General features: G+C 72.9%; 73 protein-coding genes and 1 tRNA gene (2 of these 74 only partly in view). 48 read left to right on the forward strand and 26 right to left on the reverse strand.

The window, feature by feature from the left end; genetic code table 11:
* Positions 1-2,367: the 3' portion of a DNA polymerase I gene (polA, locus tag WMF46_RS46495; RefSeq protein ID WP_437983124.1), read on the forward strand. Its footprint begins 336 nt before the window's first position; only the last 2,367 of its 2,703 coding nucleotides appear in the window; its start codon lies off the left edge, out of view; it ends in the stop codon at positions 2,365-2,367.
* A gap of 288 nt (positions 2,368-2,655) precedes the next feature.
* Here polA and rpsT read toward each other — a convergent pair whose 3' ends face one another.
* The 4 genes from rpsT to WMF46_RS46515 all read right to left on the reverse strand — a co-directional run bounded on the left by rpsT (position 2,656) and on the right by WMF46_RS46515 (position 5,306).
* Entirely contained in the window at positions 2,656-2,940 is a 285-nt protein-coding gene (gene rpsT, locus WMF46_RS46500; RefSeq protein ID WP_437983125.1) for a 30S ribosomal protein S20, read from the reverse strand.
* Between the two features lie 13 nt (positions 2,941-2,953).
* On the reverse strand, positions 2,954-3,142 hold the full coding sequence (locus WMF46_RS46505; protein ID WP_044967265.1) for a hypothetical protein: 189 nt from the start codon (positions 3,140-3,142) through the stop codon (positions 2,954-2,956).
* 74 nt (positions 3,143-3,216) lie between these two features.
* The gene (locus WMF46_RS46510) at positions 3,217-4,722 is read right to left on the reverse strand and encodes a hypothetical protein (protein WP_437983126.1); all 1,506 of its coding nucleotides are present in this window, start codon (positions 4,720-4,722) and stop codon (positions 3,217-3,219) included.
* On the reverse strand, positions 4,719-5,306 hold the full coding sequence (locus WMF46_RS46515) for an RNA polymerase sigma factor (protein WP_437742958.1): 588 nt from the start codon (positions 5,304-5,306) through the stop codon (positions 4,719-4,721). The genes WMF46_RS46510 and WMF46_RS46515 overlap by 4 nt, the downstream gene beginning before the upstream one ends.
* A gap of 391 nt (positions 5,307-5,697) precedes the next feature.
* Between WMF46_RS46515 and WMF46_RS46520 the strand changes: the two genes are divergently transcribed.
* The gene (locus WMF46_RS46520) at positions 5,698-7,035 is read left to right on the forward strand and encodes a S41 family peptidase (protein WP_437983127.1); all 1,338 of its coding nucleotides are present in this window, start codon (positions 5,698-5,700) and stop codon (positions 7,033-7,035) included.
* 45 nt (positions 7,036-7,080) lie between these two features.
* Here the strand turns inward: WMF46_RS46520 and WMF46_RS46525 are convergent, their stop codons facing one another.
* The 4 genes from WMF46_RS46525 to WMF46_RS46540 all read right to left on the reverse strand — a co-directional run bounded on the left by WMF46_RS46525 (position 7,081) and on the right by WMF46_RS46540 (position 12,272).
* Positions 7,081-8,328 (reverse strand): FAD-binding protein, encoded by a 1,248-nt coding sequence (locus tag WMF46_RS46525; RefSeq protein WP_437983128.1) that lies wholly within the window; start codon positions 8,326-8,328, stop codon positions 7,081-7,083.
* Complete coding sequence (locus tag WMF46_RS46530) at positions 8,307-10,088, reverse strand: glycerol-3-phosphate dehydrogenase/oxidase (protein ID WP_437983129.1); 1,782 nt, start codon at positions 10,086-10,088, stop codon at positions 8,307-8,309. Before WMF46_RS46530 ends, WMF46_RS46525 begins: the two co-directional genes overlap by 22 nt.
* Before the next feature lie 94 nt (positions 10,089-10,182).
* Positions 10,183-10,926 (reverse strand): glycosyltransferase, encoded by a 744-nt coding sequence (locus WMF46_RS46535; RefSeq protein WP_437983130.1) that lies wholly within the window; start codon positions 10,924-10,926, stop codon positions 10,183-10,185.
* A complete protein-coding gene (locus WMF46_RS46540; RefSeq protein ID WP_437983131.1) occupies positions 10,923-12,272 on the reverse strand; it encodes a protoporphyrinogen/coproporphyrinogen oxidase in 1,350 nt (449 codons plus the stop codon). Before WMF46_RS46540 ends, WMF46_RS46535 begins: the two co-directional genes overlap by 4 nt.
* 228 nt (positions 12,273-12,500) lie before the next feature.
* On the opposite strand from WMF46_RS46540, the gene WMF46_RS46545 reads away from it, so the two are divergent.
* From WMF46_RS46545 to WMF46_RS46565, 5 genes are all read left to right on the forward strand, one after another.
* Complete coding sequence (locus WMF46_RS46545) at positions 12,501-14,483, forward strand: aconitase family protein (protein WP_437983132.1); 1,983 nt, start codon at positions 12,501-12,503, stop codon at positions 14,481-14,483.
* Between the two features lie 134 nt (positions 14,484-14,617).
* On the forward strand, positions 14,618-14,848 hold the full coding sequence (locus WMF46_RS46550) for a TIGR04563 family protein (protein ID WP_012241296.1): 231 nt from the start codon (positions 14,618-14,620) through the stop codon (positions 14,846-14,848).
* 43 nt (positions 14,849-14,891) lie between these two features.
* The gene (locus WMF46_RS46555; RefSeq protein WP_437983133.1) at positions 14,892-15,956 is read left to right on the forward strand and encodes an alpha/beta fold hydrolase; all 1,065 of its coding nucleotides are present in this window, start codon (positions 14,892-14,894) and stop codon (positions 15,954-15,956) included.
* On the forward strand, positions 15,953-17,161 hold the full coding sequence (locus WMF46_RS46560; protein ID WP_437983134.1) for a hypothetical protein: 1,209 nt from the start codon (positions 15,953-15,955) through the stop codon (positions 17,159-17,161). Before WMF46_RS46555 ends, WMF46_RS46560 begins: the two co-directional genes overlap by 4 nt.
* A gap of 90 nt (positions 17,162-17,251) precedes the next feature.
* A complete protein-coding gene (locus WMF46_RS46565) occupies positions 17,252-17,689 on the forward strand; it encodes a YbjN domain-containing protein (protein ID WP_437983135.1) in 438 nt (145 codons plus the stop codon).
* A gap of 42 nt (positions 17,690-17,731) precedes the next feature.
* Here WMF46_RS46565 and WMF46_RS46570 read toward each other — a convergent pair whose 3' ends face one another.
* Positions 17,732-19,018, reverse strand: coding sequence for a formylglycine-generating enzyme family protein (locus tag WMF46_RS46570; RefSeq protein ID WP_437983136.1), 1,287 nt, complete (start codon positions 19,016-19,018; stop codon positions 17,732-17,734).
* A 62-nt stretch (positions 19,019-19,080) separates the two neighbouring features.
* Here WMF46_RS46570 and WMF46_RS46575 point away from each other — a divergent pair, with 62 nt between their 5' ends.
* The 4 genes from WMF46_RS46575 to WMF46_RS46590 all read left to right on the forward strand — a co-directional run bounded on the left by WMF46_RS46575 (position 19,081) and on the right by WMF46_RS46590 (position 21,510).
* Positions 19,081-19,368 carry a hypothetical protein gene (locus tag WMF46_RS46575; protein ID WP_437547559.1) on the forward strand — a complete coding sequence of 96 codons (288 nt, stop codon included), beginning with the start codon at positions 19,081-19,083 and terminating at the stop codon, positions 19,366-19,368.
* Positions 19,369-19,378: 10 nt separating this feature from the next.
* Positions 19,379-20,341, forward strand: coding sequence for a prepilin peptidase (locus WMF46_RS46580; protein ID WP_437911100.1), 963 nt, complete (start codon positions 19,379-19,381; stop codon positions 20,339-20,341).
* Entirely contained in the window at positions 20,338-20,697 is a 360-nt protein-coding gene (locus WMF46_RS46585) for a YXWGXW repeat-containing protein (RefSeq protein ID WP_437547560.1), read from the forward strand. Before WMF46_RS46580 ends, WMF46_RS46585 begins: the two co-directional genes overlap by 4 nt.
* A 117-nt stretch (positions 20,698-20,814) precedes the next feature.
* On the forward strand, positions 20,815-21,510 hold the full coding sequence (locus tag WMF46_RS46590; RefSeq protein WP_437905788.1) for a hypothetical protein: 696 nt from the start codon (positions 20,815-20,817) through the stop codon (positions 21,508-21,510).
* Positions 21,511-21,533: 23 nt separating this feature from the next.
* On the opposite strand, the gene WMF46_RS46595 is transcribed toward WMF46_RS46590, so the two are convergent.
* On the reverse strand, positions 21,534-23,504 hold the full coding sequence (locus WMF46_RS46595; protein WP_437983137.1) for a protein kinase domain-containing protein: 1,971 nt from the start codon (positions 23,502-23,504) through the stop codon (positions 21,534-21,536).
* 354 nt (positions 23,505-23,858) lie between these two features.
* On the opposite strand from WMF46_RS46595, the gene WMF46_RS46600 reads away from it, so the two are divergent.
* The 3 genes from WMF46_RS46600 to WMF46_RS46610 all read left to right on the forward strand — a co-directional run bounded on the left by WMF46_RS46600 (position 23,859) and on the right by WMF46_RS46610 (position 27,204).
* Positions 23,859-25,646, forward strand: a complete 1,788-nt coding sequence (locus WMF46_RS46600) for an AMP-dependent synthetase/ligase (protein ID WP_437983138.1) — start codon at positions 23,859-23,861, stop codon at positions 25,644-25,646.
* A gap of 2 nt (positions 25,647-25,648) precedes the next feature.
* Positions 25,649-26,362, forward strand: coding sequence for an HAD family hydrolase (locus WMF46_RS46605; RefSeq protein ID WP_437983139.1), 714 nt, complete (start codon positions 25,649-25,651; stop codon positions 26,360-26,362).
* A 530-nt stretch (positions 26,363-26,892) separates the two neighbouring features.
* Entirely contained in the window at positions 26,893-27,204 is a 312-nt protein-coding gene (locus tag WMF46_RS46610; protein WP_437547565.1) for a hypothetical protein, read from the forward strand.
* 129 nt (positions 27,205-27,333) lie between these two features.
* Here the strand turns inward: WMF46_RS46610 and WMF46_RS46615 are convergent, their stop codons facing one another.
* The 3 genes from WMF46_RS46615 to WMF46_RS46625 form a co-directional block, all read right to left on the reverse strand.
* Positions 27,334-27,744 (reverse strand): hypothetical protein, encoded by a 411-nt coding sequence (locus tag WMF46_RS46615; protein WP_437983140.1) that lies wholly within the window; start codon positions 27,742-27,744, stop codon positions 27,334-27,336.
* Positions 27,745-28,038: 294 nt separating this feature from the next.
* The gene (locus WMF46_RS46620; RefSeq protein ID WP_437547567.1) at positions 28,039-28,356 is read right to left on the reverse strand and encodes a YtxH domain-containing protein; all 318 of its coding nucleotides are present in this window, start codon (positions 28,354-28,356) and stop codon (positions 28,039-28,041) included.
* 190 nt (positions 28,357-28,546) lie between these two features.
* Positions 28,547-29,674 (reverse strand): hypothetical protein, encoded by a 1,128-nt coding sequence (locus WMF46_RS46625; RefSeq protein WP_437983141.1) that lies wholly within the window; start codon positions 29,672-29,674, stop codon positions 28,547-28,549.
* A 506-nt stretch (positions 29,675-30,180) separates the two neighbouring features.
* Between WMF46_RS46625 and WMF46_RS46630 the strand changes: the two genes are divergently transcribed.
* The 11 genes from WMF46_RS46630 to WMF46_RS46680 all read left to right on the forward strand — a co-directional run bounded on the left by WMF46_RS46630 (position 30,181) and on the right by WMF46_RS46680 (position 53,916).
* Positions 30,181-32,307, forward strand: a complete 2,127-nt coding sequence (locus WMF46_RS46630) for a zinc-ribbon domain-containing protein (protein WP_437983142.1) — start codon at positions 30,181-30,183, stop codon at positions 32,305-32,307.
* The gene (locus WMF46_RS46635) at positions 32,300-34,159 is read left to right on the forward strand and encodes a S49 family peptidase (protein ID WP_437983143.1); all 1,860 of its coding nucleotides are present in this window, start codon (positions 32,300-32,302) and stop codon (positions 34,157-34,159) included. The genes WMF46_RS46630 and WMF46_RS46635 overlap by 8 nt, the downstream gene beginning before the upstream one ends.
* 161 nt (positions 34,160-34,320) lie before the next feature.
* Complete coding sequence (locus WMF46_RS46640; RefSeq protein WP_437983144.1) at positions 34,321-42,309, forward strand: hypothetical protein; 7,989 nt, start codon at positions 34,321-34,323, stop codon at positions 42,307-42,309.
* A 483-nt stretch (positions 42,310-42,792) separates the two neighbouring features.
* The gene (locus WMF46_RS46645; protein WP_437983145.1) at positions 42,793-44,568 is read left to right on the forward strand and encodes a carboxypeptidase-like regulatory domain-containing protein; all 1,776 of its coding nucleotides are present in this window, start codon (positions 42,793-42,795) and stop codon (positions 44,566-44,568) included.
* 57 nt (positions 44,569-44,625) lie between these two features.
* Complete coding sequence (locus tag WMF46_RS46650; protein ID WP_437983146.1) at positions 44,626-45,858, forward strand: ATP-binding protein; 1,233 nt, start codon at positions 44,626-44,628, stop codon at positions 45,856-45,858.
* 225 nt (positions 45,859-46,083) lie between these two features.
* Positions 46,084-46,165, forward strand: a tRNA-Leu gene (locus tag WMF46_RS46655).
* 739 nt (positions 46,166-46,904) lie between these two features.
* Positions 46,905-47,294, forward strand: a complete 390-nt coding sequence (locus WMF46_RS46660; protein ID WP_437983147.1) for a hypothetical protein — start codon at positions 46,905-46,907, stop codon at positions 47,292-47,294.
* A 164-nt stretch (positions 47,295-47,458) separates the two neighbouring features.
* Positions 47,459-48,715, forward strand: a complete 1,257-nt coding sequence (locus WMF46_RS46665; RefSeq protein ID WP_437983148.1) for a TolC family protein — start codon at positions 47,459-47,461, stop codon at positions 48,713-48,715.
* The gene (locus WMF46_RS46670; RefSeq protein ID WP_437983149.1) at positions 48,712-50,085 is read left to right on the forward strand and encodes an efflux RND transporter periplasmic adaptor subunit; all 1,374 of its coding nucleotides are present in this window, start codon (positions 48,712-48,714) and stop codon (positions 50,083-50,085) included. The genes WMF46_RS46665 and WMF46_RS46670 overlap by 4 nt, the downstream gene beginning before the upstream one ends.
* 16 nt (positions 50,086-50,101) lie before the next feature.
* Entirely contained in the window at positions 50,102-53,296 is a 3,195-nt protein-coding gene (locus WMF46_RS46675; RefSeq protein ID WP_437983150.1) for an efflux RND transporter permease subunit, read from the forward strand.
* A complete protein-coding gene (locus WMF46_RS46680; RefSeq protein WP_437983151.1) occupies positions 53,293-53,916 on the forward strand; it encodes a methyltransferase in 624 nt (207 codons plus the stop codon). Before WMF46_RS46675 ends, WMF46_RS46680 begins: the two co-directional genes overlap by 4 nt.
* A gap of 6 nt (positions 53,917-53,922) precedes the next feature.
* Here WMF46_RS46680 and WMF46_RS46685 read toward each other — a convergent pair whose 3' ends face one another.
* The 3 genes from WMF46_RS46685 to WMF46_RS46695 form a co-directional block, all read right to left on the reverse strand.
* A complete protein-coding gene (locus WMF46_RS46685; protein WP_437983152.1) occupies positions 53,923-55,560 on the reverse strand; it encodes an ATP-binding protein in 1,638 nt (545 codons plus the stop codon).
* Positions 55,557-55,973 (reverse strand): response regulator, encoded by a 417-nt coding sequence (locus WMF46_RS46690; protein WP_437547580.1) that lies wholly within the window; start codon positions 55,971-55,973, stop codon positions 55,557-55,559. Before WMF46_RS46690 ends, WMF46_RS46685 begins: the two co-directional genes overlap by 4 nt.
* A 75-nt stretch (positions 55,974-56,048) precedes the next feature.
* Complete coding sequence (locus WMF46_RS46695; protein WP_437983153.1) at positions 56,049-58,895, reverse strand: PAS domain-containing hybrid sensor histidine kinase/response regulator; 2,847 nt, start codon at positions 58,893-58,895, stop codon at positions 56,049-56,051.
* 617 nt (positions 58,896-59,512) lie between these two features.
* Between WMF46_RS46695 and WMF46_RS46700 the strand changes: the two genes are divergently transcribed.
* From WMF46_RS46700 to WMF46_RS46715, 4 genes are all read left to right on the forward strand, one after another.
* Positions 59,513-59,677: a DUF1328 domain-containing protein gene (locus WMF46_RS46700; RefSeq protein WP_012241326.1), complete on the forward strand. Its 165-nt coding sequence runs from the start codon at positions 59,513-59,515 to the stop codon at positions 59,675-59,677.
* A 228-nt stretch (positions 59,678-59,905) separates the two neighbouring features.
* The gene (locus WMF46_RS46705) at positions 59,906-60,463 is read left to right on the forward strand and encodes a hypothetical protein (protein WP_437983154.1); all 558 of its coding nucleotides are present in this window, start codon (positions 59,906-59,908) and stop codon (positions 60,461-60,463) included.
* A gap of 46 nt (positions 60,464-60,509) precedes the next feature.
* Positions 60,510-60,728, forward strand: coding sequence for a hypothetical protein (locus tag WMF46_RS46710; protein WP_437983155.1), 219 nt, complete (start codon positions 60,510-60,512; stop codon positions 60,726-60,728).
* 15 nt (positions 60,729-60,743) lie between these two features.
* Positions 60,744-61,028 (forward strand): hypothetical protein, encoded by a 285-nt coding sequence (locus WMF46_RS46715; RefSeq protein WP_012241329.1) that lies wholly within the window; start codon positions 60,744-60,746, stop codon positions 61,026-61,028.
* Between the two features lie 34 nt (positions 61,029-61,062).
* On the opposite strand, the gene WMF46_RS46720 is transcribed toward WMF46_RS46715, so the two are convergent.
* Positions 61,063-61,542, reverse strand: coding sequence for a hemerythrin domain-containing protein (locus WMF46_RS46720; protein WP_437983156.1), 480 nt, complete (start codon positions 61,540-61,542; stop codon positions 61,063-61,065).
* Positions 61,543-62,347: 805 nt separating this feature from the next.
* Between WMF46_RS46720 and WMF46_RS46725 the strand changes: the two genes are divergently transcribed.
* Genes WMF46_RS46725 through WMF46_RS46735 form a run of 3 tightly spaced genes read left to right on the forward strand, consistent with a single transcriptional unit; the run spans position 62,348 to position 64,866 of the window.
* Positions 62,348-63,775 (forward strand): sigma-54-dependent transcriptional regulator, encoded by a 1,428-nt coding sequence (locus WMF46_RS46725; protein WP_437983157.1) that lies wholly within the window; start codon positions 62,348-62,350, stop codon positions 63,773-63,775.
* A 27-nt stretch (positions 63,776-63,802) separates the two neighbouring features.
* Positions 63,803-64,495 carry a histidine kinase gene (locus WMF46_RS46730; protein ID WP_437983158.1) on the forward strand — a complete coding sequence of 231 codons (693 nt, stop codon included), beginning with the start codon at positions 63,803-63,805 and terminating at the stop codon, positions 64,493-64,495.
* A complete protein-coding gene (locus WMF46_RS46735) occupies positions 64,495-64,866 on the forward strand; it encodes a response regulator (RefSeq protein WP_437983159.1) in 372 nt (123 codons plus the stop codon). Before WMF46_RS46730 ends, WMF46_RS46735 begins: the two co-directional genes overlap by 1 nt.
* 84 nt (positions 64,867-64,950) lie before the next feature.
* Here the strand turns inward: WMF46_RS46735 and WMF46_RS46740 are convergent, their stop codons facing one another.
* Positions 64,951-66,381, reverse strand: coding sequence for a helix-turn-helix domain-containing protein (locus WMF46_RS46740; RefSeq protein ID WP_437983160.1), 1,431 nt, complete (start codon positions 66,379-66,381; stop codon positions 64,951-64,953).
* Positions 66,382-66,591: 210 nt separating this feature from the next.
* On the opposite strand from WMF46_RS46740, the gene aceB reads away from it, so the two are divergent.
* From aceB to WMF46_RS46765, 5 genes are all read left to right on the forward strand, one after another.
* Positions 66,592-68,214 carry a malate synthase A gene (gene aceB / locus WMF46_RS46745; protein ID WP_437983161.1) on the forward strand — a complete coding sequence of 541 codons (1,623 nt, stop codon included), beginning with the start codon at positions 66,592-66,594 and terminating at the stop codon, positions 68,212-68,214.
* 75 nt (positions 68,215-68,289) lie between these two features.
* Entirely contained in the window at positions 68,290-69,588 is a 1,299-nt protein-coding gene (aceA, locus tag WMF46_RS46750) for an isocitrate lyase (protein ID WP_437547590.1), read from the forward strand.
* 302 nt (positions 69,589-69,890) lie between these two features.
* Entirely contained in the window at positions 69,891-72,251 is a 2,361-nt protein-coding gene (locus WMF46_RS46755) for a glutamine--tRNA ligase/YqeY domain fusion protein (protein ID WP_437983162.1), read from the forward strand.
* 293 nt (positions 72,252-72,544) lie between these two features.
* A complete protein-coding gene (locus WMF46_RS46760; protein ID WP_437983163.1) occupies positions 72,545-73,279 on the forward strand; it encodes a hypothetical protein in 735 nt (244 codons plus the stop codon).
* 11 nt (positions 73,280-73,290) lie between these two features.
* Positions 73,291-77,238 carry a serine/threonine-protein kinase gene (locus WMF46_RS46765; RefSeq protein WP_437983164.1) on the forward strand — a complete coding sequence of 1,316 codons (3,948 nt, stop codon included), beginning with the start codon at positions 73,291-73,293 and terminating at the stop codon, positions 77,236-77,238.
* Between the two features lie 34 nt (positions 77,239-77,272).
* Here the strand turns inward: WMF46_RS46765 and WMF46_RS46770 are convergent, their stop codons facing one another.
* On the reverse strand, positions 77,273-81,547 hold the full coding sequence (locus tag WMF46_RS46770; RefSeq protein ID WP_437983165.1) for a serine/threonine-protein kinase: 4,275 nt from the start codon (positions 81,545-81,547) through the stop codon (positions 77,273-77,275).
* 7 nt (positions 81,548-81,554) lie between these two features.
* On the reverse strand, positions 81,555-82,283 hold the full coding sequence (locus tag WMF46_RS46775; RefSeq protein ID WP_437983166.1) for a hypothetical protein: 729 nt from the start codon (positions 82,281-82,283) through the stop codon (positions 81,555-81,557).
* A gap of 293 nt (positions 82,284-82,576) precedes the next feature.
* On the opposite strand from WMF46_RS46775, the gene WMF46_RS46780 reads away from it, so the two are divergent.
* A complete protein-coding gene (locus tag WMF46_RS46780; protein ID WP_437983167.1) occupies positions 82,577-84,061 on the forward strand; it encodes a serine/threonine-protein kinase in 1,485 nt (494 codons plus the stop codon).
* A 238-nt stretch (positions 84,062-84,299) separates the two neighbouring features.
* Positions 84,300-85,454, forward strand: coding sequence for a ferritin-like domain-containing protein (locus WMF46_RS46785; RefSeq protein WP_437983168.1), 1,155 nt, complete (start codon positions 84,300-84,302; stop codon positions 85,452-85,454).
* 56 nt (positions 85,455-85,510) lie between these two features.
* Here the strand turns inward: WMF46_RS46785 and WMF46_RS46790 are convergent, their stop codons facing one another.
* Positions 85,511-86,596, reverse strand: a complete 1,086-nt coding sequence (locus tag WMF46_RS46790; protein ID WP_437983169.1) for a hypothetical protein — start codon at positions 86,594-86,596, stop codon at positions 85,511-85,513.
* 295 nt (positions 86,597-86,891) lie between these two features.
* Positions 86,892-87,107, reverse strand: coding sequence for a hypothetical protein (locus tag WMF46_RS46795; RefSeq protein WP_437983170.1), 216 nt, complete (start codon positions 87,105-87,107; stop codon positions 86,892-86,894).
* Positions 87,108-87,437: 330 nt separating this feature from the next.
* Here WMF46_RS46795 and WMF46_RS46800 point away from each other — a divergent pair, with 330 nt between their 5' ends.
* The 3 genes from WMF46_RS46800 (at position 87,438) to WMF46_RS46810 (ending at position 91,828) form a co-directional block, all read left to right on the forward strand.
* Positions 87,438-88,178 (forward strand): RNA polymerase sigma factor, encoded by a 741-nt coding sequence (locus WMF46_RS46800; protein ID WP_437983171.1) that lies wholly within the window; start codon positions 87,438-87,440, stop codon positions 88,176-88,178.
* On the forward strand, positions 88,175-89,485 hold the full coding sequence (locus tag WMF46_RS46805; RefSeq protein WP_437983172.1) for a FecR domain-containing protein: 1,311 nt from the start codon (positions 88,175-88,177) through the stop codon (positions 89,483-89,485). The genes WMF46_RS46800 and WMF46_RS46805 overlap by 4 nt, the downstream gene beginning before the upstream one ends.
* A gap of 114 nt (positions 89,486-89,599) precedes the next feature.
* Positions 89,600-91,828, forward strand: coding sequence for a biotin carboxylase N-terminal domain-containing protein (locus WMF46_RS46810; RefSeq protein ID WP_437983173.1), 2,229 nt, complete (start codon positions 89,600-89,602; stop codon positions 91,826-91,828).
* Between the two features lie 72 nt (positions 91,829-91,900).
* Here the strand turns inward: WMF46_RS46810 and WMF46_RS46815 are convergent, their stop codons facing one another.
* The 3 genes from WMF46_RS46815 to WMF46_RS46825 form a co-directional block, all read right to left on the reverse strand.
* Positions 91,901-93,109 carry an ADYC domain-containing protein gene (locus tag WMF46_RS46815; RefSeq protein ID WP_437983174.1) on the reverse strand — a complete coding sequence of 403 codons (1,209 nt, stop codon included), beginning with the start codon at positions 93,107-93,109 and terminating at the stop codon, positions 91,901-91,903.
* Between the two features lie 198 nt (positions 93,110-93,307).
* Positions 93,308-97,336: an nSTAND1 domain-containing NTPase gene (locus tag WMF46_RS46820; RefSeq protein ID WP_437983175.1), complete on the reverse strand. Its 4,029-nt coding sequence runs from the start codon at positions 97,334-97,336 to the stop codon at positions 93,308-93,310.
* A gap of 180 nt (positions 97,337-97,516) precedes the next feature.
* On the reverse strand, positions 97,517-99,319 hold the full coding sequence (locus WMF46_RS46825) for a sigma 54-interacting transcriptional regulator (RefSeq protein WP_437983176.1): 1,803 nt from the start codon (positions 99,317-99,319) through the stop codon (positions 97,517-97,519).
* 349 nt (positions 99,320-99,668) lie between these two features.
* Between WMF46_RS46825 and WMF46_RS46830 the strand changes: the two genes are divergently transcribed.
* The 5 genes from WMF46_RS46830 to WMF46_RS46850 all read left to right on the forward strand — a co-directional run bounded on the left by WMF46_RS46830 (position 99,669) and on the right by WMF46_RS46850 (position 107,820).
* Positions 99,669-100,793 (forward strand): hypothetical protein, encoded by a 1,125-nt coding sequence (locus WMF46_RS46830; RefSeq protein ID WP_437983177.1) that lies wholly within the window; start codon positions 99,669-99,671, stop codon positions 100,791-100,793.
* A gap of 84 nt (positions 100,794-100,877) precedes the next feature.
* Positions 100,878-102,296: an SIR2 family protein gene (locus WMF46_RS46835; protein WP_437983178.1), complete on the forward strand. Its 1,419-nt coding sequence runs from the start codon at positions 100,878-100,880 to the stop codon at positions 102,294-102,296.
* 327 nt (positions 102,297-102,623) lie between these two features.
* Positions 102,624-103,055 carry a hypothetical protein gene (locus WMF46_RS46840; protein WP_437983179.1) on the forward strand — a complete coding sequence of 144 codons (432 nt, stop codon included), beginning with the start codon at positions 102,624-102,626 and terminating at the stop codon, positions 103,053-103,055.
* 104 nt (positions 103,056-103,159) lie between these two features.
* A complete protein-coding gene (locus WMF46_RS46845; RefSeq protein WP_437983180.1) occupies positions 103,160-106,231 on the forward strand; it encodes a hypothetical protein in 3,072 nt (1,023 codons plus the stop codon).
* A complete protein-coding gene (locus tag WMF46_RS46850) occupies positions 106,228-107,820 on the forward strand; it encodes a hypothetical protein (protein ID WP_437983181.1) in 1,593 nt (530 codons plus the stop codon). Before WMF46_RS46845 ends, WMF46_RS46850 begins: the two co-directional genes overlap by 4 nt.
* Before the next feature lie 185 nt (positions 107,821-108,005).
* Here the strand turns inward: WMF46_RS46850 and WMF46_RS46855 are convergent, their stop codons facing one another.
* Positions 108,006-110,162, reverse strand: a complete 2,157-nt coding sequence (locus tag WMF46_RS46855) for a S41 family peptidase (protein WP_437983182.1) — start codon at positions 110,160-110,162, stop codon at positions 108,006-108,008.
* A 560-nt stretch (positions 110,163-110,722) separates the two neighbouring features.
* Between WMF46_RS46855 and WMF46_RS46860 the strand changes: the two genes are divergently transcribed.
* A protein-coding gene (locus WMF46_RS46860) for an nSTAND1 domain-containing NTPase (RefSeq protein WP_437983183.1) crosses the window boundary here: on the forward strand, positions 110,723-115,343 show its 5' portion. Its footprint extends 113 nt past the window's final position; 4,621 of the gene's 4,734 nt are visible here — the first part of the coding sequence; the start codon lies at positions 110,723-110,725; the stop codon falls past the right edge of the window.

The raw sequence follows: 115,343 nt of genomic DNA on the forward strand, positions 1-115,343 counted from the left end.
CCGATCTTCATCCAGGAGGGGCTCGAGGCGGACGATCTCGTCGCCGTCGCCGTCGCGCGGGCCAAGGAGCGGGGGCTGCGCGTCGTCATCGCGTCGAGCGACAAGGATCTGATGCAGCTCGTCGACGGCGAGCAGGTGATGCTCTGGGACGCGATGCGCGACAAGGTCTACGGGCACCCCGAGGTCGTCGCGAAGTTCGGAGTGCCGCCGGAGCAGGTGCGCGACCTGCTCGCGCTCGTCGGCGACACCTCGGACAACGTCCCCGGCGTCCCCGGCGTGGGCCTCAAGACGGCCGCCGAGCTGCTCGCGCAGTTCGGCTCGCTGTCGGCGATCTACGAGCGCATCGGCGAGGTCAAGAAGCCTCGCATCCGGGAGTCGCTCCAGCAGAACGAGGCCGACGCGCGCCTCTCGCAGAAGCTCGTGACGCTCGACGGCAGCGCGCCCGTGTCGCTCGACCTCGAGACGCTGCGCTACGGCGGCGCGGACACCGGCAGGCTCCGCGAGCTCTTCACCGAGCTCGGCTTCTCGCGCTTCCTGAAGGCGGTCCGAGCGCCCGAGCCGACCGCGCGCGCGGCGACCTACCGGGTCCTGACGACGCGCGAGGAGCTCGAGGCCTTCGCCAGATCGGCGCGCGCGGCGGGCCGCCTCGCCCTCGAGGTGCTCGCGACGAGCCGCGAGCCGATGAGCGCCCACGTCTGCGGCGTCGCGCTCGCCTGCGAGCCGGGGCAAGCCGTGTACGTCCCGCTGGGCCACCGCTACCTCGGCGCGCCGGCCCAGCTCTCGATGAGCGACATCGACGCGGTGATCGGCCCGCTGCTCGCCGACCCCGAGCTCCCGAAGGTCGGCCACGACGTCAAGTTCTGCGAGGTGATCCTCCTGCGGCACCGCATCGGGCTCGTGGGCGTCTCGTTCGACACGATGCTGGCGAGCTACCTGCTCGATCCCGAGGGGAAGAACCAGCTCCACGAGCTCGCCGAGCGCGAGCTCGGCGCCAAGATGCAGACCCTCGACGAGGTGGCCCCGAAGCGCCGCGGTCAGGCGCAGCGCGGCCTCGACGAGATCGAGCTCGGCGAGGCGTCGAGCTACGGGGCCGCGTTCGCCGACGTCGCGCTCTCGCTCACCGACCGGCTGCGCCCGCGGCTCCGCGCCGAGAAGCTCGAGGACCTGCTCGTGCAGATCGAGCTGCCCCTCTCCGCCGTGCTCTCGGAGATGGAGCTCACGGGCGTCCTCGTCGACCCGAAGGCGCTCGCGCAGCTCGGCGCGCAGATGACGACCGAGCTCGCCGCGCTGGAGGAGAAGGCGCGCGAGATCGTGGGGCACGACATCAACCTGGCGTCGCCGAAGCAGCTCGAGGCGGTCCTGTTCGACGAGCTCAAGCTGCGCTCCCAGCGCAAGACGAAGACCGGCCGCTCGACCGACGCCGACGTGCTCGAGGCGCTCTCGGAGGAGCACCCGTTCCCCGGGGTGGTCCTCGAGCACCGCGCCATCGCCAAGCTCAAGGGCACGTACGTCGACGCGCTGCCGCGCCTCGTGCACCCGGGCACGGGCCGGATCCACACGCGCTGGGGCCAGGCCGTGGCCGCGACCGGGCGGCTCTCGTCGCAGGACCCGAACCTTCAGAACATCCCGATCCGCACGGAGCTCGGCCGGATGATCCGGCGCGCGTTCGTCGCGCCACCCGGGAGCGTGATCGTGAGCGCCGACTACTCCCAGATCGAGCTGCGCGTCCTCGCGCACCTCTCGAAGGACCCGGTGCTCGTCGACGCCTTCCGCACCGGGCAGGATGTGCACGTGCGCACGGCCATGGAGATCTTCGGCGTGGATCAGGCAGGGGTCACCGCCGAGATGCGCCGCCGGAGCAAGACGATCAACTTCGGCGTGATCTACGGCATGGGCGAGTCGGCGCTCGCCAAGCGGCTCGACATCTCGCGGGCGGAGGCGGCGCGCTTCATCGACGCCTACTTCGCGCGCTACCGCGGCGTGCACGAGTTCATGGAGGGGACGATGGCCGAGGCGAAGCGCTCCGAGTCGGTGCGGACGCTGCTCGGCCGGCGCCGCTTGCTCCCGGATCTGCGCAGCAGCGACCGCATGCGCCGCGCTCAGGCGGAGCGCATCGCGCAGAACACCCCCATCCAGGGGACGGCGGCGGATCTCCTGAAGCTCGCGATGGTGCGCGTCCCGCGCCCCGTCGTCCCCGGCGCGCGCATGGTGCTCACGGTGCACGACGAGCTCGCGTTCGAGGTGCCGACCGGGGCCGTGGACGAGGCCAAGGCGAAGGTGCGGGAGGCCATGGAGTCGGTCTTCCCGCTCGACGTCCCGCTCGTCGTCGATGTAGGTCACGGCCTCACCTGGGCCGACGCTCATTGAAGGGGCGGGCACCCGCTGCGGATACGGGCCCATCTCGGCGTTTTCGGTGCTCAGCGTACCGGAGTACGCTTCTGCGCCGAAAACGCCGAGCTGGACCCGTCTCCTGTGCGGGTGCCCGCCGCTGGCGTCATGGGGTGGAGAGGGGCGGACAAGAGACGCGCTCTCCGGGGCTGTGACGGCGGCGGCGAAGGGCTACGGCAACGGGGGCCTACGGCGTTCCGGGGAGACAAAACGACGACGCCCGCTTCACCTTGCGGTGAGCGGGACGTACGTGCAGAAGGGTTGTTCTCAGCTCGCGGCGGTCTTGGCAGCGACGCTCGCCTTGTGAAGGGCGAGGGCGAGGCGGCTCTTCACGCGCGACGCGCGCTTGGCGGGGATCGTCCCCTTCGACGCGGCACGATCGAGCGCGCTCACCGCGGCGCTCACCGGCGCAGCGGACTCTTGCGACACGCCCTTCAGCGCGGTGCGCGCCTTCTTGACGGTCGTGCGGAGCTCCGACTTGATGGCGCGATTGCGCGCGGTCCTCGTGATGCGCTGGCGGTTGCGCTTGTCGGCAGATGCGTGATTGGCCATGAGAAAAGCTCTCCTACTTCTTCGCCTGCGCCTCGGCGGGCGTGGCAGCGCGCAGGGCGTCCGGCGCGTTCTGGTCGTAACCCGCCGGATGGATCGGGAACGCGGGGGTGCCGTGTGCGCGCTCGAAGCGCTTGCGGCGGGTACCCGCCGTGCGCGCCTTGCGCCGGCGGATGCGCTGGGTTTGCTGAGTCGCGGAAACCATGGGGGCGCGCATTCTACCCACAGGGGGGGCTGTGTCAACCCGGAGGTTTGCTGCCCTCCGCGGGGCGCCCCTGGCTAGGGTCGGATCGTCGCGCTGACCGAGAAAAACGGCTTGGAGAAAGGACCGACGTTGGCGCCCTTGAGCGCGGACTGCACGCAGCTCGACTGGCCGTTCGACGCCGCCCACCCGCTGACGCTGACCTTGCTCACCTGGCCCGTCGACGAGAACGTGATCTGCGCGCGCGACACGTCGTCCGCGCCCGCGACGCACGCCTTGGCGCCGCCCATGACCGAGCCGAGCGCGGCCTGCACCGAGCCCTGCGACGGCTGCTCGGGGATGTTCTGCTGCCGGAGCGGACCCGACGCCGGCACCGGCGCCTCCGAGACGACCGACGGCTGTCGCTCCGCATTGTCGCCCACGGCCGCCTGCATGGCCGAGGGGAGGTCCCCCGGCTTGCCAGCCGCCGCCGGCGCAGCCGCCGTCTTTCCCTGCTCGGGCTTCGGCGACGCGACAGGCGCGGCCGGCGCCTCGACGGCCGTCGGCGCAGGAGCGCCGCCGCCGACGGGGGCGGCTGGCGCCCTGGGCGCCGCGGCGAGCTTCTCCTCCGCTTGCACGGGCTGCTCGACCTCAACGGTCTCCTTCGGCGCCGCGGCGACCGGAGCAACCGGCTCGACCGGCGTCGCGCCACGCGGTGCGGCGGGCGCCGCGACGGTGGTCGGCGCGGGCGCCGCAGTCGCCGCGATCTCCGGCTGCGGCGGAGCCGTCGTCTTCACCATGACGGTGACCGCCGCGGCCAGCCCCAGGGCCGCGACGGCCACGCCGGCGATCATCCCGCCGGATCGCTTCTTCGCTGGAGCCGAGGCCACGGGCGCGGACGGGGCGCGGCACGCCGCCACCGGCATCGCCGCTGCCGCCTTCGCGTCCCCGAACCGATCCGCCGCGCCGGGCCGCGCCGTTTCGGAGGCCTCCACCTCCGAGGACGCCGACGCGTTGAGCCGGTTCAGATCGATGACCCCGGAGTCCTCGGGCACCCCCTCCGCCGGCCGCAGGGACGGCGACGACGTGCGGGCGCCGCCGGAGAGCGAGCCGCGCCCCGGCAGCGGGGACACACGCCCTGGCGGCGCCGAGCTGCGTCCCGAAGCCGGCAGCGGCGTCGAGAGCGCAGAGCCGCTCATCGCAGGCATACCGCTCGCGCGACCCGGCGCCTGGCTGACCCGCTCGGCGATCTCCTTCAGCGACTGGCGTCTCTTCTCCGGCGGCCGCGACAAGGTGCCACCCGACTGGCTCTCAGGCTTCGAGGCCCTGGCTGCTTGTGATCCGTCCCCCATGGTGCTGCGTTCTCCTGATGCGCGTGCTTCGCGCGAAGGGTCCTCCGTCTGCTCCTCGCCTGGCGCTGCGATGAGGTCGGGGGGGGCGAGGAGATCGGCTGCCGCCGCGGTGTCCTCCGAGCGCCGGGAGATGGCGGCCTCGACGATGTGAGCGGCCCGCGTCTCCCACGCCTCCTCGTCGTTCGTCGAGGGCGCGGGGGCAGGCCAATCGTTGAGCATCCCGTCGAGGTCGAGCTTGTTGGTGACGTTCATTCGGCGTCCCCTCCGAAACCGCGCTCCGCGAGGTATGCACGGAGCTTGCGGCGCGCCTCGTGGACGCGCCAGGCGACTGTTCCTTCCGGACAACCCAGGATCCTGGAGGCGTCCTCGTGGGGCACGCCGTCGATACACACGAGGATGAGCGTCGTCCGCAGCGTGTCCGAGAGCGCGTCGATGCCGTCGCAGAGCGCGGCCGCGAGCTCGCGCCGCTGGGTCGACGCGGCCGGATCGCCGCCGTGGCTCGGGCGCGTCTCGAGCAGCAGCGCCTCGATCCGCGGATCGTCCGCGGGGGTCGAGTTCTTGCTCGGCTTGCGGGCCCGGATCATGTTGAGCGAGAGGTTCACGGCGATCCGGTAGAGCCAGGTGAACGGTTCGCTCCGGCCGTCAAACCGGTCGAGCGCCTGGTAGGCCCGGACGAAGGTCTCCTGCGTCACGTCCTCTGCCTCCGCGCCCGAGCGGACAAGGTGGAACGCCAGCCGGAAGATGCGCTTCTGATATCGACGAACCAGCACCCCGAACGCCTGGGCATCTCCGCTCCGGGCTTGATCGACGAGCTCACGATCGGTGGGTTTGGCCATCCTAGCCGCCTCGGGGTGCGAGTTGTCTCCCGCGCACGGACGACAGCGCAGCCGCGGACACCTCCTCGCGACGGCCCCCGACCGTCTCGGCGAGAGAAGCCCCTCGCGGCGAGCCCCGCTTCGCGAACGCGAAGCCGGGCGATGAGGAGGCAAGTTCCACGTTCAGGCGCGCGAAGATAGCCGAACACTCCTCTTAGGACAAACCATGCGCCCGGAGCTTGGGCGCCCTGGTGATCTCGTCGACTGGCGGGCGATACGCCCGCGCTGGCACATCGAAAAGCCTGCGCGGTGCCCCGCCGCCCGGCCCACCGCGCGCCGCGCAGACGTGTGAACGAGCGCGGCCGTCGCCGGCGCACCGCGCCGCCGCCCGCACCGCTGCTATGGTCGGCGGATGCAACGCTTCTCGAGCTGGATGCGCACCCTGGGGCTCATCGCTGCGGCCTTCGCAGGAGGAGCGGCGACTTCCCACCTCGCGGGCGCGAGCACGCAGGCGCAGAGCCCCTACGCTCCGCTCGAGCAGCTCGCGCGCGTGCTTGTGCTCGTGGAGAACAACTACGTCGAGCCGGCGCAGCGCAGCAAGATCCTCGACGGCGCCATCAAGGGGATGGTCGCGGAGCTCGACCCGCACTCGGCGTACATGAACTCCTCGGAGTTCGCCCAGTTCCAGGAAGAGACGGGGGGGACGTTCGGCGGCGTCGGCATCGAGGTCGACGCCAAGGACGACAACATCACCGTCATCGCGCCGATCGAGGGCTCGCCGGCGGCGCGGGCGGGCATCCGCTCCGGCGATCAGATCCTCGCGATCGACGGCCGCCCCGTCCGCGGCGAGCGCCTCGACAAGCTCGTGAAGATCATGCGCGGGGCGCCCGGCTCCCGGGTGAAGCTCACGATCCGCCGGCAGGGCGTGCCGGAGCCCCTCGCGTTCGACCTCACGCGGGAGCAGATCCACGTCACGAGCATCGCGGCGAAGCGCCTCGACCGGGACATCGCGTACGTCCGCGTGAAGCAGTTCCAGGACGGCACCCACGAAGAGATGCTCCGCGCCGCGGCGAAGCTGCGCGCCGCATCGAAGGCGCCGCTGGCCGGCGTCATCCTGGACCTGCGCAACAACCCCGGAGGCCTCGTCAACGAGGCGGAGGCCGTGGCCGACGAGCTCCTCTCCTCGGGGACGATCTACTCGACGCGCCAGCGCAACCAGGTCGTCGACGAGGCCAAGGCGCACGACGGCGGCGCGTTCGCCTCGCTGCCCATCGTCGCGCTCGTGAACGAGTACTCCGCGAGCGCCGCCGAGCTCGTCGCGGGCGCCCTGCAGGACAGCGGGCGCGCCGTGCTCGTCGGCGCGAGGACCTTCGGCAAGGGATCGGTGCAGACCATCTACGAGCTGCCCGGCGGCGCCGGGGTGAGGCTCACGACGATGCGCTACTACACGCCGAACGGGCGCTCGATCCAGGCCCAGGGCATCCGGCCGGATGTCGTCATCGAGAGCGCGGCGCAGCAGGTCCCGGCCGCCATCCTCCGCGAGCAGGACCTCGATGGACACCTCCCCGCCGAAGGGGCGATCGGCGACCGTTCGCCGAAGGCCGTGCTCGTGGAGAAGCGCGCCGAGACGGCCGCGGCGGTCGGCCCCGAGGGCGACATGCCCTCCGATCCCACCCGCGGGACCGACTTCGCGCTCGCCGTCGGGTACCAGCAGCTCCTCCGCGCCATCCCCGCGGTCCGCCAGCGCTGACGATCGCGCGTCGAGCGACCTGCGCAGGGCGCCGCTCGACGCGGGTCAGGCCTCGGCGCCGGCGCGGAGCCCGGTCGTCACCGCGTCGAGCACGGTGCGCGCCCTCCCAGCGATGGTCGCCCCGGCCGCCAGGATCCCGGGTGCGGCGCGGACGCCCTCGCACCGCACCCCCACCGCCTCCAGCGCGCCCGGGCGCTCGCCGCGGGGCCACGCGACGACGTCGAGCTCCGGGCCTTGCATGGAGCTCACCACGCCGAACGCGCCGCGATCGTCGCCCATCGTGACGGGCGCCGCGATCGAGAGCGCGAACGGCGCGGCGCCGCGCGCCGGGAAATCGGCGCCGGCGCCGCTCTCGGGCGGCGTGTACGCGATCCCGCCGCCGGCGAGGCCGCCGATCGCCAGGATCACCCCGTCCGCCGCGAGCGGCATGTCCTCCCCCTCGACGTGGATCGTGACGCCTTCGTCGGGCGCCCCTGGTCCCGGGTGCCCGCCGCCCACCGCGCGCACGCGGCCGTGGCGCTGAGCCGCCCCGATCGTCGCGAGCAGCGCGTCGCGCGCCGCCTCGAAGCGCAGCCCCGCCGGCGAGCCGGCGCCCATCAGCGCCTCGCCCACCGGGACGCCGAGGCGGGCCGCGAGCGCCTCGGCCCGCGGAGCGCTCGCGCCGAGCCACGGGCCGAGCAGGATCGCCCCCGCGCCGCCCGCGCCCTCGAGCGCCAGGCGGAGCCGATCGAGGAGCCAGGAGAGCCGCGCCGGGTCGTCGTGCCGGGCCGCGAGATCGCCGTCGGCGATGTGCCGCTCGTCGTCGAAGCGCAGGACCGGCGCGTCGACCGGCAGGAAGCGGAGCCCCCGCGCCCGGGCGAACGGCTCGTCCGTGAGCGCCTCCGCGAGCGCGTCCGCGTCCCACGCGGCGCGCGCCACGCGCGGGACGAGGACGCGCGTGCGGCGGAGCGGGCCGAGGTCGAGCAGCGCGCGATCCCTGCCGCGGGCGGGGCGGATCCGCCCCGCGACGGTCGCGAGGCGCACGCCCGCCGCCTGCGGCAGCTCCCACAGGCCGAGCTCCGCCGCGAACTGCTTCACCGCCGGCGCGAGATCGCTCGCGGGCAGGTCGCCGCCGAGCAGCCGCGACGCCCGCTCGATCTGCTCCCACGGCACGTCGTCCACCGCGCCGCCCGCGAGCGCCGTCTCGCCGACGCCCGCGGAGATCACCATGACCCGGGCCCCGCGCCGCCGCGCGCTCCACGCGGCGGCGAGCCCGGCGACGCCCGCGCCGATCACGAGGATCGATCGCGCCACGCCCTCTCCTCCGGCTCCCTCGCGGCGCGCTGCCCGCGACGATCGGCGTCCTCGCACGCCGCCGCCGGCTCGTCGTCCGCGGGCGCGCCGAGCTCCGACCGGACGCTGGCGATCGCGAGGGCCTCCTGCCGCGCCTGCTCCGGGCCGAGCGCGACCGCGCGCGTCACCGCCTGCCGCGAGAGGAACGCCGCCGCCTGCCGCATCCCGTCGCGCGGCGGGAGCGAGAGCTCCTGCGCCACGATCTGCCCGCACCGCGCCGCGCAGCGCATGCCGCCGCACGCGCCCAGGCCGAGGCGCGTTCGGCGCGCGACGTCGGCCACGCTCCGGGCGAGCTCGTGCCGGAGGACATAACGCACCTCGGCCTCGATCACGGGCTCGCAGGGGCACACCGTCGCGGCCTCGCGCGGCCGCTGTCGCACGCGCTCCTCGATCCGGAGCGCGCGCGAGCCGTGCCGGTACACGAGCCGCCGGGCGGCCACCGCGTCGATCTCCATCCGCCGCGAGAGCGCGAGCGCGTCCACCGCGCGATCGCCGCCGGGCAGCGCGGTCGTGTGCGTCACGCAGCGGGCGCCGAGGTCGAAGCGCCGCGAGAGCACGTCGGTCATCTCCTCGGCGAAGAGCCGGAAGCTGGCCAGCTTGCCGCCGATCATCGAGTAGAGGCCCGGCGCGCCGTGCGCCGCGTGATCGACGATCTGGTGCTCGCGCGAGAGGGCGTCCTCGGTGGGCCCGAACGCGTAGAGCGTGGGCCGCACGCCCGCGAACGTGCCGATCGCGCGCGCCTCGTGGATCTGAGGGAACACGCGGGCGATGCCCTGGACCAGGTACCTGACCTCCTCGCTCGTCGCGCGGACCTGATCGAGATCGCCGTAAAAATCGTCGTCGGTCGTGCCGATGACGCTCATGTTCTCCCACGGCTCGAGGAAGATCTGACGGCCGTCGATCGTCCTCGCCATGATGGCGTAATTGGTGAGGCGCCGATCGAACACGACGTGCACGCCCTTGCCGGGCCGCACGCGCGAGCTCGCGGCGGGGAGGCCGGCGAGGGACGATGTGATCGGCGACCACGCGCCCGTCGCGTTCACGACAGTGCTCGTGCGGAGCCGCCCGCCTTCCCCCGTCGTGCGGTCCCGGTAACGGACGGCGACGACCTCGCCGGTGTCCTCGCGGCGCTCGATCCGCTCGACCGTGTGCCCCACGTAGACCTTGGCCCCGCGCTCGATCGCGTCGACGGCGTTGGCGACGCAGAGCCGCGCGCCGTCGATCCCCCACTCGTCGAAGCTGAAGCCGCCCACGAGGTCGCCGTGCAGCCCCGGCTCGAGCCGGCGGAGCTCGTCGGGCTTGAGGCGCGCGTGCGGCTTGCCGCGCTTGAGCGGCTGGTAGTTGTCGTACGCCTCGAAGAAGGCGTCCGCGAGCGGGTAGAGGAGGCGCCCGTGCCGCGCGTTCTCGAACGGGACGAGGAAGGGGATCCGGAAGAGCAGGTGCGGCGCGATCGCCTGGATGTGGCCCGAGTCGCGGCACGATTTCTCGGTCACCTGCGGATCGCTGGTCAGGTACCTGAGCCCGCCGTGGATCATGCCGCTCGAGTTGCCGCTCGCGCCGAACGCGAGATCGTTGCGCTCGAAGAGGGCGACCCTCAGGCCCCGCTGTGAAGCGTCCCGCGCGACCCCCACGCCGTTCACGCCGCCGCCGATGACCACGACGTCCACGTCGGTGTCCGCGCGGCGAGCGGGTCTTGCGGCGCTCGAGAGGAGGATCGTCACCTGCGGCGTATAGCATGCCAGAATTTTTCCACGAGCGGGCCCGGCCTCGCGCGCGGCGCTGCGAATGCTGCGCGAAGGTTGGAGGAGCCGGCCGTCAGCCGCGGACCCGGATGGCCCAGGTCAGCTTCGCGAGGCTGCGCAGCACGTTCGGGACGCGGCGGGTGAGGTTGATCGAGGGGCGCCGCTTCTCCAGCACGCGGACGGGGATCTCCTCGATCCGCAGGCCAGCGCGGTAGGCGCGGATGACGAGCTCGCTGGCGAAGACGTCCTTGTCCACGACGCAGTCGCGCGCGACCCCGAGGAGCGGCTCGCGCAGGAACGCCTTGAGCCCGTGCGTGTCCGTCCCACGGAAGCCGAGCGTGGCGCGGAGGAGCCCGTTGTACATCTGGCTCGCCGCGTGCCGCGCCCACGGGCGATCATCGCGCGCCCCCTGGATGAGCTTGGATCCGATCACCATGTCGACGCCGCCTGTCCGCAGCATCGCGATGGCGCGGCGGTGGAAATCCACGTCGCAGAGGTCGATCTCGTCGCAGAGCACGAAGCGCCCGCGCGCCCGCTCGATGCCCGCGCGGAGCGCGGCCCCGTAGTTCGGTTCGCCGATCGAGAAGTGCCGCACTTCCGGGTACTTGCGCTCGAGCTCGCCGGCGATGCCGAGGGTCCCGTCGCGCGAGCCGTTCTCGGCGAGCACGAGCTCCCAGCGCCAGCCGAGCGGCGAGAGCCGCTCGCGCAGATCCACGACGGCGGCGTGGAGGATCGCCTCCTCGTTGTAAACGGGGATGACGATGGAGATCTCCGGCGATCCGCCCGCATCCTCGCGATCAGGCTCGGCGGCGCTCACGGCGCGCCTCCGAGGAGCGCCTGCGCGCGGTGGGCCGCGTCGCGCCCGAAGTGGAGCGCGTCCTCCATCGAGGAGTAGTTCCAGCCGCCGTAGCGCCCGCACGAGAGGATGCGCTGGCCCTCGAGGAACGGCCGCACCGCCTCCAGCGAGCCGAAGTAGCTGTGATCGAACACGACGTACGCGTGGTCGATGCGGCGCAGGCGGGCGAAGCGGATGGCGCTCGGGGCGGGGATGAGGCCCATCTCGACGAGGCCTTCGGCGACGCGTGGGAGCAGCGCCGCGAGATCGGGCTCGGCGCGATCGGCGAGCTCGACGTAGAGGCCGGCCTTGCCTGGCGGGGCCATGGCGGCGGAGAAGTGGGAGTAGCAGCCCACGCGGTAGAACGGGTACTTCGCCTCCGGGACGTACACCCAGTGCAGCGGCTGCCCGCACGGCGTGTCGAGCGCCACATCGAGGTAGTAGAGGTGCGTGCAGCGCAGCCGGGAGGCCGCCTCGCCGACGGCGCGAGGCGCGTCCGAGAGGAGCCTGACGAGCGCGGACAGCGGCGCGGACGAGACGAGCACGTCGTAGCGGACGATCTCGTCGTCGAACACGAGCTCGCGTGCGCGCCAGTCGATCGACCTGGGAGAGCGGCTGAGCTCGATCGCCGGCGTTCCCGCGTCCCGCGGCCGCTGCTCGGCGAGCGCTCGCGCGAGCCCGTGCGTCAGCTGCCCGATGCCGAGCCGCGGGTAGAGGAACCTCGCGTTGTAGCCGAGCTCCCGGTCGTTCAGCCCGACCGCTCCGGCGAGCACGTCCTCCAGCTTCGGTATCGGGACGAAGCGGGAGCACCAGTCGGCGGTGATCTCGCTCGGGTGCACGCCCCAGAGGCGGCTGTTGTAGGGGAGCATGAAGTGGCGGCTGATCCCCTCGCCGAAGTGCGCCAGACAGAACTCCTCGAAGTTCCTTGGCTCTGGTCTGTCCTTGGCGAAGTGCGCCTCGATGAAGCCGCGGAGGCAGTCGTAGGCCACCGCGGGCGGCAGCCCGAAGGTGTTCGCCTGGAACGGATAGCGGGTGTATGTGCCGTTCGACCAGATCATCGAACGTCGCTCGATCTCGAGCGGGTCGGGGCCCAGCCAGCTCAGCGCGAGCTCCCGGGTCGCGGGGTCGCGCAGGTGGAGGAGGTGCCCTGTCCGGTCGAAGCGGAAGCCGGCGTCCTCGAGCGTGATTGCGTGGCCGCCCGGGCGCGGCAGGCGCTCGAACACCCGATGCGGCACGGCGGCCCGTCCCAGGTGATACGCCGCTGCCATGCCCGTCAGGCCGGCGCCGAGGATCGCGACGGGAACGCTGGAGATCGTGGGTCGGGTCATCGCTCGCGGCCCGGCCGCGGCCGCGAAGACACCATCTCCCCGGTGCGTCGTCAAGGCACGCTGCCGTCCAGGCGCTCCTCGGCTCATGCTGGATTTCCTGCCTTCGACGTAAGGTGCGCGGAGCTCCGCGCACGCCGGCAAAGACCGCCGTTGGCGCCTCCGCCCAGAGCGACTAGGTGTGGAGAGGTCCCAGCGCGCGCCGCGCGTCCCGGGGCGTCCGAGGTGCAGATGCCGATCCCGCGCCGGAAGTCCGTTCAAGTCACCGGGAGGACCCTCTACCTGACCGAGGACCCGGCGCTCCTGAAGCAGCAGCTGGCGGGCGGCGAGCTTCGCTTCGATGCCGAGCAGCACGCGCTGATCGACAACATCTCGACCGACGAGCTCACGCCGGGCTGGGTCTGTTACTACTACGACGAGACGCTCGCCCGTTACTGCCTGGTCGGGCTGCGCGGCGGGCACATCGAGCGCGACGCCATCAAGAACGGCGGCTTCGGCGTCATCGTCAGCGGGCGCTCGAAGGGGTGCGGCAGCTCGCGCGAGACGGCGCCGTACTCGGAGCGCGAGGCGGGGATCCAGATCGTCGTCGCGCGCAGCATCGAGAAGATCTACGGCCAGAACTGCCAGAACATCGGGCTGCTCACGACGACCGATTTCTCGCTCCTCGACCGGATCGCGCGGGGCGACGAGATCCCGATCGGCGAGTTCACCCGCGGGCTCGACCCGATCAGCGCCGACGTCGTCGAGTACGGTGGCCTCTTCGCCTACAACAAGGCGCGGATGGCCGGCGAGGTCTCGCCGCCCACCCTGGCCACGCCGCCGCGGCCGATGACGCTGTGCGAGAAGATCATCGCGGCGCACGCGATCGTGGACGCCCGGGCAGGGAAGATCGGCGTCCCCGCGGTGAAGCCTGGAGACGCGCTCTTCGCCCGCATCGACGTGCGCTTCTCGCACGAGTACGTCACGCCGATGGCCGAGTCGCTCTTCCGGGCGGGCGTCGGGCCGGACGCGGTCGTGACCGAGCCGGAGAGCGTCTTCGCCTTCAGGGATCACCTGACGTTCCTCGATCGCGTGATGCCGGAGGCGCACCTCAGGCTGGGCTTGCGGGAGCAGGCGGCGTCGCTCGCGACGGTGCAGCAGTCCTTCACCGAGCGACACGGGATCAAGCTGTACGGCGAGGTCGAGCGCGACGGCAGGACCGTGGGCTCGGAGGCCATCTGCCACAACAAGGTGATCGAGGAACTCGCGCTGCCAGGGCAGATCGTGGCCGGGACCGACTCGCACACCTGCATGGCGGGGGCGCTCGGGTGCTTCGCGTTCGGCGTCGGCTCGACGGACATGGCGAACGCGTGGCTCACGCGCGACGTCCGCGTCGCGGTGCCGCAGTCGGTGCGCTTCAACCTGACGGGGCGGCTCGGGCCGGGGGTCACGGCGAAGGACGTGATGCTGTTCCTGCTCTCGCGGCCGTTCTGGAAGACGGGCCAGGGCATCGGCAAGGTGCTCGAGTTCGCGGGTGATGGCGTCCGCGCGATGGGGCTCGACGAGCGGGCGACGCTCACCAACATGGCGGTCGAGGCGGGCGGCTTCACGGGGATCATCGAGGCTGACGAGGAGATCGTGCGCTACCTCGTCGAGCAGCGCGGGCTCGCCGCGGAGGACGTGCGCGCGCGCATCGTGCGCGCGGATCCCGGCGCGGAGTACATGGCGACGTTCGACGTCGATCTCGCGTCGGTCGAGCCGATGGTCGCGACGCCGGGCGATCCGCGGAACGGCGTGCCGCTGCGGTCGCTCGATGAGGCCGCCGGCGGTCCGGTGAAGATCGACATCGCGTACGGCGGCTCGTGCACGGGCGGCAAGAAGGCCGACATGGACATGTACGCGTCCGTGCTGCGCCAGGCGGTCGAGCGGGGCAAGCGCGTCGCTGACGGCGTGCACCTCTACATCCAGTTCGGCTCGCAGGACATCCGTCGCTACGCCGAGGCCAAGGGCTACCTCGAGATCTTCGAGAAAGCCGGCGCCGAGCTCGTCGACCCCTCCTGCGGTGCGTGCATCAAGGCCGGTCCCGGTGTATCCGACCGCAAGGAACAGGTCACGGTCTCGGCCATCAACCGGAACTTCCCGGGGCGAAGCGGGCCCGGCCAGGTCTACCTGGCCAGTCCCCTCATCGTCGCGGCAAGCGCGATTGCGGGGAAGATCGCATTCCCGGAATCATGACGCAGAGCGCCTATCGCGGTAATACACACATAGTGGCCGCAATCGGCATCATGGAAAAACGAATGCTTTCCACGGAAGTGCACCGTACGCTAAGGTGCTCTTCTGTGGCGGATCGGGAGGAGCCCCTAGAGCGTATGACCGACAAGGACACGCTGGCGAAAAACAACGAAGCCTCGAAGACGGACAAGCGGAAGCAGAGCCTCTACTTTCCGGAGTCGATGCTGCAGGAAATCAAGGAGGAAGCGGCGCGGCTCGATCGCTCGCTTTCTTGGGTTGTGCAGCGCGCGTGGAAGCTGGCGCGGATAGACATCAAAAAGCTTCCGAGTGTCAATGACGTGGCTGACGACGAGGACAGCGGCGACTAACATCGCCGCGAGCCTCGCGTAAAGCCGCGTCGCTCGGGGATCGATGGGCCGAGAGCTTTTCGCCGCCGGGAAGGACGGTACGCGGATTTACGTCCGCTACCGGGAAGGTCCCGGCGGCAGCGGAAGCTTCGCCAGCGGGGTCGGGGCGGGCTCGGGACGCCTCACCGCGGTGCTCTGCGATGGCATCGCGTGCGACGGCTTCATCTGGAAGTACCTGTGGGACGACCTGGCCCGTACGGTCAACGTCGCCCACTGGAACTATCGCGGCCACGGTCGGAGCAGCTTGCCTGGTGATCCGCAGGCGGTCGAGCTGCGCGATCATGCCAGCGATCTGGCTGCTGTGCGCGCGTCGATCGGCGACGGCCCTGTTGTGCTCTTCGGGCACTCGATGGGCTGCCAGGTCGTCCTGGAGCACCTGCGGACCCACCGCGAGGGGGTGCGCGGGCTCGTGCTGATCTGCGGCTCGTCCGGCAGGATCACGCACCATTTCAAGGGCACGGACGTGCTCGCGCAGCTCTTGCCGCGCCTGATCGAGCAGGTCGACGCGTACCCGCACATCGCGCGCGCGCTCTGGAGCCGCGTGCCCGCGCCGATGGCGCTGCGGATCGCGCTGCTCACGCGGGAGGTCGACGCGAGCGCGGTCACGCCGGCGGATCTGCTGCCGTACATGCGGCACATGGTCGACATCGATTTCTCGATGTTCCTCCACATGCTGCGCAGCGCCGGCGAGCACTCGACGCTCGATCTGCTCCCGCAGATCGACGTGCCCGCGCTCGTGATCGCGGGCGATCGCGACACGTTCACCCCGCCTCGGCTCGCAGAGGAGATGGCGGCGGCGCTGCCGCGCGGAGAGCTGATGATGGTGAACGGCGGCACGCACGTCGTCCCGCTGGAGCGCAAGAAGATGGTCATCGAGCGCGTGGAGCAGTTCCTCCTCGAGCGCGTCATCGGCGGCGCGTCGCTCGGGGCGAGCGCGCGGGCGTCAGGCTTGCAGGCTCCGACCGATGAGGGGCGCTCGCGGTCGCTGGCCGACGAGGCGTCGTCGCAACGTCTAGCCGAGGGCGGGTCCTCGCCGGACCATCCGCGCGGGCTCTCGAAGGACGGATGAGCCGGTGTGCGCGCGACCTGCGCGCCCCCGGATCGGCGCGCGGACCGCTGCGGCGCCTCGGCGGCGTCGGGGCGCCGCGCATGCTCGTCGCGGCGGCGCTGCTCGCGGTCTCGTGCGCGCGACCGTCGTCCGAGCGCAGCGACGGGTCCGTCGGCGCGATCGCTGCGCTCGTCGACGAGGAGAGCGCGCCCGCGATCGGCGCGCCCACGGCGCGCCCGCCGGCCGATGCGCGCTCGGCAGGCGATGCGCGCCCGGCAAGCGATGCGCGCCCGCCGGCCGAGCAGGGCTCACCTCCCGCGTCGAGCGCCTGGGCCGCGGGGGAATCGCGCGTCGCGCGCGCCCTCCAGCGCTCTCCCCTGCGCGCGCTGCGGCTCACGGGCAAGGTGGCGGACGGCCGGTTCGAGGCGACGCTCTCGCTGGGCGCACCCGCGGAAGGAGCGGCCCCGCGCGAGGTGAAGGTGAAGCTCGCGCCGGCGCAGAAGAAGGCCCCGCTCGCGTTCCGGCGCCCGCTCGCGTTCTACCGCATGGCGAGGGCGCTCGGCGCGCATGTCGTGCCCGCCGCAGCGGCGCGACGCATCGGCATCGGCGAGCTCGCGGCGCTCGTCGGCCGGGAGCCGAACGCGCGCAAGCTGCTGCGTCGCCTCGCCGTCATGAACGACGGGACGGTCGACGCGCTGGTCCTCGCGCCGGCTCCCGGTCCGCCCGGCCCGCGCTGGCTCTCGCCTCGCCGGCGGTCCGTACGCTTCGACGACGCGCCCGAGCTCGACGTGTGGGCGCGCTGGGCTCGGTCGCTGTCGCCTGTGCGCGGCGAGCGCACGGTCATCCTCCGCGACTACCTGGAGGTGCTGGTGCTCGATTACCTGGCGGGCAACGGGCTCCGGAAGGAGATCGTCATCGACGTGCACGCGGGAGCGCTCAGCCTGGAGGCCAACGCGAGCGCCTTCCCGCTGCACGTGAAGGCGCACGAGCTCGATCGGCAGCTCGAGCGCCTCGTGGAAGCGGTACGGTTCCCCCGGGCCCTTCGCGATGCGCTCGCGCGCTTCGGCCCCGAGGAGGCCGCCGCGGCGCTGCGCCCCGGCGGCATCGAGGAGGAGCTGGTGCCGCCGCGCGCGCTCGTCGAGCTCGAGGAGCGGAGGCAAGCGCTGCTCAGCCTGATCGCGGCGAAGCTCGCCGACCGGGGAGAGGACGCCGTCCTCAGCCTCTAGCGCCCCTCGCCTCCGTCGCTCGCCCCTGCGAGGGGGCTTCCAGCGCGCCGCATCTTGATCTCCGGCGGCGGCAGGGCGATCACGTAACCCGTGATCGACGTGGCGACCCTGCAGCGCTGGACGGAGGAGATCGGCTACAGCGCCGAGCTGACGAAGCCGTCGACCCTGCGCATCCGTCCGCGCGAGGAAGGGGTCGTCGAGCTCCCTCCGTTCTACGTCCAGTGCACCGAGAACTGGGTCGTGCTCTCGATGTTCGGCGTGCTCGATCTGCTCGACGCCCAGGGCGGCGCTGCGATGCCACCCCTGGCCGAGGGCACCGGCCAGGTGCTCGGCTTGCTCCGTCATCTGCTCGAGGCCAACCGCGACATGCGCGTCGCCAAGTTCGCCCTCGATGATCGGAACGAGATCCTGCTGTGCGCCGAGTTGCCCACCGAGTCGCTCGACCGCTCGGAGTTCGTCGACGCTGTCGAGCGGATCATCGAATACGGCACGACCTACCAGCACACCCTGCTCGGCGCCGACACCTGAGGCGCCGGGGCGCGTCGGTGTCCGGCCCGCGCCGCCGCGGGGTCACTTCTGCGTGATCACCACGCGGCTGTCGTCCCGGTAGGTGATGTTGCCGGACTCGCCGCGGCAGTCCCAGCAGGTCGCCCACGCGAGCCGTCGCCGCACGTAGCCGTTGAACCCGAGCGCGAGCGGCCCCGGGTCGTCCTTGAGCAGCAGCGACGACGCGATGCGGTAGCGATCTCCAGGGAGCTTCAGGAACGCCACGATGAACGCGTCGTCGTCGGCCTTTCCCGTCACGACGAGCACCTCCTCGCCCGGGACCGGGTTCCAGAGCAGCGGAGACGTCGTGAGCGTGGTGTTCGGGGGCGGGCCCGGCGCGGGCTGGCTTGCCGGAGCGCCGCTCGGCGAGAGCCGCGTCCGGCCCCGGCTGAGCACGGCGTTCGCGTCGTCGGGCTCCTTGAAGAAGGAGATCTGCCCGCCGAGGTCGCGCAGCTGCGGCACCGACGCGAGCAGCTCTGCGACCTGCTGCGGCCCGATCTCCGCGCGCCGGAACGTCTGCTGCCACTGCGGCGACGGGATCAACGCCGCGTTCGGCGCGCCGTGGCAGCACCGGAAGCCGATGTCGTCGCCCGACACCGCCGGATCGACCGCCGCGCGGCGCGCGCACCGGTGATCCACGGCGCTCGCGCTCGCCGTGGCCCCGCGCACGGCGGCGGCCTTGGGCTGGAGGTTCTCGATCGGCGCGATGTCGCTCGCGGTCCACTCGCGCAGCGCAGCGCCCATCCCGACGACGCCGAACCCGGATGCGCACGACGCGGGCGCCTTGGCGCACGCCGGGTCCCACGCCGCGCCGCCCGCGTAGGGCGTCCCCTCGGGGCCCTTGCACGCGCGCTCCCACTCGAGCTCGGTGCACAGCCTCCCGCCGGCCTGCTGGCAGAGCTCCGAGGCGCGCGCCCGCGTCACCCCGGTGAGCGGAGGCTGCGCAGGATCGTTCGGGTACAGGTGGCGATCGACGGTGAAGCCGCCCAGCTCGACGTCGAGCAACGCCGGCTCGAGCGTCGGATCGCGCCCCTTGTCCCCGGGCGTGCTGCCCGCGACGAGCTTTCCAGCAGGGATCTCGATCCGCGCGGGCCCGGCCGCCGCGGCGCCGGCCCGCGGCGTCGCGCTCGCAGCGGGCGACTCGTTCTCGGCCGCCTCGAGCACCTTCCCCTGGGGCGCGGGCGCCTGCGGGGCGCCTCCGTCCGCGCGCTCCTCCCCGGGCTCTCGCTGCTCGGCGCGGCTGCAGCCGGCCCCTCCGGCGATGCCGGCGGCCAGCAGGATCAGGGCAACGGCAGGCGTCCTCGTCGGCACGGTTCCTCGTGAGCGCCTCGCCTTATGTCGCAGGACCCCTCGCCCGTCAAAGTGCCCGCGCTATGCTGGCCGGGATGGGGCAGGGCGTGAGCGGCGCACCGGATCCGATGGCCTCGCAGATGGCGCAGCTCCTCGCTGGCAGCGATCTCGACGAGCTGCGCGAGATCGTGAAGCGGTGGGTCGCCGAGGCGCCGACCGAGGGTGTGCGCCGTCACTACCAGGAGCTCGGCGGCCGCCTCGTCGACCTCAAGGCGGCGCTCGCCGAGAACCCCGTGCAACCGACGATCGCAGAGCTCGAGCAGGCGCTCACGATGATGCTCCGGCTCGCCGCGTCGAGCCCGAGGACGTGAGCCCCAGGTGATGCTCGCCGATTTTCCCCCGTGGTTCCTGCGCGCCTTCGGGCTCTGCTTCGGCTTGCTCTGGGGGAGCTTCCTCAACGTCGTCATCCATCGCGTCCCGCGCGAGCTCAGCGTCGTCCGTCCAGGCTCGTGCTGCCCGGCGTGCGGCGCGCCGATCCGCGCCTACGACAACATCCCCGTCCTCAGCTACCTGCTCCTGCGCGGCCGCGCTCGCTGCTGCGGTGCGCCCGTGTCGCCGCGGTATCCCCTGGTGGAGGCGGCGGGCGGCTTGCTCTCGCTCGCGATCATCGAGGTCATCATCCTCCGGCTCCCCGGGACGACGCCGGCCCTCCACGCGCTCGCCACGTACACAGCCGGCCTGGCGCTCGCGCTCGGGCTGCTCGCGGCGACGTTCATCGACCTCGAGCACATGTTCATCCCCGACTCGATCACCATCGGCGGCGCGGTGCTCGGCGTCGCGACCGCGTCGCTGCGATCGATGGGCTTCGTCGACGCCCTCGTCGGCGCCGCGGTCGGCTTCGGCATCGTCTGGCTCCCGTTCGTCGTGATCTACCCGCGGATCCGCGGCGGCCGCGTCGGCATGGGCCTCGGCGACGCCAAGCTCCTCATGCTGGCAGGCGCGTGGTTCGGCTGGGGGGGCGCCCTGTTCGTGCTCGGCGCCGGCGCCATCCAGGGATCGATCATCGCGATCGCCATGCTGCTCCTGCGCGGGAGCATCGAGGAGCCCGAGGCGGTGCGCCTCGAGCGGGAGCAGATCCGCGCCGAGCTCGCGGCCATGTCCCCCGAGGAGCGGGCCGCCGCCGAGGAAGAGCTGGCGCAAGATCCGCTCGCGGAGGAGCCTCGCGAAGGGTTCGGTCAGGCCCGCATGGCGTTCGGCCCGTTCCTCGCGCTCGCGACGCTGGAGTGCTTGCTCGTCGGCCGCGACGTCCTGGACGCGTACCTCTCCTGGATCGACGCAGGATGAACGCCGCTCTGCGCCGCGCGCTCGGGATCCCGCTCGCGTCGCTCCTCGTGCTCGCGGGCTGCGGCGGCTCGCTCCCGCTGCCTCCGACCGGCCCTCACCTGCCGAGCGAGACGACGGTGGTCGTGCCGTACCCTCCGCCGCCTGCGCGGGTCGAGATCATCTCGCCGTCCGAGCGGCCGGGCGATGTGTGGATCGACGGCGAGTGGCAGTGGCGGAGCCGCCGCTGGGCGTGGCAGCAGGGACGATGGGAGCCCGTCCCGCCGGGCGCGTACTTCGCGCCTGCCACCACCGTGCGTCGCGCAGACGGATCCCTGGTGTGGTTCGCCGGTGTGTGGCACCTCCCCGGCAAGAAGTGATCGACACCGCGGCCGAGCGATGGGAATTCACGTCGTGCCGAGGTGCCCGCCGCCCGATCGGCATCGGCGAGCCAGCTCGGCGTGCCATCCCCTGCACGGATCGATGAGCCTTGCCCCATGATGCTTGCCTGGTCGTTCGCAGCGCGCACACCCGACGAAATCGCCCGACTCCTCCGCGCCCTCGGCAAGCACCGGTACGTGCGCGAGGTCGATCATCGGCTCCACTGGTCCGTCGATCACGCCCTGGCCGAGCTGCCGGAGTTCGCGCCGCACGCGTCGGCCTTCCAGGCGCGCCTCCGGAAGGAGCGCGCGCTCGATCTCGGCTCGCGCGACCCCTCGCTGTGGCGCGAGGCAAAGACCGAGGACGTGATCGCGGCCCTCACGGCGTTTTGGACCCCGGATGACGCGGCGCTGCGCTACCGGAGCCGCCTGATCGAGGCGCTCGCGCGGACGGGCCTCCCCGAGGCCACGCACGCCCCCTTCGCGTCGGCCCCGAACGAGCCCCCGCACCCGGAGCTCGTGATGCTCGACTGGGAGCTCTACCCCGTCGACGAGCTCGACGCCGACCGGCACGCCGGCGCGCTGGCCGCCATGGAAGAGGCCGAGGAGGCGGTCAACGCGTCGGCGCCGATCTACAACGAAGGGCCCGTCATGGCGGCGCCGGAGCTCTGCGAGGGAGCGCCCAACGGGGTGCTCGCGGACGATTTCCTCGTGTGGTCGGACGGGCCTTACAGCTACTCCGACTACGTGTTCCGCGGCGTCGCCAAGGCGGCGAAGCTCGTCGAGCCGCCGATCGGTTACCAGGATCTGTAACGGCCGCCCGCGGGCCCCGCGCGTCAGTAGGGATCGGGCTTCGGCGGCGGGACGGTGGGATCCGCCTCGGCGGGGGGCTTGACGATCTTCGGGGTCGTCGTGGCCGCGGGGGCCGGCCCTCTCTGCGCGTGGGAGAGCGTCATCTCGAGCTCGATGTCCCGGTCGAACACGAGCATCCGTCGTTGCGTGGCGTGGCCTGGCGCGGAGACCTCGATCCGGTGCGCCGCGCCGTCCTTGATGAGCTTGCCGTCGAACGGGTTCGAGGGGAGCTCCACCCCGTCGACGAAGATCTTCGCGCCGGCGGGGCTCGCCTTGATCGATGCGCGGAGGAGCGACGCGTCGGTCTGCTCGCGTGGAGCGCTGATCGCGGCGGATGGCGGCGAGGGCTCCGGCGCGGGCAGCGCGCTCTGGGCCGGCGGCGGGGCCACGCGGAGGCTCTGCTGGACCGGATCGCGCAGCTTCAGGTACAGCGTCGCGGCGCCGACCAGCGCGATGACCGCCGCGAACGCGACGAGCGGCAACCGGGAGCGCCGCGGCGCTGGCGCGGGCTGAACGGCCGTGGCCGGCTCGGTCCGCACGACGGCGTGGAGCGTCGCTTGCGGAGGGCTCGAGCGGTGGAGGGCGCGCGTGGGCGCCGACGGCGAAGAGCCCGTGGTCGCGCCGTCCTCCTGCGCGGGAGGATCCGAGTCGAGGGGCTCGCGCCCTGGCAGCGACGGCAGCCTCGGCGCGCGGCCGGCGAGCCCCGCGCTCCCCGCCTCCGCGCCGTGCTCCTGCAGCTGCTTGAGCTGGCGATCGATGATCGCCCGGATCTCGGACCGCTCGCCGGCGAACAGCTCGCGCATGAGCGCGCCGAGCTGCTCGGCCGTCACCTGCTCTTCCAGGCGTTCCGTGTAGCGAGCGAGCTCCGCGCGGAAGGCGGCGGCCGTCGAATAGCGCTGGTCGGGCGAATGCGCGAGCGCCTTGGCGCAGATGCGCGCGAGCTCGACGGGCACCTCGGGGCGCGCGGACCGCAGGTCCGGGATGTCCCGCATCAGGCGCGAGATGATCTGCGGATCCGACAGCCCACGCCAGAGGCGGCGGCCGGCGAGCATCTCCCAGAGGATGACGCCGGCCGAGAAGACGTCCGCGCGCCGATCGATCTGAGAAGAGTGCGAGAACGCCTGCTCCGGCGCCATGTACGCGACCTTGCCCTTCATCGTGCCGGTCTGCGTCTCGACGAGGCGGTGCGCGGCGAGCGCGATCCCGAAATCGACGATCTTCACCTGCCCGTCGTAGGTGACGAAGATGTTGTGGGGGCTGATGTCGCGGTGAACGACGTTGAGCGGCGTCCCGTCGTAGTCGACGAGCTCGTGGGCGTAGTGGAGGCCGGCCAGCACCTCGCTGAGGATCCAGAACTGGACGGCGAACGGGATCGCCCGCGCTTGCTCTCGCGCGCGGGAGATCACCCGGCTCAACGGCTGGCCGTCGAGGTACTCCATGGCGATGAAGTACTCGCCGTCCGCGAGGCCGACCTCGTTGGTCTGCACCACGTTGCGGTGGTTCAGGCGGGCGGCGAGGCGGGCCTCGTCGAGCAGCATGTCCCGGAACTCGGGCTCGTCCGCGATGTTGGGCCGGAGGCGCTTGATGACCTGCAGCTTGCTGAAGCCCGCCGGCCCCACCGCGACCGCCAGGTGCACGTCCGCCATGCCCCCGTGCCCGAGCGTCGCGATGAACCTGTATTTTCCGAAGCTCCGCGCGTGCCGATCCGAGGGCGACGGCGGCGCGTCCGGCGGCGCATCCCGGCCGACCGTGGTCGGCGCGTCGCGATCCGCGCGCCGCACCTGGACGGTGGGCGGGGGCTCGGGCGCGGGGGCGAGCCCCTGCCTGGAGACCAGGGTCCCGCCGTCGATCGCTGCCCGCACGCGCTCCGGCGGGCCCGAGGCGGCGAGCTCGTTGCTGCGGGCGGAGTCCGCCGCCCAGTCAGCCTCCTCGATCGTCCCTTTGCGCTCGCCCACCGCCGAATGGTCCTGATCCAAAGACGTGCAGTCAAGCTGACGACAGCGCGGGCCAGCGTTTGCGCGGCAGCGGGCCGAGGACGAGCGGCTCGCCCATGACGGCGAGCCGGCGTCCCGCCCGGAACCGCGGCGAGGACCGCCGCGCGCTCGGCCTGCTCCAGCGCGCGATCCGCCGAGCGTGCGCTCGGAGCGCCGCCGGACAGAAGCGCCCGGCGGGAACGTTTCACCCTCAGAACGCCGCGGTGTCTGCTGCTACTGTGCGGGGCGTCACTCCCCCAGGCGGTCCCGGACCCCGGGAGGCGCAGGAAAATTCGCCTGCGATTGCGCACCCTTGCCCGTGAACGAGGTAGCCCGATGCCCTGTGACTCGATACCGCGGCGCCTGCTAGGCCAGGCGAAGGCGCGTCCCGAGGCTCCTGCCCACTACGTCAAGGAGGGGGGCTTCTGGAGGATGACCAGCTTCAGGGAGTACGCGGGCGAGGTGCGGCGCGCCGGCAAGGCGCTCCTCGCGCTCGGCCTCGATCCCGGCGCCACGGTCAGCCTCCTCGGCTTCAACCGGCCCGAGTGGGTGGTGCTCCACGTGGCCTGCATGGCGATCGGAGGCGCTCCCGCGGGCATCTACACGACGTGCTCGCCCGAGGAGGTGCGCCACGTCGTGCGCCATGCGGGGTCGCAGGTGGTGCTGGTCGAGGACAGGGCCCAGCTGGAGAAGGTGCTGAGCCAGTGGGATCGGCTGCCGCAGCTCTCGTGGGTGGTGCTGATGCGGGGCGCGGAGTTCGCGGGCGATCCGCGCGATCCGCGGATCCTGGCCTGGGATGAGTTCCTCGCGCGGGGCGACCGCGTCTCGGACGAGCTGCTCGAGCAGCGGCTCGACGCGCTCGAGCCGAACGGCCTCGCGACGCTGCTCTACACCTCCGGGACGGTGGGGCCGCCGAAGGGGGTCATGCTGAGCCATGAGAACCTCACGCGCTCGGCGGACATGGCGGCGCGCCTCATGCCGTGCTCGTCCCGGGACATCGCGCTCTCTTACCTGCCTCTTTCGCACGTCGCCGAGCAGATGTTCACGATCCACATCCCGGCCTCGGTCGGCGCGGCCGTGTACTTCGCCGAGTCGATGGCGGCGCTCGCCGACAACCTCAAAGAGGTGCGGCCTACCGCCTTCTTCGGGGTCCCGCGCGTCTGGGAGAAGCTGAGGGACGGGATCGACGCGAAGCTCTCCGGCGCGAAGGGTTTGCAGAAGATCATGCTCGATCAGGCGAGGCGCGTCGGGCTGCAGCACAGCGAGCTCCGCGCCCGAGGCGAGCCGCCGGGGCCGCTGCTCGCGCTTCAGCACCGCGCCTTCGACACGCTGGTCTACGCGAAGGTGAAGGCGGCCGTGGGGCTCGGCCGGGCGCACGCGTTCAGCAGCGGCGCGGCCCCCATCGCGAAGGAGGTCCTCGAGTTCTTCGCGTCGCTCGACATCCTGATCACCGAGGTCTACGGCCAGTCCGAGGTGACCGGCGCGACGAGCTACAACATGCCGGGCCGGACGAAGCTCGGCTCCGTGGGGCCGTCGGTGCCAGGCATGGACGTGAAGATCGCGGACGACGGCGAGATCCTCGTCAAGGGGCCGACCGTGTTCCTCGGCTACTACAAGGAGCCAGAGGCGACCGCGCAGGCCCTGGTCGACGGCTGGCTCCGCTCGGGGGATCTCGGCCGATTCGACGAGGAAGGGTTCCTCCACATCACCGGGCGGAAGAAGGAGATCCTCATCACGGCCGGCGGAAAGAACATCTCGCCCAAGAACATCGAGGAGGCGCTCAAGCGCCACGACCTCATCGCCGAGGCGGTGGTCGTCGGCGATGGGCGCAAGTTCCTCACGGCCCTGCTCGTGCTGGCCCCCGACGCGGTGAAGCGCCTCGCGGCCGAGCGCGGGCTCGGCCGCGATCTCTCGCATGCGTCGCCCGAGATCAGGGAGGCCGTGCAGCGGGCCGTCGACGAGGTGAACGGCGAGCTCGCGCAGGTCGAGACGATCAAGAAGTTCTCGATCCTGCCGCGCGGCTTCACCATCGAGGACGGCGAGCTGACGCCGACGCTCAAGATCAAGCGGCGCAATGTGAGCCAGAACTTTGCGCGCGAGATCGAGGCGATGTACGCCGAGTAATCATGCGCAACGAGCCTGCCACAGCCGTCTCCTTCGACTTCGGCCAGACCCTGGTGGAGCTCGACACCGGGCTGCTCTCCGCCCGCCTCGCCGAGCGGGGCATCGCCGCGCCTCCGGAGCGGCTGGACGGGGCGGTGGACGAGGGCTGGCGCGCGTACAACGAGGCGATCCAGCGCGGGCTCGGCGGCCACCCGTGGAAGATCATGATGCGCCGCCTGCTCGAGGCGGGCGGCGTCGAGGCCAGCGCGCTCGACGCTGCGGTGGACTGGCTCTGGACGGAGCAGCCCCGGAAGAACCTCTGGCGCCGCCCGATCGCGGGGATGATCGACGTCGTGATCGAGCTCCGGCAGGCCGGCGTGCCGGTCGCGGTGCTGTCGAACTCGGAGGGCCGGCTCGAGGAGCTGATCGAAGAGCTCGGCTGGTCGGCGCACTTCGTGGCGGTGGCGGACTCGGGGCGGCTCGGGTTCGAGAAGCCGGGCAGGGAGATCTTCGCGTGGACGGCCGAGCGCCTCGGTGCGCCGCTCGCCGCGGTGGTCCACGTCGGCGATTCCTTCGCCGCCGACGTCGGCGGCGCCCTCGCGGCAGGGATGCGGGCCGTCTGGTTCAACGGGGACCCGACGCGGGCTGCGGAGGTGTCCCAGGCCGAGCGGGTGGCGGTGTGCGACGGCGCGGAGGCGCTGCGCGGCGCGCTCCGGGCGTTCGGCGTCCGCTTCTAGCGCGCGCGCTGCGCCGCGCGCCGTCGTGTGGCCAGCGATCTCCAGGAGCCCGTCACCCGGCGAGCGCGGCCCGCAAGCGCGGCGCTCGCGCGCGAGGTCGCGAGGTCGCGAGGTCCAGACGCGCGTCGCGCGCTCGCCCTTCCGTCCGTGAGCACGAACGTCCCGGAAGGCGCTCCGCCCCGCGCTCGTCGCGCGCGCTTCTCCGCTGGCGCTCCTCGTCCTGCTGCCCCGCGCCGGTGGGTCGATCTCCGGATCGTGCAGCCGATGCACGTCGCGCGGTGGTTCGGGCATTGCTGGAGACCGGTTCACGATGATCGCCAACGATGCAGACATCGAACAAGAGTCCGGACGCCGAGAGCGGCGAGCGAACGTTCCCGCCGCCGTCCCTCGCCTCTTCGGCGAGGTCCGCCGCGCGGACGAGCGGCTCGTCTCGCTCGTGCAAGAGCGCCCTGTGGCCACGCTCCTCGCGGTGGCCGCAGTGGGCTACCTGATCGGACGGGTCGTTACACGGCTGAGTTGAGGAGGTCATCATGACGGCACGTGAGGTCGAGGCCGAAGGGGAGCGCGACGCGCGAGAGGTGGTCAACGACGCGCTCAGCCGGCTCGACGCGGCGGAGGTCAAGCGGGCGGTCTCGGCGTTCGCGCGGGACAACCCGCACGTGGCGATCGCAGCGGCGGCTGGGCTGGGGTTCCTGCTCGGCGGGGGCCTGACGCCGCGCGTGCTCAGCAGGCTCGGGTCGCTCGCGACGCGCAGCTACGTCAAGAGCGCGCTGGCCCAGGCGGTCGAGCTCGTCCTCGATGAGCAGACGCGGTCCCAGAGCCATCTCGGCTCTTCGCCCTGATCCAGCAGGCACCTGCTGCGCGTCACCTTGGCTGAAGGTGGGGTCGTTGCGGCGCGTCCGCACGTGGATCGCGGCTCGCCCGTCGCTCGTTCGCAAGATCGCTGGGCCACGCCGGGCGCAGGTCCTCCTTCAGGCCCTGCGGTTGCAGGTCTTGCGGATGCGGCGACCGCCGCTCTCGCTCAGCACCTCTTCAACGCTGTGGGAAACGTCGGGCAAGCACCGCACCGAGAGCAACGCGCCGCCGCCGGCGCTGCCGTCGTCGAGCCGGCGCGCCTCGTACTCGGGCAGGCGCGCGCCGAGGACGGCGCCGAGCAGGGTGCCGGCCGCGCCAGCGGCGCCCGCTCCCGCGAGGCACGCGACGATGGGCCCCGCCAGGAACGCGTCGAGCCGCGGAATGATCAGCGCGCCTCCTGCCGTGATCGCCGCGAGCGTACCCCCGACGAGCCCTCCGATCACAGCGCCCAGGGCGGCCCCTTCGGACGCCTTGCTGTGAATCGTGAGCTCGATCTCGTCCAGACGGGAGTGCTGCCTGGGCACCATGCTGATGTCCTCGGCCGCGACGCCCAGGGCGAGGAGGCGGCCAAGTGCGCCCGCGGCTTCCGTGCGACCTGGGAAGAATGCAGTGAGCGTCCGGTAATACATCATTCGACGAGTGCCCCTGTGCCGCGGTTCGCGAGGTGTCTCGTTCAATCCATCTGCTCTCGGAAAAGCATCGCTTGTGCCGCTCCGGCTGCGCAGATGTCGCTCGGCTGCTGGAGCACATCCCGGGAAATGATGGAAGGCGCCGCTCCGCGCGTGGGCGGTGCGGCGCCTTCGCGCCCCCCTGGAGCTCGCTCAGCGGGCGCCGAGCTCGTTGGAGTACGAGCCGGTGCTCTCCTGGAGCTTCTCCTGGATCTGGTCCTGGGTCCGCTGCGCAGCGCCCAGGGCGCGCTCCTTGGCCCTCTCCGCGCGCTCGCGCAGCCGGCTCGTGCTGTCGCGCAGCCGGCGGCGAGCCTCGTCACCTGATGTCGGCGCGACCAGGACGCCAACCCCGACGCCCATGGCGACGCCGAGGCCGAGCCCGACCGACAGGGGAACGATCCAATCGAGTGAGCTCCTTCTCTTGTAGGGGAACATGTCGGCCATGTAACTGACGAGATCGTCTGCCTTCATTGTGGCTCCGTCGGTTCGTATCGCGTGGGGGCGCGTAACGCGTATCCCTCAGCGTGGATTCACGTGGATGGAACAGTGACCGGCGGGACGTGAGGCAGCGCGCATGCCAAGGGCGTATTGCGCACGGAGGGAGCAGGGCAGGGGGCTGCCCCGCCCCGAGGAGCGATCGCGGCGGAGGAGCGCCGCGGCGTTACCGGCAGAAGCCGTCGATGCAGATCTTGCCTTCGCTGCAGGGCGTCTCGGGATCGCAGTCACCGCCGAGGTTGTCGCTCGACCCGCAGACCTGGTGCTCGCCGGAGAACGTCGCCACGGTCCTGCATTCGCTCAGCGAGGGCGACTGGTTGTCGCAGGCGTTCGGGTTCGGCTGGTCGCACGAGATGTAGCAGCTGTGGTGCAGACAGATCGACCCCGGCGCGCAGACGTCCTGCGCTCCATCCTCGCCGCACACGAAGTTGCTCGACTGATTCGGGATGCAGCCGTTCTCGACCCAGACGTCGCCCTCGGGGCAGGCGGCGCCGTCGCTCCTCGGAACACAGGCGCCGTCGACGCAGACGGCGGAGGGGCCGCCGCAGTCGTCGGTGATGACGCAGGGCTGCGCAGGGCGGGAGCAGATGCCGAGGGTCGCGTCGCAACGGTAGCTGCTGGGGCAGTCCGCGTCCTCGCTGCAGGCGGGCGTGCATTTGCCCTCGACGCACTTGTCGTTGACCGGACACTGCGTCTGATCGAAGCACTGGTCCTGAGGCGCGGTGCAGATGCCGCTGACGCAGAGGTAGTCCGCGCCGAGGCGGGCGCAGTCGGCGTCGGCGCCGCACGCGGCCGGGGTCGCCGGCACGCAGGTCGCGTCGGCCTCGTCGCCCTCGCAGACATAGCCGTGGACGCACCCGAGCGGCTCGCCGCTCGGGAGGACCTGATCGCAGCTGCCGGGCTGACACGTGCCATCCGGCGCGCAGGTCTCGCCATCGGCGCAGTCGTCCGGGTTGCCGCAGTACACGACGTCGCCGGGGGCCCCGCCGCTGCCCCCTTCCCCGGAGGAGCCGTTCGCGACGCAGGCGGCGGTGTGGTCGTCGGCGATGACGCACTCGAAGCCCCGGCTACACCCCCAGGTCGTGCAGTCGCCGACGTGGCATCGGTTGTCCTCGCCACAGGTCTCGTTGATCCAGCAGTCGGCTGGCCCGCCACAGCCGCTCGGGATGCCGGGCGTGCAGTCGTCGACGACTGCATCACAGAAGGGGCTGTCGGCGTCGTCGTCGTAGATGGGGCAACCCGCGAGGAGGGGCGCCAGCACGCTCGCGAGACCCAGCAGAGTAAGTCGCTTCATTCACCGTCTCCCGAAAGCATTCGGCCGCCCGGCGTCGAGGAGCCGCGCCCTCGCGCGTGACGGTCGCGACCGGACGAGCGTAGCAAGCGACATGCCCCACACAAGCCCGGCAAGTCGCGGCGTATTTCGGCCGATCGCGCGCTCGCCGTGAAGCCGCGTTCACGTCGGCATGTGGCCCGCGCGTGGCGAGGCGCCGCCCCGATGTGCCGTGCCTCGCGCAGGTCACGCGGCGGCGGACGCGACATCGGGGGGCAGGGGGGACCGCAGGGGAGGGGGACCGCAGGGGAGGGGGAACCGCAGGGGAGGGGGAACCGCAGGGGACCGTGAACCCTGAACCGCGGAGGAAAGCGGAGGACGGCGCGGCGCGGCGCGACGCTTTGGGGCGCACAGGGGAACCCGTGCTACCGTTCCGCCGAGTTCCGGGCGGCTACCTCCGAACGAGGAACCCCGGCAGGCTCGCGCCTGGGGGCCAGCCGTTCGCGAGGACACGGGGACCGGTCGAGCAGATGGATGTCACCTGCGAACGTTGCAGCACCGAGTACGAGTTCGACGACGCGCTCGTGTCGGAGCGCGGCACGACGGTCAAGTGCACGAACTGCGGCTTCCAGTTCAAGGTTCGCCGCACCGACGGCGCGCTCCCCGAGAAGTGGGTGGTGCGCACGCTCGGCGGCCGGGAGCTCGAGTTCAAGATGCTCCGGGAGCTCCAGGCGGCGATCAGCCAGGGCCAGATCACTCGCGACGACGTGATCTCGCGCGGCAACGCGAGGCCGCGGCGGCTCGGGTCGATCGCGGAGCTGGAGCCGTTCTTCAAGGGGCCGGGCAGCATCGTGATGGCCGGGACCGCGCTGGGCATCGGCGGGCCCTCGCCGTTCCCTGGCCGCTCGAGGTCGCTGACGCCTCCAGGGCTCGGCGGCCCGGCGCCGGCGCAGACCGAGCACTCGGTCGCGATCCCGCTCCCGCGGGCGGAGAGCGACGCGGATGTCGCCCCCGAGTCCATCCACGACGCAGAGACGATCGTTCGGGACGTGCGGGAGGTCCAGTCGGGCAGGGAGCGCCCGTCGCCGCGCCGCGGGGCGCAGACCGCGACCTACGATTCCGAGGCCAGCGCCCCCGCGCGGGCGATGACGAAGCCGAGCGCGCTGCCCGGGGTCGTGGTGCCGCCGGAAGAGGCGCCGCCGCTGCCGGACGGGCACCCCGCGCGCCGGCAGGAGCCGCGGACCCTCCGCGGCGCGGGGGTCGCCGAGGCGCGCCAGGGCAGCATCAGGCCCGGGCCCGCGGACGCCGGCGGCGAGGGGCAGGGGCGCGCTGCAGGCGTCCTTCCGCTGCGGATGCCGAACAGCGTACCACCGCCGCGCATCGAGCGCGCCGGCAGCCCGGGAGAAGAAGCCCCCGTGGCGAGGCGCGGGGCGCCGCGCGTGGCGAGCGAAGACCACGCGTCGCGGCGGGCAGCGACGTCGGGGTCGCCGACCGCACCCGCGGAGCCCGAGGGGCGTCCCTCCTATGTCGACGAGGGGGACGGCGACGCGGGGATCACGTCGCTGCCCTCGAGGAGGACGGGGATCGCGCGGTGGGTCGTCGGCCTCATCGTCGTCGGCCTCATCGTGGTGAGCGCGGCGACCCTCGGGCCGAAGTACCTCAAGCCGGCCGTTCAGGCCCGGCCTGCAGCGAGCGACGATCGTGTCTCGGCGCTGCTCGCCGAGGGCGAGAGGAGCCTGGCCGAAGGGGATCCGGAGACGGCGAGGGACAAGCTCGTCAAGGCGAGCGCGCTCGCCGAGGACGACCCGCGCGTCGCGGCGGCGCTGGCCCGGGTCGAGACGGTGAACGCGGACGTGCGGTGGTTGCGGCTGCAGCTGCTCGCCGCAGGGGACGCGGATCTGGACACGGCGCGGCACGAGCTCGACATCGCGATCGAGCGCGCCCGCAAGGCGGTCGAGCACGCGCGGCGCGTCGCGCCGGCGAACGCCGAGGTGACCCGCGCGGCGATCGATCTGCTCCGCATGCAGGGCGACCTCGCCTCCGCGCGGAAGCTCGTCGGCGCGATCTCGGCCGAGAGCGCGCAGCCGGAGAGCGCGCTGACGCTGGCCGCGCTCGATCTCGCGGAGGCTCATCCGAGCTGGGCCGCCGTCGTCGAGCGGCTCCGGACGGCGGCGAGCATCGAGCAGAGCCCCGGGCGAGCGCGGGCGCTCCTCGTCTATGCGCTCGCGAGGTCCGGCGATCTCGCGGCCGCGCGCGCCGAGAACGAGCGCCTGCTGGCGACGAGCCGGCCGCACCCGCTCGCGCGCCCGCTCCGGGCCTTCATCGACCGGCTCGAGAAGGCGCAGGGCGAGCCAGGAAGCGTCGCCGAGCCGGCGTCGAGCGCGCGCGCGGGGAGCCCGCAGGCGGGCGCTCCTCCGCCGAGCCCAAAGGCCGCGGCGAGCGCTCCTCCCGCGAGCCCGCCGGCCGCGTCGGGGCGCCCTCGGCGCGGGCCGGAGGCCGAGCCGGACGACGGCCGCGTGCCCGACGACTACGTCGCCCCGGGCGGCACCATCGATACGAGCGATCTGCCCGGCGTGCATCCGCCGCCGACCGCCGCGCCTGGGGCGACGGCGCCGCCGATCGACACCTCGGATCTGCCTGGAATGAAGCATGAGTAAGCGCCGAGCTCGCGGGGCGCGGTGGACGGGCGTCGGCGCCCTCGCCGTGGCGGCATCGATGGCTGGCTGCACCGGGAGAGAGCGGGCGGCGGCGCTGCCGGCGCCCGCCGCGGCGGGCCTCGACGAGCCGGCGGTCATCGAGATCGATCTCTCGCGCGGGCTCCCCGAGAGCGCGTCCGCGTCGCTCTTCGGCCCGCCGAGCGGCAGGACCCACGCGCAGCTCGTGCAGTCGCTGCGAGCGCTGTCCGAGTCCGCGAGCGCGAAGGGGTTCCTCGTGCGGCTCGGGAGCGCGCGCCTCGCGTTCGCGCGGGCCCACGAGATCGGCCGGATCCTCGGCGATGTCCGCGCGGCGGGGCGACCGGTCGTGTGCCACGCGGACGAGTACAACAACGCGACCATGCTGCTGGCGTCCATCGCCTGCAGCAAGCTCTGGCTCAGCCCTGCCGGGCAGGTCGACACGGTGGGGATCGCGGCGCAGCTGGTGTTCGCGAAGGGGCTCCTCGACAAGCTCAACGTGGACGTCGACTTCCTCCAGGTGGGGAAGTTCAAGGGCGCGAGCGAGCCGTTCACGCGGGAAGGGGCGAGCCCCGAGGCGCGTCGATCGCTCGAGTCGGCGCTCGGCGGGGTCCGCGAGGCGTGGCTGTCGGCCATCGTGGACGGGCGCGGCAAGGAGGAGCTCCGGGAGGCCCTCGAGGACGGCCCGTTCGCGCCTGAGGAGGCGAAGGCGAGGGCGCTCGTGGACGAGATCGGCGATCTCGAGTCCGCGACCGAGGACGCGAAGAAGCTCGCTGGCACCGAGCGCTCCGTGCCGCGGTTCGGCGGCGCCCCGCGCGATGCGAGCTTCTCCCGGAGCCTCGTGGACGTGTTCCGCTCGGTCTCCGGGGCGAGCTCGCTGGGGACGCCGCACGTGGCGGTCGTCCCGGCGATCGGCGGCATCACCATGAGCGCCAAGGGGATGCCCATCGGCTCGTCGGACGGGATCGGCGAGCGCGAGCTCGGGCAAACGATCACGCGCCTCATCGAGGACAAGAGCGCGAAGGCGGTCGTGCTCCGGATCGACTCGCCCGGCGGCTCGGCGCTGGCCTCGGATCTGCTCTGGCAGAAGCTGATGCGGCTGCGGCAGCAGAAGCCGCTGGTCGTCTCGATCGGCGGGATGGCCGCGAGCGGCGGCTACTACCTCGCCTGCGCTGGCACCAAGATCGTCGCCGAGCGGACGAGCATCATCGGCTCGATCGGCGTCGTGGGCGGCAAGTTCGCCGTCGGGAAGGCGCTTGCGGACGTCGGGATCAACGCGGAGACGGTCGCGGCCAACCCGGATCCTCAGCGGGCAGCGCGCGCCGCGTACATGTCGGCGCTCACACCCTGGGACGAGCCCACACGCGCCCGTGTGCTCGCCTCCATGGAGGCGGTTTACGATCTGTTCCTGAAGCGCATCACGACGGGACGGAACCTCCCGTTGGAGACGATCGCACCATCGGCGGAGGGACGGATCTTCGGCGGGGTCGAGGCCGCAGGGCGCTCGCTCGTCGATGAGCTCGGCGGCCTGGAGCGAGCGATCGCGCTCGCGCGCGAGCTGGCGGAGCTGCCGGCGGACGCGCCTGTGGAGATCGAGCAGGATGACGGCGGGCTGCTGGAGCTCCTGGCGACGGGCGACGAAGCGAACGAGGGCAGCGCTCGGGCTCCCGACCGCGCAGCGCTCAAGGAGCGCGCGCGGGAGGCGATGGCTTCCGTCCTCCTGCCGGAGTGGCTCGGCGTCGCGCCGGAGGTCGGGACCTTCGCCGCCTCCATGGCGCCTCTCCTGGCCGGAGAGAGGGCGCTCACGGTGTTACCGTTCGCGGTGACGCTCCGGTAAAGCGCGAGATTGCACCGGAAGATTGGCCTTGTACCTCGGTCGTTCTGGTAGGCTGAGCGGGTTCAGCATACCCGAAGCGGGTCGCCGAAATGAGCTCTTCACCTCCGGATCGGGCAGCATCAGCGTCGGGCGCGAGGAGGTCGCTGCATTCGCCGGAGCTGATGGAGCCTGCCGGGCCCGCCTCTGCGGGGCAGCTGGTCCTCGCAGGGGCCCGGGCGATCGCGCCGGTGTCGCGCCACCGCGGCCCGCGGGCTGAAGAGGCCTACTGGCGCGCGCGGATGGACGAGCGCCGCGCCGCCGGTGACGCGCAAGGGGAGCGCGAGGCGGCCCTCGCCCTCGCGAGGATCCTCGCCGCGCGCGGCGTCGAGCTGGACCAGGCGACGACGCTGGCGCGCCGGGCGCTCTCGCTGGGCGACGATCCGGCGATGAGGAGCGAGCTCGCCGGCTGGCTGGCCGGGCTGGGCGAGCCAGCCCTGGCCGCCGCGGCGCTGCGCGGCCTGCGCGACGACGCGCAGCCGCCCGGCGCGACGGCGCGGATGCTGGTGAAGATCGCCGTGCTCCTCGCGCGCGCGAGCGATGTCGCGGGCGCGGTCGACGCGCTCGAAGAGGCGAGCGAGCTCGCCCCGGACGACGCGATGGCGAGCGAGCTGCTCGGCACGATCGCGGCCTGGGCGTCGGACGAGGTGTTCCCCGCGGCCGCGGCGAAGGCGTACCTGGAGGCGGCCAAGCGGCGCGAAGCCGCGCGGGAGCGGGAGGCGGCGTTCGAGGATCGCCTGCGCGCCTTCGAGATCGCGCCTCACGACGACATGGCCGCCAAGGCCATGGCGGCCGCGCTGTTCCTGCGCAGCCGGCAGGGCGCGGCCGACGAGGTGCTCCGGACGCACGCCGACGCGCTCGCGGCGCGGGCGCCTCGCGGCGAGGGCGAGGCCCCTGGCCCCTCCGCCCTGCGGCGCGCGATGGAGGTGCACGGCCACCGGCTCCAGGGCGCGACGAACGAGGGCGACTGGGCGCGCGCCGTCGGGTGCGTGCTCGACGCGGGCCTCGACGGGGCGATCGACGGCGACGCCGCCCGCGCGATCGACGAGGTGCTGGAGCAGGCGGGGCTCTACGAGCTCGTGGCCGCGCGGATCGAGCTCAGGGCGGAGCAGCGGGTCGGGGCGCCGAGGGCCGAGGCGTACGTGGCGCTCGCGCGGCTCCACGCTGGCCCGCTCGCGAGCCCCGACCGCGCCGTGGAGGCCTGGATCGAGGCCGCGGCGAGCGACTCCGGCAGCGCCGCCGCGCGCACCGCGCTGCGCGACCACGCGGCGACGCTGCACGACATGGCGCCCCTCGTCGAGGCGCTCATCCGCATCGGCGAGGGCTCGGACGCGCGGGCGACGGAGGACGCGGCGGGGCGGATCGACGCGCTCTCGGAGCTCGCGCGCCTCGCGGAAGAGAAGATCGGCGACCCCGGCCTCGCGCGCTGGGCGCTCGAGGCGCTGAGAGACGTCGGCGGCGACCCGACGCACGCCGAGGCAGGGCTCCAGCGGATCGCCGATCGGCTCAAGGGGCAGGACGAGGCGCTCGCCGCGGCGCAGCGCGCGCTCCGCGGCGCGGACACCGCCGAGGGGCGGATCGACGCGCTCCGCCGGCTCGTCGTGATCTACCGCGGCCGCCCGAAGGAGCGCGCGGCCTACGAGGAGGCGCTCGTGGGGCTCTCGCGGGCGCTGCCGGCCGACCGCGGCTGCCTGCTGGCGCTCGATCGGCTGAGCCGGCGGACCGGGGGAGGCGCCGCGCTCGACGCCCTGCTCCGGGCGCGGCTGGCCGAGGCGATGCGGGCGCCCTCGGAGGCCGAGGGCGCGCGCTCCGCGAGGTCCGAGGCGATCCGCGCGGCCTCGCTGACGCGGGTCGAGCTGGTGCGCGCAAGGCTCCTCCTGTCGGCGATCGCCCGGCGGCAAGGCCAGGACGCCCGCGCCCTCGACGAGGTGCTGCCGCTGCTCGGCGAGGCCCCGGGGCACCGCGGCGCGGCGAGCGCCGCGCTCGTGCTGGCCACGCGGACCGGGCGCCTGCGGGAGCGCGCCGACGCGCTCGTGCAGCTCGCCGCGCCGGTCTGGCCGGCGCTGCGCGCGGTGCTGCTCTCGATCGCCGCGGCGCTCTACCACCGGACGCAGCGGGCGCGCGAGGCGGCGCTCTCGCGCGAGGTCGCGCTGCTCGCCTGCGAGGCCGATCCGTCGTCCGCGCGCGCCGTGGCCACGCTCGCCTCCATCCTCACGGCAGATCTCGCCGCCGCCGCGGAGGCCGGCGAGGCGCCTCCGTTCGAGGTCGACCGGGCTGTGGCGGCCGCGATCGAGCGCTCCATCACCACGGTGTTCCCGCGCGGCGCGCTCTGCGACGGCCTCGCGAGGGCGCTGGAGGCGCTGGGCGAGCTGCCGCTCGCGCTCGCGTGGACCCAGCGCTGGCTCGCGCTGCGGCCAGGGTGCCCCCAGGCGACCGCGGAGCTCATCCGCCGCGCCGCGGCCGCCGGCGACGCGGCCCGGCTCTCGGACGCGCTCGCGTGGATCCTGGCGCAGCCCAAGCCGCTCGGCGAGATGGCGGCGGCGCTGGCGAGCGCGCTGCACGCCCTCTACGACCTCGATCCCGAGCGCGGCACGGCGCTCGCGAGGCGCTCGCTCGACGTCTTCGGCCCGCAGAACCCGCTCTTGCGCGAGCGGCTGCTGGAGCTCGCGCGCCGGGCGGGCGACCCTCACCTCGCGGTGACCGTGCTCGAGCGGTGGCTGGCCGTCGAGATCACGGCGGCGCACGCCCCCGAGCTGATGTTCATGCTCACCGATTGCCGGCTCGACGGCGGCGATCCGGACGGGGCGGCGCAGGAGCTCGCGCGCGCAGCCGCGGTGCAGGCCGATCCTCACGAGATCCTCGCGCGGGTCCAGCGCCTCGAGTCGTCGCTGCTCGACGCGAAGGGGCTCAGCTCCGACGGCGCCATCGCGCTGGCCGAGGCGAAGGCCCGGGCGTTCACCGCGCAGGGCGCCGGCGCGGCGGCGGAGGCCGCGGCCGCGTGGCGTGAGCTCGGCAGCCTGCGCTGGGACCTGGCGGAGGATCACCGGGGCGCCGAGGAGGCGTTCTTCCGCGCGAGCGAGCTCGCGCCGAGCGGCGGCACCGAGCGTTACGCGCGGGACATGTGCGAGTTCGCGGGCGTCGAGGCGGCGATCGAGGCGATCGTCGCGCGCGCCGCGGAGGTGCGGAGCGAGAGGGGGGCGCAGCCCGCCGCGGACGAGAACAGGTGGTCGGGCGACGTCGGGCCCGAGCGGCGCAGGCGCGCCACCCTGCTGATCGAGGCCGCCAACCTGGCGCACGAGCACGGCCTGCCCGAGCGCGCGCTCTCCGCGGCGGCGAGCGCGATCGAGCTCGATCCCCTCCGCGCGGACGCCGTAGCGCTGGTCGAGAAATCGGCGGACGCCGGCGGCGGCATCGTCGTCCTCGACAAGACCTACCGGCTGCTCGCCGACGCGGCCCTGGGCTGCTACGGCCGCCGCGCCGCCCATTACCGCGCGGCGCGGCAGCTGGAGAGGCGCGGCGCGTTCGAGCTCGCGCTCGCGCACGCCGTGGCCAGCTTCGAGGCGGTCCCGACCGAGGGCACCTCGTACGTGCTGCTCGCTCGGCTCACCGAGCACGTCGGCGAGCCGTCGGACGCCGTGCGCGCGCTCGAACGGGTCGCGACGACGGCCGATCCGGCGTCGCGCAACGCGTGGTTGAAGCGCGCCGCGGCCCTCACCGGCCGCACGGAGGAGGGCCTCCGGCTGCGCCTCGACATCCTGCTCCGCGCGATGGTCGTACGCCCAGACGCGGCGCTCGTCGAGGACGTCGGCGCCGCCATCCGCGATCTCATCGCGTGCACGGGGCAGCCGGAGGTCGAGGCCATCCGCTTCGACCGCGCGGTCAAGGCGAGCATCGCGAAGCTCGACGGCCCCGAGGGGGCCCGCGCGGGGCTCGCGATGGCGCGCATCGCCGTCGCCGTCCTCGACGCGCCCGCGCTCGCGCTCGCCGCGATCGAGCGCGCGATGCTCGCCGACGGCGACGTCGACGAGTTCCAGACGCTCCTCGACATCGTCGACGAGCTCGCGCGGCAGACCGAGCCGGCGTCGCACCTCGTCGCGGCGGTGTACGCCGCGGCGATGAGGCCGCACTCGAGCGTCGGTCCGGGCCTGCTCAGGTGGGCGAGCAAGCTCGCTGGCGCCCTGAACGTGCCGCCGGTCGCCGCGGCGCTGCTCGTGGAGGCCGCCCGGCGCGCGCCGGAGGACGACGCGCTCGCGTACGAGGCGGAGGGGGCCGTCGAGGCCAGCGGGGACGAGGGGCTGAAGCGCTCGCTGGACGACGCCTTGCCGGTCGCGCGGCGCCTCGAGGCGCTGCTGCACCTCGCCGACAAACACGAGCGCGAGGGACAGCGCGCCGAGGCCACCGTCGCCCTGGAGCGGGCGCTCGCCGGCGGGCAGCTCGGGGGCGAGACGCGCAACGAGGTCGTCACCCGGCTGCGCCGGCTGTACGCGGCCGAACGTCGCAGCGCCGATCTCGAGACGCTCGTCCAGTCCGAGCTCGCGCGCATCGACCTGCCGGATGCCGTCCGCCTCGGGTTGACGCGCGAGCACGCCGGCATCCTCGCCGCCGGCGGCGATCTCCATGGCGCGGTGGAGCTCCTCCTGGAGGCGGCCCAGAGGACGCCGTTCGACAAGGCGCACATCGACGAGCTCATCCGGCTCGCGCGGAGCACCGACGATCGCCAGCGGCTCTTCGACGTGCTCACGCGCCTCCAGGGCATCCTGAACGGCGACGAGGAGCGGCTGGTCGTGCTCCGCGAGCTCGCGCCGCTGGCCCAGGAGCTCGGCGATCGCGGCGCCGCGGTGGCGCTCTACGAGGCGATCGCCCGGCTGGATCTCACCGACATGCACGCCGTCGAGGTCGTCGAGCAGGACGCGAGCGACCGCGGCGATCACGCCGCGGTCGCCGCCCTCCTCGCGCGCCGCATCGAGGCGGCCCCGCTGCCGGACACGCGGCGCGCGCTGCGGCTCCGGCGCGCCGCGCTGCTCGAGCAGCGCCTCGGCCTCCTCGACGAGGCGTGCGCCGAGCTGGAGGCCCTGCTCGCGGCGTCACCGGACGACGTGAGCGCGCTGAGGTTCCTCGCGGACATCCACGAGCGTCTCGGGACGCCGCTGCGCGCCGCCCCGCTCTGGTGCAGGCTGGGCGATCTCGCGACGACCACCGACGAGCGGGCCGAGTACAGCCTCCGCGCGTGCAGCAGCTACCTTGGCGGCGGGGACGTCGAGTCCGCGAAGGACACGCTGGAGAGCGTCGCTCGCATCGCGCCGCGCGAGGCCGTGATCGAGCTCCGCGTCGAGATCGCCCGCCGAGAGGGGGACGGCCACGCGCTCGCCGCGGCGCTCGATCAGCTCGCCAGCGCGTCGCGCGACGCCCCCGAGCGGCGCGCGCAGCTGCTGGTCGAGGCGGCGCGCGCCACGTCGATGCTCGGGGACGACGCGACGGCGCTCGAGCGCGCTCGCCGCGCCGTGAAGCTCGCCCCGGAGTCGCCGGACGCCGTCCTCGAGGCGCGCCGCATCGAGTATCGCCTGCGCGGGACCGGGACGCCGCGCGACGCGCAGGCCGCGGTGGAGGAGCTCGGCCGCATCGCGCCGCGCCTGCGCCCCGTGCACGTCGACCTGCACGCGTTCCTGCTCGCCGAGACGCTCGACGTCATCCAGGGCCACGGCGCCGGCATGCGGGAGCTGACCCGGCGCCACGCCGAGGTCGGCCCGAGCACGCTGGTCGCGCTCGGCATGGCGGAGCGCCTGGCCCTGAAGCGGAACTTCTCCGCCGCCCTCCCGCTGTTCGATCGCGCGCTCGGCGGCGATCTCCAGGGGATGCGCGCGCGCGGTCGGGTCGCGCTCGCCGCCGCCGAGACCGCTCAGAACGCCGGCGATCTCGAGGCGGCCGCGCGCCTGCTCGAGGAGGCCGCGGCGGAGCCGGAGACGCGCACGCTGGCGCTGCGCCGCCAGCTGGAGCTCACGGCTGCGCGAGGTGAGCCCGAGGCCGCCCGGAAGGCGCTCGAAGAGCTCGCCGCGCAGAGCTCGGGGATCGATCGCGCGCGCGCGCTGATGCAGCTCGCGCGCCTGCACGTGTCGAGCGACCCGGATCGCGCAACGAAGATCCTCTCGCAGGCCACGGCGCTCGCGGGCTCGGATCGCTCGCTGGGGCTGAAGATCGCCGAGCTGAACGCCGAGCTGGCCAGCGAGCGGGCGACCCTGCCTCCCGAGGAAGTGTCCCAGGCTGCGACGCTCCGGGCAGCCGCGGCGGAGTTGGTCCAGGCGGCGCCAGAGGCGCCGCCCAGCGCTGCGTCGGCGGCGAGCGGCGCCGGACCCGCGAGCAGCCGCGCGCCGTCGAGCGGGGTCGGGCCCGCGAGCAGCCGTACGCCGTCGAGCGGGGTCGGGCCCGCGAGCAGCCGTACGCCGTCGAGCGGGGTCGGGCCCGCGAGCAGCCGTGCGCCGTCGAGCGGGGTCGGGCCCGCGAGCAGCCGCGCGCCGTCGAGCGGGGTCGGGCCCGCGAGCAGCCGCGCGCCGTCGAGCGGGGTCGGGCCCGCGAGCAGCCGCGCGCCGTCGAGCGGCGGCGCGCCGGCCTCGAGCAACCCGCACATCGATCTCGTCGAGCTCAACGATCCGCTCGACGAGGGGTTGATCGCGGACGACCCGTCGCAATCCACCTCTCCCGCGGTGTCGGACGACGATCTGCTCGACGGGGCGGCGAGCGCCGCCGCCTCGCCGGCGCCGTCACCGAGCGCTGTGTCAGGTGCCGCGGAGAGCACCGCCGCGCGCGGCGGCGCCGCGTCGGGCCGCTCCAGCGCCGGCGCGCCGCAGCCCGGGCCCCCGGTCTCCGCCCCCGCGTCGATCCAGCCGCCCTCCTCCGCGACGCGGCTCGTGGCCGCGTGGTCGTCGTCCGCGGCCGAGAGCTTCGAGGAGGCAGCGCTCTTCCGCGAGCTCGCCGCGGGCTCGTACGACGCTGGCGAGCGGCTCATCAAGAGCTTCGCTCCGCGCGACGATCGCTCCCGGGAGGCGCTGGCGGTCCGGCGGATGCAGGCCCACCTGCGCCTCGGCGATCGGGGCACCCTGGAGCGCCTCCAGGCGGCCGCGATCGCCGACAAGAACATGACCTACGCCCGCGCCATCGAGCACGTGCTGCGCGCCTTCGACGGTGACGAGCCGTCCGATCGGACCGGCGAGGGCGTCGTCACGCCGCCGCCCCTCGCCACGCAGCGCGACGCGCCGGAGCTCGTGAGCGCGCTGCTCTTCCGCGATCTGGAGTCGCCGGTCAACGAGGCGCTCGCGATCGTCTGGGAGACGGGCCTCTACCGCCGCGACGCAGGCCAGTCCGGGCTCGTCCCCTCCGAGCGGATCCAGCCGACATCGCCTACCCTCCTCGGGGAGATCTACGGCGTCATGGCCGCTCACCTCGGCCTCTTGCGCACGGCGCTCTTCCACCAGCGCGCGCCCTTGCCTGCTCCGTCGCCGCCGGAGGGGCAGATCATCCGGGTCAACCCGCCGGCCGTGCTGCTGCGGGGCGAGGTCCGCGAGGACACCCCCGAGCTGCGTTACCTGCTCGGCGCTCAGCTCGCGGGCGCCATGCCCGAGCATGTCCTGGTGAACACCAGCTCGGAGGATGAGCTCCGCACGCTGCTCTCCGCCATCGTCGCCGCGTTCGGGCCCCTGGAGGCCACCGCGCACAGCGCCCGCGGCAACCCGGCCGTGGTGCGGCTCGAGCAGAACCTCTGGCAGCTCATCCCCCCGCGCGCAGAGCGTCGCCTCCGCGAGATCTGCGACAGCGCCGACAAGATCACCTACGAGGGGGCCGTCAAGACGACCCGCACCGCGATGCGCCGCGCTGGCCTCTTCGCCGCGGGCAACGTCGCCACGGCCGTGCGCGCGACCCTCAAGGAGCGCGGCCTGGAGCTGGCGGTCCCGCTCTCCGACCCCGAAGGGCTCGCCGCGGCCTGCGTGGCGGTCCCCGAGATCGCCGATCTCGTACGCCTCGCGACGCGGATGGAGTACGCCGAAGCGCGATGGCAGCCCGGTACGGTGCCTTCACTCCGGCGGGTCGACACGGGAAGCTCGCGCTTCCGCGCAGGCACGTAGGCGTCGCGGCACCCGCTGCGCGGACGTCGGTGGCGTCATGTTCCTCGCAGACCTCGCGCCCCCGCAGCGCCGATCGGAGCCCGGTCGTATCCCGTCTCACCCGAGCTTTCCCGTGTGCATGTCCGTGCTTCGTCTGGTTGCGATGAGTGCGGGGTGGCCGCATCGGCGCATCCGTCTCGACGCGACAGCGCTGTCACAGCGCCGCCGCGGGTTGCGCGGCGCCCTGTCGAGCGGATGCACGCCACACGCTGCCCGGAACGCCGTCTGTCGGTTGGCACGAACATCGCCTTCTCGTTCGGGTGTGATTTTCCCCTGCGCCTGCTCGGGTGCGGACCCGTTCGGGCTCCGCGCGTCGCTCTCATCAGCTTGGCGGCCACCGGTCGCCGGCGTCTCCGCGGAGCCGCGGCGCTCTCCCGCCGCACCGCCACGGGGGCGGTCTCTGCTCCGCGCTGCGCGCGCTGCGTCTTTGACGAGGAGGGCGTCGTGAGCGCGCGACACGTCGTGTGCGCCGCGCTGCTCGCCAGCCTAGCGACCTCGGTGGCCTGCGGCATTCCCCTCGAAATGGCGGAGTCCGCCCCCATGAACGCCTGCGACGGGTCGGTCGAGTGCGGCCCGGGGGCGACCTGCGCCGATGTCAGCGGGCAACGCGCGTGCGTCTCGACGAGCGCGAACCTCGACGGGCTCATCCTCGAGATCCGGCCGCGCGCCTCGCCCGAGCTGGGCGCGGAGGTCTCCCATCTCCTCGCTCTCGATGCAGCGAGCGGCTTCCCTCCTCAGGACCCTGGCGGGCAGGTGCATTCCGTCGATCTCACGATCCCCATGCCCGCGAGCGTGAAGGCCACGGTGCGCCTCGGCGGCTCCTATTGCGAGAACCGCACCGGCGGGCTGCCTCCCCTGACCGGCGGGCAGTTCCCCGTGAAGGTCGAGTTCCGGCGCATCGCGCCGATCCTGGGCCTGCCCACCCAGAGCTACTCGACGCTCTCGGAGCCGGACGGCATCGACGGCCAGAGATTCCAGCTCTCTATCCCCGCAGGCGACTACCACATCTCGTTGATGCCGCAGGCGCGCGCCGATTGCCTCGACGACATCCCCCCGCCGATCTTCCTGCCGAACCAGGTGGTCCCCGAGCAGTGGACGCTCGGCATCAACGCCGAGGCGCCCGCCGTGCTCCAGGGCAGCTTGCAGGTGCCTGAGGGCGTGCGCGTCGACGGGTGGAAGCTCGATCTCGTCGACCCGGTGACCGGCAGCGTCCTCTCCCAGGTAGGCCTCCTCAAACAGGCCGAGCCCGACCCGCAGGCGACCGCGACGCAGGTCGGGTTCAGCGTGAAGTTCTACTGGACCGACAAGGACAGGAGCCCGCTCATCCGGCTGCGTCCGAAGGACGGAGTGCCGAGGCCCACGGTCTACTGGGAGCTCGCTGCGCTCGCGCTCCAGGGCTCCACGGGGAACCTGGACCTGTCGCTCCTCCAGCTCGACGCGGCGGCGCGCCGCGTGGAAGGTCAGACGCTCGACGTGAACGGCAACCCGGTGCTCTCCGCCGTCCGTATCCAGAGCGCCATCATCGACAGGGCGCCCACCGCCGCCTACAAACTGGACACCGAGACGGACGCGAACGGCCTCTTCCGTGCCGATCTCCCGCCAGGCGAGTACGTCCTCTTCGCGCAGCCGATCAACGACGCCACCAAGGCGGCCGTCAAGCAGCCGCTCAAGTTCGCCGCCGGCGACGACTGCTACTGCGGTCAGTCGGTCGTCATCCCCGAGGCCGGGACGCTGCGCGGCCGCGTCCAGGGGCCCATGGGCGAGTTGATGGACGGCGCCAGCGTGTTCGCGGTCCCTGCCCGCGGCCAGATCACGCCCTACATCGGCCAGGTGCTGACGCCGGGGCCGCTGCTGCCCCGACAGGCGTCCGGGGTCCTCCGTGACGGCGCGTTCTCGATCGGCATCGACCCAGGGGAGTTCGACTTCTCGGTCCGCCCGGCACCCGGCTCCACCTACCCGTGGCTCGTCAGGCCGCGCCTAACGGTCTCTGCGATGGACGCCGCGGTCACCGACCTCGAGCTCGCCATCTCGTTCCCGGCCGTGCTCCAGGGCGTCGCCCGCGACGCGTCGGGCGCCCGGCTCGGCGACGCCACGGTCGTGGCCTGGCTGCCGGTCCAGGGCGCGACAGCGCAGGAGACGAGGGGCATCCAGATCGGCGAGACCCGGTCGGCGGCCGATGGCTCCTATGTACTGCCGCTCCCCCCATCGATGTCCCGGTGAAGTCGGAGCGAAAAAGGGCGGTACCAGCCCAGCGCGGAGCGAGATAGGCTAACGCCCGTGGCGCAGCCGACGCGCGGTGGGACATCGGAGCCTTCAACCGAGGATGGCCTGACCCTCGCGCCTCCTCCGCGCGGCGACCTGAGCCAGCGCGCCGACGAGGAGCGCGCGACCGGGACCTCGCTTCCGTCTGCGCAGGAGCTGGCGATCGCGCTGCACGAGGTCTCCAACGCGCTCACGGTCATCGTGGGTTGCATCGAGCGCGCGCAGGGCGAGCAAGGCCCCGAGCTGGGCCGCGCGCTCGGCGTCGCCGCGTCCCGCGCGCGCGACGCTCGCCGCCTGATCCGGCGGGCCATCGGCGCCGAGGGGCGTCCGGCCGGCGACGGCGAGGTCGCGTCGAGGCCGCTGGGGGAGCCGGCGCGCCTGATCGCCGACGTCATCGACGACGCCGTGATGGGGCTCGAGCCCGAGGCGCGCCGCTCGTCGATCGCGCTCCGCGCGGTGATCGAGCCCACGGTCGCGCGCACCGGCGTGAGCAACGGCGCTGCGGTCGTGCAGATCTTGACGAACCTCCTGCTCAACGCCGTGGCGCTGTCGCCCCGCGGCTCGTCCGTCCGGGTCGATGCCAGGCTGGAGGGCGCCGCGGTCGTCATCGGCGTCGCGGACCAGGGGCCCGGCGTCCCGCCGTCGCGCCGAGCGACGCTGCTGAGCTCCGGCGTCTCGACGCGGCCTGGCGGAGCGGGCATCGGTCTCCGCCACTCCGCAGCGCTGGCGAGCGCTGCCGGCGGCGCGCTCGCGCTCGTGCCTTCGGAGGAAGGCGCTCGCTTCGAGCTGCGCTGGCCCGTCGAGGACACGCCGCCCGCCGACGCCCCGCCCGTCGAAGCAGGAGCCAAGGAAAAGCCGCCTGTGCCGCGGAACACGACGTCGCCGCCGCAGCACGGGACGATCCTCGATGGCGTCAGGATCCTGGTGGTCGAGGACGACGACGCGGTGGTGGATCTGCTCGACACGGCGCTCACCGCGCGCGGCGCGAGCATCGTCAGCGTGCAGAGCGCGGTCGAGCTCCCGGGGGCCCTCGCCTCCGGGCCGTTCCAGGCTGCGCTGCTCGACATCTCGCCGATCCAGCAGGACGTCCTCGGCACCGTCTCCGCCGTGCGCAGGGCCAACCCGGACGTGCGGCTCGTGGTCATGTCCGGCAGCGCCGGCGCCGATCCTCTGCCCGCGAACTCCGGCGTCTCCTGGGTGCGCAAGCCGTTCGAGATCCGCGAGATCGTCGAGGCGCTCGTCCGCTGAAGGGCCCGCGGGCGAGGTGCGCGCAGCGCTCCGTGCCTGCGGGCGTGCTCCTCTGGCGCGCGCACCGCATCGTGCGCGCGCCGCCGTGGCAGCCGGCGATCGGCCGAGGCCGCGAGGCCGCCACGCCGGGCTGACCAGCGCGGGCGCTGCGACGTGTGACGACGTTGTGAGGATTAGCTTGACTTCCCCGGCCAGCTGGGTAGGTTCCGTCCCGCAACCGCACTCGCGAAGGTGGCGGAATTGGCAGACGCACTAGCTTGAGGTGCTAGCGGGTAACACCGTGGGGGTTCAAGTCCCCCCCTTCGCACTCCCTGTCTCTCTCTCGACGCCTCGTTCTCCACTCCTTGTGTACACCTGCCTGAGCGCATTGCCTCGGCTCGTGTGCGGTGCCGGTGACGCTGCCCTTGTGTCTTGACGGGGCAGCCCGGTTTTGGAGCGCGCGTCTGAGTCTTGACGGCTTGCCCTGGCACCGCTGAGCGGTCGTCTGCGCCCAGCTGGACGCACGGCGATGCACGCGGGCAGCACATGCCGCGTGGGGAGTGGCGCTCCGGCGGACGTGCGACAGACCGCCTGTTCGGGGCGGATGTCACACGCGCTCGCGCCGAGGAACAGGAGAGCGCGCCTGGGAGCCCTCAGGGCTCCTCCGAGCGGTTGGCCGACATGTTGTTTCGGCGGTTGCCCCCGAGGCTCCTCGCTGGCCGTCGGGTCCAGGTGATCCTCGCAGACTCGCGCGGTACGGACGATGGTTCATGTGCCCATCGCATCGGCGTCCACGCCACTCGATCCATCGGGCGTGCGCGCGAGGTGTCCGCGGCAGGGGGGCTTTGAAGGCAGACCCATGCTGTTCGTGGAGGGTCCACTCAGCATGTTCCAGCGTGGAGTCCGGGGCGCCACGGTGACCGTGTCGCGCGCATTCCTGCTCAATCCTCCGTTCGGGCGCGCGTCGACGGCGCACACAGGCTTGCATCGGTCGCCGAGCGGCCTGGTCGGGCTCGACCGAACGCCTTCCTTGACGCCCGTCTGGTCCTCCCCCACGCTCGCATCGGATGCTCCGCCTCCGGCGACCCCATTGTGACCGCAGCGCGATCCTTCGCTGGATCCGCGCCGCGCTCCCGGTGCTGCTCGTCGTCGGTCTCCTGGCGCAGGGCCACACCCTCCAGGCGCTCGGCATGACGATCGCTTGCGAGCACCCGATGCTCGAGGCGTCGTCGGCCCATCACGAGGAGGATGCGGCGCCGGACAGCTCCCACGAGGACTGTCCGCCCAGCTGCAGCGACTGCGCTTGTGGCCGTATCCCCATGACGCTCTCCGTCGGCGCCGCGCTGCCCTACATCCTCCTGGAGGCGTACGAGATCGCCGCGTCGACGCTGCCGGAAATGCCAGGGCGCAGCCTCCCTCACCGCCTCGAACGGCCACCCCGACACCCGCGCGCCTGAGGCGCCCTCGTCAGGTGTCGCACCCGCGAGCACGGCAGCAGCGCACTGGCGTTTGAGCGCCCCTGCGCCGCGCCGCCGTGAGCTCGGCCCTCTCACGCGATCCTGACCGGGCACAACCACGGTTCCTCGCGCGAGCGCTCCAAGCGCTCGAGGGCTGTCCGTCCATGTTCCGTCCCCCCGTGCGTCGTCTGTTCGTCGCTTCCTCGTTCGCCCTTCACCTCCTGTCGATCGCCCCCCAGGCGGCCCTCGCCGCAGAGCCGCCCCTCACCCGCGCCCGCGTCGCCGACCTCGCCCGCGCAGCCCCGAGCGCGCGCGTGGCCACGGCGGAGGCCGGCGTCGCCCGCGCCGCGACCTCGGCCGCAGGCGCCATCTCCCTGGAGAACCCCGTGCTGACCGGCATGGGCGGCGTTCGGCTCAACCCCGACGGGAGCAAGCCGGTGGCCGCTTCGGCGTCCCTCGCGTGGCCGATCGAGCTCGGCGGCCAGCGAGGCGAGCGCATCGCAGCCGCGAAGGCCGAGCAGCGCGCCGCCGAGATCAACGCCGAAGATGGCCGGCGTCGCGTCCTGCTCGCCGCCCTGCTCCAGCACGCCCTCGTGCTCCGGGGCGAGCGGCAGGTGCAGCTCGCCCGCGCCCGCGTCGCGCTCGCAGAGCGGCTCCACGCCGCCGCGGAGCGCCAGCGCAAGGCAGGCGAGGTGCCGGAGGTCGATGTCGCCCTGGCGTCGCTCCAGAGAGGGCGCGACCAGGCTGCCGCGAAGGCGGCGGAAGGCACACGCGACGCCGACGAGGCGGCGCTCCTCGGCCTGCTCGGACTCCCCTTGCGAGCAGCGCAGCAGCTGCCCCCGGTGGAGGGGCCCCTCGTGCCGCCTGACGATCCGCCGCCGCTCGCGTCGATCCTCGGCGACCTGGGGCGGCGCCCCGATGTCGGGGCCGCCGAGGCTTCGGTCGACGCCGCGCGGGCCAGGGCGGAGCGCGAGCGGGCGGCCGGGTGGCCCACCGTCAACGTCGTCGCCCAGGTCGAGCGCGACGACGGCGCGAACATCGGCATGCTCGGCCTCGCGATCCCGCTGCCGATCCTCAACGCCAACCGCGCCGGCGCCGCGACCGCCGCCGCGGAGATCGATGTCGCCCAGGCCCGCGCCGAGGCCGCGCGGACCGGCGCCGCGGGCCACGTCGCCCAGCTCTACGCGCGTTACAAGGCGACGAAAGAGGCCCTCCAGGCGCTGACACCGACGGCGACCCTGATGGAACAGGCGGCTGCGATCTCGGCGCGAGGGTACGAGCTCGGCGAGAAAGATCTCGCGAGCGTCCTCCTGGTGCGGCGTGAGGTCATCGACGCCGAGGCGGCGCTGCTGGAGGCGGAGCACGCGCACGCGGCGGCCAAGATCGAGCTCCTGGTCGCCGCGGGGAGGGCACCCCGATGAGCGCTCCTCCGCGGAAGATAGAGCTTTCCCCGAAGGTGATCGCCGCGATCGCCGCCGCCGTCCTGGCGCTCGTCGTCGCGGCCGTCGCCGTCACGGTGCGCGTCGAGCATGGACGCCACGGGCACGACCGCGAGGCCGGCCACGAGGAGCACGACGGGCATCAGCACGGCGAGAAGGAGGGAGCGCACGGCGATGACCACGACGGCGATCACGACCACGACAACGACCACGCGGAGAAGCACGCGCCGGACGAGCCCGGGGAAGCGCACGCCCACGGCGACAGGCTCAAGCTGTCGCCCGCGATGATCCACAACGCCGGGCTGGAGATGCTCACCGCCGGACCGGGCAACGTCGCGGTGACGGTCACCCTCCCCGGCGAGGTCGCGCTCAACGCGGAGGCCATCGCGCACGTCACGCCCCGCGTGCCGGGGACGGCGCGAGAGGTGAAGAAGCAGCTGGGCGACACGGTCACGCGAGGAGAGGTGCTCGCCGTGCTCGACAGCCGCGAGCTCGCCGAGCTCCAGCGCGAGCTCCTGGCGGCCAAGGAGCGCCTCTCCCTCGCCGAGGCGAGCTTCACGCGCCACGAGGCGCTCTGGAAGGAGCGCATCTCGGCCGAGAAGGAGTACCTCGCGGCCAGGCAGGCGGTCGCCGAGGCGCGGATCGAGCACCGCAGCGCGGCCCAGAAGCTCAGCGCCGCCGCAGGCTCGGGCGCTGGCAAGGGCACCGGTTACGCGCTGGTCGCCCCCATCGACGGCACCATCATCGAGAAGCACATCGCCATCGGCGAGGTGCTCAAGGAAGACACCCAGGTCTTCGTGATCGCCGACCTGTCGACCATCTGGGTCAACGTCACCGTCTACGCCAAGGACCTCAGCCGCGCGCGGATCGGCCAGACGGCCTGGGTCAAGGCCGAGGGGATCGAGCAGAGCGCGCAGGGCACGCTGGCGTACCTGGGGCAGGTCGTCGACGAGCAGAGCCGCTCCGCCGTGGCCCGCGTCGTCCTAGAGAGCCCGGGCGCTGCGTGGCGCCCCGGGCTCTTCGCGACCGCCGACATCGCCGTCGAGGAGGCAGCCGCGCCCGTGGTCGTCTCCGACGAGGCCATCCAGCGGGTCGAGGGCAAGGACGTCGTCTTCGTCGAGGAGGGCGACGCCTTCGAGGCCCGCCCCGTGAAGATCGGGCGCCGTGGCACGAGCGGGGTGGCGCTCGACGCAGAGGGCGCGGGCGGGCGACCCGGCGCCCCCGAACCGCGGCGCGCCGCGCCGGTCGTCGAGATCGAGGCCGGCGTCGCCGCAGGCGAGCGCTACGTCGGCAAGAACAGCTTCATCCTCAAGGCAGAGCTCGGCAAATCCGAGGCCGGACACCAGCACTGAGGAGCGCGAGGACCCCATGCTCACCTTGCTCTCGCGGCTCCTGTCCGTCTCGATCCGCCATCGCTTCCTCGTCGTCGCCATCACCCTCGCGGTCGGCGCGCTCGGGGCCTACAACTTCACCCGCCTGCCGATCGACGCGGTCCCGGACATCACCAACGTCCAGGTGCAGATCAACACGTCGGTCAAGGCGCTCTCCCCCGTGGAGGTCGAGCGCCAGATCACCTTCCCCATCGAGTGGGCCATGGGCGGGATCCCGGGCGTCCAGCAGGTGCGCTCGCTGTCCCGTTACGGGCTCTCCCAGGTGACGGTGATCTTCGAGGACGGCACCGACATCTACTGGGCGAGGCAGCTCGTGGCCGAGCGCCTGGGCGCCGCGAAGGAGAGCCTGCCGCCAGGGCTCGGCGAGCCTCAGCTGGGCCCCATCGCGACCGGCCTCGGCGAGATCTACATGTGGACCCTCGAGGCCGCGCCGGACGCGAGGCGGCCCGACGGCAAGCCGTACGACCTCACCGATCTACGCACGATCCAGGACTGGATCGTGCGGCCCCAGGTCCGGACCGTGCCGGGGGTGACGGAGGTCAACTCGATCGGCGGCCACGAGCGGCTGTACCAGGTCTCGCCCGATCCGGCGAAGCTCGTCGGCTACGGGCTCTCGTTCCGCGACGTGCTCGAGGCCCTCGCGGGCAACAACGCCAACGTGGGCGGAGGGTACATCGAGCACAAGGGCGAGCAGTACCTCGTCCGCGCCACGGGCCTCGTGCAGAGCGAGGACGACATCCGGGGCATCGTCGTCGGCAACCACCGCGAGGCGCCGATCCGGATCGAGGACGTCGCCGAGGTCAGCGTCGGCCAGGAGCTCCGCACGGGCGCGGCCACCGAGGACGGAGAAGAAGCGGTCATCGGCACGGCCATCATGCTCGTCGGGGAGAACGGCCGCGCCGTCTCCAGGCGGGTGGACGACCAGATCAAGGCGGTGAACAAGTCGCTGCCCGCGGGCGTGACGGTCAAGACCGTCTACGACCGCACCTACCTCGTCGACGCCACCCTGAGCACCGTCAGGAACAGCCTTCTCGAAGGGGCGGCGCTGGTCGTCGTGGTGCTCTTCCTCCTGCTCGGCAACCTCCGGGCCGCGCTCATCGCCGCGCTCGCGATCCCGTTCTCGATGCTGATCGCCGTCACCGGCATGGTCGAGAGCAAGATCAGCGGCAACCTGATGAGCCTCGGCGCCATCGACTTCGGGCTCATCGTCGACGGCTCGGTGATCATCGTCGAGAACTGCGTGCGGCGCTTCGCCGAGGAGCAGCGCCGGCTCGGGCGGGTGCTCACCCGCGAAGAGCGGCTCGACCTCGCCTACGAGGCGTCCCAGGAGGTCCGCCAGGCGACGATCTTCGGTGAGCTCATCATCGCGATCGTCTACCTGCCCATCCTCACGCTGACCGGCATCGAGGGGAAGATGTTCCGGCCGATGGCGCAGACCGTCGTCCTGGCGCTCGCGGGGGCGACGATCCTGTCGATGACGTTCATCCCGGCGCTCGTGGCGCTGCTCCTCAAGGGCAACGTGTCGGAGAAGGAGAACCTCCTCTTTCACCACGCGAAGCGCGCCTACGGGAGGGCGCTCGCCTGGGCGCTGTCCCACAGGCCGATCGTGGTCGCGATCGCGGGCGTCGCCCTCGCCGCCTCCGGCCTGGTCGCCGCGGGGCTCGGCAGCGAGTTCGCCCCCAAGCTGAGCGAGGGGGCGCTCGCGCTCCAGCCGGCGCGCATCCCGTCGATCAGCCTCACGACGAGCGTGGCCATGCAGGCGCAGCTCGAGCGCCTCCTCAGGGAGCGGTTCCCGGACGAGATCGAGCACGTCTTCGCCAGGACCGGGACGGCCGAGGTCGCGACCGATCCGATGGGCCCGAACGTCTCCGACACCTACCTGATGCTGCGGCCGCGGAGCGCGTGGAAGAAGGCGAAGACGCAGGAGGAGCTCGCCGAGGCGATCGAGGCGGTGATCCACGAGCTGCCGGGGCAGAACTACGAGTTCAGCCAGCCGATCGAGCTCCGGTTCAACGAGCTCATCAGCGGCGTGCGGAGCGACGTCGCGGTCAAGGTCTTCGGCGACGACCTCGACGTGATGCTCAAGGAGGCCAGCAAGATCGGCGCGCTCCTCAAGGCGACGCCGGGCGCGGCCGACGTCAAGGTGGAGCAGGTCACGGGCCTGCCGGTGCTGACCATCGACGTGGATCGGCGCATGGTGGCCCGCTACGGGCTCAACGTCGCCGACGTGCAGGCGGTCGTCGAGGCCGCGATCGGGGGCGTGAGCGCCGGCGAGGTCTTCGAGGGGGACAAGCGCTTCGATCTGGTGCTCCGGCTGCCCGACTCCATCCGCCGCGACATCGGGGCGCTCGACCGGCTCCCGATCCCGCTCCGGAGCAAGGGGGGCCACGCGACCGGACCGAGCGGCCCGACCATCGCCGCGGCGGCCGGCGCGCTCGAGCGGGCGGCGTTCGTTCCGCTGGGCGCGGTGGCGAAGATCGGCGTGGAGGAGGGCCCGAACCAGGTCAGCCGGGAGAGCGGCAAGCGCCGCGTCGTCGTCCAGTGCAACGTGCGCGGGCGCGACCTCGGCGGCTTCGTCGCCGACGCCGAGGCGCGGATCGACGCCGAGATCAAGCTCCCGCCGGGCTACTGGATGTCCTGGGGCGGCCAGTTCGAGAACATGCTCGCCGCCCAGCGGCGCCTCGCCGTGGTGGTCCCTGGGGCGCTCGGGCTGATCTTCGGCCTGCTCTTCCTCTCCGTCGGGACGCTCAGGAACGCCGCGCTGATCTTCACCGGCGTCCCGCTCGCGCTCACCGGCGGCGTCCTCGCGCTCTGGGGCCGCGGGCTCCCGCTCTCGATCTCGGCGGCCGTGGGCTTCATCGCGCTCTCGGGCGTCGCCGTGCTGAACGGGCTCGTGATGGTGACGTTCATCGAGAACCTGCGGCAGCGCGGCGAGGCGCTCGACGACGCCGTGCTCCACGGCTCGATCGCGCGGCTCCGCCCCGTGCTCATGACGGCGCTCGTCGCGGCGCTCGGCTTCGTCCCGATGGCGCTCGCCACCGGCACCGGCTCCGAGGTGCAGCGCCCGCTCGCGACGGTCGTCATCGGCGGGATCCTCTCGTCCACGACGCTCACGCTGCTCGTCCTGCCGGTCCTCTACCGGCTGACCCATCGACAGGAGAGCTCGACATGAACCGACCCTGGCTCGCCCTCGTTCTCTACGGGATCTACCTTGCGCTCGCGTTCGGATGGCGCTCGCTCAGGCAGCTCCGCGCGACAGGATCGGCGGGCTTCCGCGGCATCTCGGGGCCACCCGGGTCGCTGCCGTGGCTCGGCGGCGTGCTCTTCGTGATCGCGCTCGTCCTGGGAGCGCTGGCCCCCGTCGCGGAGCTCGCGGCCTGGATCGGGCCCCTCGCCGATCCCGGCCCGCCCCTCGTCGGCCTCGGCGCGGCCATGACGATCGCGGGGACGCTCGGCACGCTCTGGTCCCAGGGCGCGATGGGCGCGTCCTGGCGCATCGGCGTCAGCGACGCGGAGCGCACGGGCCTCGTGACCGGAGGCCCGTTCGCGGTGGTGCGGAACCCTGTCTTCAGCTTCATGATGCTGGCCGCGCTCGGGCTGCTGCTGATCCTCCCGAACGCGGCCGCGCTCGCCTCGCTCGTCGCGCTGGTCGTCGCGATCGAGCTCCAGGTCCGCCTCGTGGAGGAGTCGTACCTCCTGCGCACCCACGGCGGCGCGTACGCGGCCTACTGCGCGAAGGTCGGCCGCTTCCTCCCCGGGATCGGCCGAGGGGGCTCGCCGCCGTCGCCCTGACGCCCCTCAGCTCGCCAGGGGCAGCGAGAAGTGGATCGTCGTCCCCTGGCCCGGGGCGCTCTCGACCGCCATGGTCCCGTGGTGCGCCTCGACGATGCCGCGCGCGATGTAGAGGCCCAGCCCCGCCCCGGTGCGCGACTCCTGCGAGGCCTTCCAGTAGCGATCGAAGAGGTGCGGCTGGTGCTCGGGCGGGATGCCCGGGCCCGTATCGGCCACCGAGAAGCGCGCGCTGTCGGCGACCCGGCAGAGCGACACGCTCACGACGCCGCCCCTCGGCGTGAACTTCAGCGCGTTGCCGAGCAGGTTCGAGAAGACCTGGAGCACGCGATCCCGATCGGCGAGGACCTCCAGGCCCGCGTCGAGCGGCCCCTGCGTCACCCGGCAGCCCTTCGCCTCCGCGAGCGACGCGGCGGCGTCGAGCGCCTCGCGGACGAGCGTCCCGCCCCGCTCCACCCTCGGCGACACAACGAGCCGCCCCGCCTCGATGCGCGAGGCGTCGAGCAGATCCTCGATGAGCCGCGTCATGCTCTGGATGCCGCGGTCCATGCGGTCGACGAGCAGGACGGCGTCGTCGTCGTCGCCGTCCTCCCGCTGGAGCAGATCGCTCCGCAGCAGCGACGCCGTGATCGCGATCGTGTTGAGCGGGTTCCGGAGATCGTGCGACACGATCGCCAGGAGGTCGTCCCGGGCGCGCGTCGCGGCCTGCGCCTCGTTGTAGAGCCGCGCGTTCTCCAGGGCGACGGACGCCGACTGCGCGAGCTGGGTGAGCAGCACCTCGTCGCTCTCCACGAAGGGGCCGTCGCGCCGATCGAGCAGCTGGATGCTCCCGATGCACTGGCCGTCCCGGCCGCGCAGCGGCGCCGCGAGGAGCGAGCGCGGGTGGAGCTCCGCCGGCGCGCGCGAGAACACGTCGGCGCACGTCGGATCGCTCGCGATCTCGTCGCCCGTCAGCCGGACGCTGGTGCTCCTCCGCTCGATCAGGCCGAACGCGACCTCGCGGATGCCGTCCCGGTCCTCCCGCGCGGCGTACTCCTCGGACAGCGAGATGCCCGTCAAAGGCCGCTCCTCCACGCCCCGCGCCGCCAGCCGCGAGGCCGCGACGCCCGCGTCGAGCAGCGCGCGCGCCTCGTCGGTGGTGCGCTGGATCAGCTCGTTCAGCGAGAGCGACCTGTGGATGCGCAGCGTCGCCTCGGTGAGCTGCGCGAGCTGGCTCGCGTGGCGGGCGAGCGCCCTGCGCGCCTCCTCCTCGCGGCGCTCCACCTCGCTCAGCCGCAGGACGTGGCGCAGGCTCTGCACAAGCCGCTCGGGCGTCAGCAGGTTCTTCGGCACGTAGTCCGCCGCGCCCCGCTTCATCAGATCGACCGCGAGCGACTCGTCGCCCTGCCCGGTCAGCATGATGAACGGCGCCGTGAGCTTCGCCTTGCGCGCCGCCTCGATCACCGCGAGCCCGTCGCCCCCGGGGAGGTAATAGTCGAGCAGCACGCAGTCGACCTGCTGCTCGTACAGCACCGCGAGCGCCGAATCGACGGAATCGGCCTCCCTGATCTCGGCGTCGACGCGGCCGCTCCGCAGCGCACGCAAGATCGCGATCCGATCGACCGTGTCGTCGTCGACGACGAGGAGGCGCACCGACCTCGGGTTCAAGGCATCTCCACGAGCGTCCAGTACCGGTTCAGCGCCGTCATGAGCTCGACGAAGCTCAGGAACGTCACGGGCTTGAGCAGGTAGCCGGCGACGTTCAGATCGTACGCGTCCACCTTGTCCCGATCGTCGTTCGAGGTCGTCAGCACGACGACGGGCGTCGCCCGCAGCGAGACGTCGGCCCGGAGCTCGCGGAGGAACTCGATGCCGTTCATCCTGGGCATGTTCAGGTCGAGCAGGACGAGGCGCCGATCCCTGGGCACCTGGTTGCCGCGCAGCAGATCGAGCCCCTCCACGCCGTCGCCCGCCACCCAGAGCGGGTTCGTGATCTTGCCCCTCTCGAACGCCCTCCGGACGTTCATCACGTCGACGGTGTCGTCCTCGACCAGGATAATATTCAGGAATTTACCGTCCATCCTCGTCCTCGTGGAGGGGCAAAGCGGAGGCTCGTTGATAGCATCAACCGCAGGCCGCGCGCAGGGGCTACGGCGCTACGGCCAGCTACCAGGCTTGCCCGCGCGGCCGACGAGGTGCGCGACCGCGGTCACCAGGCTGTTCGGCTCGATGGGCTTGGCCAGGTGCATCTGGAAGCCCGCGGCGATCGCCTGGCGGCGGTCCTCCATGCGCGTGTATGCGGTGAGCGCGAGCGCCGGTATGCCGCTCGCGGGGACGTCGGTCCCCAGGGCGCGCAGCCGCCGCATCATCGCGTAACCGTCCTCACCCGGCATGCCGATGTCGCTCACGAGCACGTCGAACTCGCCCATGTGGAGGGCCTCGAGCGCCGCGCCAGCTGAGGCCGCTTCGCTCACGGTCGCCCCGGCGCGCACGAAGATGATGCCGAGCAGCTCGCGGGCGTCGGTCTCGTCGTCGACCACGAGGACCCGGATGCCCTCGAGCACGCGCCGCGCAGCGCCCCCCGGCGCCTCGCCGCCCCGGCGCTGCGGGGACGGCGGCGCCGCGGGCGCGTCGGCGCGGATCGGCAGCCGGACCCGGAAGCGCGCGCCCTTGCCCTCTCCGTCGCTCTCGGCGTGCACGCTGCCGCCCTGCGCCTCCGCCAGGTGACGCACGATGGCGAGGCCGAGCCCGAGCCCGCCGTGGGCCCGGGTCATCCCCCCGTCGGCCTGCCGGAACCGCTCGAACAGGAACGGCAGGAAGCTCTTCGGGATGCCCTCGCCGTTGTCCTCGACCTCGACCTCGAGCGTCGCCTCGACGCGCCGGGCGAGGGCCCGCACCCGGCCCCCGGACGGCGTGAACTTCACCGCGTTCGTGAGCAGGTTCCAGACGACCTGCTGGAGCCTCTCCGCGTCGCCGAGGAAGATGCCCACGTCGTCGGCGACGGAGGTGTCGACCGCGACGCCCTTCGCCAGCGCCGCCGGGCGCACCAGGTCGAGCGCCGTGGCGAGCACCTGCCGTACGTCGACCGGATCGGTCCGGAGCTGCAGCTTCCCCGCGAGGATCGTCGAGGCGTCGAGGACGTCCTCGATGAGCTGCGACTGCGCCTTCGCGTTGCGCTCGATCGTGGCGAGCCCCCGCTCGAGCGACTCGGCGTCCACCTCGCCCGTCCGGAGGATCCGCGCCCAGCCCAGGATCGACTGGAGCGGCGTCCTGAGCTCGTGCGACACCGTCGCGAGGAACTCGTCCTTGAGCCGGTTCAGCTGCTCGGCGTGCTGGCGCGCGCGCTGCTCGTGCTGGAGGAGCTGGGCGCGCTCGGCGTCGGTGCGCTTCTCCTCCGTGATGTCGTGGAACGAGAGCCCGACGCCGTCGCCCAGCGCCACGGCGATGGCGCGGAACGTCCGCGGAGCGCCATCGTGCGCGCAGAAGAGCTCGACCCGCGCGGGCTCCCCGGTCTCCACGACGCGCGCGTACGCGTCGAACGCGCTCGCGAGCGCGCTGCCAGGGACCTCGATCAAGAGCCGCTTGCCCTCCAGATCCTTGCCCCGGCCCCCGACGATCGGCCCCGTGGCCGGGTTCACGTAGACCCACTCGAAGTCGGAGATCGCCCCGGACGCGTCGCGCACGCTGCGCAGCATCATGAACCCGTCGGGCGACGCCTCCTGCACGGTGCGGAACCTCGCCTCGCTCGCCCGCAGCGCCTGCTCGATCGACTTCCGCTCCGTGATGTCCGTCGCCGTGCAGGTGATGCCGATGATCTCGCCCGTATCATCGGCCAGCGGCTCGATCGAGACGTCGACGTGCTGGGTGCGCCCGCCGGCGCGCACCGCGATCTCGCGCCGCTGGCCGACGCCGCTGGCGAGCACGTCGCGCTTCGTCCGATCGAGCGACCTCGCGGCCTCCGGGTCCTCCAGCACCTCCCCGTCGGTCTTCCCGAGCACCTCGCGCTCGGACTTGCCGAACGAGTTGTGCATCCACGTGTAGCGCAGGTCCCGGTCCTGGGTGAACACCATGACCGGCGACCCCCGGAGCGCCTTGCGGAAGCGCTCCTCGTTCACGCGGAGCGCCTGCTCGGCGCGAAGGCGCTGGGCCACGCTCTGCTGGAGCTCGAGCGCGAGCCGCTCCGCCTTCCGGCGCGCGCCGATCTGCTCGGTCACGTCGAACGCCGTCAGCATGACGCCCTCCACGGCGCCGCCCACGTCGCGCACCGGCTTGCACAGGACGTTGTACAGCCGCTCGACCGTCTCGCCGGTCCAGCGCGTGATCCGCACCGGGATCTCGCTCGCCACGCTCGGCTCGCCGCTCGCCAGGACGGCCTCGAGCTGCGCGTGCAGCGGCTGCCCGCGCAGCTCCGGGACCGCGTCGACGAGCGGCTTGCCGAGGAGATCGTCGCGGCCGACCATGCGGCAGAAGAGCGGGTTCGCGAGCTCGAACACGAGCGCCTCGCCCTTGAGGAAGCAGATCGGCGCGGGCGCCTGCGAGAGCAGCGAGCCGCTCCTGCCTCGCTCGATCTCGGTGCGCCTGCGCTCGGTCTCGATCGCCTCCAGCTGGAGTCGGGTGTGCTCGGTTACCGCCTGGGCGATGCCCGCGTCCACGCGCTCGGAGAGCGCCTCGATCTCCCGCAGATCCGGCGTGAACCCCGCCTCCTCCAGCTCGCGGAGGATGGATTGCCGGAGGACGCCGTACTCGCGGACCATCACGCCCAGGTCGAGCCCGTGCTCCCAGCGCATCTCGCCGTGCTCGCGCGCGGCCTCCTTGCTGCCCGCCGTCGATGCGCGTTGCTCCATGCTGGCGGCCACCTCGTCGAGGAAGCTCGGCAGCGAGTTGATGATGAGCGGCTTCGGCATGTTGCGCACCGCGGCGCTTCGCTTGCGCAGCTCGCCCACGAACCGCTCGATGATGGCCTCGCGGCGGGTCCTGATGAGCGTGGAGAGCGGGATCGTCATGATCGGATCGTTCGCGTCGGGAGCCCGACCTCGGCAGACGTCGCCGTCAGGGGGCCTGGGCAGCGAGCGGCGAGCGACGGTGGGCGATCGGCGGCGCGGGTGGCATCGGCGAGCACTGTATCTTCGGAGAGCTGACCGACCGCCACAAGGCGCACTGCCGCCAGCGCGGCTCACCCAGCCTCGGACGGCCGGCCGCCACCCTCCTGAGACAGCCGCGGCCGGCTCTCCGTCGGCGTCGATCTCGACACCGGCGTTGAGCTGAGCCTGACTTCCACCTCGCCAGCACAAGCCCAGGCGTGAGCAAGCGTTGTGCCGAGATCGGCCAGCCGATGAACGAGATGATGCGCGGTGCGCGACGTCACGAGTGAGGCAATTTGCCGCAGCTACCCCGCCCGCCCGTGTCGTGCGGCGGCATCTGCAGCGAGCCGCCGGGGCGCCCGGGCGCTCCGCGGATCCGGGGAACTCGCGATGTCGCGGCACGTCGGCTGCAACGACGTAACAGCGCAACGCCGTAACGGCGTAACCGCTGCAATCGCTGCAACAACGCAGCATCGAAGCGCTGGAACATTCATCCACCCAGTGATTCACCCAGTCATTCACCCAATGAGGAGGTTATCATGCTCAGTTGGAGTGTCGCGTTCTTCGTCGTGGCGATCATCGCTGCGATCCTCGGCTTCGGCGGCCTCGCGGCGAGCGCCGCTTCGGTGGCGAAGTTGCTCTTCGTCATCTTCCTCGTCCTGGCGGTCGTCTCCCTCGCGCTCGGCCGACGCGCCCCGACCTGACGCCATGCGGATCGCACGTGCTCGGAGGCCACGATCGGGGCGACATGCCTCGCCAGGCCGAGCGGTATCCATGCTTCCGCATGGCACGTCTGTCGCAATGCCCGCGGATCGACCCATCTATCGCGCCATGAGGCCCGTCCCGGGCGGCGTCGATAGGGCGTCCGTGTCGCGCCGGGCGCTCGCCCGGACGCAAGGTCGCGCGTCGACCGCAGACCAGAGGAGATCATCATGTTGACCGTCCGAACATTCCTGCCTATCGCCATCGTCATGAGCGCCGTCGTGGGCTGCGAGTCTCCCACGGCGGACGCGCAAACCAAGGCCGAGCGCGCGCAGCGCGAGGCGCAGCAGAAGGCGGCGGAGGTCGCCACCGAGCTCGACAAGAAGGTCGCCGAGATCGACCAGAAGGCCGAGCGGGCCACCGACGACGCGCTCCGCCAGGCCGCGGAGAAGCTCAACAACGCCGCCGCCGAGGCCCAGGAGAAGACCGCAGAGGCCGAGGCGGAGCTGGCGAAGGCGCGCGCGGACGTGCGCGCGTCCACGTCGCGCAGGATCGAGGACCTCGAGAAGGATGCCGTCGAGCTCCGCGAGAAGGCCGAGAAGAAGCTGCCCAAGGACGAGGTCGGCAGGCTGATGAAGGACGTGGAGGACAAGTCGGAGGCGGTCCGCAGGAGCCTGCGCGACCTCGACGCGGCGAGCGGCGAGACCCTCGACCGGGTGAAACAAGGCGTCTACCAGCGCGTGGAAGAGCTGGACCGCGCGATCCAGGCGGTGAAGCGGCGCGTTTGATGCAAGCTCGCCTGAGCCCAGCAAAGCTCGACACGAGGAGGACACGATGGCGAATCAGAAGGCCACTCAGCAGACCCCGCCGGCGGACATCGAGGGAGAGGGCAACCGCACGGCCGATCGGCGTTACCGGGAAGGGGTGGAGAAGTCGGTGAAGGCCGGCAATATCAAGGAGCACGCCGAGGAGGCCGCCCGCGCGCTCGACGGACCCGAGGGCGACGAGCTGCGCGAAGCCGAGGAAGCGGCGCGGCGAGGTCAACCCAACTGAACCGGGTGAGCAGCGATGATCCGCGAGCTCCGATGCAAAGCCTGTGGCCGCCGGTACGTCTTCGTGTCGACGGCGGCCACGCCCTGCCGGGCCTGCGGCTCGGCCCTCGACGAGGTGGAGCTCGAGCGCGGCGTTTACGAGCTCGTCACGAACGACGCCCGGAGCCCCGCCTCGACCGCTCCGTCGAGCCCGGCGGACCCCATGGTCCCCGAGGATCTCGGCTACGGCGAGTCCCATGGATACGGACCCGCGCACGGCGGCCCGACCGGCCCCGGCGACGCGCCCGCGACCGGCCCCTGATCCACCGCCACCCGCCGGAGGAGGGCGTCGGCCGTCAGGCCGCCCTCGCCGTGCGGAGCGGGGCGTGGCTCGACGCGTGGGGGCGGCGGGAGTGGGCGATGAGCGCCTCGAAGAGCTCCAGCATCTGCCGGCCGAGACGCTCGTTCGTGTCCTCGGTCAGCTCCGCCTCGATCCTCGGCAAGAGGTCCCGCTCCTCCTCCTCGGCGTGGTGCGTGACGAGCTCCTTCAGGGTGGCGAGCCTGGCCTTGAAGCTCGGGTCCTCGGGCGCCGTGCCGACGACGCGGCGGATCTCGAACCGCGTGATCGTATGCTCCTCGCAAGCTCCGCCGATGAGGTCCGGCTCGATGGCGAGCAGCTCCGGGAAGAGGACCACCTGCTCGGCGAGCATGTGGGCGAGGAGGTGCTTGGTCAGCTCGTCCGTCGCTCCCCGGACATCGCCTGTGGTCAAGAGGGCCAGATCGAACAGCCTCTCGGCTTCGCGGTGTTGCCCCTTCAAGAGCTGTGTCGCCTTCATGCATTCTCCTCTCAAGGACCGGACGTCAGGTTGTTGTTCATCGAGGTGGATGGGCTGCCGTTCATCGGAGTGAAAAGGAGATCGTCGCGCTCGTTCGCGACCAGCGCACGCAACGGCCTCGGCCGAGGGCCCGCGGCGACGCGCCGAGCCTTCAGCGGGGCGACATGGCGCCGTCGCGCAGCGCGCGCAGCGTCAGCGGCGAGGCCCGCGAGCGCGCGAGCCCCCCTCACGCCCCCTCTTCTGCATGATGCGCACTCAAGCAATCACCGTGCCGATTAGGTTTATTCCGGATGCGAAGAGACGCTGGTCGCCGGACAGGGAATATCGATGTGGAATTTCGCCTCTCGCCATGGCTCCCGGAGCCCGGGCGAACTCGGCTGTTGCCGGCAGGCGGTGCCGTCCGATCGAGAGAGGCGCGTCGTCCGCGGGGGACCGCGGCGATGCCTCCGTAGCGGCCCCTCGCCCGGGTGCCCCGTCGGAGGCGCGCGACACGCGCCACGAAAAGGCGCGCTGCCGGCCCGTGCCGATCCGTGGAGGACCGGCGGGTCGGTGAGCCCCCTCCCGGCCGTGGCGCCTCGGGCGCAGCGGCGCTCGCTGGCCCCGTCGGCGGCGGCCCGCCCGGCCGCTGCGCGCGGCCGGTGCCATCCAGGATGGGGCAAGAACGCGCACCTGTGGCGAAACGTCACGTTCGAAGGACGTCGGCGAGGAGCGGACTGGGCTTGATGGCGCGGACTCTCCGTGGCACGTTCCCTGCAAGTGCAGGCAGCGGTCGACCTTTAGAAGAGCTGCCGGGGAAGGACACGCGATGAGCGGCAGGATACTCGTCGTCGATGACGACGAAGCGACGTGCGATCTGGTCGAAGCCCTCCTCAAGAGGCAGGAGTTCTCCGTCGCGGCGCGCACCTCGGCCAAGAGCGCGCTCGAGCTGGTGAGCGAGGACGATTTCGACGTCGTGTTGACCGACGTCGGCATGAGCGAGATGAGCGGTCTGGAGCTCTGCGAGCGCATCCTCGGCGCCCGCCCCGACATGCTCGTCATCGTCATGACGGCGCTCGGGAGCATGGAGACCGCCATTTCCTCCATGCGCGCCGGGGCGTTCGACTTCGTCACGAAGCCGCTCGACGCGAACCTCCTCGGCCTGACGGTCTCGCGCGCCGTCCAGCACCGGCGCCTCCGCTCGGAGGTGAAGCGCCTGCGCGAGGCGGCCCACGACGTCCAGCAGACCAAGGGCCTCGTCGGGCGCAGCCCTGCGATGAAGCGCGTCTACGATCTGATCGGGCGCGTCGCGCGGAGCGACGCCTCGGTCCTCGTGCACGGCGAGACGGGCACCGGCAAGGAGCTCATCGCGCGGGCGATCCACGAGGCCAGCGGCCGGTCCGGCCCCTTCGTGGCGGTCAACTGCGCCGCGGTGCCCCAGGCGCTCCTCGAGAGCGAGCTCTTCGGCCACGCGCGCGGCGCCTTCACCGACGCGAAGACCCAGCGCACCGGCCTGTTCCTGGAGGCCAGCGGCGGCACCATCTTCCTCGACGAGATCGGCGAGATGCCGCTCGAGGTCCAGCCGAAGCTGCTCCGCGCGCTGCAGGAGCGCAAGGTGCGGCCGGTGGGCTCGAACGCCGAGATCCCCTTCGACGCCCGCATCGTGACGGCGACGAACCGCGACCTCGAGACCGAGGTGTACGAGAAGCGCTTCCGCGAGGACCTCTTCTACCGGGTCAACGTCGTGAAGATCGACCTGCCGCCCCTGCGCGAGCGCGGCACCGACGTGCTCCACCTCGCGATGCACTTCCTCGAGAAGTTCTCGTCCCGCAGCAGCAAGGGCGTGCTCTCGCTCTCGACCGCGGCCGCGGAGAAGCTCACGGCGTACAACTGGCCGGGCAACGTGCGCGAGCTCGAGAACAGCATCGAGCGCGCGGTGGCGCTGGCCCGCTTCGAGCAGATCACGGTCGAGGACCTGCCGGAGAAGGTCCAGGCCTACCGGCCCGACCGCTTCGTCGTCGCCGTCGACGAGCCGGCGGAGATCATGACGATGGACGAGCTCGAGAAGCGCTACATCAAGCGCGTGCTCGCGCTCGTCGGCGGCAACAAGTCGCGCGCCGCCCAGATGCTCGGGTTCGACCGGCGGACGCTCTACCGCAAGCTGGAGCGCTACGGGGAGCAGGACGGCTCGGGCGGGGACGAGGGCCCAGACAAGGCGGCCTCTTCGCCGGGCTCGGCGAGCTCCTCGTTGAGCTGAGGCGGAGCGCGAGGCGAGGCGTAACGAATGAGCGAAAAGGGGCTGTCCGACTCGATTTACAAGCTGTTCGCGCGCGCGGGGCACGACGTGCGCGGGCCCGCCGGGGTGGTGGCCACGGCGCTGAACGAGCTGGAGAGCGTCCTCGGGGGCGAGGCCACCGCCCAGAACGCGGCGTACTTCACCATGGCGCGGCGGGGCGTGCGCCGCCTGCTGCGCCTCGCCGACCGCTACACCGCCGCGTCGGAGCTGTCGCGGCAGCTCGACGCCCAGGCGCAGCCGCTCGACCTCGAGGCGCTCGTCCAGAAGGCCGTCGCGGAGGCGTCGTTCGTCTACGGGCGGCGCGACGTCACGGTGGCGCTCGACCTCGCCCCCGTGCGCGGCTTCGCGCACGCAGCGTCGATGACCGCGGCGCTCTCGGACGCGCTCATGCTCGTCCTGAACGTCGCCCGCGCGCGGGTCGTGGTGGCGCTCGCGGCCCATGGGGATCGCGCGCGGGTGGTGCTGACGAGCGACTCGAGCGCGGCCTCGGTGGAGAAGCTCTTCGAGGCGGCGCTCGCGCCGGACGCGGATCCGCTCGCCGACGGCGGGCTGCCCGTCCGGGTGATCGACGGCGTGCTCAAGGCGCACGGCGGCGAGGCGCGGGCCGACCGCGTCGGCGCGGAGACGCAGATCACCCTGGAGTGGCCGCTGAACGCGGCCGATCGCAAGGCGGGGGCCTGATGAGCGCGGAGCTGCCGCACGTGCTGGTGCTCGACGACGACGACGACACGGCGGCGCTGCTCGGCATGGCGCTCCGCCGCCGCGGCTTCCGCGTGCTCGTGGCGCGCTCGTGCGAGGAAGCGCGCTCGATGCTCGCCGGGAGCGCGGTCGACGCCCTGGTGACGGACGTGTCGCTCCCCGACGGCAGCGGCGTCGAGCTTGTCGCGTCGCTCGCGGACAGGCCGCGGGCGGTGATCGTGGTGAGCGGATTCGGCGGGGACGACGATCGTGAGAAGAGCCGGGCGGCCGGCGCTCACGAGCACATGGTCAAGCCCATCGACGTGGCCCGGCTCGTGGCCACGCTCAACGAGCTGCTCGGGCGGCCCAGCTGAGCGGGCCGCCGGCGATCCCGCGCCGCGCGATGGCCGCCCCGGCGCGCGGCGCAGGGCGGCCGCGGGCTCGCCTCACTTGTCGCCTCACTTGTCGACCGACGCGTAGAACGAGACGCCCCGCCGGTTCTCGTCGAGGCGGAGCGGGTGCTGCAGCGCCGGCAGCGCGCGCTGGGCGCAGTCGAGGCGCTCGCAGGTCCGGCACGTGACGCCGACGGGCACGGCCGCGCCGATGTTGTCCAGGTCGATCCCGTCGGCATAGACGAGCTCGCGGGCATAGCGGACGTCGCAGCCCATGCCGATCGACTGCACCGTGTGGGGGACGTGGTAGCCGCCGCGGTCGCTGCGCACGGTGCGCGCGATGCAGAAGTAGACGGCGCCGTCGGGCATCTGCGAGAGCTGGATCCGGATCATGCCGGGCGTCATCAGGGCGGCGTGGACGTTCCAGCGGGGACACGCGCCGCTGAACCGCGCGAACCGTATGCCGGAGCCGCTGAAGCGCTTCGAGATGTTGCCCGCGATGTCGATGCGGACCATGTGCATCGGCACCCCCTCGGCGCCCGGCCGGCGGAGCGTCGTCAGCCGGTGGCACACCTGCTCGAAGCTCGTGCCGAACCGGTGCGCGAGGAGCTCGATGTCGTAGCGCTCGGCGCGCGCCGCCTCCAGGAACGGCTGGTACGGCATGAGGATGGCGGCGGCGAAGTAGTTGGCCAGCGCGACGCGGGCGAGCGCGCGGGACTCCGGGGTCGTGAGGTTCTCGTCGCGCAGGATGCGGTCGATGGCCGTCGATTGCGTCAGGAGGCCGAGCTGGTGCGCGAGCTGGAACCTGCGGCTCCGGGGCGGCAGCACCTCGGAGATGCTCAGCACGCGCCTGTCGGGGTCGTACCGCCGCATCGCCTGGCGCTCGTCCGCGACCCGGACGATGCGCACCTCGATGCCGCGCGTCGCGTGGAGGTACCGGACGAGGCCGCGGTAGACGTCGTCCGCGTCGAGCTCCGCCTCGCGCCAGAGCGCCTCGGCGCCTTCCTCGATCTCCGCGAAATGGTTCATCCGGCGCTGGATGAGATCGCTGACCTCCTCGGACGGTAGGCGCGAGTTGTCGACCGCGACGAACCCGTCCCCCGCCAGCCGCTCTCCCAGCGTATCCAGCGATTCACGCGTCGTCGCGTAGGTCCGGTAGAGCGTGAGCACCGCGCGCGCGACGTTCGGGGACGCCGCGACGAGCTCGCGCAGATCCGCGTTCGTCAGCCCGTGGCTCTCGAAGATAGGGTCGCCGAACACCTCGTGGAGATCGGCCGTGAGCCGGACGTCCTCTTCCGACGCGAAGTTCTGGAGGTCGAGCTGGAATATCTGGGCGAGCCGGATGAGCAGCGGCGCAGTCAGCGGACGCCGGTTGTTCTCTATCAAGTTCAGATAGCTCGCCGAGACACCGAGGCGCTCCGCCAGATCGACCTGCGTCATGTGCTCGCGACGCCGGAGCGCGCGGACCTTGGCTCCAAGAAGAGGTGCATCGGCCATGGGGACCCTCCCGACGTGACCAGGACAACCTGGATGAAATGTAGGCGCAGCTCGCCTGGTGGAAATTTACAATAGTTTACACGTTAACAAGCTGTAAAGCCCTTTCGTCTACATCGTTATCCGCCTGCATTTCAGAGCGAAGTTGACGCTGAAACCTCGTCGACAAACATAGGTTGCTTGTAACGACGCGCAGCGTTGCAGGAGATGTGGATGAGCCAGAATCATGAGATCGCAAGCGTCCGCTTGCTCGCTCCTCGGGTCGGGGGCGACGAGTCCGTCCTCACGCCAGAGGCCCTTCGCTTCCTCTCCGGTCTTGGGCGCAAGTTCGCTGACCGGGTACCCGCCCTGCTCGCCCGGCGGCGCGCCGTGCAAGAGCGGCTGAACGCGGGCGAGCGGTTCGATTTTCTCCCCGGGACGCGGGATGTGCGCGAGGGCGACTGGACGGTGGCGCCGCTGCCCGACGACCTGCTTGACCGGCGCGTGGAGATCACGGGTCCGGTCGATCCCAAGATGATCATCAACGCGCTGAACTCCGGCGCGAGCGTGTTCATGGCCGATTTCGAGGACGCCACGTCGCCCACGTGGAAGAACCTCATCGAGGGGCAAGCGGCCCTGAGGCTCGCGGCGCGGCGCGAGCTCCGTTACGACGACCCGGCGACCGGCAAGCGTTACGCCCTCGGGGACAGGCTGGCGACGCTGCTCGTGCGCCCTCGCGGCTGGCACCTCCCGGAGAAGCACGTCGAGCTCGATGGCAAGCCGCTGCCGGGCGGGCTCTTCGATTTCGGACTCTATTTCTTCCACAACGCGCGTGAGCTCGTCCGCCGCGGTACCGGGCCTTACTTCTATCTGCCGAAGATGGAGAGTCACCTGGAGGCGCGCCTCTGGAACGACGTCTTCGTGTTCGCGCAAGAGGCGCTGGGCCTCCCCATCGGCACCATCAAGGCCACGGTCCTCATCGAGACGCTGCCCGCGGCGTTCGAGATGGACGAGATCCTCCACGAGCTGCGGCAGCACTCGGCCGGCCTCAACTGCGGTCGCTGGGACTACATCTTCAGCTTCATCAAGAAGCTCCGGAACGACCCCGCCTGCGTGATGCCGGACCGCTCGCAGGTGACGATGGAGCAGCATTTCCTGCGCTCGTACACGCAGCTGCTCGTGAAGACGTGCCACCGCCGCGGCGTGCACGCGATGGGCGGCATGGCGGCGCAGATCCCGATCAAGAGCGACCCGGAGGCGAACCGCGCGGCGCTCGACAAGGTGCGCGCGGACAAGCTGCGCGAGGTGAAGGACGGACACGACGGCACCTGGGTCGCGCACCCGGGGCTCGTGCCGCTCGCGCGCGAGGTGTTCGACGCGCACATGCCGGCCGCGAACCAGATCGAGCGCAAGCGCGAGGACGTCCGCGTCTCGGCGGCCGACCTGCTGCGCGTCCCGGAGGGCGCGCGCACCGAGGCGGGCCTGCGCCACAACATCCGGGTCGGCGTCCAGTACCTCGAGGCGTGGATCAGCGGCCTCGGCTGCGTCCCGCTCTACAACCTGATGGAGGACGCGGCCACCGCGGAGATCTCCCGCACGCAGGTCTGGCAATGGATCCGCCACGGGGCGACGCTCGACGACGGTCAGCCGCTCACCGTGGAGCGCTTCCGCGCGGCGGTGGACGGCGAGATGGCCGCGCTCCGCGGTGCGCTCGGCCCGGCGCGCTTCGACGGCGGCCGCTTCGCCGAGGCGCGCGCGCTGTTCGAGCGGCTGTCGATCGGAGAGACCTTCGAGGAGTTCCTCACGCTGCCTGCTTACGAGCTCTTGATCTCCACCGCCGGAGAGCGGCGCTCGTGAAGCCCGGCGCGCTTCGTTTGACGTCGACACAGCGGCCGCTGCCGCCCCAAACCCCAACGCACTAGGAGCCCAGTCATGTCCGCTGCTTTCCCGCTGAACACGCCGATCTCCGCCGACTCCCTGCACGCGCCGCCGAGCGACACCGTCCCGGGCCGGTGGAGCGGCGTCGTCCGCCCGTACTCCGAGGCGGACGTCGCGCGCCTCCGCGGCACCGTCCGTATCGACTACACGCTCGCGACCCTCGGCGCCAAGCGGCTCTGGAACCTGATGCACTCCGAGCCTTACGTGGCGGCGCTCGGCGCCCTCACCGGCAACCAGGCGATGCAGCAGGTCCGGGCCGGGCTCAAGGCCATCTACCTGAGCGGGTGGCAGGTGGCGGCCGACAACAACGAGGCCGGGACCATGTACCCCGACCAGAGCCTGTACCCGGCGAACAGCGTCCCGACGCTCGTGCGCCGCATCAACCAGGCGCTCCTCCGCGCCGACCAGATCGAGAACGCCGAGGGCAAGGCGGGGCGCTACTGGCTCGCGCCCATCATGGCCGACGCGGAGGCGGGCTTCGGCGGGCCGCTCAACGCGTTCGAGCTGATGAAGGCCATGATCGAGGCGGGCGCCTCGGGCGTTCACTTCGAGGACCAGCTCGCCTCCGAGAAGAAGTGCGGGCACATGGGCGGCAAGGTCCTCGTTCCGACCAGCCAGTTCATCCGCACCCTGATCGCGGCCCGCCTCGCCAGCGACGTCATGGGCGTACCGACCGTCCTCGTGGCCCGCACCGACGCCGACAGCGCCAAGCTGATCACGTCCGACGTCGACCCGCGCGACAAGCCGTTCGTCACGGGGGAGCGCACGCCCGAGGGCTTCTTCGTGCTGAAGGGCGGCCTCGAGGCGGCCATCGCGCGCGGGCTCGCGTACGCGCCCTACGCGGACCTCGTCTGGTGCGAGACCTCGACGCCGGACCTCGATCAGGCGAAGCGCTTCGCGGAGGGGATCCACAAGCAGTTCCCGGGCAAGCTGCTCGCCTACAACTGCTCGCCTTCGTTCAACTGGAAGAAGCACCTCGACGACGCGACGATCGCCCGGTTCCAGCGCGAGCTCGGCGCGATGGGGTACAAGTTCCAGTTCGTGACCCTCGCCGGGTTCCACTCGCTGAATCACAGCATGTTCGAGCTCGCCCGCCAGTACCAGCGCCGGGGGATGGCGGCGTACTCCGAGCTCCAGCAGGCCGAGTTCGCCGGCGAGCAGTTCGGCTACAGCGCGACCCGCCACCAGCGCGAGGTCGGGACGGGCTACTTCGACGAGGTCGCCCAGGTGATCTCGGGCGGCGCTGCGTCCACGCTGGCCCTGCACGAGTCCACCGAGGCCGCCCAGTTCTGAGCGCCCGCGCGGGCGTGCGCCGTCCGCCGCGCCCGCCCGCGCCTGCCCGCCGCGGCGCCGCCCGCGCGGCGCCCGGCCGCCGCCGCCCCGGGTAGCCCGCCGGCCCCGTCCGCGCCGCGTCTCTGCCCCGTCTGCCCGCGGGCCCCGGCCGCGCCTCTCCCTCCTCTCCTCGCGAATCCTCGCGAAGCGCCCGTCCTTGCGGGCTCCGCGCCGGGCGGACGCCGTCTCCGCGGTGGCCCGGCGGGTGCCGTTTGAGTAGGCTCGGCGCGGGCGGCGCCGCCCGAGCCGAGGTGAAAAGAGCTGTGACAACGCAGAGCCCCAGAGCGAGCGACGCTGACAGCAGCGTCGCCGCGTCCAACTTCATCCGCAACATCATCGCCGAGGACCTCGCCGCCGGCAGGCACACGCGGGTCGTGACCCGGTTCCCGCCCGAGCCGAACGGCTACCTGCACATCGGACATGCGAAGTCGATCCTGCTCAATTTCGGGCTGGCGGCGGACTTCGGGGGCGCGTGTCACATGCGCTTCGACGACACGAACCCGGCCGCCGAGGACATGGAGTACGTGGAGTCGATCCTGCGGGACGTGCGCTGGCTCGGCGGCGACTGGGGCGACAAGCTCTTCTTCGCGTCGGACTACTTCGAGCGGCTTTACGCCTTCGCGGTGGAGCTCATCCAGAAGGGCAGCGCCTACGTGTGCAGCCTGAGCGAGGCAGAGACCCGCGAGCTCCGCGGCACCGTCACGGAGCCCGGTCGGGAGAGCCCCTACAGGAACAGGTCCGTCGCGGAGAGCCTGGATCTCTTCGCCCGGATGAGAGCAGGGGAGTTCCCGGAGGGCGCGCACGTGCTCAGGGCCAAGATCGACATGGCCGCTCCCAACATGAAGATGCGCGATCCGCCGATCTACCGCATCAAGCGCGCGCGCCACTACCGGACGGGCGACGCGTGGTGCGTCTACCCGCTCTACGACTTCGCTCACAGCCTGTCCGACGCGATCGAGGGGATCACCCACTCGATCTGCACGCTGGAGTTCGAGAACAACCGGGAGCTGTACGACTGGATCATCGAGCACCTCGACGTCCCGTCCCGCCCTCGCCAGTACGAGTTCGCTCGGCTCAACCTGAGCTACACGGTGATGAGCAAGCGAAAGCTGCTCGCGCTCGTGAAGGGCGGGCTCGTGACGGGCTGGGACGACCCGCGCATGCCCACCATCGCCGGCCTCCGGCGCCGCGGGGTGACGCCCGAGGCCATCCGCTCGTTCTGCGAGGAGATCGGCGTCGCCAAGACGAACAGCATGGTGGACATCGCCAAGTTCGAGTCGTGCGTCCGCGACGACCTGAACCTCCGCGCCCCGCGCGTCATGGCGGTGCTGCGCCCCCTCCGGGTCGTCCTCGAGAACTACCCCGAGGGGCAGGTGGAGGAGATCGACGCGCCCTACTGGCCCGAGGACGTGCCGAGGGAAGGCTCCCGCAAGGTCCCGCTGTCCCGGGTGCTCTACATCGAGCGCGACGACTTCCTCCAGGACCCCCCCAAGAAGTGGTTCCGGCTCGCGCCCGGGCAGCAGGTGCGGCTCCGCTACGCCGGGTTCATCACCTGTCGCGACGTGGTGAGAGACGAGGCCACAGGAGAGGTCGTCGAGCTCCGCTGCACGTACGATCGCCCCACGAAGAGCGGTGAGGCGCCCGACGGCCGCAAGCCGAAGGGAACGTTGCACTGGGTCTCGGCCGCCCACGCGCTCACCGCCGAGGTCCGGCTCTACGACCGGCTCTTCGCGGCCGAGCGGCCCGACGCGGTCGACGAGGGAAAGGATTTCCTGGAGAACTTGAATCCTGGTTCGCTGGTTGTCCTGAGCGGGTGTCAGGTGGAACCGAGCCTGTCCACGGTCGAGAAGGGGAGCCACGTCCAGTTCGAGCGCCAGGGGTTCTTCTTCGTGGACCCCATCGACTCCGCGCCCGGCGCGCCCGTCTTCAACCGCACGGTGGCGCTCAAGGACTCGTGGTCGAGGCTCTCGGCCGAGAAGCCCGCTCGGGCCCCTGGGCCCGCGCCCGAGGGCCCGGCCGCGAAGGCGCCGCCGCCGGAGCCTCGGCGCGAGCGCGCGCCCTTCGAGGAGCGCCTCGCGCGGCTCGACCCGGCGCGGGCCGAGAAGGCCAGACACCTCATCGATACACGTGGGATACCGGGCGATGACGCGGTGGTCCTGGCCGACGACGACGGCCTCCTCCGGCTCTTCGAGGAGACGGTCGCCGTGCACGACAACCCCCGGGGCGCCGCCAACTGGGTCATCCACTCGGTCGCCCGGGAGCTGAAGGACAGGAAGGCAGGCGACCTCCCCGTCTCGGGTGCGCAGCTCGGCGAGCTCCTGGCGCTGATCGATGACGGGACGATTTCCGGGAAGATCGCAAAAGATGTCCTCGCTGAGATAATGCAGCAGGGCGGTAGTCCGAAGGCGATCGTCGCGCAGAGAGGGCTCCGGCAGGTCGCCGACGAAGGCGCCCTGGAGCGCATCGTCGACCAGATCATCGCCGGCCATCCAGGCGAGGTTTCCCGCTTCCGCGCGGGGAATTCGAAGCTGATCGGGTTCTTCGTCGGCCAGGTCATGAAGGCCTCCGGCGGTAAGGCGAACCCCGACCTGGTCAATACGCTGCTGGCCAGGAAGCTGGCGTAAATCTCCCACCCACGCGCTGTTTCGCTTCCCCCCCGACGCGGGGTGCGCCCGAGTGCTGCGCTCTGCGTTATCCCACTCCCGGCACCTGACTAGGTGTTGCGTGTCGTGGCGGTGTGCAGAAACATGTCCAGCAAAATGTCCATAAATCAATTGAACTTGATAGATGGAGTGGTGTAAATCTGATTGGTACTATGGAGTTTGCACGCCAGTTCGCTCTCCTCGCTTGCGTGGCTGTGTCGTTCTCGCAGGCCGCTTGCGTCGCGTCTGCCGAGCTCGAAGGGGAGGATGAGGCGGTGGCAGCGGTCCAGCAGGAGGTGACGATTCACAACGCGCTGACGGCCAACGCGCTGACGGCCAACGCGCTGACCGCCAACGCGTTGACCGCCAACGCGCTGACGGCCAACGCGCTGACGGCCAACGCGCTGACCGCCAACTCGCTGACGAGAGGCGCGCTCCGTGATCCCGTGTCGAGGGAGCTACTCAGCTTCATCGTGAGCTGCGCGCTCCCCGAGGAGGAGCGCGTCGAGGTCAAGGTCGACGGGGTGCAGTACAGCTTCGACGGGGATCTCGGCCTCGCGCCCGAGTGGGGCCAGAAGCGCGGCTCGTGTGATGAAAGCTGCCAGGAGTGGGTCTCCGCGTGCCTGCTCGCGCGCGTGAACTACCGGGGCGAGCACGTCATGATCTCGCTCCGCGGAAAGAACCGGGCGCTCTCGTCCTCGAAGTGGGAGCGGGCGAGATACGACACCTCGGAGGCGACCTACTTCGGCAACGTCTTCGGCGAGCACCAGCGCCTCCTCGCCTGCCTCGCGCCGGGCAAGAGGTCGATCCCCCGCGTCTGCGGGCCCTCGGTCGAGAACTGCCCGATCGATGTCGTGGGCAAATGTGAGGATGTGTGCGATGGGCCGAGGTCGGACGGCAGCTTCTCGGACTGCCACGACCGCGAGCCACTCAAGCTGCCGTGCGGCACCCCCGTCTTTCCGCGCGGCACCGACCGCTACAAGGCTTCGGTGTCCGTCTTCCTCGAGTAGCATCGAGCCGCGTGGATTCCGGCGCAGTCCTCGCGAGCCGCTTCGTCGTCGGGCAGCAGGTCGCGGCCGGGGGGATGGGGACGGTCTATCGCGCGCACGACCGCCTCGACGACCGCCCGGTCGCCCTCAAGGTCCTGCACAGCCGCGAGGCGTTCGACGTCGAGCGGTTCGAGCGTGAGTCGCAGATCCTCGCCGAGCTGAGCCACCCGGGGATCGTGCGGTACGTCGCGCATGGGCGGACCAGCGCCGGGGACCACTACCTCGCCATGGAGTGGCTGGAGGGGGAGGACCTGGCGGCGTGCCTCGCGCGCCGCCAGCTCGCGCTCGCCGAGAGCCTCGCGGTGCTGCGCAGGACGGCGGACGCGCTCGCCTTCGCGCACTCGCGCGGGATCATCCACCGCGACGTCAAGCCGAGCAACATCTTCCTCGTCGCCGGCGATGTCGGCCAGCTCAGGCTCGTCGACTTCGGGATCGCGCGCCCCGACGGGGAGTCGCGGCGGCTCACCTACACGGGCGGGATCCTCGGAACGCCGGGGTACATCGCGCCCGAGCAGATCGAGGGCGGCGGCGCCCTCGACGCGCGGGCGGACGTGTTCTCGCTCGCGTGCGTCTTCTACGAGTGCATCGCGGGCCGCCCGGCCTTCGAGGGGGCGCACGTCATGGCGGCGCTCGCCAAGCTCCTGTTCCAGCAGACGCCCCGGCTGCGCGACGTCCGCGCGGACGTCCCGGAGCCGCTGGAGCGCCTCATGGACCGGATGATGGCGAAGAACCCCGAGGACCGGCCGCGCGACTGCGGAGACGTCGGGGTCGAGCTCTCGGAGATCGCGGAGGCGCTCGACGCCTGGGCGACGCCGCGGCCCGCGACGCTGGCCTCGCCGCGCGACGCGACCATGCGCTCGGCGCGGGTCGACGGGTTCCTCACGCGTAGCGAGCAGCGGCTCGTGTCCCTCGTGCTCGCCGGCGAGCCGGACGACGTGCAGATGAGCGTCGCGGCGGCCGGCGGCGTGCCCAGCGCCTCGGACGTCTCGAGCGTGCTGCAGGAGCTCTCGAGCGAGGGCCCGGGCTCCGCGGTGCCGCGCTCGGAGGTGCGGGCCGCGGTGGAGCCCTACGGCGCCCACATCACGGAGATCTCGCGAGGTTCGCTCATCGCGATCCTCGCCGGCGCCGGGAGCGCCGTGGACCGGGCCGAGCGGGCGGCGCGGTGCGCGCTCGCGCTGCGCGCGCGGTTCCCAGGCATCCCGCTCGCCGTCGCCACGGGGCGCGGCGTGTCGTCGGCGAAGCTCATCGAGGGCGACGTCATCGACCGGGGGGTGCGCGCCCTGCGGGCCGCGCAAGCCGGGGCGGTCCGGCTCGACGACGTGACGGCCAGCGTCGTCGGCGGCCGGCTCAAGGTGGAGACCGACGAGAACGGGCCCTTCCTCGCGACCGAGACGGCGGCCGACGAGAGCGTCCCCGTGCTCCTCGGGAAGCCGAGCGTCTGGGTCGGCCGCATCCGCGAGCTGTCCATGCTGGAGGGCGTGTTCTCCGGGTGCGTGACCGAGTCGCTGGCGAGCGCGGTGCTCGTGATCGGCGCGGCGGGGTCCGGGAAGTCGAGGCTCCGCCTGGAGTTCCTCACCCGGGTGCGGCGCCAGTTCGGGTCGGTGGAGATCCTCTCCGGGCGGGCCGAGTCGATGGCCGCGGGGTCTCCGTTCGGCCTCATCGCCGACGCGATCCACAAGGCGGCGGGGATGCGCGAGGGCGAGCCGGTGGAGGCCCGGCGGCGCAAGCTGACGCGCCGGCTCGGGCGCCACCTGAGCGGCGAGGCGCTGAGCCGGATCGCGGCCTTCCTGGGCGAGCTCTCGCGGACGCCGTTCCCCGATGGCGAGACGAGCGGGCTGCGCGCGGCGCGCGACAACGCGATGCTCATGGCCGACGCGACGCGCGCGGCGTGGGAGGACTGGCTCGCCGCCGAGTGCGCGGCGCAGCCGGTGCTGCTCGTGCTCGAGGACCTGCACTTCGGCGATCCGGCGACCGTGCGCCTCATCGATCAGACGCTCCGGAACCTCCGGGACCTGCCGCTCATGCTGCTCGCGCTGGCCCGACCCGAGGTGAACAAGCAGTTCCCCGGGCTGTGGACCGACCGGGAGGTGCAGACGATCAAGCTCGGGCCGCTGCCCGCCAAGGCGAGCGAGCGCATGGTGCGGAGCGCGCTCGGCGAGGACACGCCCGCGGAGACGGTGGCCCGGGTCGTGGACCGGGCCGACGGCAACCCGTTCTACCTGGAGGAGCTCATCCGCGCGGTCGCGACGGGCAAGGGGGACGTGCTGCCCGACTCGGTGCTGGGCACGGTCGAGGCGCGGCTCGACGCCGAGGGGCACGAGGCGAAGCGCGTGCTGCGGGCCGCGAGCATCTTCGGCGACCGCTTCTCGAAGCTCGCGGTGGCGGCGCTGCTCGGCGGCGCGACGCGCGTGAAGGAGACCGAGACGTGGCTCGACGCGCTCGCGGCGCGGGAGCTCATCGCCCCGGTCTCGACGCCGGGGTGGCTCATCCCGACGGACTACGTGTTCCGCCACGCGATCGTGCGCGAGGCCGCGTACGCGATGCTCACGGAGCCGGACCGCGCCCTCGGCCACAAGCTGGCCGGCGAGTGGCTCGAGCGCAGCGGGCACACCGACGCGATGGCGCTCGCGGAGCACTTCCGCCGCGGCGGCGAGCCGGTGCGCGCGGTGCGGTGGTACCGGAGGGCCGCGGAGCAGGCGCTCGAGGCGAACGATCTGGCGAGCGCGCTCGCGCGCGCCGAGATGGGCGTCCAGTGCGGAGCGGCCGACGAGGAGCTCGGGCGGCTGCGGCTCGTGGAGGCCGAGATCAGCCTGTGGCAGGGAGAGGCGGCGCTCGCCGCGCAGCGCGGCACCGAGGCGGCGAGCCTCGTCCGGACGGGCAGCTCGCCGTGGTTCCGCGCGATCGGGCAGGTGATCATCGCGGAGGGGAAGCTCGGCCACTTCGATCGCGTCGAGGCGTGGGCGACGCGGGCGGCCGAGGCGGCGGGCGCGATCAGCGCGCGGATCATGTGCCTGTGCGACGCCGCGACGTTCCTGAGCTTCGGCGGCCGCTACGCGGCGGCCGACGCGCTGATCCAGATGCTCGAGGCGGCCGCGAGCGAGCCGGCCGGGCTCGAGCCGCAGGCGGCGGGGCTCTACCAGCAGGCGCGTGCGGTCCGGGCGCAGACGAGGGGCGACACCGGGGCCGCGCTGAGCGGGTTCACGGCGGCGAGCGCGGCGTTCGAGCAGGCCGGCGACCGCCGGAACGCCTGCGCGGCGCGCTCGAACCTGGGCTTCTTGTACGGTGAGCTCGGCGACTTCGAGGTGGCCGAGTCGGAGCTCCGGACGGCGCTCGCCGCGGCGCAGCGCATGGGCCTCGACGACCTGGAGACGGCCGCGCTTCAGAACCTCGGCTACGTCATCGCCCACCTGGGGCAGCTCGAGGAGGCGAAGCTCCTCGAGCAGCGCGCCGCCGCGGCGTTCCAGCAGCATGGCGACCGGCGCATGGAGGGCGTGACGCTGACGTACATGGCGAAGATCATGCTCCTGTCGGGCGATCCCGTGGCCGCCGAGCGCGAGGCGCGCGCCGCGGTCGAGGCGCTGGTGGTGGCGCCTCCGCTCCGCGCCGCCGCCGTGGCGGTGCTCTCGCGCGCGCTGCTCGCGCAGGGCCGCCCGGAAGAGGCGCTGCCGGCCGCGCGCGAGGCGTTCGTGCAGCTCGAGGAGGCGGGCTCGCTCGAGGAGGGCGAGTCGCTCGTGCGGCTCGCCTACGCCGAGGCGCTCGCGGCGGCGGGCGCCGCGCGCGAGGCGGCGGAGGCGCTCGCCGTCGCGCGCCAGCACCTGCTCGACCGCGCGGCGAAGATCAGCGACGCGGCGTGGCGGGAGCGGTTCTTGACGTGCGTGCCCGACAACGCGAAGACCCTCGCGCTCGCCGCCGCCGGGTGACACGTCGCGGGGCGGCGGCGACCGGGCGGCCTGCCTACGCCGGCTGCGTCGCCTGATCCAGGGCGGCCTCCGCCGCCTCGCGCTCGGCGATGGCGGCGGCGTGGCGGCGCAGCCGGTCGCCCATCACGTTCGGGATGCGCTCCGCGGCCTCGATCGCGGCCGAGAGCGCGCCGCGCGCGGCGGCGAGCCGGCCGCGGCGCAGCGCGGTCACCGCGCGGATCTCGAGGACCTCGATGTGCTCCTGGCCCACGGAGCTCTGGGCCGAGCGGTCCACGAGCGCGTCCCACGCGGCGTCGTCCGCGGAGCCCCCGTCCTGGGTGGCCAGATCGATCATGGCGCAGAGCACCGCCTCCGAGGGGACCATCAGCGCGTCGGCCTGGCCCTCGGCGCTGGCTCGCTCCTGCATCTCGCGCATCTGCTCGAACAGCGCGCGCGCCTCGGCCTGTTCGCCGCAAAAGAAGAGGAACCGGGCCTTGAGGAGCAAGGCGACAGGCCGGCACACCCCGCAGAGCCGGTGCCGCTCGATCTCGAGCGCGCGATCGATGTGCGGCCCCGCCGCCGCGAGGTCGTCCATGAGGTAGAGGTACTCGCCGAGGTTGTACTCGCCGACCCGCTCCAGCGCGCCCTGGCCGAGGTCGCGCGCGAGCGCGAGCACCCGCTCGAGGTCGGCGATCATCCGGGCCTTGTCGCCGCGGCACGCCCAGAGGAGCGCGCGGTTGTTCGTCACGGAGCAGAGGTGGAGCGTGTCGTGGTGCGCCTCGCAGAGCGCGATCGCCCGGCCGAGCGCGTCCTCTGCGTCGTCGAGCCGGCCGAGCCCCTGGAGGACGAAGCCGAGCATGAGCAGCGAGATGACGAGCGTCTCGTACCCGTCGTCGCCGAGCGAGGCGGCCGACGCCGCCGCGCGCTCGAGCGCCGCGGCCGCCTCTTCCTCCCGGCTGAAGCGGTGGAGCGTGCGCCCGGCGCCGAGCGCGAGGCGCGCGGTGAGCGCCGGCGACAGCGTGATCCCGTCGGCGAGCACGCCCGCCTCCTCGACGCGCTCCTCGGAGCTCTTGACCTCGTCCATCCAGTCGAGCGCCGTGGCCTCGTCGAGCAGGATGTCGATCTGCGCCGGGATGTCGCCGCGCGCCCGCGCGATGGCCCGCGCGCTGGCGAAATCGGCGAGCGCGTCGTGGTAGCGGCCCAGGCGGTAGCGCATGAGGCCGCGGCCCCGGTGCGCGGCCGCGCGGTCGGGGCGCACCCCGCCCGGCGCGCGGCGGCTGGGCGGGCCTCCGCCCGGGGCCGTCGGCTCGATCGGCTGCTCCAGGGCGCGGCTGTAGAGCGTCTCCGCGTCGAGGTAGGCGTGCCGGGCGCGCGCGCGCTCCGCGAGGGTGAGGTAGGCGATCTCCGCGATCTCGCCGAGGCCCGCCTGGGCGGCGTGGTACGCGAACGGGATGAGGCGATCGTTCTTGAGGTGCGGCGCGTCGCGCTCGCCGGCCTCGTCGCTCGCGGCGTCGCGGTGCAGCTTGAAGGCCGCGAGGTGGACGCGCCGGCGGAGCGGCTCGGGCGCGCCGCGGGCCACCGCCTCGCGGACCAGCGCGTGGCGGAAGCCGATGCGGCCCCGCCGGTCCTGGACGAGGAGGCCCGCGGCGATCAGGCGCTTCACGGCGACCGCGGCGTCGAGCGGGAGGTCGTCGGCCTCGCCGTGCTCGTCGAGCCGGTGGAGCACGCCGGCCACCTCGGCGACCGCGACGTCGGGGCCGAGCAGCGCGATGAGCCGCGCGTGCGCCTGCAGCGCGGGCGGGAGCGCGTCGATCTCGCCGAGCGCGAGCCAGTCGAGGAGCGGCATGTCGGGGAGCCGATCGAGCTCGTCGGTGGCGAGGTACCACGCGTCGCCCCGCGGGTGCCGGCGCACGACGCCCCCCCGCTTGAGGCCGCGCACGAGCTCGATGAGCAGGAGCGGGACGCCCTGCGCGCGCTCGACGAGGTGCGCGACCGCGGGCTCGGGCACGTCCTCCGCGGGCAGGAGCAGCCGCCGGCAGAGGGCGATCGCGCTCTCGCGATCGAGCGCCTCGAGGCGGTAGGTCTCGCGGCGCGCGGCGCGCTCGCCGAAGGAGGGGCGCGCGCTCTCGAAGCTCGGCCGCCCGAACGCGCAGATGAAGAGCGGCGCCTGCGCCTCGGCGAGCGCCGCGTACTCGAGCGCGGCGAGCGCCGCGTCGTCGGCCACGTGCGCGTCGTCGAGCACCACGAAGAGCGGCGTCCGGCGCGATCGCCGGCGGAGGGCCTCGCCGGCGGCCACGGAGAGCGCGGCGCGGAGCGCGCCGGGCGCCGCGGAGAGCGCGCGGAGCTCCGGGTAGCGCTCCTCGGCGAGCGGGTCGTCGCTGATCCAGCCGAGCGCGAGCGCCACGGCGGCCCCGAGCCGCGCCTGCTGCGCGCCCGCGAGGCGGCGCCGGAGGAGCGCGCTGCCGCCGTCCGCCGGAGGGGACGACGGCAGCGCGAGCGCCCGCTGCAGGATCTCCCGGACGACGCGATCGGCCCCGCCCGCGACCGGCTCGCCGGTCCGGAGCTCGATCACCTCGGCGCTCCCCTCGATCGCGCGCAGCCGCTGCGCGAGCGCGCCGGCGAGGCGGCTCTTGCCGTGGCCGGCCACGCCGATGACGCTGGCGATGGTGGGCGTCGCGGTCGCCACGGCGTCGCGCGCGCCCGCGACCAGCGCGTCGAGCACGTCGCTCCGGCCGAACAGCGGCTGGGAGCTCGAGTCGAACGCGGTGTCGGCGTCGGGCAGGGCGGCGGCCAGCCCGGGCCGGGCGGAGGCCGGTCCTGGCGGGGGGAGGCCGTCGCCCGGGGCCTGGGAGGCGTCGTCGCCGAGCGCCGCCGCGGCCGCCGGCGACAGGCTGAGGCCCAGAGGGCCGCCCGCCGCGAGCCGATCTTCGCGGTGGAAGAGCGGGCTCAGGAACCGCCGCGTGCCGTCGGGCCGCGGCTGGACGGACACGGTCGCGAGGTCGAGCAGCCCGCGGGAGAGGACGCGCTGCTGCTCTAGCTCGCGGCCGGCGTGCGCCGCGCGGCGCAGCGGGCTCGCGCCGTCCGCGTGATCGAAGACGGCGACGAAGCGGCCTCCCGCGGCGTGGGCGAGCTCGCCGCCCAGCGCGCTGAGCCTCCGCTGGAGGGCCACGACGTCGAGCTCGGCCTCGAAGAAGAGGAGCGCGACGGCGCGCCGCTCGACGCTGCGGGCGCTCGGCGGCGGCGGATCGGTGGTGGGGCTCCTGACGCGCGAGGGGCGGCGCTCCTGCCCGCGCTCGAAGCTCTCCAGGGCGGCGCCGAGCGCCGCGGCGCTCGCGAAGCGCTGGCCCCTGTCCTTCGCGAGGCACCGGAGCACGATCTCCTCGAGCGAGCGCGAGATCGGCGCGATCAGGGAGGGCCGCGGGGGGCGGCGGCCGAGGTGGTCCTGCCGCACCAGGGCGGGAGGTCCCCAGAAGGGCGGCTTGCCGGTGAGCAGCTCGAACAGCACGGCGCCGAGGGCGTACACGTCCGCGCGCGCGTCGACGTCGCCGCGGCCGTCGCACTGCTCGGGGGCCATGTACTCGGCGGTGCCGGGCGCGTCGCTCTCGGCGGTGAGGCGGGGCGACGGCTCGCGGTGCCCCGCGGCGAGGCCAAGATCGATGATGGTGGCGCGGTGCCCGCCGTCTCCGGCGCGCGCGGCGAGCGGCGCGCCGTAGACGAAGATGTTCTCCGGCTTGACGTCGCGGTGCACGTAGCCGCGCGCGTGGATCGCCTCGAGGGCCCGGAGCGCGGCGCGCGCGAGGGCGCACGCCTCGCGCGCCGGCATCGGCCCGGCGACCCCGCGCGCCACGAGGCGGTCGGCGAGCGTGGGGCCGTCGAGGTACTCCATGACGAAGTACGGCGCGCCCGAGGCGAGCTGGCCGCACCCGTAGACGGCGGGCACGTGGGGCGGCCCGACGTCGTAGAGGGCCCGCATCTCCTTGACGAGGCGCGCGCTCGCGTCCGGCTGGCCGGCGCGTGCGACCTTGATCGCCACGGTCGGGCCGCCCTCCTCGGGCTCGGCCGAGAACACGGCCCCGAACCCGCCTGCGCCGGCGAGCCGGACGCCCCGGTAGCCTTCGATGCTGGGCAGCGCGGTCGCGCTCAGCCAGCTGCCGCTGGGCTCGTCCGCGCCGCCGGGCGCGCCGGGCTCCGGGCTGGCCTGCCGCACCACGGGGCCGTGCTCCGGACACCCCGGATCCGCGTGCGCGACGCGCCTGCCGCACTCCTTGCACCGCGCCGTGGGCGCCCCGGAGCCAGCCGCGCTTCCGCCTCGATGAGCATCGGGCAACATGGGGGCCTCATGGCAGGAACGTCGTAATCACCGCGGGCCACGACTCGCCTCGATCGTCGGCGCAGCTCGGGCGATGGCCGTCGGCCGCGCTGAGCGCGTCACACGCGAGATCGCATGAGCCCACGATGTGAATGTTCGGGCATTCTCGGACGCCCCCTCCGGGCTCGGCGAGCCCCGCGGCGCAGTCCCTGCTGAGGGCCCGAGAGCTCTCCACGTTGGATTCGTTGTAGCAGGCATAGAGGCGGGGCGGGGTCGCGAAGAGATCGCCCCAGAACGCGCCTTCCTCCATCGGATACGACTCGACCTCGCTCGCGTTCGGGTGCCTGAGGGCGAGGTGCGCCGCGCGCGACGAGATCATCACGGAGACGCCGGCCCGGTTGGCGCGCGACGCCACGCAGGCCGAGACCCACTGCTCCCGGGACTCGCTCAGCGGCGCGATGGCCCAGCTCGCGGCGAGCCCGAGGTAACCCGGGTAGACCTCCTCGCGCAGCTCGCCGCGCTCGTCGCGCCACGAGAACCTGAACGACTGCGACGGGGTCAGCGCGCAGCCGACGATGTATTGAAGGAGCTGCCTGGACATCGCGCCGAGCTCCCCCGGGCGGGTGATGGCGGCGCGGACCGCCGCCGAGATGGCGTTCGAGGCGAGTCTGTTCGGGGCGAGCGCAATCGGGTTGAGGGCGTTCGGGTTGAGGGCGTTCGGGTTGAGGGCGTTCGGGTTCAGCGCGTTGTGATTCACGAGCGCACTTGAGACCTCGTCGACCGACCCCCACTCCGCGGGAAATCCGTCGCTGCCACCGCAGCACGGCACTGAAGCCAACAGAAATGTGTGTGCGCACAGCGCTCGGATTCGCCTCTTCATCTGTCCCCCTCCGCGCCCGTTCTGCTAGCAGATGGAATAGGCTACCGTAAGGATAACGATGGATTTACTGTACCACTTGGCGAAGCGGCGTGTAGCGCCAACCCGGCCGTCTAGCGCGGAGAAAATCCTCGCTCGGGTGAGTCCTTAGTCGCATCGGGGGGGTTATGACGATGGATGCTTTGGCGACACGAGATAACGAGACGCGGGCATTTTCGCTGGAGGAGAGGTCCTTTTCCCGAGGCGAGCTGCCGTGCGGCACGCGGGCGGGTGCGTACGGCATTGTGTCGCCCATCGCCCGGGGCGGATGTGGGGCTGTGTACGAGGCCATTCACCTCCAGACCGGCGCGCGCGTGGCGATGAAGGTGCTCCACGGGACGCTCGCCGCGTCGCCGAAGATGGTGAAGCGCTTCCTGCGCGAGATCGAGGTGGTGCGGCTGCTCAATCACCCCGGGATCGTCGAGATTCATGACGCCGGCGAGCTCGCGGACGGCCGGCCATTTTATGTGATGGAGCACCTCGACGGGGTGACGCTCGACGTGCTCCTCCGGCAGGAGGGGCGGCTCTCGCCGGAGCAGGCGCTCGAGCTGCTCGAGCCGGTCTGCTCGGCGCTCGACGCGGCGCACGCGGCCGGGATCATCCATCGCGACGTGAAGGGCAGCAACATCTTCGTCTCGCGGGGCGCCTCGCGGGCGGTCAAGCTCCTCGATTTCGGGATCGCCAAGCTGATGGAGCCGGACGAGGGGGCGAGCGGCTTCACCACGGCGGGGAGGGCGCCTGGCACCCTCACGATCATGGCGCCCGAGCAGATCCTCGGCGGCGTCCTCGACGCGCGCGTGGACGTGTATGCGCTCGGCGTCCTCTTGCACAGGCTCCTCACGGGCAAGCTCCCGTTCTACTCGCCGGACGCGACCGAGCTGCTCCGGCAGCACCTGGAGGAGCCCGCGCCGCGCCCGAGCCGGCGGACCCCGCTGCCGCCCGCGCTCGACGCGGTGGTGCTGCGCTGCATGGAGAAGCAGCCGGAGCACCGCTATCCCTCGGTGAAGAGCTTCCTCTACACGCTGCGCGAGGCGGTCGGCGAGCCGACGTCGGGGCGGAGCAGCATGCCGGAGCTCCAGACCGACGCGATCGCGATCTACCTCGATCTCCGGGTGCGCACCGACGCCGACGATCTCGACGACGCGCTCGCCGAGGAGCTCGGCCTCGTGCTCGACCTCGCGGAGGAGCGCCTCCGGGACGCCGGGCTCACGCTGGTCTCCGTGACCGGCAGCGAGATCCTCGCGGTGCGCCTCCTCTCCGGCGAGCTGCGGGAGTCGCTGCTGGAGCGCGCGGCGGTGATCGAGATCGCCGCCTCGCTCCACGAGGAGATCGGGCTGAGGAGCGGCCCGGACACGCGCGTGCACACGAACCTGTGCCTGCACGCCGGGCAGGTCGTGGTGCGCTCGGCGAACCACCCGGAGATCATCGGCGGCGACCTGGCCCGGGTCGGGGCGTGGGCGCCCGTCGACGCGGTGCACGCGCTCTGCGCGACGGAGGCGGCGGTCCGCGGGATCGGCGGACTCGAGCTCTCCGCGGGGCCGCCCGGGCTCCTGCTGATCGGCGAGCTCTCCGGGCACTGCTCCTCGCCGGCGCCGACGCTGCGGTGCCGCGCGCTCTGACGCGGCCAGCGTCGGCCCTTCAGCGGCGCGCGCCGCGCCCCCGCGACGCGCGATGTCAGGCCGGCGACGGGCGCGCGCTCGGCGTGGACCCCCTGGCCGACTCGGGAGCTCCCGGAGTCGATATGACGACGCAAAAACGAGCGAGGGGCGATTGCCGCTCCACGATAGGTGCCATTATAAGGGCCGCCCGCGGGGCGCTCGACCTCGCACCCGCGCCTCGCCGCTCCGGAAAGCTCTCATGTCCATGCGCCTCCAGCAAGCACTCCAGACCCTCCTCGATTCCGCCCCTCTCCTTCGCGACGCATCGAGCAGCGGTAACGTCCGTGTGCTCGCCTCGCTCCTCGGGCCCGCCTTCCGCGGCTTCGTCCAGCGGCGGGGCAAGGGCGTGGTCTCGACCGATATCTCGGTTGGATACGAGGCCAGCTTTAACTGGAGTTACGGGCGGGACGACCCCGACATGGCGAGGCTCTACCACCTCGCCAAGACGTCCCAGTGGAACGCTGCGACAGACCTCGACTGGTCGCGGAGCGTCGACTGGCTCGACCCGGCAATGCCGCTCTTGCCCGACAGCTGGATGCCGCCGTCCAAGCTGCCCGCCTGGGGCAGGCTCTCCGAGCGGGAGCGCGCGACGCAGCGCCACGGGCTGCTCTCCTGGATGCTGAGCCAGTTCCTGCACGGCGAGCAGGGCGCCTTGTTCGCGGCGTCGCAGATCACGGAGTGCGTGCCGTCGCTCGACGCGAAGCTCTACGGGAGCACGCAGGTCGCCGACGAGGGGCGCCACGTCGAGGTGTTCCACACCTACCTGACGCAGAAGCTGGAGAAGCTCTACGAGATCAACGACAACCTCTATGTCGTCATCGACGCGATCATGAGCGACGGCCGGTGGGACATGAAGTTCCTCGGCATGCAGATCATGATCGAGGGCCTGGCGCTCGGCGCGTTCGGCTCGATTCGCCAGGTGACGAGCGAGCCGCTCCTCAAGGACGTCCTCCGGTCGGTGATCACCGACGAGGCGCGCCACGTCCACTACGGGGTGCTCGCGCTGAGCAGGTTCTACCGCGAGGGCATCGACGAGCGGGCGCGGAGGGAGCGTGAGGACTGGGCGTTCGACCTGTCGGTGCTCCTGCGCAACCGCTTCCTGGCGCACGAGTTTTATGACGAGTTCTACGCTCACCGCATGACGCGCTGCGCCTGGGACGAGCTCATGCTCAAGAGCGACCTGATGGGGTTCTTCCGCCGGACGATGTTCCGGCGGATCGTGCCGAACCTGAAGCGGATCGGCCTTTTGTCCGCGCGGATGCGGCCGCGCTACGCCTCGCTCGGCCTGCTCGAGTACGAGCACGGGCGGGCGGCGAGCGAGCTGACGGCCAAGGAGCTGCTCGACGACGCGTGAGGCGAGGGCGGCCGAGGGCGAAAAACGCGGACGCCCGCGCCGGCCCCGGGGAGAGATCAGCAGGTGGACCGGGCGCAGGCCGAGAGCTCGACGCCGCACCGCTTCTGGATGCAGGCGAAGTCGCCGTTGCAGGCGGCGAGCGACCTGAAGGCGCACGAGAGGACCTGATCGGCGAAAAACTGAGCGTTGGGGCAGCCCCGCGACATGCAGCTGGAGACGCACGCGACGCTGAATTCCGGCGGCATCCGGTCCCTGTCGATGCACCGGGCGGCGCAGGTGACCACCTCCTGGCAGTCCACCGGCTCACACACGCCGCAGTCCTGGGGGCAGATGCCGCAGGTCTCGAAGCTCTCGCAGACGCCGTTCGAGCACACCGAGCACACGCCGCAGTCGCGCCGGCAGGACGCGCACGTCTCCGTCCCCGAGCAGATGCCGTCGCCGCACGTGGCGCAGGCGCCGCAGTCGTCCGGGCAAGAGAAGCAGCTCTCGATCCCGCCGTTGCACACGCCGTTGCCGCAGGCCTCGCAGACGCCGCAGTCGGGGGCGCACGAGCGGCAGTCCTCCCGCGGCGAGCAGACGCCGTCGCCGCAGCCCTGGCAGACGCCGCAGTCGCCCGCGCACGTCGCGCACGTCTCGGCGCCGCTGCACACGCCGTCGCCGCAGTTCGGACACACGCCGCAGTCGTCCGGGCACGTCGAGCACGACTCGCTCGCCGGATCGCAGGCGGCGTCGCCGCAGCGCGGACAGAGGCCGCAGTCCTCGGCGCAGCTGCCGCAGTCCTCCGCGCCGTTGCAGGCGCCGTCGCCGCACCCCGGGCACGGGCCGCAGTCGCTCGCGCAGCTCGAGCACGTCTCCGTCCCCGAGCAGGCGCCGTCGCCGCACCCCGGGCCCTGGCACGGGCCGCAGTCGGGGGCGCAGGAGCGGCAGTCCTCCGCGCCGTTGCAGGCGCCGTCGCCGCACGCCGGGGGCTCGGCGCCGGACGAGCTGTCGTACTCCCACGTCTCGGTGCGGCCGCAGCCCGCCCCGAGCGAGGCCCCCGCGAGGGCGACGAGCGCAGACCAGGCGAAGGCGCGCGAGGAGAGGAAGCCAGGGCGATGCCGCCCGGACCGCAGCAGGAAGCTCAGCCGGCTTGTGGTACCCATACGATCAGCCCCGGGGACACGAGAGGTCGGGTTGTCAGAAGGAGCGGGACCGGCTCGCGGGCTGCAGCAGCGCCGCGATGAGCCGTCCACGGGAACGCGCGCGGACGGAACATACATGGAGACGCGCGGCGGATGGCGCCAAAGCACAGGCGCGCCGGCGCTGGAGCCGCGGGGCGTGGGCGCATGCGCGACCGAGCGGCACAAAATAAAAGAGGGCGGCGCCTCCGGAGAGGCGTCGCCCAAAGCGCTCCGCGGTGCGCGCTTCACCCAGGAAGCGACGCGCCGCGCAGAGAGCTCACTTGGGGGCGTCGGCCGGCGCCGGGGCCGCCGCCGGGTCGGCCGCGGGGGCCGCCGCCGGGTCAGCCGCCGGAGCCGCCGCCGGGTCAGCCGCCGGAGCCGCCGCCGGGTCAGCCGCCGGAGCCGCGCCCGGGTCGGTCGGGGCCGGGGCGCTGCCGCCGCAGGCGACGACGAGGGACGACAGGGCGACGAGCGCAAGAACGAGCTTCTTCATGGAATCCTCCGAAAATGGGGCGGGTAGACCACCCTCAATCAACAGGCGTGTGAACCGCACGCAAATCCGGCGGCCACCACCCAGACGCCGCGGGGGGCCAGAACGGCTCACAGTTTTTTCGATGAGCCGCCCGGGCCCGATCAGGCGTCTAGAAAAGTGTGGGAACCTCGGGGCGCTCCTGATGCCGCTCTGGACAGGAGCTCGGGGCCCGGCGCTCCGCCCGGGCCGCTGCTCCGCCTCCCGCGAGGGCACCGCGATCACCGTCTGCTGTACATTTCCAGTCATGTCCCCTGGTACGAACGCATGCCTCTGAGACCTCAGCGAGGGCGCTTGCGCCTTGTCGAACCGGCCGCCCCGGCTGCCCCGGCCGCGGAGGCCCAGGAGGACATGGGCGACGCCGGGCCCGCGTTCGCTCCGGAGGAGCGCGGCCGCGGCGATGGCCGGCGCGCCCAGGACCGGCGGTCCTCCGCCGCGCTTGGGCCGGCCGGGCGCGGAACGGGCCTCGCGGAGCTGCCGGACGCGCAGCTCGTGGTGCTCGGCGCCCGCCGGGACTCGGGCGCGCTCGAGCAGCTCTACCGGCGGCACGTCGCCTTCGCCATCCACCTCGCGACGCGCATCGAGGGCTCTGCGCGCGACGTGGAGGACATCGTCCACGACGCGTTCCTCCGCGCCTTCGAGCGCCTCGACGATCTCGTGGATCCCGCCGCGTTCCGCGCGTGGCTCGGGTCGATCATCGTCCACAAGGTCCGCTCGCGGATGCGGCGCGCGCGGCTGCTCGGCGTGCTCGGGATGGGCAAGTCGAGCGAGCCGGTCGATCTCGACGCCCTGGCGAGCCCGGCCGCGTCGCCCCACGCGCGCGCGCAGATCGCGCAGATCTACGCCCTGCTCCAGACGTTGCCGGCCGACGACCGGATCGCGTGGATCCTCCGCTCGGTGGAGGGGCACGATCTCGAGACGGTCGCGCAGATGACGGACTGCTCGCTCGCGACCGTCAAGCGGCGGATTTCGCGGGCGCAACACTTCCTCGACGGTCATTTTGTAGATTCAACCAGCAGCGAGGTCTCATCATGAGCCGGCGAGGGCTACCCCGGATCGCCCCGGCAGATCTGCGCGACCACGCGACCGAGGAGCGGATCGCGCGCGTCTGGGACCGCATCGAGCACGACCTCGGGGCGCGCGAGCGCTCGTCGCCGCGGCGCGCGGGCATGGCCGCGATGCTCGCGGCGGCGACGTTCGCGGCGTTCGGCGGCGGCCTGTGGCTCGGCAACGCGATCTGGAGCGACGGGCGCGCGGCGCCCGGGCCCACCGCCGTGGCGCCGGCCGACGACGCGCCGTCGCTCGTCGACGTGTTCGCCGCGGGCTCGCAGGGGCGCACCTTCCAGCTGCCGGGCGGCGGGAGGATCTCGCTGACGGCGGGCACGACCGTCGAGGTCGAGCAGGCGGACGGCGGCGCGCTGACGCTGCGGCTCGTGCAGGGCGAGGCGTGGCTCGACACCGTGAGCGGGACGCGCACGGCGGCGCTCGCGATCGTCGCCGGCGAGGCCCGCCTCGCGGCGGCGGCGGGCAGCGTGCTGCGCGTGAAGCACAACGTGGACGCGATCGACGTCAACGTCGCGGACGGCTCGGTCAAGCTCACGTCGCCGGCCGGCTCGCGGGAGCTCGGGCGCGGCGACGCCGAGGAGGGCGTGCCGATCCGGCAGCGGATCGCGGTCGTGGCGCCGCCGGAGCCCCGGCGCGCCCGCGCCTCGTCGCTCCCGCGCTCGAGCGCGGAGGTGGCGCCGATCGAGCCGCCGGTGGCCGCCGCGCCGGCCGCCTCGGCCGCGCCGGACTGGCGCGCGCGGTACAACGCGGGCAACGTCGCCGAGGCGCTGCAGAGCCTGCAGCAGCAGAGCGGCGGCATCGACGGCGTCATCGCCTCCGCGAAGACGGCGAGGGAGCTGATGGACCTCAGCGACCTCCTGCGCGGGAAGGGCGGCGATCGCGCCGCGGCGATGCGCGCGTTCGCGCGCGTGGTCGAGGGCTTCCCGAGCGACGCAAACGCGCCGATCGCGGCCTACAAGCTCGGCGACATGTACGCGAGCATGGGCGAGCAGGCGCTGGCGGCGAAGTACTACGAGCAGGCGCGCTCGCTGTCGCCCGAGGGCAACCTCGCGGAGGACTCGTTCTGCAAGCGCATCCGCTCCGAGGTGGTCGCCGGCCACAAGGAAGAGGCCTCTCAGATGGCCAAGGAGTATGTGGCCAAGTACCCGGACGGCCGGTGCGAGGACGTCCAGCGGATCGTCTCCGGCGAGTCCGGCGAGGAGGCGGCCGCGGAAGAGGAGCAAGCGGCCCCGCCGCCCCAGCCTCCGCCGGCCCCGGACGCGAGCCCGACCCCGTAGAGCGGGGGCGCCCGTCCACGTCGATCGCGCTCGGCCGAGCGCGGTGGACATGCTTGACACCCCTGGCGGTTCTGCGCTTGCTTGGTCGCTCGCCGCGCCGGAGAACCGCTCAGGATGACCACCGCCGTCCGCACCAGCTCTCTACCCGCCCGCAACGAAGTTCAATTGCTCCCGTCGTGGAAGCTGGTGTTGCCCCGAGGCGGCTATGTGTCCTCGATGGAGGCGTTCACCACGGCGATGGGCGTCCCTGGCTTCGTGCTGCTCGATCTGGGCACGCTGGCCGGCGGCCAGGACGCGCACCGCCTCCTCGGGCTGCGGTACCTCATCGCGAACGGCGAGGTGTGGAGGACGCACTTCGGCTGGCAGCGCCCCCTGGAAGCGGCGCTGCGCAGGGCGCTCCTCGACGAGGAGCGGTTGCAGGAGCTCCTCGCGGCGGCGGAGGGCCTGCTCGCGCGGATCCGGGACACGCGCGCGGCGATCACGGCCGCGGACCGCGACGGGTTCGCTCGCTACCTGGAGGGCGGGCTGCTCCGGGCGCTGAAGCGGCGTGAATTCGACGACGAGCGGCTCCTCAAGTTCCTCATCCTGGAGCAGGACGAGCCCTCGCTCCGCGACCAGGCGGCGGAGCTCCTGCGCTCCCGGGCCGGCGACCTCCTGCGGGAGGACGCGCAGGTGCTGGATCTCCTGTACGCCGCCGTGCATCGCCTGGACAGCTACCCCGCCACGACGGTGAGCGCGGGCCAGCTCAAGTACATCCTCGTCGCGGACAAGGGCGAGATGGGCGTGCGGGCGACGCGGGAGGCGATCGCGCTCGGCAAGATCCCCGTGGTCCTCTACAGCCTGCAGGACGACGCGAACGCGCTGCAGCTGCGGATCGCGCGGGAGGGCGGCGGGTTCGGGGTGGGGCTCGAGGGGAGCTTCCGCGAGAGCTACGCGAACTTCATCCAGATCGCGGACAAGGTGAGGGCCGAGTTCGAGCGGCGCTTCGGCGACGGCTGGCAGGACGAGCTGTCGCGCGCGGGGCTCTATCCCGGGTACGGCCCGCTGGCGGAGAACGCCGCGGCCATCCGGCACTTCCGCCAGAAGAACATCGTCTTCGTCGGCCCGATGCAGGACGTGGTGGAGAGCGCCGGCGACAAGCGCAAATTCCGCCTGATGGCCCAGGATTTCGACCCGACCGCGGTGACGCCGGGCATCGTCATCGACAGCGACGATCCGGGCGAGATCCAGCGGATCGTGCTCGAGGCCCACGCGGCTGGGCGCTTCACGTTCCCGGGGCGGCTGAAGGCCGCCAACGGCGGCGGCGGCCGCGGGCAGGCCGTCATCCCGACCGTGGAGCAGGTGCCTCAGGCCATCCAGAAGGTCCTCGGCGAGATCAAGGCGTACAACTGGCAGCCGGGCGTGATGTTCGAGCAGAACATCCCGGAGACGATCCACCTGGAGGTGCAGGTGCTGCGGGATCGCTACGGCAACGCGCGGCACTTCGGCATGCGCGACTGCAGCGAGCAGCGCGCGAGCCAGAAGATCCAGGAAGAGGCGCCGCCGGCCCTGCTCCGGCGGTACCCGGGCCTGGAAGAGCGCATCTGCGGGCTCGCCGTGCAGATCGCGGACCGCGTGGGCTACGTGGGTGCGGGCACGGTCGAGCTGATGTTCAAGGAAGGGAAGTTCTACTTCCTGGAGATGAACACGCGGATCCAGGTGGAGCACCCCGTCAGCGAGGAGAGCTACGCCATCAAGCGGAAGCGCAGCCGCGTCCCCGTGAACCTCGTCGCGTGGCAGATGCGCATCGCGGACGGGCAACCCATCGATTTCGAGCAGGAACACGTGGTGCAGACCCACTGCAGCCGCGAGTTCCGCATCAACGCGGAGAGCTGGAATCCCGATCTCAGGGACTCGCGGGACGGCGGCAAAGGGCTGTTCCTGCCCAACGCGGGTATCTTCGATCGCATCGCGCTCCCCGACACCGACCCGATCCGCGAGGCGCTCGAGGAGAAGGGCCTCACCGACCTGAAGGTCCGCTTCGACTGCGGCTTCGAGGCGGGGGACGTCCTCGTGAACAAGGACCCGACGTTCGGCAAGCTCATCGTCTCCGTGAGCTGCAAGGACCCGGGCAGGGCCTATGAGCTCCTGCGGCTCGCGTCCCTCGAGGTGCTGAAGAAGATGAAGATCGAGGGGCGGCAGGTGCGGCCCGACGGGACGCCCATCCAGGGCTCGCCCTTCAAGACGAACCTCCAGGATCACGTGCGTATCCTGAGGATGCCGCTGTTCAAGCGCCATTCGAGCGACGACGACACCGGTCGTCACGTCAACTGGCTCGTGGCCGCGTTCCGCCAGGAGGCGTGAGCCGGGGAGACCGCGCGCTCCGGGGATGGGCGGCGCGGGGCCGCTTGGCCGCCCGGACTGGAGGGGTGCTGCTTACGGGTCGATGGGCAGGGTGGGGGGCAGCGGCCCGTTTGTGTTGCCCTCGGTTCTGGACGTGTTGAACAGCAGCAGAGACTTGTCGAGCCGGTCGCTGGCCTGTTCCGCCGAGTCGCAGAAAGGGATCTCTTTTTCACACATGGGTGACCGGTCTGGCCAGCGTGGGTGATGCATGCATAGCGCCCCTTCCGCGGTCCACGCCGCCTCGAACTCGAAGCCCGGAGCCTGCGGCGGATCCGCTTCTTCTGCGCCCGCCACAGTCGCATTGTCCCAGAACCCGATCGTCGTGTCGTCGCGCGTCGACGTGCCCCCGGTGCCGCAGTAATCCGCGCGCGCCATCCGGGTGCACGCCACGTGGACGCGCATCTCCGAGACATCGACCGCTCGGATGCCCGCGTGCCCGTAGCCCCAATCGTCGCATTTGGCCGCGGCGGACGTCACGCAGGCGAACGTGAAGGCGTCGAGGTCGTGTTCGAGGTTCCCGTGCTCGTTCCAGACGCCGGGGAGCGCGATCGCCAGATGGCCACGGGTCCGGTCCGCCGGATTGCGACACGCCGGGAACGAGGCGCCGCTCCGTGGATCGATGAGCATCACGCGGTACTTGTCAGGCCGATAGGCGCGCCCGACCTGGCTCGCGCCGGGGAGCACCCCCGTGATGACGGCGGTCACAGGGAGAGTCTCCGCGCCGCCGGCGCAGCGGACGCTCGCCTGGAAACGCGCTCCGTTCCACTCCACAGCGCCGCTGCTGCTGACGAGCCTGCCCTGACGGACCTGGACATCGGGGATGGGCGTCCCTGCCGCGTCGGCTGCGCTGCTCAGGGAAAAGCTCCTGGGCACCTCCATGGCCTCGCAATCGCCGCCGTCCATGATGCCGTGGAGCGTCCTCCCTTGCTGTCCCCAGCGAGCTCTCAGCTCGTCGACGGACAGGATGTCATTGAACTCCATGCACGACACGCACGCCTTGAGCGACGGCAGCTCGATCGCAGCCCGCGCCACGCTGATCTCGCCGCGCTGCGCCTCGCTCGCCAGCGGTCCGACCTCCTCGGCCGGCTCCTCGCCTGCGCACGCCGCGCCCAGCAGGATGGCCGCGCCCCGCAGCGCGACGACCGCGGCGCGCCCCGCCCGCCGCAACTGCGGCGCGCCGCCCGCTGCGCCGCACACGCCGGCCCGCCGCGTCTCCACCCTGGATCCCGTGAAAAGCGTCATCTTGAAGCCTGCCTCTCGTTTGCTCACGCAGCGCTCGCGCCTCGCCTCACGCCCGGGCCCGCGCCGCGCACCGTGTCTCGCAATCGGCGTGCCGCCCCAGCCGCCTCGCCGGCGGCGCCGCTCGCGGTAGGTCGAGCAAACCTTGCTCTCCGGGCACACGCTCCAGCACGCAAGTACTGCCGAGCAAGCAAGGGTGGCTCAGCGTCCAGGACCAGAGCCCGCCGGAGCCCGAGGCGTCGCGCAGAGCCGCAGGCCGATGAGCGGGTTGCGGAGCGTCGGCTCGGCCACCTCCCGGTTGCTGCTCGCGCTCGACGCCGCGTCCTGATACCAGCTGCCGCCGCGGAGCACAGGCGCGCCGTCGCGCCCGGCAGATACCGTCCACTCCCACACGTTGCCCGCGAGATCCTGGACGCCAAAGGGGCTGTCGGAGGCCGGGTGCGCGCCCACCTCGTCGGGCCCGAAGCCGAGCGGCTCGCGCCCGTAGGTCACGTCGTGGTTGGCGTCGTCGGGCTCCAGCAGGTCTCCGCCGGGATACACCCGGTCGTCGGCGCCGCGGGCGGCGCGCTCCCATTCGAGCTCCGTGCACAGCCGCGCGCCGGGCACGCGGCCGGTGCCGGCCAGCCAGGCCACATAGGCCAGCGCGTCCTCGAACGAGATCGCGGCGACGGGGAAGAGGCGCCAGTCCTGGACGGCGCGCCGCGCGCGCCCAGGGTAGCGGAGCAGCTCGCCCTCGCGCGCGCGGTACTCCTGCGCCGTGGGCCGCATCGAGAGCTCGAAGCCGCCGCCCTCGGCCTGGCGCAGCTCCAGCGCGTGCCAGTCCTTCTGGGCCGCGGGCGTGCGCCGCGCGCGCTCCTCCGGCGGCAGCGCGCGCAGGTACGCCATCCAGTCGGCCAGCGTGACCTCGCGCCGCGCGATGAGGTAAGCGCCCGTCTCGGCCGCGTGGAGCGGCTGGCAGTTGAGCATTCGCCGCAGCTCTCCCTCCTCCATCCCGAAGAGGAAGCGCCCGGGAGGCACGTAGACGAAGCCCTCGGGGACGGCGCCCGCGTCCGGAAGCGCGACGTCGATGCGCTCGACCTGGGCCCGCTCGAGCACGAGGGGCAGCGTGACCGGCGCGCGCCCCTGCGCCGTGAAGGAGAGCACGAACGATCCGCGCTCGATCTCGAGATCCTCGACGGGCGTCCTGCCGAGCGCGCGCGGCGCCGACAGGACGCGGCGGCCGTCCGCCACCTCGAACCGCCGCAGCGTCACCTCGGCGCCGGCCGGCGCGGTGCCCACGGCGAGCCGCGCCGGCGCGCCCCAGCGGCGCCGGCGCTCGCCCCCGTCGTCGTACGCGGCGAGCCGGCTGATGAGCTCGTCGCGCTGCTCGAAGCGCCGCTCGCGCTCCGAGAGCGCGGCGCGCTCGTACAGGGCGTCGCCGAGGAGCGCGCGCGCGTCGGCCCGGTCCGCGTCGCCGAGGCGGAGCGCGACCTCGAGCTCCTGCGACGCGCGCGCGTAGGCGCGATCGGCCTCCGCGGCGGCGGCGCGCGCGTTCTGCCACGTCGACTCGCCCCCGGCGGTGTCCTCTGCGGCGAACCGGGCGAGCGCGTCCTGCCCGAGGGCGCTCGACCGCTCCGCTCCGGCCCGCGCCTCGGCCAGCCCGCGCGACGCCTGGCCCACATGCGCGTCGACCCGCCGGTCGAGCGCCCGCGCGGCGCTCAGGCGCGCGGCGACCACGGCGGCGCCGACGAGCAGAGGAACGCCGAGCGCCGCGGCCCAGCGCGCCGCCGTGCGCCGGCGCGCCGCGCGGCGAGAGGCCGACAGGAAGGCCCGCTCCCGCGGCGCGAGCGCCTCGTCCGCGACGCCGCGCAGCTCGCGGAGCTGCCGGTCTCCCCAGAGCGCGTCGGCGGGGCGGCCGAGCCGCTCCCACTCGGCGGCCGCGCGCTCGATCCGGTGGACCACGGCGCGGCGCTCGGCGTCGCCGCTGAGCCAGCCGTGCAGCGTGTCCCAGCCCCGGATCAGCGCCTCGTGCGCGATCTCGTAGGCGCTCTGCGCCCCCGCCTCCGCCTCGCGGGCGACGAGCAGCCGCCCTCGCACGAGCGCGTCGAGCGCCGCCCGCGCGGCCGTCCTCGATCCGGGCCCGCGCGCCGCCGTGGCGAGCTCGGGCCCGAGCAATTCGGCGTCGGTCCGGTGCGCGCGCGTGCCCTCCGGGCTCACGAGCGCGAGCAGGATCCTCCGCGCGGCCGCGCGCTGCTCGGGGGAGAGCGCGCGGAGGACGCCGTCGGCTTGGCGCGCGAGCGCGCCCGTGACGCCGCCGAGCGCCGCGAGCGCCGCCGCGGGGATCTCGCGGCGCGCCTCGTCGCGGGCGTCCCAGAGCTCGGCGAGGGTGAACTGGAGGAGCGCGAGGCCGCCGTCGGCGCGCGCGGCCTCCGCGACCAGCGCCTCCACCGCGCCTGCGGCGAAGCGGAACCCCTTCGCCGCCGCAGGGCCGACGATCGCGTCCCGCAGCCGCTCGGGGGAGAGCGGGCGCAGGAGGTAGAGCGCCGGCGACAGCTCGTCGCCGAGGCCCGGCAGCGCGCCGAGGCGACCGAGGAAATCGCTGCGCGCCGTCGCGAGCACGCGCACGCCGCCGCCCCAGCGCACCAGCCCGGCGAGGATCTCGGCCGCGAGGGCCGCCTCGGCGGCGTTCGCGAGCGCGCAGAGCTCCTCGAGCTGGTCGAGGAAGAGCAGCACCGGGGTCCCGCGCCGGCGGAGCTCCCGGCCCAGGGCCGCCGGCTCCGCGCGGAGCCGCGCGATGAGCTCGCGCTCGCCTTCGCCCGCGAGCGGGCCGAGCGCCGCCGCGAGCGCCTCGACAGGGCGCGGGCCGAGCCGCGCCGAGGCGATCGCCCACGCGCCGCCCTCGCCGAGCGCGCCCTCCGCGACGGCGGGGAGCACGCCGGCGCGGCAGAGCGACGACTTGCCCGCGCCGGAGTCGCCCGTGACCAGGACGAACGGCTGCGCCCGCAGCCGGTCGACGATCGACCGGACCTCCGCGTCGCGGCCGAAGAAGAGCCCGCGGTGCTCCGCCTCGAAGGCGAGCAGCCCGCGGTAGGGGTTGCCCTCCGGCGCGGTCGCCTCGGCGCGGCGGGCGACGAGCTGCTCGAGCGCCTCCCGGAGATCGTCGCCGGAGCCGAAGCGCCGCGCGGGATCGCGCTCGAGGCAGCGATCGATGACGGCGGCGAACCGCGGATCGAGATCCGGCGCGAGCCGCGCGATCGGCCGCGGCGCGACCTCCTGCACAAGGCGAGGCAGGTCGGCCAGCGCGGCGCCGTGGTGGGGCGTCCTGCCGGCGCAGAGCTCGTAGAGCAGCACGCCGAGGGCGTAGACGTCCGCGCGCGGGCTCGGGGGCTCGTCGCGCCACACCTCGGGCGCCATGTACAGCGGCGTGCCGACGACATCCTCGCCGTCGCAGCGAGCGACCCCGGCGCGCGGGGCGCCCGGCGCGCGAGGGACCGTCGTCTCCGCGGCCTGGGGGCGCGCGGCCCCGGGCTCATCGGACACGGTCGCGCCGCCGTCGTCGGCGCGGGGGCCCTCCGCCGGCAGCGACGTGGTGGCATCCACCGCCCCGGGGCGCGCGCGTCCCGGCTCGTGCGATCTCGTCGTCTCCAGAAGATCGCCGGTCGTCGCTCCCGTGTCCCCGCCGCTCCCGGCGGCGGCGCCGCTGTCCACGGCCGCGGCGCGCGCCTCGAGGAGCGCCGCCGCTTCGCCCGCCACGGGCAGGAGCTTCGCCAGGCCGAAATCGAGCAGCTTCACCTCACCCTCGTCCGAGATGATCGCGTTCGCCGGCTTGATGTCGCGATGGAGCACCCCGCTCCGGTGCGCGGCGGCGAGGCCCCGCGCGAGCGCGACGCCGATGGCGAGCGCCTCCTGCCAGCGGACGGGCTTGTCGAGCCGGTCCAGGCTCCGGCCGCGCACGTACTCGGAGACGAGGAACGGCCGCCGTCGCACCTCGCCCACGCGGTGCACGGCCACCACGTTCGGGTGCGAGAGCCGCGCGATCGCCCGGGCCTCGGCGAAGAAGCGCTCGCGGGTCGCGTCGGACGGGGACTCGGTCGCGATGAACTTGATGGCGACGCGTCGCGCCAGCAGCCGATCCTCGGCGAGGTAGACGCGACCCATCGCGCCGCGCCCGAGGGGGCTCACGATCCGGTACTCCTCGAACTCCTCGGGGGGGCTCCATGCCGCGCCCTGCGCGGGCTCCTTCGCGATCACGGCTGCGTCGCCGCTGCCCGCGGCGAGGTCACGTCGTGCCTGAGCGCTGCCGCGAAGGTGCGGGCCCGCATGCCGCTGAGATAGACCGGGCGGGTTTCTCGGGCAAGCGCGGGGCGCGCGAGCGGCATCGCGGCGCGGCCGCGAGGGGCCGGGCGCTCTCCCTCCACCGCGGCGCTGCGATCAGGATCTCGGCTTCGCCCCTCGCTGCGAGAGGCCGTATTGCTTGAGCTTGAACACGAAGGTGCGGACCGGCATGCCGATGAGCTCGGCCGCGCGGGTCTGCACGCCGCCGGTGGCCTCGAGCGCCTCCTCCATGCGCCGGCGCTCGATCTGCCGCAGCTCCTCGGCGATGGGCGTGAAGCGCCGGAGCTCGGCCGGAGCCGCGCTGCCCGGCAGCGCCGTCGCCGCCCCGGGCGAGGGCTGCTCCTCGGCGGCTCGCCCGGCCGTGCGCGGAGGGAGATCCCAGACCTCGACCCGTTCGCCCTGCATCGTCGCGGCCGCGAACTCCATGGCGTTCTTCAGCTCCCGGACGTTGCCCGGCCACGCGTGGGCGGTGATCAGGCGGAGCGCCGCGTCGGAGAGCTCGACCGGCGGCGCGCCGAGCCGCTCGCGCGCCTCCGTCAGGAAAGCGCGCGCAAGGATGGGGATCTCGCGGGGCCGCTGCCGGAGCGGCGGCAGGTCGACCGTGGCGGCGCCCAGGCGGAAGAGCAGGTCCTGCCGGAAGCGCCCCGCCTTGCACTCGGCCTCGAGGTCGCGGTTGGTCGCGGCGACGACGCGGATGTCGACCTCGCGCTCGCGCACGTCTCCGAGGCGCGTGACGCGCTTCGCCTCGAGCGCCCGCAGGAGCTTCGCCTGGGCGCCGAGGGGCAGCTCGCCGACCTCGTCGAGGAAGACGGTGCCGCCGCTGGCGCGCTCGAGGAGCCCCGGCTTCGCGGCGGCCGCGCCGGAGAAGGCCCCCTTCTCGTGGCCGAACAGCTCGCTCTCGACGAGGGCCTCGGGCAAGGTGGCGCAGTTGAGCGGGACGAACGGCCCGTCGCCCCGCCGCGACCAGTGGTGGACGGCGGCGGCGGCGTTCTCCTTGCCGGCGCCCGTCTCGCCGAGCACGAGGACAGGCAGGTCGCTCTGGGCGAGCCGCCGGATGAGATCGTAGAGCCGGATCATCGCGGGATCCGCGAGCAGCAGCGTCTGCTCCCCGAGCCGGTGCTGCACCGTGGCGGCGGCCGCGGAGGCGAGGCCGCCCGGGGCCGCGGCCTCGGCGGCCGCCCGGGCGATGGAGAGCAGCGTGTCGGCGTCGCAGCCGTCCGCAGGGAGGCAGGCGACGCCCGCGCGCAGCGCCGGCGCGACCGGGGCGAGCGCCGCCACGAGGTCGGCCGCGGCGGCGAGCGCGGCGTCGCCGGTGAGCTCCGGAAAGACCGCGGCGAGCTGCGCGGCGCCGCCCAGGCCGACGGTGTCCATGAGGCGCACGGAGGCGATGGCCCGCTGGCCCGCCTCGGGCCGCGCGCCATCGCCGAGCAGGACGGCGACCACGGCGAGCGGAGAGCCATAATCGGCGGCGCGTTCGAGCTCCTCCTCGAGCCGCTGGCGCAGCTGTGCGGCGTCCGCCACCCGCCGGCTCACCCGCGCCTCGCAGCGCAAGATCAGCGCGAGCTCGCCGAGCATGATCACGTCCCCGGAGCGGAGCGCCCGCGCCCCCTCGATCCGCTCGCCGTTCACGCGCACGCCGTTGTGGCTCTCGAGATCGGCGATCCGCACCTCCCCGTCGGCCACCATGAGCCGCGCGTGCCGCCGGGAGATCGCGCTGCTATCGATGCGGAGATCGGCCTCCGCGGCGCGCCCGATGAGCACCGCGCCGCTCGCTGGCAACGAGAAGCGCGACGAGGATCCGCCCTGGATCACGAGCAGGTGTGGGCGCGCTCCGGCCGGCGTCGCGGACGTGGCCGCGAAGGACTTCGTCTCCTCGGTCGGATCGGCGGGCGGACGCATCGATGCGTCAGTATCATTCCACGCGACACGCCGCACAACGGAGGCGCGCTGGGAGGCCGAGCGCGAGGAGATGGAGGCCAGTCTGATCCGGAATGGCTGAAGCACCGGACCCGGGGGAGCGTCACGCTCGCGGGGGAGGGAATCCCTGGGCTCGGCGCAGGACACGGCGTGACGAAAGCGCTGGCAGCGAAATATTACGGGCACGCGCGGCCGCTCTCGTTCGGCGGGCGTGTCGCGGTGGAATCGTTCGGCCAGCGCAGCCTCGGCGACGGGGTCGCGGACCACAAGAAAGAGGCAATTCAGAGGACAACAGGGTATGTGGCCAAGTACACCGATGGCCCGTGCGAGGATGCCCAGCGGATCATCTCCGGCGCGGAAGCCGCCGCAGAGGACGGGCCTCTGCCGCCTGCCCCCGGCGCGCGCCCCGCGCTGGGATCTTCCCGCGCTCGCCGCCGCGGCGGTCGTCGTCCAGCTGAGCTTCGCCCTCCCGGCCGCGGCCGCCGAGCCGCGCGCCGTCGTGGCGATCACGAGCGGCGCATCTGCGCCGGCCGCGCCGCGGCTGCCCGACGCGGCGGCGCCCATCGAGGTGCGCGTCGCCCTGTCGCGCGGCGCGGCGGAGGAGGTCTCCAGCGTCCGCGTGCGGCGCCTGCTCGAGATCGAGCTCCCGGACGGCGCGGCGCTGGCCGCCGAGCCGGTCGGCCCGCTCGGCGACCGCGTCGTGACCGTGTGGGTCGACCGGCCCACCGCGGCGCGCCTCGAGATCCAGGTGCGCCTCGACGGCCGCGCCGTCCTGCGGCGGCAGATCGCCGTCTCCGGCCTCACCTCGGACGTGGCCGCGCGGCTCGTCGCGATCGCCGCCTCCGAGATGATCGTCGCCGAGATGCGCCGCGCGCGCGCCCCGCGGCGGCCGCCGTCGCCGCGGCGCCCCACCCAGGACGAGGTCGAGCTCGCCTCGCGCGATCTCGACACCCTGTCCGTCTCGGCCGGGCCCTACGCGGCGGTCGTCTCGGGCGGGCCGCGGGTGCTCGGCGGGGCCGGCCTCGCGCTCGGCCTGCGGCGCCTGCGGCTCACGGAGTCGCTGTTCGCCCGCCTGCTGGCCGCGCCGTCCGGCGGCGAGCCGCTGCGCTGGATCGAGGCGGGCTTCTCGGGGGACTACCGCTTCTGGCTTGCCGCCTCGTGGCGCCTCTCGATCGGCGCCACCGCCTCCGTCGCAGCGCTCAGGCTGCCCGCCGCCGTCTCCGTCGATGGCATCGCGGGCGAACGCGATACGTGGTCCGCCCGCGCTGGCCTCGGGCTCGGCGTGGAGACGCGGCTGGGCGGCCCGGTGTGGCTCGGGCTCACGCTGGATCCGGGGATCGTGCTCCGGCCTGCGCCCTACGAGGACGCCCGCGGGGAGGCGGGCGCCGTCGAGGGGGCCTGGCTGGGGGTCGGCCTCTCGCTCGCTACCGAGCGGCGCTCCGCGCCGCCGCGGTGAGGGCGCGGCGCGGTGAGGGTGCGGCGCGGTGAGAGGGCGGCGGGCGCCGCCCGCTGGCGCAGATCCGCGGTATCGTGATCGCTGATGGATGAAGAGATCCTCGAGCAGCTGCGTGAGCGCTACACGTCAGGGAATCTGATCGTCTTCGCAGGCGCCGGCGTCTCGGCGGCCGCGGGCATGCCCACCTGGAAGCAGCTCGCCGAGAAGCTGCGCGACCGCGCGCGGCGGCGGAGCGCGGACCCGGCGGTCATCGACGAGATCCAGCAGTACATCTCCTCGAACCAGCTCATCAACGCGCTCTCCGCCGCGAGGCTCGCGCTCGGGCCGCAGGACTTCAACTGGACCGTCGACAAGGAGCTCGACGACACGGGCCGCGACGTGCCGGAGCTGGCGCGGGCGATCGCCGCGCTCAAGCCGAAGCTCAAGGCCGTGCTCACCACGAACATCGATCGCTTTCTGGAGCGCGCGTTCCAGGGCGAGTGGCGCATGGTCGATCGGCCGGCGGGCGACATCGCCATGGACAGGTGCTTCATCCTGAAGCTGCACGGCACGCTGCGGGCGTGGGACACCTGGGTGTTCTCGCGCGACCAGTACGACCGGGCGATCTTCGGCTCGCCCCTGCTTCAGGACGCGTTCGGCGCCCTCTACCGCACGCACTCCATCCTGTTCGTGGGCTTCGGCCTCGCCGACGACAACATCGACCAGACGCTCGCCCGCGTGCGCGCGCTCTCCGGCGGGCAGCCGCCGATGCACTTCGCGCTGCTCCCGAAGGGGGTGCCGCCGTTCCGCCGCCGGCTGCTCGAGGAGTCGGGCGTCCGGCTCATCGTCTACGAGAACCAGGCGGGCGATCACGCGGAGGTCGCCCAGGTCCTCCTCGGCCTGGAGCCGGGCGCGGCGCCGCCGCCGCATGCCGCTGCGCCGCCGCAGGCGGCCGCGCCGCCGCGCGCCGGTGCGCGGGCCCAGCAGCAGTCGTCGCCCACGTTGCCCTCGTCGCTCGTGAAGGCGCTCGCGGCGTCGCAGACGTCGACCCCGAGCGCAGCGGCGGCGCCGCGGCCGGTGCGCGTCTTCTTCTCCTACGCCTCGCGCGACGAGGAGCTCCTCGCGCGCCTCGAGGCGCACATGACCCCGCTCAGGCGGGAGGGGCTGATCGCGCCGTGGCACAGCGGGAAGATCGACCCGGGCGAGGACACGGAGCGCGCGATCGGCGAGCAGCTCGAGGCGGCCGACCTCGTCCTCCTCCTGGTGAGCGCGAGCTACCTCGCGTCCGAGCAGGGCGACGCGCAGGTGACGCGCGCGATGGAGCGGCGCGCCGCGGGGCAGGCCGTTGTCGTGCCGATCCTGCTCCGCCCCTGCGACTGGGAGACGACGCGCTTCGCCGAGCTCCAGGCGGTGCCGCGGGACAAGAAGCCCGTGACCAAGTGGCCCGATGAGGACGAGGCGCTCCTCCAGGTGGTGCGGGAGATCCGCGCGGTCGTGACGAAGCTGCGCCCGTCGCTGAGGTGAATCTGCGCGCCCTCGCCCGAGCGGCGGCCCTGCCGCGCTCGTGCGGCGGCTCTGTGCTGCACGAGCGTGCGCGAGCGGCGGCTCGGCCGGCGCCGGGCGTATTCCGTACTCTTCCGCCTCATCGGCTCATGAAGGATCGCCGCTCCGCGTGATCGGCGCCGGGCAGCCCGGCGTGCCCGGAGAGCTCTCTGCATTTTCTCGGGCTCTTCCGGGCCTCTGGCCTTGTCGCGCTGCGCGCCGCAGCGGGCGCGGATGCACATCGGGACGCGCATGCGGCTTGCTATGCCCGCTGGGCGCACAGCGCCAACGAGCGGAGAGGTGGCCATCGTGAGCCCATTGCACAGAGAACGGATGGTGACGGCCCGCGAGAGCAGCCAGCCCGAGGCGCGGTTCGCCGACGAAGAGGTCCCACCCGAGTCGGGCCGCCAGCCGGCCGTCTACACGGCGCGCGGCGGGCCGACCGGAGAGCCCTGGCCGGAGCGCGCGCCCGTGCTCACGCCGGAAGAGGCGCGCGAGCTGTCCGAGCGCTGGAGCGCGATCCAGGCGGGCTTCATCGAAGCGCCGCGCCTGTCGGTGGAGCAGGCCGATGCGCTCGTGAACGAGGTGATCCAGCGGGTCACGCAGAGCTTCCGGGAGGAGCGCGCCACGCTGCAGCGCCTCGTCGACGGCGAGCCCGGGCGAGCGGAGGCGTCGACGGAGGAGCTCCGGCTCGCCCTGCGCAGGTACAGATCGCTGCTCGGGCGCCTGCTCGCGTTCTAGTTCCACCCGCCAGGGGTCCGGCCAGGCTGGCCCGCGCGCGGGTACGACCGGGGCGAGCGCGCCGCTTGCGCGGCGCCCTGTAGCGGGGGCTCTTCGCTTCTGGCATGGTCGCCGCCATGCTCGTCCGCAGCGCTCTCTCCTGGGTTCCACGCGGTCCGCGGCGCGACGCACGCCGCCTGACCGGCCCCGCGCTCGGGCGCCGCGCGCCAGCGCTGCTCGGCGCCGCGCTCGCCCTCTCCCTCGGGTGCTCCGGCGCCGCGCCGGCTCCCGTCGCGCGCCAGGCGCCGGTCGTGAAGACGCCGCCCGCGCAGCCGAAGGCGCCGGAAGGGCCGCCGCTCCTGCCGGCCCGCGTGATCGCGGAGCTCGACGACGAGGACGCGACGCCCTACTTCGCCCGGCGCGGCGACGAGGCGCTGCTGCTCCACGCCGCGGGAGGGCGCTTCCGGACACGCATCCTCGGCGCGGACGGCGCGCCGCGGGGGGACACCGTGGACGCGGGGCCGGTCGCCGCCGACGTGCCGGTCGCCGCGCTGCGCGCCACGCCGCAGGGCTACATCGCCGCCTGGATCGAGCAGATCGAGGGGAGCCGCGCGGTGCGCGTGCTCGCGCTCGACCCCGCCGGCAAGCCGAGCGCCCCGGCGAGCCTCGTCGCGCAGACGGCCGAGGAGATCTCGTGGCTCGACGTGCTCCCGAACGCGCAGGGCGCGCTCGTGCTGTGGGAGATGCCGCGCGAGGCCCAGGGCGACGCGGCCCGCGCCGGCGTCGCCCACCCCGGCGTCGACCGCGTCGACGTGGTCATGACGGTCGTGGCGCAGGGCAAGGGCGCCGCGATCAAGCCGACGGCGCCCGCGTCGGTCGCGCGCGAGGTGCTCGGGTGGCACGCGGTCGCCACCGAGCGGGGCGCGGCGGTCGCCCTCGTGCTCCCGCCGGCCGCGCCGCGCGGCCGGGGCGAGGGCAAGCCCGCGCGCAAGGCGGAGGCGGAGGACGCCGCAGAGGACGGGAAGCTCGGATCCGTCGCGCTGCTGGAGATCGACGCGGCCGGGAAGGTGTCGGCGCCGGTGGTCGTCAGCCCCGAGCCGACGGCGCAGATCGATCTCGAGATCGCCTCCCTCGGTGGGCGTTACCTGCTCACCTGGACCGACGAGCGGGACATCGACGGCGCGGTCTACCTCGCGGCGGTCGAGCCGGGCGGCAAGGTAGTGGTGGCGCCGCGGCAGGCGACGCCGCCGTCCGGCGAGCAGGCGCTCGTGTCGCTCGTCGCGCCCTCCCAGGGCGGAGGCGGACGGGCGCTGCTCGCGTGGGAGGACCTGCTGCGCGCCCGCGGCGGTGAGGTCGGCGGCGCGGGGGCGCGCGGGCCGGGGCGCCTCATCCACCTCGCGTCGGTCGGCCCGGACGGGACGCTCGGCGCGGAGCGAGCGGGGCTCGTCTTCAGCGCGAGCGGGCCGCCCGACATCGCGGCCGACGGCGACGGCTTCGCCGCGGTGACGCTCGCGCCCGCCACGCTCAAGATGGCGCGCGACGGGGCGGCCGCGCCGCCGGTCTGGCCGACGTTCGTGCGGTTCGGCCCGGATCTCTCGGTTCGGGCGGCAGAGCCGGTGCGCGCCGCGCCGTTCGCGGCGACGGACGGCGTGCCGTACCTCGTGCGCGGGCTGACGTGCCACGCGGGCGCGTGCGCGACGCTGGCGAGCGCCGCGCCCGGCCCGCAGCCTGGCGGCGCGGCGGGCGCGGCGGGCGCGCGGGCGCCGCTCGCGCTGGTGTCGCTCCCGGTGCGCGAGAGCGCGTGGCGCGCGCCCGCGTTCCGGGAGGACAAGGACCCGCCGCCGCGCGCGACCGCGGTGCGCGCGCTCGCCGAGGGCGACTCCATCGCCGAGGTCGCGGCGGTCGAGCTCGACGGCGGCGCGGCGCTCTCGGCGTGGGTCACGTACTTCGTCGAGGGCGCGTCGGACGCCGCGCCCCGCGGGCAGGAGGTCTCCGCGACGCTCGCGGTGCGCGCCGTGTCCCCGGGCGGCCTCGGCAAGCTGAGCGTCCTCTCGCAGAAGGCGTCGTCGCTCGGCGGCGTCGCGATCGCGGCGGCGCCGCCGCTCCCGGCCGACGCGAAGGGCAAGGGCGCGACGCAGGGCGAGAGCGTGATCGCGTGGGTCGCGCGCGAGCGGGGCGAGACGCAGGTGTACCTGACCAAGGTCGACGCGACGGGCGCGAAGGTCGCGCAGAAGAAGCTCACCACGGCGCCGCGGAAGAAGCAGGGCGGCGCCGCGAGCGAGGCGTCCGACGTGGCGATCGCCTACGACGGCGCGGGGGGCTTCATCGTCGCGTGGATCGACACGCGCGACGGCAACGCCGAGGTGTACGCGGCGCGGGTGGACCGCGCGCTGAACCGGACGGCGCCGGACCGCCGCATCACGAACGCGCCGCTCGACGCGGCCGAGGTGCAGATCGCCGTGCGCGGCCAGGAGGTGTGGCTCGTGTGGTCGGACGCGCGCACGGCCGGCGGCGCGGCCGCGGGCGGCGTGGCTGCGGGCGGCGCGGCCGCGGGCGGCGCGGCTGCGGGCGGCGCGGCTGCGGGCGGCGCGGCTGCCCAGGCCGGCGCGGCTCCTGGCGGCGGCGCGGCTGCGGGCGGCGCGGCTGGCCAGGGCGACGAGCCCGGCGGCGACATCTTCCTCGCGCGGCTCGATGCGAAGACGCTGCAGCGGATCGGCGACGAATCGCGCCTCCATGCATCCTCGGAGCACTCGCGCAGCCCGGTGCTCGCGCCGCTCGAAGGCGGGCTCTTCGTCGGCTGGATCGACGAGCCGGCCGACGAGTCCGGCGGGGGCGCGGGGGCCGGCGGGCGCGCGCGGCTCGTGCGGGTCGACGGCAACGGAGCGGTCCAGGGCCCGCCCGTCGTGGTGAGCGGCCCGGACGGCGCGGCGGTGTCGTCGCTCGCGCTCGCGTGCGACAAGATCTGCCGCGGCGTGCTCGCGTCGGCCCCGGGGGACTCGGTGGAGCTGAACGCCTTCACGCTGGCGCCCGGGGACGTGTCGGCGCCCTCCCTGAAGCCGCTTGCGTGGCTGACGGGCGGCGCGTCGCAGGACGTGTCGCCGGCGTTCGCGGGGCGGTCCGGCGCCTCGCTGTTCTTTGCGGACGACGCGGTGAGCGGCTCGGGGCGCGTCCGGTGGATGACGATCGCATGGCCGTGAGCGGCGCAGATCGCGCTCGCCGGCGGCTCGCCGCGCCGCTGCGCGCGGGCGGGCTCCTCCTCGGGGCGCTGGCCTCCGCGCTCGGCTGCCCCGGGCCGCCGGAGGTGCCGGTCCCGCCGCCGCGCAAGCCGGCCGGTGCGGCGGTGTTGCCGGCCTGCAAGGACAGCGGCTGCTCTCAGGCCGGGGCGCTGCTCGCCGCCGCGCGGGCGTTCAGCGACGTGCGGCACGACTACCTCCTCGACACGTCGAGCGCGATGGTGCCCGGCCGCGGGCTGTCGAGGAGCGCGGCGGGCGCGTTCTCGCCGGTCGGCCTTGCTTGCGCCCGTCCGAAGGCGGAGCCGGCGGCGCCCGCGGCGACAGGCGCGCCCGGGGCGGCGGCAGCGCCCGCGGCGCAGACGGTGGCCGCGATCACGGCGGCGCCCGCGGCGGCGCCGGGTGCACCCGCGCCGGCGCCGGGCGAGCGCGCGATCGACTTCCGCTACGTTGGCATCGCCGTCGACTCGGTCCTCGTCGGCGCCGACGTCGATCTGCCGGCGTACTTCAGCGCCGGAGGGACGCTCGACCGGCGACGGCTGCGGCTGGTCGCGATGGCGCTGGTCGCGGACGAGGATCCGCAGTTCTTCGAGCCGACCGAGAGCGTGGTGCCGGCGGCGACCGGCGGCTGCGCCTGCGGTCGCGCGACGCATTTCATCGGGGCCGTGAAGCGCGGCGCGATGGTCGCCTACGAGACGGACGTGACGGCCGGCGAGGCGCACGGCACGGCGCTCGGCCTGTTCAAGGCCCGGCTCGAGGCGGGGGACCGCCGGGTGACGATGACCTCGGTCGGGGAGCTGGCCATCGAGGGCGTCGAGGGCGCGCCGGTCGCGGGCGCGAAGGGAGGCGGGCAGGCGTTCGGCGCGCTGCGGATGGAGGTCAAGAAGGCGGTGCCGCTCGCGTACGCGATCTACCCGGTGGCGGACGTGTGCCGCTTCTCGCTCGCCGAGCCGGAGATCGCGCCGCTGCCCGTCGACCTCGGCGTGGTGCCGTACGGCGCCACGGGGACGGCGCAGGCGCTCATCACGAACCGGGCGCAGGTCGACGTCCGGGTGACCCACGGCGAGCGCACGGTCGAGGTGCCCGCGCACGGGAGCGCGGAGCTCGCGTTCTCGTGGACGCCGGAGGGCGCGACGGCCGGGTGCGAGCGGCAGACGCGCCGGGACACGTTCGTCGTGCAGCCGAAGGACGCGTCCGCCCCGGTGGTGCCCCGCGAGCGGGCCGTCGTGGTGCCGCTCCAGGTCACGACGGGGATGCCGACCTTCTCGAAGCACGAGCCGATCGCGACCGAGACGGGGCGATCGCCGGACTACGGCCGGGCGAGCGCGGACTGGACGTGCCCGGCCGGCTACGTGGTCGAGCAGTGCGAGCCGCAGCTGGCGAGCTGCCTGTCATCGACGGGGAGCTGCAACGCCGAGGGATACCGGCTGACGGCCGAGGCGACCGCGGACGGGCGGGGGTGCGCGTTCCGGTGCACGGGGCCGAGCTCCACGATATGGGGCGACCACGGGTGCTCCTACACGGCGGCCATGGTGTGCCGGCTGGGGTGCAACTAGGGGCGGGACGGGGAGCCGCGTTCGTTCCTTCCGGAGGGCGCCCGGAGCGCGATCGCGCCTGGAGGGCGCCGGGCTTGGACGGGGTGGTGAAGGACGCCCATGGAAGGGCGCCGGGCTTGGTCGGGACGATCTCGGTTCTCGCCGCGCTGTCCAGCGTGCATGTCATCGCGACGCCGATCTTGGGCTCACTCCCCGGTCTCTAGCCATTCGACCGCGCGGTCGAGGACTTGGTCCTTGCCGGCCCGGACACCGGCGATGGTCGGCGCGGCGACCACGTGCGGCTGGATGCCGACGCGCTGGAGCTGGCGCCCGTCGGCGTGGCGCACGTCGTGCCCCGTGAAGCGCAGGGTCAACCCGCCGGGCAGGCGCAAGTTGGTGACGTCTCCGTTGGCCCCTGCGGTCGGCGTGCCGATGAAGGTAGTCCCCGACGCCGCCTCGAAGAACAGGCAGGAGTGCTCCGCCTGGCTGATCGCCCGGTCGTCGATCAGCGTCACGGTCCTGCCGGTGTATATCCAGCCGGTCCCCTGCGGCAGCCGCTGCTCGAAGAGGATGCGCTGCGACCGCTCTTCGACCCTCGTCACGCCGAGATGGTAGGCACGGCGGAACTGGGCCCCCACCGTCGCGTTCTTGACGTTGATCCGCGGCGCGATGTCCCAGGCAGTGCCGTGCGGGTAGCCGCGCATGTCGAAGAGGAGCGCCTTGATCTGCCTCAGATCCTCGAACATGGCGGGGACCTGTTTCGAGGTGAGCTGCGTCAGGTCGACGTAACCGATCTGCGGCGTGATCAGATGCCAAGGCCGCTTCTCGGCGGATCGTGAGCTGTCATAAAACCGAAAGTCACGGAGAGCCGTGATCTCGCGCTGCACGCCGTCCGCGCCCTCCACGGTGACCCTCGCGCTCGATCCCGCAGGGCCGAGAAGGAGCCCTTCCGCCAGGAGCTGGGCGTGCGCCGCCGTCGTCGACGCGGGGACATACGGCGCGCGACGCTGCATGATCGCCTGGGCCGGCTCGCCATCGACAGCGACGATGACATCCCCGACCCGGAACCCCGCATCGCGGGCCGCCTGCGCATCGCGGAGCCGGGTCACGGCCGGCAACCCCTCCACGAGGCGCGTCTCGACCGGCGCCGGCGCGACGCCCAGGAGCGCGTCGAGCACGGCGCTGCCACTCAGGTGCGTATGGCCGTCGGCGATACGCGCCGCGAGCTCGGCGAGGGTGAGCGCCCACTCCCGCTCGCCCTTGGCGGCGATGACGCGCGGGATGAACTCCGGCAGGACCGCGCTCCAGTCGCCGATGAGGTGCTTGTATGGATAGAATCGATCGATCACCGTCCAGAGCCGAAACAGCGCGAGAAGCCGGTATTCGACTGCGGGGTACGTCATGCCCTCGTAGGGTTCGTCGTCCGAGGCGATCGCCGGGGGCAAAGGCACGTTCTTCTCCCACTGCTTCGCCGGCTTCACCCTGGCGCGGGCGAGCTTGACGGCGACCGGGATGGGATCCTTGCCCGCGGGCACCGTCGTGTCGGCGCGCAACGGCCCCCAGAGACCCTCGTTGACGCGTACGACCGCGCGAAAGCCGCCGGGGAGAGCATGGGTGCGCGTGTCGGATGAGTCGCGTATCGGGCCCGCGGCCACGATGGCGCCGTCCTTGCTGAGCTGCATCGCCCACGCGAGCGCCGGGACGCCGCCCCTATCGTCAACCACGAAGACCACACGCCGCGGCGGGCCGCCCTTCTGCTTCGCGGCGAACCGCTCGACGGCTCTCTGCTCGAATCCGCGGTAGTAGCCGCCTGAGGAGTAGCGCGTTTGTGGCGGCCACCCGCTCCAGACCACGGTGCGCGTGGCTGGACCGGACAGGTCGCGCCAGACCAGCACGGGCGCGAGCTGCTGGAGGGCGGTCCAGGGGCTGCCGATCGTCTCCTCTCCCATGCGAAGGTCGATGACGATGCGGGTGGACGTCTCGATCTCCTCCCGGACGGCATGGATCGCGGACCAGTCCTGGTTCTCCAAACGATCCTCCACGGCGCGCAAATTCACGATCAGGACATCGCTGTCGCGGCGGTGGGTGACCGAGGCCGCGGCAGGCGAGGGCGCGGGGGTCGAGGAGACGGTGGTGGCCCGGGCCTCTTGCGGCGGCTCGATGCCCGTCGCCGGGTCGCCGAGCGTGGCGAGCATCTCGTCGACAGCCACGGCGAAGGCGGCGTCATCGGCTGCCGTCCGGACCCTCGGCACGGCGCGGACGAGCGGACCATCCCAGTCGAAACGCTCCGTGGCCAGCCTGGGGTGGAAGAGCTTTACCGTGCCCCACACCGCGGCGAGCGCAGCAAGGCGCTGGATCTCCACGGTCGGCGTTTGCTGGACCAAAGCCGAACCGGCCACGAGCGAAGCGCTGTTGGAAACGTCGGCAGAACGGCGCGCGTGCATGTGTCCTCTCCCCCGATCGGAACCCTAGCGACCGGGGCAGCGCATCGGGAGCGCGTCAATCTCGGGGTAGCAGTCCCAACGCCTGCACCACGGCCTCAGCGAACCAAGATGCTAGGAAAGTAAGCAAAACAAGTAACCAGGACAATATCAACACCGCCACTCGGGCCGTCACAAGGACAACCGCGGCACCAAGACGCGACGATGGACGAGGTTTCTGACCGAGAAATCCCAGAGCGTGGCCCGAAAATGTGGAAATGGCTCAGCCGGGGCAGACAGAACACGGACGCCGGACGCTGCGTGAGGATGATGCTACGATGCTATAGATGATCGAGGCTGCCTGAGCATCGGGCCGGGTACGTCGTTGAGCTCTCTCGCCAGAGCGGCGCGACACGCTCGACAGCCGGGATCGCTGGGTATCGAGGCGGGGTGAGGGCACTTCGCCCGGAGCTGCCGCGCGAGGTGGCAGCGTCGGAGGGGCCATGCAGGAGAGCCGGCAGCCGAGCGAGGAGGCGAGCTGCGACGCCGAGGCGCTGGTGCGGCGACCGCCGGACGGCCCGAGCCTGAGCAGCGCTTCTGGTGAAGAGGCCGAGCGTACGGTCGCGCTCACCGGCCTCGCGCCCCCGGAGGGCACAACCGGCGCGATGCCCGAGGAGCCAGCGCATGAGGGCGCACTCCTTCCGGCGCAGGACGCGAACTCGCTGGCGGAGCGCGCTCCGGGCTCCAGGCTCGCGGACGTCGGCGGCACGATCAAGCACTACGAGATCATCCGCAAGCTGGGCCAGGGTGGCATGGGGATCGTGTACCTGGCCCGCGACACGAAGCTCGGCCGCCTCGTCGCGGTCAAGCTCCTCCACGAGCACAGCGGCCAGGGGATCGGGCGCTTTCTGGCCGAGGCGCGCGCCACCGCGCGCTGCAGGCACGAGAACATCGTGGTCATCCACGAGGTCGACGAGATTCACGGACACCCGTACATGGTGCTCGAATACATCAAGGGCCGCACGCTGCGCGAATGGATCGCCCAGCGCGAGCACCCCGGCGCGCTCGAGTCCACCCCCAACAGCGCCGGTGCCCCGCCAGGCCCGATCTCGCCCAGCCCGGCTGTCGAGCTCATGATCCCGGTGGTCCGCGCGCTCGTGTGCGCGCATGAGCTCGGGATCGTGCACCGCGATCTCAAGCCCGAGAATATCCTCCTCGACGACACCGGGCGCATCAAGGTGCTCGATTTCGGCATCGCCAAGCAGCTCGAGGCCAGGATGATCTCGACGGTCACGGGAGCACGGGCGGCGCTCTGCGGAGGTGCCAATGAGGCACGGGAAAGCGCGGTCATCGGCACGCCGCCGTACATGTCGCCCGAGCAATTGCGGGGCTGCGACATCGATGCTCGCGCCGATCTCTGGGCCGTGGGCATCCTGCTCTACGAGCTGGTCACGGGGGCGCACCCGCTGGACCCGTTCTCGCCTGCGCGGCTCTTGGATATCGTGGACATCGACCTGCCCATGCCGAGCGCCAGCCAAAGGCGCCCGGACGTGGGCGCGCTCGGCGCCGTGATCGGCCGCTGCCTGAAGAAGCGCGCAGCGGAGCGCATCGGCTCGGCCTCAGAGCTCCTGGCCGAGCTCGAGGCGCTCCTGCCCGGTCGCAGGGCGCTCGATCTTGGCGCGGGCGAGAGCCCGTTCGCCGGCCTCGCCGCATTTCAGGAGGCGGATGCCGCTCGCTTCTTCGGCCGCGACCACGAGATCGCAGCCATGGTGACCCGGCTGCGCAATCAGCAGCTCGTGGTCGTCGCCGGGCCCTCCGGGGCGGGCAAGTCGTCGTTCGTGCGCGCCGGCGTGATCCCGGCCCTGAAGCGCTCGGGCGACCGCTGGGAGGCGTTCGTCCTGCGCCCGGGGCGCCGCCCGCTGTCCGCGCTCGTCGATGTGCTCGCCCAGATCGCCGAGCCGGAGTCCGCCGGCGCGACAGGCTCGCCCGAGCTCTCCGATCATGACGGGCTCGTCGCCACGTTGCGCGCGCAGCCGGGTTACCTGGGCGCTCGGCTGCGCGCGCGCTGTCGCCGGGAGGGAAAGAGGCGCCGCATCCTGTTCTGCGTCGATCAGTTCGAGGAGCTCTACACGCTGGGCGCCACGCGCGAGGAACGGGCCGCGTTCGTCGCCTGTCTGGAAGGCGCGGCCGACGACGCCACCTCGCCCCTGCGCGTGCTGCTCGCCGTTCGCTCGGATTTCCTCGATCACATGGCCGAGGACCACCATCTCATGATCGACGTGGCCCGCGGGCTCTCGTTCCTGCCACCCATGGAGCGAGAGAGCCTGCGCGAGGCCTTGACGAGGCCGCTCGAAGCGGCCGCATATCGCTTCGAGACCGCGGAGATGGTTGAGCACATGCTGGACACGCTCGAGCACACGCGCAGCCCCTTGCCGCTCCTGCAATTCACGGCCGCGAAGCTCTGGGAGGCGCGGGATCGCGCGCTCCGGCTCTTGACGCGAGACAGCTACGAGCGGTTCGGCGGTGTCGCCGGGGCCCTGTCGGCCCACGCGGATGCGGTGCTCGCGGCGCTGCCGTCGCGCGAACAGCGGCTGACCCGGGCGGTGCTCCTGCGCCTGGTCACGCCCGAGCGCACGCGCGCGGTGGTGAGCCTGGAGGAGCTCTGCGAGCTCGCGACGGACGGCGGGGGAGACGCCGCCCTGACGATCGCGCAGGTGGTCCAGCACCTCGCCGGCGCGCGGCTCCTGCTCATCGAGACCGGCGGCGAGCGCGAGGGCACGACCGTGGAGCTGGTCCATGAATCGTTGATCGACAGGTGGGCGAAGCTCAGGCATTGGCTCGCCGAGAGCGAGCAGGACGCGCAGTTCCTGGCCCAGCTGCGCGCCTCGGCCCAGCCGTGGGAGGCGAGCGGCCAGCCCGAAGGGCTGCTCTGGCGCGATCGTGCGGCGGAGGGCGCCAGGGCGTGGTACGAGCACCGCCGCGCGCACGGCGCCGCGTGGCGTGCCGGGCTCGGCAAGCGCGAGGAGCGCTATCTCTTGGCCGTCGTAGCCCTCGCCGAGCGCGCGCGGCGCGTGCGCCGGCGGCTCGCCATGGGTCTGATCGTCACGCTCGGCGCGATCACGCTCATCGTGTCCTACCTGGCGATTCGCGCCAAGACAGCAGCGTTTGCGCAGGCCGAAGCCCTGCAGGCGCGCAACGCCACCCGTATGGCCGCGGCGCGCGAGTTGCAAGCCGATCCGACGACCGTGCTCTCGATCTTGCGTGAGGTCGAGCCGCCCGATGTGCCGCGAGGGTGGTCCGTCCTCGCGCGCTGGGCGCTGCACAGCTGGGTTGCTCGTGCGGTGCTCACCCATCCGGATGTCGTCGCGCGTGCGGGCTATAGCCCCGACGGCAAGCGCATCGTCACGGCGTCGCACGACAGGACCGCGCGGGTGTGGAACGCCGATGGCACGGGCGAGCCCCTGGTCCTCCGCGGACACGAAGACCGGATCCGGTCGGCGGTGTTCAGCCCCGACGGCAAGCGCATTGTCACCGCGTCCGATGACAAGACCGCGCGGGTGTGGAATGCCGACGGCACCGGCGAGCCCCTGGTCCTCCGGGGTCACGAGGACATCCTCAATTCGGCGGAGTTCAGCCCCGACGGCAAGCGCATTGTCACCGCGTCCTGGGACAGGACGGTGCGGGTGTGGAATGCCGATGGCACCGGCGAGCCCCTTGTCCTTCGTGGCCACGACGATACCGTCTACTCGGCGGCATTCAGCCCCGACGGCAAGCGCATTGTCACCGCGTCCGGTGACAAGACCGCGCGGGTGTGGAACGCCGACGGCACGGGCGAGCCCTTGGTCCTCCGGGGTCACGAGGATGGGGTCTGTTCGGCGGCGTTCAGCCCTGACGGCAAGCGCATCCTCACCGCATCGCTCGACGAGACCGTGCGGGTGTGGAGCGCCGGCGGCACGGGCGAGCCCCTGGTCCTTCGCGGTCACGAGAATGGGCTCTTGTCGGCAGCGTTCAGCCCCGACGGCAAGCGGATCGTCACCGCGTCATGGGACAAGACCGCGCGGGTGTGGAACGCCGATGGCACGGGCGAGCCCCTGGTCCTTCGCGGTCACGAGGATGGGCTCCGATCGGCAGCGTTCAGCCCCGACGGCAAGCGCGTCGTCACCGGGTCGTACGACAGGACCGCGCGGGTGTGGAACGCCAACGGCACGAGCGAACCCCTCGTCCTCCGGGGTCACGAGGACGAGGTAAATTCGGCGGCGTTCAGCCCTGACGGCAGGCGCATCGCCTCCGCGTCCGAGGACAAGACCGCGCGGGTGTGGAATGCCGACGGCACGGGCGAGCCCCTCGTCCTCCGGGGGCACGAGGACGAGGTAACTTCGGCGGCATTCAGCCCTGACGGCAAGCGTATCGTCACTGGGTCCTTCGACAGGACCACGCGGGTGTGGAATGCCGACGGCACGGGCGAGCCCCTGGTCCTTCGTGGCCACGAGGATGGGGTCTTTTCGGCGGCGTTCAGCCCCGACGGCAAGCGTATCGTCACTGGGTCCTTCGACAGGACCGCGCGGGTGTGGAACGCCGACGGCACGGGCGAGCCTCTGGTCCTCCGGGGGCACAGGGCTTGGGTCTTTTCGGCGGCGTTCAGCCCCGACGGCAAGCGCATCGTCACCGGGTCGTACGACAAGACCGCTCGCGTGTGGAACGCCGACGGCACGGGCGAGTCCCTCGTCCTTCGCGGTCACGAGGATGTGGTCTTTTCGGCGGCGTTCAGCCCTGACGGCAAGCGCATCGTCACCGCATCCTGGGACCAGACCGCTCGCGTGTGGAACGCCGACGGCACCGGCGAGCCCGTGGTCCTCCGGGGTCACGCCCACTGGGTCTGGGGGGCGGCGTTCAGCCCAGACGGCAAGCGCATTGTCACCGCGTCCCGAGACAAGACGGTACGGATATGGAACGCCGACGGAACGGGCGAGCTCCTGGTGCTTCGCGACTCCGATTCCCCGGTCACCAGCGTAGCGTTCAGCCCCGATGGCAAGCGCCTGGTCACCGCGTCCGAAGACAAGGCCGTGCGGGTATGGACCGATCTCGAGCCGCTCCGCGCCGTCGATGATCCGAAGCTGTGGAGTG

Origin of the sequence: Sorangium sp. So ce117, from assembly GCF_051524395.1 — a bacterium.
In the GTDB taxonomy this organism is placed as follows: domain Bacteria; phylum Myxococcota_A; class Polyangia; order Polyangiales; family Polyangiaceae; genus Sorangium; species Sorangium cellulosum_B.

Coding starts and splice junctions, on each gene's coding strand:
- rpsT (WP_437983125.1), bottom strand. CDS start 2,940: ATGGCCAATCACGCATCTGCCGACAAGCGCAACCGCCAGCGCATCACG.
- WMF46_RS46505 (WP_044967265.1), bottom strand. CDS start 3,142: ATGGTTTCCGCGACTCAGCAAACCCAGCGCATCCGCCGGCGCAAGGCG.
- WMF46_RS46510 (WP_437983126.1), bottom strand. CDS start 4,722: ATGAACGTCACCAACAAGCTCGACCTCGACGGGATGCTCAACGATTGG.
- WMF46_RS46515 (WP_437742958.1), bottom strand. CDS start 5,306: ATGGCCAAACCCACCGATCGTGAGCTCGTCGATCAAGCCCGGAGCGGA.
- WMF46_RS46520 (WP_437983127.1), top strand. CDS start 5,698: ATGCAACGCTTCTCGAGCTGGATGCGCACCCTGGGGCTCATCGCTGCG.
- WMF46_RS46540 (WP_437983131.1), bottom strand. CDS start 12,272: ATGACCCGACCCACGATCTCCAGCGTTCCCGTCGCGATCCTCGGCGCC.
- WMF46_RS46545 (WP_437983132.1), top strand. CDS start 12,501: ATGCCGATCCCGCGCCGGAAGTCCGTTCAAGTCACCGGGAGGACCCTC.
- WMF46_RS46550 (WP_012241296.1), top strand. CDS start 14,618: ATGACCGACAAGGACACGCTGGCGAAAAACAACGAAGCCTCGAAGACG.
- WMF46_RS46555 (WP_437983133.1), top strand. CDS start 14,892: ATGGGCCGAGAGCTTTTCGCCGCCGGGAAGGACGGTACGCGGATTTAC.
- WMF46_RS46560 (WP_437983134.1), top strand. CDS start 15,953: ATGAGCCGGTGTGCGCGCGACCTGCGCGCCCCCGGATCGGCGCGCGGA.
- WMF46_RS46575 (WP_437547559.1), top strand. CDS start 19,081: ATGCTGGCCGGGATGGGGCAGGGCGTGAGCGGCGCACCGGATCCGATG.
- WMF46_RS46580 (WP_437911100.1), top strand. CDS start 19,379: ATGCTCGCCGATTTTCCCCCGTGGTTCCTGCGCGCCTTCGGGCTCTGC.
- WMF46_RS46585 (WP_437547560.1), top strand. CDS start 20,338: ATGAACGCCGCTCTGCGCCGCGCGCTCGGGATCCCGCTCGCGTCGCTC.
- WMF46_RS46590 (WP_437905788.1), top strand. CDS start 20,815: ATGATGCTTGCCTGGTCGTTCGCAGCGCGCACACCCGACGAAATCGCC.
- WMF46_RS46600 (WP_437983138.1), top strand. CDS start 23,859: ATGCCCTGTGACTCGATACCGCGGCGCCTGCTAGGCCAGGCGAAGGCG.
- WMF46_RS46605 (WP_437983139.1), top strand. CDS start 25,649: ATGCGCAACGAGCCTGCCACAGCCGTCTCCTTCGACTTCGGCCAGACC.
- WMF46_RS46610 (WP_437547565.1), top strand. CDS start 26,893: ATGACGGCACGTGAGGTCGAGGCCGAAGGGGAGCGCGACGCGCGAGAG.
- WMF46_RS46615 (WP_437983140.1), bottom strand. CDS start 27,744: ATGGTGCCCAGGCAGCACTCCCGTCTGGACGAGATCGAGCTCACGATT.
- WMF46_RS46620 (WP_437547567.1), bottom strand. CDS start 28,356: ATGAAGGCAGACGATCTCGTCAGTTACATGGCCGACATGTTCCCCTAC.
- WMF46_RS46625 (WP_437983141.1), bottom strand. CDS start 29,674: ATGAAGCGACTTACTCTGCTGGGTCTCGCGAGCGTGCTGGCGCCCCTC.
- WMF46_RS46630 (WP_437983142.1), top strand. CDS start 30,181: ATGGATGTCACCTGCGAACGTTGCAGCACCGAGTACGAGTTCGACGAC.
- WMF46_RS46635 (WP_437983143.1), top strand. CDS start 32,300: ATGAGTAAGCGCCGAGCTCGCGGGGCGCGGTGGACGGGCGTCGGCGCC.
- WMF46_RS46640 (WP_437983144.1), top strand. CDS start 34,321: ATGGAGCCTGCCGGGCCCGCCTCTGCGGGGCAGCTGGTCCTCGCAGGG.
- WMF46_RS46660 (WP_437983147.1), top strand. CDS start 46,905: ATGCTCCGCCTCCGGCGACCCCATTGTGACCGCAGCGCGATCCTTCGC.
- WMF46_RS46665 (WP_437983148.1), top strand. CDS start 47,459: ATGTTCCGTCCCCCCGTGCGTCGTCTGTTCGTCGCTTCCTCGTTCGCC.
- WMF46_RS46670 (WP_437983149.1), top strand. CDS start 48,712: ATGAGCGCTCCTCCGCGGAAGATAGAGCTTTCCCCGAAGGTGATCGCC.
- WMF46_RS46675 (WP_437983150.1), top strand. CDS start 50,102: ATGCTCACCTTGCTCTCGCGGCTCCTGTCCGTCTCGATCCGCCATCGC.
- WMF46_RS46680 (WP_437983151.1), top strand. CDS start 53,293: ATGAACCGACCCTGGCTCGCCCTCGTTCTCTACGGGATCTACCTTGCG.
- WMF46_RS46690 (WP_437547580.1), bottom strand. CDS start 55,973: ATGGACGGTAAATTCCTGAATATTATCCTGGTCGAGGACGACACCGTC.
- WMF46_RS46695 (WP_437983153.1), bottom strand. CDS start 58,895: ATGACGATCCCGCTCTCCACGCTCATCAGGACCCGCCGCGAGGCCATC.
- WMF46_RS46700 (WP_012241326.1), top strand. CDS start 59,513: ATGCTCAGTTGGAGTGTCGCGTTCTTCGTCGTGGCGATCATCGCTGCG.
- WMF46_RS46705 (WP_437983154.1), top strand. CDS start 59,906: ATGTTGACCGTCCGAACATTCCTGCCTATCGCCATCGTCATGAGCGCC.
- WMF46_RS46710 (WP_437983155.1), top strand. CDS start 60,510: ATGGCGAATCAGAAGGCCACTCAGCAGACCCCGCCGGCGGACATCGAG.
- WMF46_RS46715 (WP_012241329.1), top strand. CDS start 60,744: ATGATCCGCGAGCTCCGATGCAAAGCCTGTGGCCGCCGGTACGTCTTC.
- WMF46_RS46720 (WP_437983156.1), bottom strand. CDS start 61,542: ATGAAGGCGACACAGCTCTTGAAGGGGCAACACCGCGAAGCCGAGAGG.
- WMF46_RS46725 (WP_437983157.1), top strand. CDS start 62,348: ATGAGCGGCAGGATACTCGTCGTCGATGACGACGAAGCGACGTGCGAT.
- WMF46_RS46730 (WP_437983158.1), top strand. CDS start 63,803: ATGAGCGAAAAGGGGCTGTCCGACTCGATTTACAAGCTGTTCGCGCGC.
- WMF46_RS46735 (WP_437983159.1), top strand. CDS start 64,495: ATGAGCGCGGAGCTGCCGCACGTGCTGGTGCTCGACGACGACGACGAC.
- WMF46_RS46740 (WP_437983160.1), bottom strand. CDS start 66,381: ATGGCCGATGCACCTCTTCTTGGAGCCAAGGTCCGCGCGCTCCGGCGT.
- aceB (WP_437983161.1), top strand. CDS start 66,592: ATGAGCCAGAATCATGAGATCGCAAGCGTCCGCTTGCTCGCTCCTCGG.
- aceA (WP_437547590.1), top strand. CDS start 68,290: ATGTCCGCTGCTTTCCCGCTGAACACGCCGATCTCCGCCGACTCCCTG.
- WMF46_RS46770 (WP_437983165.1), bottom strand. CDS start 81,547: ATGTTGCCCGATGCTCATCGAGGCGGAAGCGCGGCTGGCTCCGGGGCG.
- WMF46_RS46780 (WP_437983167.1), top strand. CDS start 82,577: ATGGATGCTTTGGCGACACGAGATAACGAGACGCGGGCATTTTCGCTG.
- WMF46_RS46785 (WP_437983168.1), top strand. CDS start 84,300: ATGTCCATGCGCCTCCAGCAAGCACTCCAGACCCTCCTCGATTCCGCC.
- WMF46_RS46790 (WP_437983169.1), bottom strand. CDS start 86,596: ATGGGTACCACAAGCCGGCTGAGCTTCCTGCTGCGGTCCGGGCGGCAT.
- WMF46_RS46795 (WP_437983170.1), bottom strand. CDS start 87,107: ATGAAGAAGCTCGTTCTTGCGCTCGTCGCCCTGTCGTCCCTCGTCGTC.
- WMF46_RS46805 (WP_437983172.1), top strand. CDS start 88,175: ATGAGCCGGCGAGGGCTACCCCGGATCGCCCCGGCAGATCTGCGCGAC.
- WMF46_RS46810 (WP_437983173.1), top strand. CDS start 89,600: ATGACCACCGCCGTCCGCACCAGCTCTCTACCCGCCCGCAACGAAGTT.
- WMF46_RS46815 (WP_437983174.1), bottom strand. CDS start 93,109: ATGACGCTTTTCACGGGATCCAGGGTGGAGACGCGGCGGGCCGGCGTG.
- WMF46_RS46825 (WP_437983176.1), bottom strand. CDS start 99,319: ATGCGTCCGCCCGCCGATCCGACCGAGGAGACGAAGTCCTTCGCGGCC.
- WMF46_RS46830 (WP_437983177.1), top strand. CDS start 99,669: ATGCCCAGCGGATCATCTCCGGCGCGGAAGCCGCCGCAGAGGACGGGC.
- WMF46_RS46835 (WP_437983178.1), top strand. CDS start 100,878: ATGGATGAAGAGATCCTCGAGCAGCTGCGTGAGCGCTACACGTCAGGG.
- WMF46_RS46845 (WP_437983180.1), top strand. CDS start 103,160: ATGGTCGCCGCCATGCTCGTCCGCAGCGCTCTCTCCTGGGTTCCACGC.